The 115,343-nt window shown below is 52.5% G+C and carries 105 protein-coding genes, 1 tRNA gene, 5 pseudogenes and 1 other annotated feature (2 of these 112 running past the window's edge); of the genes and pseudogenes, 59 read left to right on the top strand and 52 right to left on the bottom strand.

Annotated elements, in window-relative coordinates; all coding sequences use genetic code 11:
- A protein-coding gene (fes, locus tag ABVM99_RS11750; protein WP_000656603.1) for an enterochelin esterase crosses the window boundary here: on the bottom strand, positions 1–1,064 show its 5' portion. It extends 151 nt beyond the left edge of the window; 1,064 of the gene's 1,215 nt are visible here — the first part of the coding sequence; the start codon lies at positions 1,062–1,064; its stop codon lies off the left edge, out of view.
- 188 nt (positions 1,065–1,252) lie between these two features.
- Between fes and ABVM99_RS11745 the strand changes: the two genes are divergently transcribed.
- The 4 genes from ABVM99_RS11745 (at position 1,253) to ABVM99_RS11730 (ending at position 5,704) form a co-directional block, all read left to right on the top strand.
- Complete coding sequence (locus ABVM99_RS11745) at positions 1,253–3,508, top strand: TonB-dependent siderophore receptor (protein WP_052938303.1); 2,256 nt, start codon at positions 1,253–1,255, stop codon at positions 3,506–3,508.
- A gap of 46 nt (positions 3,509–3,554) precedes the next feature.
- Positions 3,555–4,259: an enterobactin synthase subunit EntD gene (gene entD, locus ABVM99_RS11740; RefSeq protein WP_023194926.1), complete on the top strand. Its 705-nt coding sequence runs from the start codon at positions 3,555–3,557 to the stop codon at positions 4,257–4,259.
- 11 nt (positions 4,260–4,270) lie between these two features.
- Positions 4,271–5,389 (top strand): YbdK family carboxylate-amine ligase, encoded by a 1,119-nt coding sequence (locus tag ABVM99_RS11735; RefSeq protein WP_001196910.1) that lies wholly within the window; start codon positions 4,271–4,273, stop codon positions 5,387–5,389.
- A gap of 66 nt (positions 5,390–5,455) precedes the next feature.
- On the top strand, positions 5,456–5,704 hold the full coding sequence (locus ABVM99_RS11730; protein WP_000682497.1) for a DUF1158 family protein: 249 nt from the start codon (positions 5,456–5,458) through the stop codon (positions 5,702–5,704).
- Between the two features lie 6 nt (positions 5,705–5,710).
- Here ABVM99_RS11730 and ABVM99_RS11725 read toward each other — a convergent pair whose 3' ends face one another.
- The gene (locus ABVM99_RS11725) at positions 5,711–6,052 is read right to left on the bottom strand and encodes a RamA family antibiotic efflux transcriptional regulator (protein WP_000155633.1); all 342 of its coding nucleotides are present in this window, start codon (positions 6,050–6,052) and stop codon (positions 5,711–5,713) included.
- Positions 6,053–6,340: 288 nt separating this feature from the next.
- Between ABVM99_RS11725 and ABVM99_RS11720 the strand changes: the two genes are divergently transcribed.
- From ABVM99_RS11720 to ABVM99_RS11680, 9 genes are all read left to right on the top strand, one after another.
- On the top strand, positions 6,341–6,922 hold the full coding sequence (locus ABVM99_RS11720; protein ID WP_000113609.1) for a TetR/AcrR family transcriptional regulator: 582 nt from the start codon (positions 6,341–6,343) through the stop codon (positions 6,920–6,922).
- Positions 6,922–7,290, top strand: a complete 369-nt coding sequence (locus ABVM99_RS11715) for an MmcQ/YjbR family DNA-binding protein (protein ID WP_023182275.1) — start codon at positions 6,922–6,924, stop codon at positions 7,288–7,290. The genes ABVM99_RS11720 and ABVM99_RS11715 overlap by 1 nt, the downstream gene beginning before the upstream one ends.
- A gap of 96 nt (positions 7,291–7,386) precedes the next feature.
- Complete coding sequence (gene nfsB, locus ABVM99_RS11710; protein ID WP_000355878.1) at positions 7,387–8,040, top strand: oxygen-insensitive NAD(P)H nitroreductase; 654 nt, start codon at positions 7,387–7,389, stop codon at positions 8,038–8,040.
- A gap of 199 nt (positions 8,041–8,239) precedes the next feature.
- Positions 8,240–8,689 carry a PTS sugar transporter subunit IIA gene (locus ABVM99_RS11705; protein ID WP_001216659.1) on the top strand — a complete coding sequence of 150 codons (450 nt, stop codon included), beginning with the start codon at positions 8,240–8,242 and terminating at the stop codon, positions 8,687–8,689.
- Positions 8,667–9,137: a PTS system mannose/fructose/N-acetylgalactosamine-transporter subunit IIB gene (locus tag ABVM99_RS11700; RefSeq protein WP_000594175.1), complete on the top strand. Its 471-nt coding sequence runs from the start codon at positions 8,667–8,669 to the stop codon at positions 9,135–9,137. The genes ABVM99_RS11705 and ABVM99_RS11700 overlap by 23 nt, the downstream gene beginning before the upstream one ends.
- A gap of 14 nt (positions 9,138–9,151) precedes the next feature.
- Entirely contained in the window at positions 9,152–9,895 is a 744-nt protein-coding gene (locus ABVM99_RS11695) for a PTS mannose/fructose/sorbose/N-acetylgalactosamine transporter subunit IIC (RefSeq protein ID WP_000927522.1), read from the top strand.
- A gap of 2 nt (positions 9,896–9,897) precedes the next feature.
- Positions 9,898–10,752, top strand: a complete 855-nt coding sequence (locus ABVM99_RS11690; RefSeq protein WP_000005802.1) for a PTS system mannose/fructose/sorbose family transporter subunit IID — start codon at positions 9,898–9,900, stop codon at positions 10,750–10,752.
- A gap of 32 nt (positions 10,753–10,784) precedes the next feature.
- Positions 10,785–11,828, top strand: coding sequence for an SIS domain-containing protein (locus tag ABVM99_RS11685; RefSeq protein ID WP_077684075.1), 1,044 nt, complete (start codon positions 10,785–10,787; stop codon positions 11,826–11,828).
- A 66-nt stretch (positions 11,829–11,894) separates the two neighbouring features.
- Positions 11,895–12,881, top strand: a complete 987-nt coding sequence (locus ABVM99_RS11680) for an SIS domain-containing protein (RefSeq protein ID WP_000109360.1) — start codon at positions 11,895–11,897, stop codon at positions 12,879–12,881.
- A 127-nt stretch (positions 12,882–13,008) separates the two neighbouring features.
- Here ABVM99_RS11680 and ABVM99_RS11675 read toward each other — a convergent pair whose 3' ends face one another.
- Positions 13,009–15,738, bottom strand: a complete 2,730-nt coding sequence (locus ABVM99_RS11675) for a sigma 54-interacting transcriptional regulator (protein WP_023194928.1) — start codon at positions 15,736–15,738, stop codon at positions 13,009–13,011.
- 166 nt (positions 15,739–15,904) lie between these two features.
- Positions 15,905–17,875 (bottom strand): autotransporter domain-containing esterase, encoded by a 1,971-nt coding sequence (locus tag ABVM99_RS11670; RefSeq protein WP_023194929.1) that lies wholly within the window; start codon positions 17,873–17,875, stop codon positions 15,905–15,907.
- A 310-nt stretch (positions 17,876–18,185) separates the two neighbouring features.
- Between ABVM99_RS11670 and ABVM99_RS11665 the strand changes: the two genes are divergently transcribed.
- The gene (locus tag ABVM99_RS11665; protein ID WP_001156978.1) at positions 18,186–19,433 is read left to right on the top strand and encodes a mechanosensitive ion channel family protein; all 1,248 of its coding nucleotides are present in this window, start codon (positions 18,186–18,188) and stop codon (positions 19,431–19,433) included.
- A 41-nt stretch (positions 19,434–19,474) separates the two neighbouring features.
- Here the strand turns inward: ABVM99_RS11665 and pheP are convergent, their stop codons facing one another.
- Positions 19,475–20,869: a phenylalanine transporter gene (gene pheP, locus ABVM99_RS11660; protein WP_000786291.1), complete on the bottom strand. Its 1,395-nt coding sequence runs from the start codon at positions 20,867–20,869 to the stop codon at positions 19,475–19,477.
- 325 nt (positions 20,870–21,194) lie between these two features.
- On the opposite strand from pheP, the gene ABVM99_RS11655 reads away from it, so the two are divergent.
- A complete protein-coding gene (locus ABVM99_RS11655; RefSeq protein ID WP_001033457.1) occupies positions 21,195–22,370 on the top strand; it encodes a DnaJ family molecular chaperone in 1,176 nt (391 codons plus the stop codon).
- A gap of 78 nt (positions 22,371–22,448) precedes the next feature.
- Here ABVM99_RS11655 and rclC read toward each other — a convergent pair whose 3' ends face one another.
- The 3 genes from rclC to rclA all read right to left on the bottom strand — a co-directional run bounded on the left by rclC (position 22,449) and on the right by rclA (position 24,740).
- Positions 22,449–23,009, bottom strand: coding sequence for a reactive chlorine resistance membrane protein RclC (gene rclC, locus ABVM99_RS11650; RefSeq protein WP_000362177.1), 561 nt, complete (start codon positions 23,007–23,009; stop codon positions 22,449–22,451).
- A 12-nt stretch (positions 23,010–23,021) separates the two neighbouring features.
- Positions 23,022–23,258, bottom strand: coding sequence for a reactive chlorine resistance periplasmic protein RclB (rclB, locus tag ABVM99_RS11645; RefSeq protein WP_000922170.1), 237 nt, complete (start codon positions 23,256–23,258; stop codon positions 23,022–23,024).
- 156 nt (positions 23,259–23,414) lie between these two features.
- Positions 23,415–24,740, bottom strand: coding sequence for a reactive chlorine resistance oxidoreductase RclA (gene rclA, locus ABVM99_RS11640; RefSeq protein WP_000195929.1), 1,326 nt, complete (start codon positions 24,738–24,740; stop codon positions 23,415–23,417).
- A gap of 215 nt (positions 24,741–24,955) precedes the next feature.
- Between rclA and rclR the strand changes: the two genes are divergently transcribed.
- Positions 24,956–25,810, top strand: coding sequence for a reactive chlorine-specific transcriptional regulator RclR (rclR, locus tag ABVM99_RS11635; RefSeq protein ID WP_023195036.1), 855 nt, complete (start codon positions 24,956–24,958; stop codon positions 25,808–25,810).
- A gap of 50 nt (positions 25,811–25,860) precedes the next feature.
- Here the strand turns inward: rclR and ABVM99_RS11630 are convergent.
- Positions 25,861–26,100 (bottom strand): annotated as a pseudogene (locus ABVM99_RS11630) (efflux RND transporter permease subunit); the annotation flags it as partial.
- Positions 26,101–26,103: 3 nt separating this feature from the next.
- Between ABVM99_RS11630 and ABVM99_RS11625 the strand changes: the two are divergent.
- The 8 genes and pseudogenes from ABVM99_RS11625 to ABVM99_RS11590 form a co-directional block, all read left to right on the top strand.
- Positions 26,104–26,478: pseudogene (locus ABVM99_RS11625) on the top strand (ATP-binding protein); the annotation flags it as partial.
- A gap of 235 nt (positions 26,479–26,713) precedes the next feature.
- Complete coding sequence (locus ABVM99_RS11620; RefSeq protein ID WP_020898505.1) at positions 26,714–26,923, top strand: hypothetical protein; 210 nt, start codon at positions 26,714–26,716, stop codon at positions 26,921–26,923.
- Positions 26,924–27,347: 424 nt separating this feature from the next.
- Positions 27,348–27,710: a GtrA family protein gene (locus ABVM99_RS11615; RefSeq protein ID WP_000915523.1), complete on the top strand. Its 363-nt coding sequence runs from the start codon at positions 27,348–27,350 to the stop codon at positions 27,708–27,710.
- Positions 27,707–28,624 (top strand): glycosyltransferase family 2 protein, encoded by a 918-nt coding sequence (locus ABVM99_RS11610; protein ID WP_023195039.1) that lies wholly within the window; start codon positions 27,707–27,709, stop codon positions 28,622–28,624. The genes ABVM99_RS11615 and ABVM99_RS11610 overlap by 4 nt, the downstream gene beginning before the upstream one ends.
- Entirely contained in the window at positions 28,621–30,045 is a 1,425-nt protein-coding gene (locus tag ABVM99_RS11605; protein ID WP_023195040.1) for a glucosyltransferase domain-containing protein, read from the top strand. Before ABVM99_RS11610 ends, ABVM99_RS11605 begins: the two co-directional genes overlap by 4 nt.
- A 101-nt stretch (positions 30,046–30,146) precedes the next feature.
- Positions 30,147–31,355 (top strand): annotated as a pseudogene (locus ABVM99_RS11600) (IS256 family transposase).
- 63 nt (positions 31,356–31,418) lie between these two features.
- Positions 31,419–31,514, top strand: a pseudogene (locus tag ABVM99_RS11595) (helix-turn-helix domain-containing protein); the annotation flags it as partial.
- Between the two features lie 131 nt (positions 31,515–31,645).
- Positions 31,646–32,865, top strand: a pseudogene (locus ABVM99_RS11590) (site-specific integrase).
- Here the strand turns inward: ABVM99_RS11590 and ABVM99_RS11585 are convergent.
- Positions 32,824–32,900, bottom strand: a tRNA-Arg gene (locus tag ABVM99_RS11585). The pseudogene ABVM99_RS11590 and the gene ABVM99_RS11585 sit on opposite strands and share 42 nt — an antisense overlap.
- 254 nt (positions 32,901–33,154) lie before the next feature.
- Here ABVM99_RS11585 and fimW point away from each other — a divergent pair.
- The 4 genes from fimW to fimZ all read left to right on the top strand — a co-directional run bounded on the left by fimW (position 33,155) and on the right by fimZ (position 36,201).
- Positions 33,155–33,751 carry a fimbria biosynthesis transcriptional regulator FimW gene (gene fimW, locus ABVM99_RS11580; protein ID WP_001523348.1) on the top strand — a complete coding sequence of 199 codons (597 nt, stop codon included), beginning with the start codon at positions 33,155–33,157 and terminating at the stop codon, positions 33,749–33,751.
- 161 nt (positions 33,752–33,912) lie between these two features.
- A complete protein-coding gene (locus tag ABVM99_RS11575; protein ID WP_000226499.1) occupies positions 33,913–34,224 on the top strand; it encodes a hypothetical protein in 312 nt (103 codons plus the stop codon).
- A gap of 18 nt (positions 34,225–34,242) precedes the next feature.
- Entirely contained in the window at positions 34,243–34,965 is a 723-nt protein-coding gene (gene fimY / locus ABVM99_RS11570; RefSeq protein ID WP_023195043.1) for a fimbria biosynthesis regulator FimY, read from the top strand.
- 603 nt (positions 34,966–35,568) lie between these two features.
- Entirely contained in the window at positions 35,569–36,201 is a 633-nt protein-coding gene (gene fimZ, locus ABVM99_RS11565; RefSeq protein WP_000801273.1) for a fimbria biosynthesis transcriptional regulator FimZ, read from the top strand.
- Positions 36,202–36,246: 45 nt separating this feature from the next.
- Here fimZ and sfmF read toward each other — a convergent pair whose 3' ends face one another.
- The 6 genes from sfmF to fimA all read right to left on the bottom strand — a co-directional run bounded on the left by sfmF (position 36,247) and on the right by fimA (position 42,341).
- Complete coding sequence (sfmF, locus tag ABVM99_RS11560; RefSeq protein WP_023195044.1) at positions 36,247–36,765, bottom strand: fimbria assembly protein; 519 nt, start codon at positions 36,763–36,765, stop codon at positions 36,247–36,249.
- A 9-nt stretch (positions 36,766–36,774) separates the two neighbouring features.
- Entirely contained in the window at positions 36,775–37,782 is a 1,008-nt protein-coding gene (gene fimH, locus ABVM99_RS11555) for a type 1 fimbria D-mannose specific adhesin FimH (protein ID WP_023195045.1), read from the bottom strand.
- Between the two features lie 14 nt (positions 37,783–37,796).
- Positions 37,797–40,409 carry a fimbrial biogenesis usher protein gene (locus ABVM99_RS11550; RefSeq protein WP_023195046.1) on the bottom strand — a complete coding sequence of 871 codons (2,613 nt, stop codon included), beginning with the start codon at positions 40,407–40,409 and terminating at the stop codon, positions 37,797–37,799.
- Positions 40,410–40,439: 30 nt separating this feature from the next.
- Positions 40,440–41,132 carry a type 1 fimbria chaperone FimC gene (gene fimC, locus ABVM99_RS11545; RefSeq protein ID WP_023195047.1) on the bottom strand — a complete coding sequence of 231 codons (693 nt, stop codon included), beginning with the start codon at positions 41,130–41,132 and terminating at the stop codon, positions 40,440–40,442.
- Between the two features lie 43 nt (positions 41,133–41,175).
- Complete coding sequence (gene fimI, locus ABVM99_RS11540; protein ID WP_000619618.1) at positions 41,176–41,709, bottom strand: type 1 fimbrial protein subunit FimI; 534 nt, start codon at positions 41,707–41,709, stop codon at positions 41,176–41,178.
- Between the two features lie 74 nt (positions 41,710–41,783).
- A complete protein-coding gene (fimA, locus tag ABVM99_RS11535) occupies positions 41,784–42,341 on the bottom strand; it encodes a type 1 fimbrial protein subunit FimA (RefSeq protein ID WP_000681032.1) in 558 nt (185 codons plus the stop codon).
- A 546-nt stretch (positions 42,342–42,887) separates the two neighbouring features.
- Here fimA and folD point away from each other — a divergent pair.
- The 5 genes from folD (at position 42,888) to ABVM99_RS11510 (ending at position 45,891) form a co-directional block, all read left to right on the top strand.
- Positions 42,888–43,754 carry a bifunctional methylenetetrahydrofolate dehydrogenase/methenyltetrahydrofolate cyclohydrolase FolD gene (folD, locus tag ABVM99_RS11530; RefSeq protein ID WP_000729165.1) on the top strand — a complete coding sequence of 289 codons (867 nt, stop codon included), beginning with the start codon at positions 42,888–42,890 and terminating at the stop codon, positions 43,752–43,754.
- Position 43,755: 1 nt separating this feature from the next.
- Positions 43,756–43,968, top strand: coding sequence for a ribosome-associated protein YbcJ (ybcJ, locus tag ABVM99_RS11525; RefSeq protein WP_000190281.1), 213 nt, complete (start codon positions 43,756–43,758; stop codon positions 43,966–43,968).
- Positions 43,969–44,094: 126 nt separating this feature from the next.
- On the top strand, positions 44,095–44,640 hold the full coding sequence (locus tag ABVM99_RS11520; RefSeq protein ID WP_023195048.1) for a metal-dependent hydrolase: 546 nt from the start codon (positions 44,095–44,097) through the stop codon (positions 44,638–44,640).
- Entirely contained in the window at positions 44,633–45,070 is a 438-nt protein-coding gene (locus ABVM99_RS11515) for an STM0539 family protein (RefSeq protein WP_001038573.1), read from the top strand. Before ABVM99_RS11520 ends, ABVM99_RS11515 begins: the two co-directional genes overlap by 8 nt.
- Positions 45,067–45,891, top strand: a complete 825-nt coding sequence (locus ABVM99_RS11510; RefSeq protein WP_023195049.1) for a DUF2145 domain-containing protein — start codon at positions 45,067–45,069, stop codon at positions 45,889–45,891. The genes ABVM99_RS11515 and ABVM99_RS11510 overlap by 4 nt, the downstream gene beginning before the upstream one ends.
- 43 nt (positions 45,892–45,934) lie before the next feature.
- On the opposite strand, the gene cysS is transcribed toward ABVM99_RS11510, so the two are convergent.
- Positions 45,935–47,320, bottom strand: coding sequence for a cysteine--tRNA ligase (gene cysS, locus ABVM99_RS11505; protein WP_000912377.1), 1,386 nt, complete (start codon positions 47,318–47,320; stop codon positions 45,935–45,937).
- A 172-nt stretch (positions 47,321–47,492) separates the two neighbouring features.
- Here cysS and ppiB point away from each other — a divergent pair, with 172 nt between their 5' ends.
- From ppiB to purK, 4 genes are all read left to right on the top strand, one after another.
- Complete coding sequence (gene ppiB / locus ABVM99_RS11500) at positions 47,493–47,987, top strand: peptidylprolyl isomerase B (RefSeq protein WP_000255991.1); 495 nt, start codon at positions 47,493–47,495, stop codon at positions 47,985–47,987.
- Between the two features lie 2 nt (positions 47,988–47,989).
- Entirely contained in the window at positions 47,990–48,712 is a 723-nt protein-coding gene (lpxH, locus tag ABVM99_RS11495) for a UDP-2,3-diacylglucosamine diphosphatase (RefSeq protein WP_023138424.1), read from the top strand.
- A 117-nt stretch (positions 48,713–48,829) separates the two neighbouring features.
- A complete protein-coding gene (purE, locus tag ABVM99_RS11490) occupies positions 48,830–49,339 on the top strand; it encodes a 5-(carboxyamino)imidazole ribonucleotide mutase (protein WP_000098736.1) in 510 nt (169 codons plus the stop codon).
- On the top strand, positions 49,336–50,403 hold the full coding sequence (gene purK, locus ABVM99_RS11485; protein ID WP_000815599.1) for a 5-(carboxyamino)imidazole ribonucleotide synthase: 1,068 nt from the start codon (positions 49,336–49,338) through the stop codon (positions 50,401–50,403). Before purE ends, purK begins: the two co-directional genes overlap by 4 nt.
- A gap of 40 nt (positions 50,404–50,443) precedes the next feature.
- Here the strand turns inward: purK and ABVM99_RS11480 are convergent, their stop codons facing one another.
- From ABVM99_RS11480 to ABVM99_RS11465, 4 genes are read right to left on the bottom strand one after another with little or no spacing between them, the layout of a single operon-like run.
- Positions 50,444–51,337 carry a carbamate kinase gene (locus ABVM99_RS11480; RefSeq protein ID WP_052938304.1) on the bottom strand — a complete coding sequence of 298 codons (894 nt, stop codon included), beginning with the start codon at positions 51,335–51,337 and terminating at the stop codon, positions 50,444–50,446.
- 3 nt (positions 51,338–51,340) lie between these two features.
- On the bottom strand, positions 51,341–52,150 hold the full coding sequence (locus tag ABVM99_RS11475) for a DUF2877 domain-containing protein (RefSeq protein ID WP_000821192.1): 810 nt from the start codon (positions 52,148–52,150) through the stop codon (positions 51,341–51,343).
- 11 nt (positions 52,151–52,161) lie between these two features.
- The gene (locus tag ABVM99_RS11470; protein ID WP_020937086.1) at positions 52,162–53,421 is read right to left on the bottom strand and encodes a DUF1116 domain-containing protein; all 1,260 of its coding nucleotides are present in this window, start codon (positions 53,419–53,421) and stop codon (positions 52,162–52,164) included.
- A 9-nt stretch (positions 53,422–53,430) separates the two neighbouring features.
- The gene (locus ABVM99_RS11465; protein ID WP_023195688.1) at positions 53,431–55,095 is read right to left on the bottom strand and encodes an acyl-CoA synthetase FdrA; all 1,665 of its coding nucleotides are present in this window, start codon (positions 55,093–55,095) and stop codon (positions 53,431–53,433) included.
- Between the two features lie 315 nt (positions 55,096–55,410).
- Between ABVM99_RS11465 and allD the strand changes: the two genes are divergently transcribed.
- From allD to allE, 3 genes are read left to right on the top strand one after another with little or no spacing between them, the layout of a single operon-like run.
- Entirely contained in the window at positions 55,411–56,460 is a 1,050-nt protein-coding gene (gene allD, locus ABVM99_RS11460) for an ureidoglycolate dehydrogenase (protein WP_000703936.1), read from the top strand.
- 21 nt (positions 56,461–56,481) lie between these two features.
- The gene (allC, locus tag ABVM99_RS11455; RefSeq protein WP_000589759.1) at positions 56,482–57,717 is read left to right on the top strand and encodes an allantoate deiminase; all 1,236 of its coding nucleotides are present in this window, start codon (positions 56,482–56,484) and stop codon (positions 57,715–57,717) included.
- 10 nt (positions 57,718–57,727) lie between these two features.
- Positions 57,728–58,513 carry a (S)-ureidoglycine aminohydrolase gene (gene allE, locus ABVM99_RS11450; protein ID WP_023195689.1) on the top strand — a complete coding sequence of 262 codons (786 nt, stop codon included), beginning with the start codon at positions 57,728–57,730 and terminating at the stop codon, positions 58,511–58,513.
- Between the two features lie 79 nt (positions 58,514–58,592).
- Here allE and glxK read toward each other — a convergent pair whose 3' ends face one another.
- The 10 genes from glxK to allA form a co-directional block, all read right to left on the bottom strand.
- A complete protein-coding gene (gene glxK / locus ABVM99_RS11445) occupies positions 58,593–59,741 on the bottom strand; it encodes a glycerate 3-kinase (RefSeq protein ID WP_000706331.1) in 1,149 nt (382 codons plus the stop codon).
- A gap of 22 nt (positions 59,742–59,763) precedes the next feature.
- On the bottom strand, positions 59,764–61,062 hold the full coding sequence (locus ABVM99_RS11440) for a uracil/xanthine transporter (protein ID WP_000484505.1): 1,299 nt from the start codon (positions 61,060–61,062) through the stop codon (positions 59,764–59,766).
- Between the two features lie 58 nt (positions 61,063–61,120).
- Positions 61,121–62,482 carry an allantoinase AllB gene (allB, locus tag ABVM99_RS11435; protein ID WP_023195666.1) on the bottom strand — a complete coding sequence of 454 codons (1,362 nt, stop codon included), beginning with the start codon at positions 62,480–62,482 and terminating at the stop codon, positions 61,121–61,123.
- A gap of 78 nt (positions 62,483–62,560) precedes the next feature.
- Positions 62,561–64,015, bottom strand: a complete 1,455-nt coding sequence (locus ABVM99_RS11430; RefSeq protein WP_000401063.1) for a putative allantoin permease — start codon at positions 64,013–64,015, stop codon at positions 62,561–62,563.
- Between the two features lie 95 nt (positions 64,016–64,110).
- Positions 64,111–65,358 carry an MFS transporter gene (locus ABVM99_RS11425; protein ID WP_000005070.1) on the bottom strand — a complete coding sequence of 416 codons (1,248 nt, stop codon included), beginning with the start codon at positions 65,356–65,358 and terminating at the stop codon, positions 64,111–64,113.
- Between the two features lie 65 nt (positions 65,359–65,423).
- Positions 65,424–66,302: a 2-hydroxy-3-oxopropionate reductase gene (gene glxR, locus ABVM99_RS11420; RefSeq protein WP_052938305.1), complete on the bottom strand. Its 879-nt coding sequence runs from the start codon at positions 66,300–66,302 to the stop codon at positions 65,424–65,426.
- Positions 66,303–66,402: 100 nt separating this feature from the next.
- Positions 66,403–67,179, bottom strand: coding sequence for a hydroxypyruvate isomerase (gene hyi, locus ABVM99_RS11415; protein WP_000943591.1), 777 nt, complete (start codon positions 67,177–67,179; stop codon positions 66,403–66,405).
- Positions 67,180–67,191: 12 nt separating this feature from the next.
- A complete protein-coding gene (gene gcl / locus ABVM99_RS11410; protein ID WP_001096868.1) occupies positions 67,192–68,973 on the bottom strand; it encodes a glyoxylate carboligase in 1,782 nt (593 codons plus the stop codon).
- An 84-nt stretch (positions 68,974–69,057) separates the two neighbouring features.
- Entirely contained in the window at positions 69,058–69,876 is an 819-nt protein-coding gene (gene allR, locus ABVM99_RS11405) for an HTH-type transcriptional repressor AllR (protein ID WP_000141265.1), read from the bottom strand.
- A 78-nt stretch (positions 69,877–69,954) separates the two neighbouring features.
- Entirely contained in the window at positions 69,955–70,437 is a 483-nt protein-coding gene (gene allA, locus ABVM99_RS11400) for an ureidoglycolate lyase (protein ID WP_000764659.1), read from the bottom strand.
- Between the two features lie 226 nt (positions 70,438–70,663).
- Here allA and allS point away from each other — a divergent pair, with 226 nt between their 5' ends.
- Together allS and mnmH are read left to right on the top strand one after the other, a co-directional pair.
- Positions 70,664–71,590, top strand: a complete 927-nt coding sequence (gene allS / locus ABVM99_RS11395) for an HTH-type transcriptional activator AllS (protein ID WP_000460169.1) — start codon at positions 70,664–70,666, stop codon at positions 71,588–71,590.
- Between the two features lie 69 nt (positions 71,591–71,659).
- Positions 71,660–72,754 carry a tRNA 2-selenouridine(34) synthase MnmH gene (mnmH, locus tag ABVM99_RS11390; RefSeq protein WP_052938306.1) on the top strand — a complete coding sequence of 365 codons (1,095 nt, stop codon included), beginning with the start codon at positions 71,660–71,662 and terminating at the stop codon, positions 72,752–72,754.
- Positions 72,755–72,792: 38 nt separating this feature from the next.
- Here the strand turns inward: mnmH and ABVM99_RS11385 are convergent, their stop codons facing one another.
- From ABVM99_RS11385 to ybbA, 6 genes are all read right to left on the bottom strand, one after another.
- Positions 72,793–73,452 (bottom strand): methionine ABC transporter permease, encoded by a 660-nt coding sequence (locus ABVM99_RS11385; protein ID WP_000342247.1) that lies wholly within the window; start codon positions 73,450–73,452, stop codon positions 72,793–72,795.
- On the bottom strand, positions 73,445–74,461 hold the full coding sequence (sfbB, locus tag ABVM99_RS11380) for a virulence-associated ABC transporter ATP-binding protein SfbB (RefSeq protein ID WP_000569660.1): 1,017 nt from the start codon (positions 74,459–74,461) through the stop codon (positions 73,445–73,447). The genes ABVM99_RS11385 and sfbB overlap by 8 nt, the downstream gene beginning before the upstream one ends.
- Positions 74,462–74,497: 36 nt before the next feature.
- On the bottom strand, positions 74,498–75,328 hold the full coding sequence (locus ABVM99_RS11375; RefSeq protein ID WP_023194600.1) for a MetQ/NlpA family ABC transporter substrate-binding protein: 831 nt from the start codon (positions 75,326–75,328) through the stop codon (positions 74,498–74,500).
- A gap of 256 nt (positions 75,329–75,584) precedes the next feature.
- Entirely contained in the window at positions 75,585–76,718 is a 1,134-nt protein-coding gene (locus ABVM99_RS11370; protein ID WP_000152869.1) for a porin, read from the bottom strand.
- A gap of 185 nt (positions 76,719–76,903) precedes the next feature.
- Positions 76,904–79,318 (bottom strand): putative ABC transporter permease subunit YbbP, encoded by a 2,415-nt coding sequence (gene ybbP, locus ABVM99_RS11365; RefSeq protein WP_052938307.1) that lies wholly within the window; start codon positions 79,316–79,318, stop codon positions 76,904–76,906.
- Complete coding sequence (gene ybbA / locus ABVM99_RS11360) at positions 79,315–80,001, bottom strand: putative ABC transporter ATP-binding protein YbbA (RefSeq protein WP_001110598.1); 687 nt, start codon at positions 79,999–80,001, stop codon at positions 79,315–79,317. Before ybbA ends, ybbP begins: the two co-directional genes overlap by 4 nt.
- Between ybbA and tesA the strand changes: the two genes are divergently transcribed.
- The 3 genes from tesA to cnoX all read left to right on the top strand — a co-directional run bounded on the left by tesA (position 79,972) and on the right by cnoX (position 82,425).
- On the top strand, positions 79,972–80,586 hold the full coding sequence (tesA, locus tag ABVM99_RS11355; RefSeq protein WP_001010574.1) for a multifunctional acyl-CoA thioesterase I/protease I/lysophospholipase L1: 615 nt from the start codon (positions 79,972–79,974) through the stop codon (positions 80,584–80,586). The genes ybbA and tesA overlap by 30 nt on opposite strands.
- 154 nt (positions 80,587–80,740) lie before the next feature.
- Positions 80,741–81,511 (top strand): SDR family oxidoreductase, encoded by a 771-nt coding sequence (locus tag ABVM99_RS11350; protein ID WP_001172804.1) that lies wholly within the window; start codon positions 80,741–80,743, stop codon positions 81,509–81,511.
- Positions 81,512–81,570: 59 nt separating this feature from the next.
- Entirely contained in the window at positions 81,571–82,425 is an 855-nt protein-coding gene (cnoX, locus tag ABVM99_RS11345; RefSeq protein ID WP_000116060.1) for a chaperedoxin, read from the top strand.
- 85 nt (positions 82,426–82,510) lie between these two features.
- Here the strand turns inward: cnoX and fetB are convergent, their stop codons facing one another.
- Complete coding sequence (gene fetB / locus ABVM99_RS11340; RefSeq protein WP_001002130.1) at positions 82,511–83,290, bottom strand: iron efflux ABC transporter permease subunit FetB; 780 nt, start codon at positions 83,288–83,290, stop codon at positions 82,511–82,513.
- Positions 83,277–83,954: an iron efflux ABC transporter ATP-binding subunit FetA gene (gene fetA / locus ABVM99_RS11335; protein WP_000140192.1), complete on the bottom strand. Its 678-nt coding sequence runs from the start codon at positions 83,952–83,954 to the stop codon at positions 83,277–83,279. Before fetA ends, fetB begins: the two co-directional genes overlap by 14 nt.
- A gap of 146 nt (positions 83,955–84,100) precedes the next feature.
- Here fetA and ABVM99_RS11330 point away from each other — a divergent pair, with 146 nt between their 5' ends.
- Positions 84,101–85,018 (top strand): SPFH domain-containing protein, encoded by a 918-nt coding sequence (locus ABVM99_RS11330; protein ID WP_000906146.1) that lies wholly within the window; start codon positions 84,101–84,103, stop codon positions 85,016–85,018.
- On the top strand, positions 85,015–85,467 hold the full coding sequence (locus ABVM99_RS11325; protein WP_000561177.1) for an NfeD family protein: 453 nt from the start codon (positions 85,015–85,017) through the stop codon (positions 85,465–85,467). Before ABVM99_RS11330 ends, ABVM99_RS11325 begins: the two co-directional genes overlap by 4 nt.
- Here ABVM99_RS11325 and cueR read toward each other — a convergent pair whose 3' ends face one another.
- Positions 85,468–85,884, bottom strand: a complete 417-nt coding sequence (gene cueR / locus ABVM99_RS11320; protein WP_001026760.1) for a Cu(I)-responsive transcriptional regulator — start codon at positions 85,882–85,884, stop codon at positions 85,468–85,470.
- A gap of 109 nt (positions 85,885–85,993) precedes the next feature.
- Between cueR and copA the strand changes: the two genes are divergently transcribed.
- The 4 genes from copA to ybaK all read left to right on the top strand — a co-directional run bounded on the left by copA (position 85,994) and on the right by ybaK (position 91,037).
- Complete coding sequence (copA, locus tag ABVM99_RS11315; protein ID WP_000083910.1) at positions 85,994–88,495, top strand: copper-exporting P-type ATPase CopA; 2,502 nt, start codon at positions 85,994–85,996, stop codon at positions 88,493–88,495.
- 153 nt (positions 88,496–88,648) lie between these two features.
- Complete coding sequence (locus ABVM99_RS11310; RefSeq protein WP_023195371.1) at positions 88,649–89,476, top strand: lysozyme inhibitor LprI family protein; 828 nt, start codon at positions 88,649–88,651, stop codon at positions 89,474–89,476.
- 85 nt (positions 89,477–89,561) lie between these two features.
- Entirely contained in the window at positions 89,562–90,356 is a 795-nt protein-coding gene (locus ABVM99_RS11305) for a TraB/GumN family protein (RefSeq protein ID WP_023195372.1), read from the top strand.
- A 201-nt stretch (positions 90,357–90,557) separates the two neighbouring features.
- A complete protein-coding gene (gene ybaK / locus ABVM99_RS11300; protein ID WP_000186616.1) occupies positions 90,558–91,037 on the top strand; it encodes a Cys-tRNA(Pro)/Cys-tRNA(Cys) deacylase YbaK in 480 nt (159 codons plus the stop codon).
- A gap of 116 nt (positions 91,038–91,153) precedes the next feature.
- Here the strand turns inward: ybaK and ushA are convergent, their stop codons facing one another.
- Positions 91,154–92,806: a bifunctional UDP-sugar hydrolase/5'-nucleotidase UshA gene (gene ushA, locus ABVM99_RS11295; protein ID WP_000670398.1), complete on the bottom strand. Its 1,653-nt coding sequence runs from the start codon at positions 92,804–92,806 to the stop codon at positions 91,154–91,156.
- Between the two features lie 172 nt (positions 92,807–92,978).
- On the opposite strand from ushA, the gene ABVM99_RS11290 reads away from it, so the two are divergent.
- Both ABVM99_RS11290 and ybaL read left to right on the top strand, forming a co-directional pair.
- Positions 92,979–94,199, top strand: a complete 1,221-nt coding sequence (locus ABVM99_RS11290; RefSeq protein WP_001251593.1) for an MFS transporter — start codon at positions 92,979–92,981, stop codon at positions 94,197–94,199.
- 214 nt (positions 94,200–94,413) lie between these two features.
- A complete protein-coding gene (ybaL, locus tag ABVM99_RS11285; protein WP_000546209.1) occupies positions 94,414–96,090 on the top strand; it encodes a YbaL family putative K(+) efflux transporter in 1,677 nt (558 codons plus the stop codon).
- Positions 96,091–96,138: 48 nt separating this feature from the next.
- Here the strand turns inward: ybaL and gsk are convergent, their stop codons facing one another.
- The gene (gsk, locus tag ABVM99_RS11280; protein ID WP_000671592.1) at positions 96,139–97,443 is read right to left on the bottom strand and encodes an inosine/guanosine kinase; all 1,305 of its coding nucleotides are present in this window, start codon (positions 97,441–97,443) and stop codon (positions 96,139–96,141) included.
- 152 nt (positions 97,444–97,595) lie between these two features.
- Between gsk and aes the strand changes: the two genes are divergently transcribed.
- Positions 97,596–98,567, top strand: coding sequence for an acetyl esterase (gene aes, locus ABVM99_RS11275; RefSeq protein WP_000801786.1), 972 nt, complete (start codon positions 97,596–97,598; stop codon positions 98,565–98,567).
- Here the strand turns inward: aes and hemH are convergent.
- The 8 genes from hemH to ABVM99_RS11235 all read right to left on the bottom strand — a co-directional run bounded on the left by hemH (position 98,564) and on the right by ABVM99_RS11235 (position 106,885).
- Positions 98,564–99,526 carry a ferrochelatase gene (hemH, locus tag ABVM99_RS11270; protein ID WP_023195374.1) on the bottom strand — a complete coding sequence of 321 codons (963 nt, stop codon included), beginning with the start codon at positions 99,524–99,526 and terminating at the stop codon, positions 98,564–98,566. The genes aes and hemH overlap by 4 nt on opposite strands.
- A 228-nt stretch (positions 99,527–99,754) precedes the next feature.
- Complete coding sequence (gene adk / locus ABVM99_RS11265) at positions 99,755–100,399, bottom strand: adenylate kinase (RefSeq protein ID WP_001220237.1); 645 nt, start codon at positions 100,397–100,399, stop codon at positions 99,755–99,757.
- Positions 100,400–100,814: 415 nt separating this feature from the next.
- On the bottom strand, positions 100,815–102,689 hold the full coding sequence (gene htpG, locus ABVM99_RS11260; RefSeq protein ID WP_001523272.1) for a molecular chaperone HtpG: 1,875 nt from the start codon (positions 102,687–102,689) through the stop codon (positions 100,815–100,817).
- 110 nt (positions 102,690–102,799) lie between these two features.
- On the bottom strand, positions 102,800–103,405 hold the full coding sequence (gene recR, locus ABVM99_RS11255) for a recombination mediator RecR (RefSeq protein WP_023194514.1): 606 nt from the start codon (positions 103,403–103,405) through the stop codon (positions 102,800–102,802).
- Positions 103,405–103,734, bottom strand: coding sequence for a YbaB/EbfC family nucleoid-associated protein (locus ABVM99_RS11250; protein WP_000467098.1), 330 nt, complete (start codon positions 103,732–103,734; stop codon positions 103,405–103,407). The genes recR and ABVM99_RS11250 overlap by 1 nt, the downstream gene beginning before the upstream one ends.
- Before the next feature lie 45 nt (positions 103,735–103,779).
- A complete protein-coding gene (dnaX, locus tag ABVM99_RS11245; protein ID WP_023194515.1) occupies positions 103,780–105,690 on the bottom strand; it encodes a DNA polymerase III subunit gamma/tau in 1,911 nt (636 codons plus the stop codon).
- Positions 104,383–104,447: a sequence feature (DnaX frameshifting element), on the bottom strand. It overlaps the preceding gene by 65 nt.
- 113 nt (positions 105,691–105,803) lie before the next feature.
- On the bottom strand, positions 105,804–106,355 hold the full coding sequence (gene apt / locus ABVM99_RS11240; RefSeq protein WP_000127350.1) for an adenine phosphoribosyltransferase: 552 nt from the start codon (positions 106,353–106,355) through the stop codon (positions 105,804–105,806).
- A gap of 152 nt (positions 106,356–106,507) precedes the next feature.
- On the bottom strand, positions 106,508–106,885 hold the full coding sequence (locus ABVM99_RS11235; RefSeq protein WP_001189860.1) for a DUF454 family protein: 378 nt from the start codon (positions 106,883–106,885) through the stop codon (positions 106,508–106,510).
- A gap of 68 nt (positions 106,886–106,953) precedes the next feature.
- On the opposite strand from ABVM99_RS11235, the gene priC reads away from it, so the two are divergent.
- From priC to ABVM99_RS11220, 3 genes are all read left to right on the top strand, one after another.
- Positions 106,954–107,481, top strand: a complete 528-nt coding sequence (priC, locus tag ABVM99_RS11230; protein WP_001519637.1) for a primosomal replication protein N'' — start codon at positions 106,954–106,956, stop codon at positions 107,479–107,481.
- 13 nt (positions 107,482–107,494) lie between these two features.
- Positions 107,495–107,662: a pleiotropic regulatory protein RsmS gene (rsmS, locus tag ABVM99_RS11225; RefSeq protein WP_000051161.1), complete on the top strand. Its 168-nt coding sequence runs from the start codon at positions 107,495–107,497 to the stop codon at positions 107,660–107,662.
- Positions 107,663–107,731: 69 nt separating this feature from the next.
- Positions 107,732–108,667, top strand: a complete 936-nt coding sequence (locus tag ABVM99_RS11220) for an Rpn family recombination-promoting nuclease/putative transposase (RefSeq protein ID WP_023194842.1) — start codon at positions 107,732–107,734, stop codon at positions 108,665–108,667.
- A 41-nt stretch (positions 108,668–108,708) separates the two neighbouring features.
- On the opposite strand, the gene mscK is transcribed toward ABVM99_RS11220, so the two are convergent.
- A complete protein-coding gene (gene mscK / locus ABVM99_RS11215; protein WP_023194843.1) occupies positions 108,709–112,071 on the bottom strand; it encodes a mechanosensitive channel MscK in 3,363 nt (1,120 codons plus the stop codon).
- Positions 112,072–112,189: 118 nt separating this feature from the next.
- Positions 112,190–112,843 carry a multidrug efflux transporter transcriptional repressor AcrR gene (gene acrR, locus ABVM99_RS11210; protein WP_000101755.1) on the bottom strand — a complete coding sequence of 218 codons (654 nt, stop codon included), beginning with the start codon at positions 112,841–112,843 and terminating at the stop codon, positions 112,190–112,192.
- Between the two features lie 141 nt (positions 112,844–112,984).
- Here acrR and acrA point away from each other — a divergent pair, with 141 nt between their 5' ends.
- Both acrA and acrB read left to right on the top strand, forming a co-directional pair.
- Positions 112,985–114,178 carry a multidrug efflux RND transporter periplasmic adaptor subunit AcrA gene (acrA, locus tag ABVM99_RS11205; protein ID WP_001039202.1) on the top strand — a complete coding sequence of 398 codons (1,194 nt, stop codon included), beginning with the start codon at positions 112,985–112,987 and terminating at the stop codon, positions 114,176–114,178.
- A gap of 22 nt (positions 114,179–114,200) precedes the next feature.
- A protein-coding gene (acrB, locus tag ABVM99_RS11200; RefSeq protein ID WP_001132508.1) for an efflux RND transporter permease AcrB crosses the window boundary here: on the top strand, positions 114,201–115,343 show its 5' end (the start). It continues 2,007 nt past the right edge of the window; 1,143 of the gene's 3,150 nt are visible here — the first part of the coding sequence; the start codon lies at positions 114,201–114,203; the stop codon falls past the right edge of the window.

The following is a 115,343-nucleotide window of genomic DNA, read 5'->3' as shown; positions in this document are numbered from 1 at the left end:
TGAAACACGATCGGCTCACGCACGCCGGCTTCCAGTACGATACGCAGTCCGCGCGCGCATAATGCGCCGGTTTTCAGCCGGGTAATGACTTCCCCCTCCGGCGGGGTGATGCGATGAGGCCACCAGAACGATCCTGACTGGCTTAGTACACAGCCAAAACGCGTCGGCCAGTTCAGGCCGGCATACAGCGCCGACAGGCCGCCAAAACTCTGTCCGGCGACCACCGTTCGCCCGGCATCATCGCTAAAAGGCGTCACGGCTCTGACTTGCGGCAACAGTTCCTGCTGCACCGCCAGCCAGAAGTCGGCATTGCAGGGCAACTCCTGGCTGCGGTGTTGAGTATCAATCGCGTCAATCAGCAGGTAGACGGCACCAGGAAGCAGGCGTTGATGAGTCAGCGAGGCGAGCGCGGGCCAGACGGGCATATTTTCCGCCCAGAATTGACCGTCCAGCAGAATAGCCAACGGTCTTTCCTCCGGCGCCTCGTCTCCGGTCGTCAATATCCATACGCGGCGGGAGTTATCCAGACGTTCGCTATGCCACTGCATCATCAAAGGCGGCGAGTACGGCGTTTCAGGACGATCCCATCCCGGCTGAAGGGGCGCATCCGGCATTTCCAGCGCTGAAACCGCATGACCACGTCCTCCCCGCCAGCTTTGCGAATTAAGCGGGTCGGCAATCGCCTGCGGTAATAGCTGTCGCCAGCCTTCACGTAGTGCGTTCCGATCGGGCGCTTCGCCCGGCGCAAAATCGGCAAAAACGTCATCGCGTTCGGTAGGAATAAAACAGTAGCTGCCGCGCCAGTTAGCGCTAAGCGCCGTACTCCAGCGCCAGACATCCGTTCCGGCAATACGCGCCATCGTCTGAGGCTGCGCGTTTTGATGATGATCGGTTACGCCAGTGATGTAGACCCAGACACGCCGTATCGGGGAGTGTGTTTCGTTTCCCTGCGGGTCGCGCCACCAAAAAGTGACCCGATAATTTCCGTCTTTTTCCCGTATCCATTCCGGCCCGGTTTTCGTCCTCCACCAGGCCTCACTTCCCGTTGCCAGCGCCTCTTTCATTATAACCCTGTGTTTATTATGAATTTTGTATATAAAAGGTGAAATATATTGATAATATTATTGATAACTATTTGCATTTGCAATAGCGTATTGTCGCGCTATGGGACGCGCGAACACAATTTCACCACCCGGCCAATGCCTTTGACGGGCGCTTTGGCTTATGTGGCTAAAGAAAAGCAGGATATACAATGAACAAGAAGATTCATTCCCTGACCTTACTGGTCAATTTAGGGATTTACGGGGCCGCTCTGCCCGTGATGGCGGAAGACAAAACCGATAGCGCTGCGCTCACCAATGAAGACACCATCGTGGTGACCGCTGCCCAGCAAAACCTACAGGCGCCAGGCGTATCCACCATCACCGCCGATGAGATCCGCAAAAATCCGCCCGCGCGCGACGTGTCAGAAATCATCCGCACCATGCCGGGCGTAAACCTGACCGGCAACTCCACCAGCGGTCAGCGCGGGAATAACCGCCAAATCGATATTCGCGGCATGGGGCCGGAAAACACCCTTATCCTGATAGACGGTAAACCCGTCACCAGCCGTAACTCGGTGCGTCTGGGCTGGCGCGGCGAACGCGATACCCGCGGCGATACCGCGTGGGTGCCGCCGGAGATGATCGAACGCATTGAAGTGCTGCGTGGCCCTGCCGCCGCACGCTACGGTAACGGCGCGGCAGGTGGCGTGGTCAATATCATTACCAAAAAAGGCGGTAGCGAGTGGCACGGTTCCTGGAATACCTATTTCAACGCGCCGGAACATAAAGACGAAGGCGCGACCAAACGCACTAACTTTAGCCTGAACGGCCCGCTGGGCGGGGATTTCAGCTTCCGTCTGTATGGCAACCTCGACAAAACGCAGGCGGATGCGCGTAATATTAACCAGGGGCATCAGTCTGAACGTACCGGGAGTTACGCCGACACGCTACCGGCAGGACGCGAGGGGGTCATTAACAAAGATATCAACGGTGTGGTTCGTTGGGATTTTGCTCCGCTTCAGTCTCTGGAGCTGGAGGCCGGTTACAGTCGCCAGGGCAACCTCTATGCCGGCGATACTCAGAACACCAATACGAACCAACTGGTGAAAGATAATTACGGAAAAGAGACGAACCGCCTCTATCGGCAGAACTACTCTCTGACCTGGAACGGCGGCTGGAATAATGGCGTAACCACCAGTAACTGGGTGCAATACGAACATACCCGTAACTCCCGGATGCCGGAAGGCCTGGCAGGCGGCACCGAAGGAATTTTCGATCCCAAAGCATCGCAAAAATATGCCGATGCCGATTTGAATGACGTCACCCTACACAGCGAAGTGAGCCTTCCTTTCGATCTGCTGGTCAATCAAAACCTGACGCTGGGTACCGAATGGGCCCAACAGCGTATGAAAGACGAGCTCTCCAACTCGCAAACTTTTATGGGGGGAAATATCCCGGGTTACAGCAGTACCAATCGTAGCCCCTATTCAAAAGCGGAAATTTTCTCTCTGTTTGCTGAAAACAACATGGAACTGACCGACAGCACCATGCTGACGCCGGGGCTACGTTTCGATCATCACAGTATTGTGGGGGATAACTGGAGCCCGTCGCTGAACCTGTCACAAGGTCTGGGGGATGACTTTACCCTGAAAATGGGGATCGCCCGCGCTTATAAAGCCCCGAGTCTGTACCAGACTAACCCAAACTATATTTTGTATAGCAAAGGTCAGGGTTGCTACGCGACTGGCGCGGGTACCGGCATCGGCTGCTATATGATGGGTAACGATGATCTGAAAGCCGAAACCAGCATCAATAAAGAGATCGGTCTGGAATTTAAACGCGATGGCTGGCTGGCCGGCATCACCTGGTTCCGCAATGATTACCGCAATAAGATTGAAGCGGGTACGGTGCCGTTGCAGCGTATCAACAACGGCAAAACGGATGTTTATCAGTGGGAGAACGTGCCGAAAGCGGTCGTTGAAGGTCTGGAAGGCACGTTAAACGTACCGGTTAGCGACACCGTCAACTGGACGAATAACGTTACGTATATGCTGCAGAGCAAAAACAAAGAGACCGGCGAACGCCTGTCGATTATTCCACAGTACACGCTTAACTCAACCCTGAGCTGGCAGGTACGTCAGGACGTTTCTCTGCAATCGACCTTCACCTGGTACGGCAAACAAGAGCCGAAGAAATATGATTATCAGGGTAACCCCGTTACCGGAACAGATAAGCAAGCGGTCAGCCCATACAGTATTATTGGCCTGAGCGCGACCTGGGACGTGACCAAAAATGTCAGCCTGACCGGTGGCGTGGATAACCTCTTTGACAAACGTCTGTGGCGTGAAGGTAACGCGCAAATCGTCAGGGATACGCAAACTGGCGCTTATATGGCGGGCGCTGGCGCGTACACCTATAACGAACCGGGGCGTACGTGGTATATGAGCATTAATACCCATTTCTGATGGCAACCTTCCCTCCCTCATTCGGGGAGGGAATTAGCAAAAAACGATGCTGACATCTCATTTTCCCCTTCCCTTTGCCGGACACAGGCTGCATATCGTCGACTTTGATGCGAGCAGCTTTCACGAACACGACCTGCTATGGCTACCTCATCACGATCGGCTCCGGTCTGCCGGACGCAAGCGTAAAGCTGAACATCTGGCAGGCCGCATTGCCGCCGTTCACGCGCTACGCGAGGTGGGTATCAGGACAGTGCCCGGTATTGGCGACAAGCGACAGCCGCTATGGCCGGACGGCCTATTTGGCAGCATCAGCCACTGTGCGACAACGGCGCTGGCCGTCATATCCCGACAGCGTATCGGCATTGATATAGAAAAAATCATGAGTCAGCACACGGCGACAGAGCTGGCGCCGTCCATTATTGATAGCGATGAGCGCCAAATTCTCCAGGCGAGCTCGCTCCCTTTTCCGCTTGCCCTGACGCTGGCTTTCTCCGCCAAAGAGAGCGTTTATAAAGCCTTTTCAGACTGCGTCACGCTCCCGGGATTCGATAGCGCAAAAGTTACCTCGCTTACCGCCACGCACATCTCGTTACATCTGCTGCCAGCCTTTGCCGCCACGATGGCTGAACGTACCGTCCGTACAGAATGGTTTCAACGTGGCAATAGCGTTATTACTCTTGTTTCTGCAATAACGCGCTTTCCCCACGACAGGAGCGCTCCCGCTTCTATACTTAGCGCAATCCCCCGATAAATGAGATCGCTATGGCGCTGAATGATTTTCACGTTTCTGAACCTTATACGCTTGGTATTGAGCTGGAGATGCAGGTGATCAATCCACCTGGCTACGATTTAAGTCAGGACTCTTCTACGCTGATCGACGCCGTTAAGCCCCAACTTACTGCGGGAGAAATTAAGCACGATATCACCGAAAGTATGCTGGAGATGGCCACGGGCGTCTGCCGCGATATTGACCAAGCGGCGGCCCAACTTTCTGCCATGCAGCACGTTATTTTACAGGCGGCGTCGGAACACCATCTCGGCATTTGCGGCGGCGGTACGCACCCTTTTCAAAAATGGCAGCGTCAGGAGGTCTGTGATAATGAGCGCTATCAACGCACGCTGGAAAATTTTGGCTACTTAATTCAACAGGCGACGGTTTTCGGTCAGCATGTCCACGTCGGCTGCGCGAATGGCGACGATGCGATTTATCTTTTACACGGGCTGTCGCATTTTGTGCCGCACTTTATTGCGCTCTCCGCCGCGTCTCCCTATATGCAAGGATCTGACACCCGTTTTGCCTGCGCGCGCCTGAATATTTTTTCCGCTTTTCCCGATAACGGTCCCATGCCGTGGGTCAGTAACTGGCAAGAGTTTGCCGGACTATTTCGCCGTCTGTCTTACACCACGATGATCGACAGCATCAAAGATTTGCACTGGGATATCCGCCCCAGCCCGGCCTTTGGCACGGTAGAAGTTCGGGTGATGGATACGCCGCTCACCCTTGATCATGCCATCAATATGGCAGGGTTGATTCAGGCGACCGCGCACTGGCTGCTGACCGAGCGTCCCTTTAAACCGCAGGAACAAGACTATCTGTTATATAAATTCAACCGTTTTCAGGCTTGCCGCTATGGTCTGGAGGGCGTGCTAACCGATGTCTATACCGGCGACCGCCGTCGCCTGGCAGATGATACGCTGCGTCTGCTGGACAACGTTACCCCCTCTGCGCGCAAGCTGGGCGCCGACAGCGCCATTGACGCACTACGTCTGCAGGTGAAAAAAGGCGGTAACGAAGCGCAATATATGCGGGAGTTTATTGCCGACGGCGGATCGCTGATAGGCCTGGTACAAAAACATTGTGAAATCTGGGCGGGACAATAGACAGCATATTTGCCTTACCAGGCGATATCCCGGACAATGGCGTTTTAACTTACGTTTAACAAAACCATGAAACACCCGCTTGAATCATTGATGACCGCTGCCGGTATTTTGCTGATGGCGTTGCTCTCCAGCCTGCTGCTGCCCGCCCCTTCGCTCGGCCTTGCGCTGGCGCAAAAACTGGTCGGGATCTTTCATCTTATGGATCTCAACCAGCTTTATACTTTGTTGTTTTGTTTATGGTTTCTGTTGCTCGGCGCGCTGGAATATTATGTTATTCGCTTTATCTGGCGGCGCTGGTTTTCGCTGGCCGATTAAAACATTTCAATGCGTACGGCCATGCTTTTCTTTACGATAAGCGCCTGGCGGCAGGTTGAACGTGCGGGTAAAAATGCGCGTAAAGGTTTGCTGCGAATCAAAACCATACTTGAGACAAATATCATACACCTTCTGGTCGGTGTCGCGCAGGTCGCGCGCCGCCAGTTTTAGCTTCCGTTCACGCACGTAGCGCCCCAGACTCTCCCCTTTGTACTGCATAAAAAGGCGCTGCAGGTGCCACTTGGAATATCCCGCATGACGGGCAATATCATCAATACGTAACGGCTGATTCAAATTATCATCAATCCACTCGACAATCGTGTCGATAACCTGAGCGGAAATGGTCATCGTGCTCTCCCCTCTATCAAACTCGTCAGCGGCTCCCGCACCGCACATTTACGGCAACAGCAATAAGCATAGTAATAACCACACAAATTGTGAGACGGCTTATCGCATGGCCTGCAATATGCTTTTCTACCACTTCATGCGGCAGCCCTTGATTATGAGTGAGTAAGCACTCATTATAGAAAGCAAAGATACGCCGTCAAGGTACTTTTCAAAGGTTGACATTCACCGTTGCGACGCGACAACGGGCATGATTCAATCATGTTTTTACAGACATAAGGGTAACGTGTAGTGGCTCGTCCGAAGAGTGAAGACAAAAAACAAGCATTACTGGAAGCGGCAACCCAGGCGATAGCGCAATCCGGTATCGCCGCCTCAACGGCGGTGATTGCGCGTAACGCAGGTGTTGCAGAAGGAACATTGTTTCGCTATTTCGCGACCAAAGATGAGCTGATTAACACGTTGTATTTGCATTTAAAGCAGGATCTCTGCCAGTCAATGATAATGGAGCTGGATCGATCCATTACCGATGCCAAAATGATGACTCGTTTTATCTGGAACAGTTACATCAGTTGGGGTCTGAACCATCCCGCGCGCCATCGGGCGATCCGTCAACTGGCCGTCAGCGAAAAGCTCACCAAAGAGACGGAACAACGGGCCGACGATATGTTCCCCGAATTGCGCGATTTATGTCATCGTTCCGTTTTGATGGTGTTTATGTCGGATGAGTACCGCGCCTTCGGCGACGGCCTTTTTCTGGCGCTGGCTGAAACAACAATGGATTTCGCCGCGCGCGATCCCGCTCGCGCTGGCGAATATATTGCGCTGGGATTCGAAGCCATGTGGCGCGCGCTGACTCGCGAGGAGCAATAATGGACGGTCAAACACTGCACGCCTGTGCAAAACGCTGTGCGCTGGAACTGCCTTTTACCGAACACTGCTGGCCTTTCGGCCCACAGTACGATGTGTTTAAAGTCGGCGGCAAAATATTCATGCTGTTCACTGAACATCACTGTCGCCCAGTGGTGAACCTGAAGTCGGATCCCCAAAAATCCCTGGTAAATCAACAAATTTACCCCAGCATTGCGCCTGGCTATCACATGAATAAGAAACACTGGATTTCAGTCTATGCGGGCGAGGATATCACCGTCTCGCTACTCAACGATTTGATAAATGACTCATGGAATCTGGTCGTAGACGGGCTGCCTAAAAGAGAGCAACTGCGCCTGCGGCCGCGCTGATGCAATAACCGTTTCCGCATTTTCCTCCCTTATCTTTTTACCGATAACCCGGTACCCTGCTGATACAAAAGGGTACTAAACCAACCAGGAGCATTTATGGATATCGTTTCTGTCGCCTTACAGCGCTACTCCACTAAGGCGTTCGATCCCAGCAAAAAACTGACCGCCGAAGAAGCGGATAAAATAAAAACACTACTACAGTACAGCCCTTCCAGCACCAATTCCCAGCCGTGGCACTTTATTGTCGCCAGTACAGAAGAGGGCAAAGCGCGCGTAGCAAAATCCGCCGCCGCCAATTATGTGTTTAACGAACGTAAAATGTTAGACGCCTCCCATGTGGTGGTCTTCTGCGCGAAAACCGCGATGGATGACGCATGGCTTGAGCGCGTCGTCGATCAGGAAGAAGCCGATGGCCGTTTCGCTACGCCGGAAGCTAAAGCGGCAAATGATAAAGGTCGCCGCTTTTTCGCCGATATGCACCGCGTCTCGCTGAAAGATGACCACCAGTGGATGGCGAAACAGGTTTATCTGAACGTCGGCAACTTTCTGCTGGGCGTTGCCGCGATGGGTCTCGACGCTGTCCCCATTGAAGGTTTCGACGCCGAGGTGCTCGACGCTGAATTTGGTCTGAAAGAAAAAGGCTATACCAGTCTGGTCGTGGTGCCGGTCGGCCATCATAGCGTCGAGGATTTCAACGCCGGGCTGCCGAAATCACGTCTGCCGCTTGAAACCACACTGACGGAAGTCTAATCCCCTGCCTAAGCCGGACGCCCGTCCGGCTTTTTTCACCTTTCTGCCAGGTTCCCCAATGATCAATGGCGCGAAGTGCCAGGTTTTACATCGCTAGTGTTAACTTTCTCTTTCAAGTTATTGAAAATAAATAACATTTAAAACTGGCACGCCGTTTGCCATATCTGGATACCCCCTATCTGGATGAAGGAGAAAACGGGTGAGACATGTTTATGTAGCCAGCCATGGCCCTTTTGCCCGCGGACTTATTAACAGTCTATCGCTGCTGATTGGCGACGAACACGGCGTGACACCGGTTTGCGCCTACGATGGCGATATTGTCACCACGGAGCAGCTTGAACAAACCCTCGAAAATCTGATCGCGCAAGCCAACGGCGAAGAAGTGGTGGTGTTTACCGATCTGCTCGGCGGCAGCATCAACAATAGCGCCGCGAAAGTGCTGATGCGTCACCGTCACGTTTTTGTGGTGGCTGGCGTCAACATGACCCTGCTGCTGGAGTTTTTACTCTGTGAAGAAGAAAGCACAGACGCGGCCATTACCTACGCCACCAATGCGGCGCGTGAATCCATTGTCTTTATCAACACGCTAATAACACAACCATCCGCTGACCTACAGGGAGAATCCCATGATCAAATTAGTGCGCATTGATTACCGCCTGCTGCACGGCCAGGTGGTCTTCGCCTGGACCCGGGCGCTGGATATCGACCATATCATCGTCGCTAACGCCAACGCCGCCGGCGACGCGTTTGTCTCTATGTCATTAAGTCTGGCAAAACCCGCTGGCGTGTCGCTGGACATTATCACGGTGGAACAGGCGGCGGAAAAACTCGCCAGCGGCAAGCTGGATCACAAAAAAGTGATGGTGGTGCTGGGCAATACCGCCGAAACCCTCGCCTTCGCCGAGAAAGTGCCAGGGATTAGCGTTATCAACTACGGCGGTATCGCGCAAAAAGAAGGCGCACAGCAGTTCGGCAAGGCCATATACCTGACCGAGCAGGAGATTGCCGATAGCCAGGCGCTAAAAGCCAAAGGCATCCGTCTGGAAATGCGCCAGGTTCCGGCCCATTCCGCCGAATTGCTTAACGATAAACTCTGAACCCGGAGGTCACTATGTTGCTCACCGCAACGCTGCTCGGCCTGATTGCCGCACTGGGCATTCTTGACGGGCGTTTACTCGGCGTGTCGATGATTGACCGTCCGCTGGTGATGTGCGCCCTCACCGGTCTGGTCTGCGGCAATTTACACGAAGGCATTCTGATCGGCGCGACGCTGGAACTGATCTTTTTAGGTAATGTCGCTATCGGCGCCGCGGTACCGCCTGATGTCGTCACCGGTTCGGTACTGGCGACCGCGTTTTCTATTATGTCCGGGCGCGGGCCCGAAGCGGCGCTGACCATCGCGATTCCTATCTCTATGCTGGCGCAGACCCTCGGCGTCCTGGTGCGCGTGGTTAACGCCCGCTTTGGCCACATGGCCGATCGTTATGCGGCGCAGGGTAATACCCGGATGGTTGCCGTTATGCACCTGGGAGGCCCAACGCTGCTCTATTTTCTAAGCGGTTTTCTGCCGGTCTTTTTCGCCATTTTGCTCGGTTCTGCCGCCGTCACCTGGTTCCTCGACGCCATTCCCGCCTTTATTACCAATGGCCTGGTTGTCGCCAGTAAGATTTTGCCGGCGCTGGGTTTCGCGTTGCTGATCAGCATGATGCTTAGCAGCAAATTAATACCTTACCTTGGGCTGGGCTTTCTGATCGCCGCATATACCAAACTGGACATCATCGCCATCGCGCTGTTTGCCGTGGTGCTGGCTTTCATTATCAGCCAGTTTCTTAACACATCCCAACAGGAGGGCTAATCATGAGTGAAGTGACGCAGACCCTGATCGACGACGCACAGGCTCACTCGCAAAGCGAAAGCCGCATCACCGCCCGCGATTTACGCAGCGTTTTCTGGCGCTCCTTTACGTTGCAAGGATCGTGGAACTATGAACGCCAGCAGCATATGGGCTATGCCTTCGCTATGTCGCCAGCGCTAAAGCGTATCTACCAGGACCCCGCCGAACTGGGGCGCGCCTTACAGCGCCATCTGGTGCTGTTTAATACCACGCCGCATCTGTCAACGTTTGTCTTTGGCCTGTCGATTGCGATGGAGGAGGAAAATCAACGCAACCCGGACTTTAACGAAGAGTCGATCAATGCCGTTAAAACCAGCCTGATGGGGCCGCTGGCCGGGATCGGCGATTCCATCTTTTGGGGATCGCTGAAAGTTATCGCCGCCGGGATGGGGATCTACTTTGCCCAGCAGGGCAGCATTCTGGGGCCGATTCTCGCCCTACTGGTCTATAACATTCCGCATATCCTCTGCCGCTGGTACGCCCTCAAACTGGGCTACCGGGCGGGGACCACCTGGCTGATGCGCCTCTGGCAAAGCGGGCTGATGGACAGGGTGACTTATATCGCGTCAATCGTCGGGTTGATGGTCGTCGGCGCCATGACCGCCAGCATGATCGACATTACAACCCCGCTGAGCTTTACCGCCGGGCAGACTACCATGAAAGTGCAGGATTTTATTGACAAAATCCTCCCTTCCCTGCTGCCGCTGCTCTTCACGCTCGGCATGTACAAACTTATCCGTAAGGGCGTGAACATTAACTGGATCCTGTTAGGCACCGTCGCGTTTGGGCTTCTTGCCAGCGCGCTGGGCCTGCTTTGACGAGAGGTAACACTATGCAAGTAGAAGACTATATGAACGAGACGCCCCTTCGCCTGCTGGAGATGCTGACGCAGACGCGGGAAGATCTCTGGCGCGCGGCGCAGGCGCTAACGGAACGCAGCGTCACCCGCATTATTCTGACAGGCTCCGGCACGTCATACCACGGCGCGCTGACCGCTCGCGCGTTTATGCAGCGCTGGTGCGCGTTACCGGTGGATGTCTGCTGGCCGTTTATGCTTGACGACGAGACGCTTGCCCGCAGCGGCAAGGCGCTGGTTGTCGGCATCTCCCAGGGCGGCGGCAGCCTCTCAACGCTGGCGGCGATGGAGCGCGCCCGCAATGTTGGTCATATCACCGCCTCAATGGCTGGCGTGGCGCCTGCGACTATCGACCGGGCGGCGGATTATATCCTTACCGTTCCCTGCGGCGAAGAAACCGCTGGCGCGAAAACAAAAGGCTATCACTGCACGGTTCTCAATTTGATGCTGCTGGCGCTCGCCGTCGCCGGGCAGCAACAGCGGCTGGACGGCGAACAGCGCCGGTCACTGCTGCTGCGGATGGAAAAGACCTTTAACCACCTGCCCGCGCTGATTACCGCCTCGCAGGCGTGGGCGCAAACCAATGCGCTGGCGCTGCGCGATAGCGCAGATATTCGTCTGACCGGCCCGGCAACGCTGTTCGGTACGGTGCAGGAGGGTGCGCTCAAGATGCTGGAGACGTTGCGCTGCCCGGTGTCGGGCTACGAATTCGAGGAGTTTATTCACGGTATTTACAATGCCTTTAATGCGCAATCCGCACTCATTATGCTCGACCCGCAGCCTGACGCGCGTCAGGATCGGCTGGCGCAAATACTCGGTGAGTGGACGCCGTCTATTTACCGCATCGGCCCGCAGGTAGAAAATAATGGTCTGAATCTGAATTTCCCGTTTGTCAATGATGAGGACTTTGCCGTCTTTGAATATATCATTCCGCTACAAATGCTATGCGCGATATTACCCCCGCAAAAAGGCATTAATCCGGCGATACCCAAAGATCCGCAATTCCATCAAAAAATGAAAAGTAAGCAAGAAATTTAATTTTTATTAATGCTCGTTATTATCCGCGCTGTTGCGGAGGACGCGCTACACGCTAAGGAGATAAATATGTCTGTTGCTCATGAAAATGCCCGCCGTATTATTAGCGATATTTTAGGTAAACAAAACATTGAACGCGTCTGGTTTGTCGGCTGCGGCGGTTCATTAACCGGCTTCTGGCCAGGGAAATACTTTCTGGACTGTGAAGCGTCAAAACTGGCTGTCGGTTATATCACCAGTAATGAATTTGTCCACGCCACACCAAAAGCATTAGGAAAAAATAGCGTCGTTATTCTTGCCTCGCAGCAGGGCAATACGGCGGAAACCGTCGCAGCTGCCCGCGTGGCGCGTGAAAAAGGAGCGGCGACCATCGGTCTGGTTTACCAACCTGACACGCCGTTGTGCGAATACAGCGACTACATCATTGAATATCAGTGGGCGCGTTATCCGGAAACGGTCGACCCTGCACAACAAAAAGCCGCATACAGCCTGTGGCTGGCGCTGGAAATTCTCGCCCAAACAGAGGGCTATGCGCAATACGATGAGTTAGTCAGCGCGTTTGGGCGCTTTAGCGACGTTGTTCACGGCGCCCAACGGCAGGTACAAGAAGATGCTCAGCGTTTCGCCGCCGAATGGAAGGATGAGAAGGTGGTCTATATGATGGGCAGCGGCCCCTCTTTCGGCGCCGCGCATCAGGAGTCTATCTGTATTCTGCTGGAAATGCAGTGGATCAACTCCGCCAGCATACATAGCGGAGAGTATTTCCACGGACCGTTCGAAATCACCGAGCCGGGCACGCCGTTTATATTGCTGCAAAGCAGTGGTCGTACTCGCCCGCTGGACGATCGTGCGATTCGCTTTATTGAACGCTATCAGGGAAAACTGCAGTTGATCGATGCGGATAAACTCGGCATTCAGGATCTGTCCACCGACGTTGGCGAATACTTCTGCGGTCTGTTGCACAACTGTGTGCTGGACGTTTATAACCTCGCTCTGGCGACAGCCCGTAATCACCCACTGACCACCCGCCGGTATATGTGGAAAGTTGAATATTAATAGTTATGCCGGATGGCGGCTTCGCTTTATCCAGCCTACAAAGCGATCTGTAGGCCTGATAAGCGTAGCGCCATCAGGCCTTTCTTCTGCGGGGCGCTAGCGCCCCTTTTTTCCTGAACTACCGCGGCTACCAGCGAAAATCCTCTATCCGTAATTCGAAAATATCGTGAATATAGCCAATTTCTGCTACCGGCAGCGCCACGTTATAAAGAATTTTCAACCGCTGAAACGAATGATTTACCATCGCGATAAATTCACCATGCCGCTCATTAAATTCCGTCATGTTTTTATAGTGGGTAATTTCATTGCGCATGACCAGCCGCTCAATCATACAGCTCAAATGAACATATAAACTAATAATCAAATTATTATTAAAGCTGAAGCCCAGCGTATTTTGCCATTCGGCAATAATCGTTTCGATATGCCCTATCGTCTTATTGGCATTGAGAATGGTCAGCGAATTAACCACATTATGCAACGAAAATTCGCGAACCATATTTTTATTAATTAACGCAATTTGTTTATCGTTAAGATAACCGCTTAATAACTGACTTAAATGCGCATACCCCTGCTCGCCAAGCAGCTCTTCAATCCCCACCCAGGGAACGCCCGCCAGCTGCGGGTCAATGGTGCCGACAACCGCAATCACTTCATACTGATTCAGCAACGAGGCCGCCATCCGGCTGTTTTTCAGGCGAGTATATTCACAGGCGATAATATTAATATCAAAGTCGGTCAACTGACTTTTTTCCATCAAATTTTTAAATTTAAACGCCGTCCCGATGCCGGTAATACAGGTCACCAGCAGCGCGCGCGCTTTTTTCTGCGCGGGCCAGAAGACATCCCAGCGCGACTGATTTAACGGGACGATCTCTTCGGCGATCTGTTCGATGTTTTTTTGCAGCGCGATCTCGCTGGCCACGTTCAGCGCCAGACGCGTCGTAACGTTATCGACCACCACCAGCGGGCCATGAATTACGCTCAAAAGCGCATCGGCGATCTCTTTGGTGTATCCCATATCGATCAGCACCATGACGCCTGCGCGGGTATCCGTATGCTGGAGATAATCGACAATGGCCCGGCTGACATCGCTAAACGCGACCTCCATCGGCATATCCATCGCATGATAAATCTTTTCGCCAATCAGACGGTTCGCCACGCCTGCAATGCTGCTGGCGGTCGAATAACCATGCGCGATGATCAGCGCTTTTACCTTACCGCCGCTGGTGGCGTCAATGGCATTACTGACGATGGCCGCCACGACCAGTCTGTCGAGCGTGTCGATTAACAAATCATATTTATTATTTACCACGTCCAGCAGTTTTTGCGCCACACGCTGCGCCAGCCCCGGCGCCTCCTCCAGCCAGCGCAGCATCACATGGCGAACCGATGGCGACGCCTCCACCGGCGTTAACGGCAGGCTGGTAAGGTAACGTCCTGTGAGATAAGCGAATTCCGCATTCAGTTCGAGATCGTAATGTGCAGCGATCGCTTTCCCGACATCTTCGATAAAACGCAGCCGCTTGTCCTGACGAGCGCGAGGGCTCTCTTTATTCATTAAGGCATCGAGATATAACGTGAGGTTTTGATAGACCAGCTTGTCAAACGTCCGTGCGGAAATATTCTCCTGCGCCAGCTCTTCGCACAGGCCGCAAATGTTTTCCGTCAACCGTAAATATTCCTGATGCTGACCGGAAACTCGCGGAAAAACGCCACCTTCGCGATAAATCATGACGCGTTCCGCCGTCTGCGGAACGGTAAAGGGCACCTCCATCAGCAGACGATCCGGCAGTTGCCCGGCTTTTACTTCCAGTACCCCATCGTCACGCTGGCCGAAAGTCCAGGCGCTGGCGCAAATATTACGAATGAGATTTTCCAGGCCGCCGACATTCCCTTCCAGGGTCTCCTGCATCAGTTGGCTGATAATTTCACTATCCAGCGACAAATCGTGATGAAGACGCTGCGCCTCGCGACGGAAAAAATGGTGAATAAACGCCAGCCGCTCATACTGTCCGCGTTCGGCGATAGGCAGAATTTTGACAATGACCGGTATCCGGCGAATAAATGTCGCCAGAAAGTGCTTTTCCAGATCTTCGGTAGAGGCGAATATCAGGCGTACAGAGGCGCTGCGTTCATCGCTGCTTTCGCCTAAGCGACGCCAGGTGCCGTTATCCATAAAATGGAACAGTTTTTCCTGCCCTTCCGGCGGTAAACGGTGCACTTCATCGATAAACAATACGCCGCCATTACTGGTCTCAATTAACCCGGATACCGCTCTGTCTGCGCCGGTAAAAGCACCTTTGGCATGACCAAATAATTTTGACGTCAGCAATTCCGGGTTATTAGCGTATTCGGCGCAGTTAAACACGGTAAAGGGCGCCTCCGGGGGCAAAATGCCCTGCTCGATGGCGTACTGCCAAAGCTGGCGCGCCAAAAAACTTTTTCCTGTCCCCGTCGGGCCGCGCAGCAGCAAAGGCAAGCCCGCGCCGGGATAACTGATCGCCGCCTTACACTGACGCAGGGACTCCTGCAAGCTGCCCTGCGCGCCAATGAGCAGCTCCAGACTGTCCTGCCGCTCCGCGCACAGCGCCTGAATGGACGCGTAATCCCCCTGTCGAACCGCCAGCCGGTGGTGACGACGTAGCGCCTCGACGGGCAGGAACAGCACCGGGCGGCTATTCACTTTGACCACCCGCTGCTCACGATGCAAGTTATTAAGATGGTGACTAATAATGCTGCGTTTTTGCCTGAGACTGTCGGCAATCGCCATTGCGCTAAACCCGCTTAACGCGTCGGCTGTTAGTGAACATCCGGCCAGCCGTAGCTCCAACTGACGAAATATGGACTCTTTATTCATACCTGCGCCCCGCCAAAAACGTAAACTCCGCTTATACGATAATTTACAAACGACGTCACAGGCTTCACCCACATTTTTGAAAATACTTACTTTTTATAAAACTTACCGTTGCGCTTTCGGCTCATCGTGTCACGAACGAACGGGGTTGGCCCTCCCTGGCGTGTCATCAAAATCGGGCGCTAAACCCAACGTTATAACGGGTTTGATTGCCATCGTTTAACCCTGCCGTTTGCGCCAGCCCGGCGAAAGCGGACACCGTTGCCGACAGCGGAAAATCTGCGCCAATCGCGATATCAACCCAGTTTTTATCCTGCGCTTTTCCGTCGCGGCTAAACGTCAGCGCGGTCGATTTAAGGCCGCCATTCGCCACATACGTATCATCGCCAAACTGACGGCGATAATTAATCTGCGCCCAGGAGTGAATGATGCTGTGGCGGAGATCCAGACGCCAGCCAGTGCTACCCACCTGCGAATGGGCGTTTTGGTCGCCAAAACGCATTGATGTACTGGTATTGAGCTTCTCGCTATAACCATTAACGTGGCTGTAATCCCATGCATATTGCAGCATCGGTCCGGTCGTTAACCACGGCATCATGACAAAATCATAACCACTGGTTAACCTCGCGCCCCACAGCCGACCGTTGGTTTCGCCCTCTTCCACCCGTCTTAGCGCGCCGAGCGTGATACTGCGCTGTATGTTACTGAATTTGCCGGACAAGTAGTGTAAATCGCTATCCAGCCACGCCTGACCGGCGCGCAAATGGCTGAATACGGCGGCCTGAAAACCGCGGGCGTCATAACGATAATTATCGTCAGGATGTTGCTTATCCAGAGAACCGGCTATCAGCCCTCCCAGCAGTACCTGCTCGTTAAGCTGATAATCGACGCCAACCGTCAGATTATTATGATTAGCGTTCCCGTCGGCCTCATTATTATCATAACGTTGATATCCCCCGCTGTATCCGCCGAACATGCCCAGCGAACCAACAGGATTTTCCCCCTGGCGAAGCTGCTGATAACGGCTGTCAAGCGTGGTACGACTACCTTGCGCCATCGACTGAACGCTTTGGTTCAGGTATGTCGCCTGTACCGGCGCGGCAATGATCGACTGGATATATTGCGCAATAATGGTATGGACCTGCGGACCGGGATGTAAATGATCGGCAAACAGATAGTCCTGCGACGCATTAAATCCAGGCATCGCCGAGGAGCACGCCGAAGCGGATACGCCAGGCGGGCAGGCCATACCTACGGTATTTGTCAGACCAAACGCCTGCGGGTTGGCAAGAATTTCCTTAAAGAGGCCGTTGATATCGGCACGGGCTATATTGCCGCCGTGTTGCTCCAGCCCCTTCTCTTCCATCTGATTATAATAATCGGTCAGAGCTGACGCCTGCCCTGCCGCCTTTTCATAGCCCGCCAGCAGTTGCTCAACGAGCAGTTGCTGAATAAACGGATTGCTGCTTACCGTTGCAGCCGCCGCCAGCAACGCCTTGCGGATCGCCTGTTGCCGACTGGCGAAATCAGGCGTAGCTCCCTCCGCCAGCGCCTCTAACGCCGCTTTTAGCGCCGGGGGCGCCGCTGCGCCCAGCCCGGCGGTGATTACCGCCTCCAGAAGCATTGGCGTCGCACTAATATCCGGTACGTTTGGCGCCACGACCAGCCCGGCGCCGGCATCCAGTAACAGCCCTACCTGCTCCGCCGCGCTAGTGGCGCTATTACCGGCTATTTGCTGTGCCATGGCAGGTCGCGCGATGGCCGCCGCCAGATCGTTTCCGCCGACCCAGTGAATATACAAACCGTTGTGGTCGGCTTTTCCCCCCGTTTTGGCAAGCCACTGCCGTACCTGATCCGCGGTATTATCCTGCGGGTTTAATTCCGGGGTCGCCGTCGCGCCGCCGGCGGCATAATTAGAACCGCCATTGCTGGAAGGGCTTAATGCCAGCCCATATCGTTCGGCCAACTGTTCGTCGTAGAGCTTATTTTGACCACTATCCCAGGTCCAGCGACCGTTATTTCCGGTATCGCTAAGGCTATCGCCAATCACCGTAAGAGAGTCAAACGCACAGGCAGATAATGGCGCGGCCAGCGCCAGCGAGAGTATGCCGTATTTTAGCAGGGTACGCTTTTGGGTCATCCGATGTTCCTTAATGTTATTGTTGATAGGTACGACGGTGCTAATCATTATCCGACAGAAACATTGCAATCGTTTTAAGCATTCTGGTTAAAATGTTTTCATCCATTGTTGACGAACTGGCGCCTGTTCAAAAAGAGGGAACCGCGTAAAATAACGACGTTTATAGGGCGCTGGATAAAATATAGCGTATGGATAACCCCAGAGGCGCTTTTACCCGTCTGTTGCTGATTATGCCTGAAGCGCAGGCGTCCTGATTTGCATAAATGCCATTCAGCAGTCATCATAGGCTGCTGTTTATAAAGGAGAGATTATGCAGGAATTGATATCCCGGGTAGAAGATTTAGCGGGAATTGAAATGAATCACACCACGTCGCTGGTGGTGATATTTGGTATTATCTTTCTGACGGCAGTTGTCGTGCATATTATTTTGCACTGGATAGTACTGCGCGCTTTCGAAAAACGTGCCAGCGCCAGTTCCCGCCTGTGGCTGCAAATTATTACCCAGAATAAATTATTCCATCGTCTGGCTTTTACGCTGCAAGGCATCATTGTCAATATTCAGGCCGCGCTCTGGCTACAAAAAGGCAGTGAGGCTGCGGATATCCTGACGACCTGCGCGCAGTTATGGATTATGACCTACGCCCTGCTGTCGTTATTTTCTCTGCTGGACGTGATTTTCAATCTATCGCAAAAATGGCCCGCCGCCTCTCAGTTGCCGCTAAAAGGAATATTTCAGGGCATTAAGCTCATCGGCGCAATTATCGTCGGCATTCTGATGATCTCACTGCTGATTGGCCAGTCACCAGCAATTTTAATCAGCGGGCTGGGCGCGATGGCCGCGGTATTAATGCTGGTCTTTAAAGACCCGATTCTTGGCCTGGTTGCCGGTATCCAGCTTTCCGCCAACGATATGCTCAAACTGGGCGACTGGCTGGAGATGCCAAAATATGGCGCAGATGGCGCGGTCATTGATATTGGCTTAACCACGGTAAAAGTACGCAACTGGGATAATACCATCACCACCATTCCCACCTGGTCACTGGTTTCCGACTCGTTCAAAAACTGGAGCGGCATGTCTGCGTCCGGCGGACGCCGGATTAAACGCAGCATTAATATTGACGCGACCAGTATCCATTTTCTGGATGATGATGAAAAACAGCGGCTGTTAACCGCGCAACTGTTAAAGCCGTACCTTACCAGCCGTCATCAGGAAATCGATGAATGGAATAAACAACTGGATGCGCCGGAATCAGCCTTAAATCACCGCCGCATGACCAATATTGGGACATTTCGCGCCTATCTGAACGAATATTTACGCCACCATCCGCGCATCCGTAAAGACATGACGCTGATGGTACGCCAACTGGCGCCTGACGATCATGGTTTGCCGATAGAGATCTACGCCTTTACCAATACCGTCGTGTGGCTGGAATATGAGAGCATTCAGGCCGATATTTTCGACCATATTTTTGCCGTGGTGGAAGAGTTTGGCTTGCGTATTCATCAGACGCCGACCGGCAGCGATATTCGTGCGCTGTCAGGGACATTGCGGCATTAATGGATTGCCCGATCGCATGAGCATGGGATCGGGCAAAAAAGTTAATGAGCCTTACGGCGCAAAACGGTAAACGCGATAAACAGGAATACAATCCATACCGGCAGCAAAATCGCCGACAATCGCATATCGTCCATCGTACACATTAACACCAGAATCAGCGCCAGAAACGCAATGCACAAATAGTTTCCGGCGGGATAGAACAGCGCCTTAAATTGCGTCTCGCGCCCTTTACGACGCATCGCCGCGCGAAAACGTAAATGCGCGAGACAGATCATTATCCAGTTTAGCAATAGCGTCGCGACAACCAGCGCCATCAACAGGCTAAACGCTTTTTGCGGCAACAGATAGTTGATCAGCACCACCAGCGAGGTAATCGCTCCGGAAAGTATCAGCGAGTTCACCGGTACGCCGCGATGGCTGACGCGGGTTAAAAATTTCGGCGCATTGCCTTGTACGGACAGGCCGAACAGCATTCGGCTATTCGAATAAACGCCGCTGTTATACACCGAAAGCGACGCGACCAGGATAACGAAATTCAGCGCCGAAGCCACCACATTACTGTCCAGGTTATGGAAGATCATCACAAAAGGGCTGCTATTGGATTTCACCTCTACCCACGGATAGAGCGCCAGCAACACCACCAGCGAACCGATGTAGAACAGCAAAATACGGTATACCACCTGATTCACCGCTTTCGGGATGCTTTTTTGCGGATCGCGCGCTTCCGCCGCAGTAATGCCGATCAGCTCCAGTCCGCCAAAAGAAAACATAATCACCGCCAGCGACAGAAGCAAACCATGCCAACCGGTAGCGAAGAAACCGTTATAACGCCAGAGGTTATCAATACTGGCATGTTCGCCGCCGTGGCCGGAGAACAGCAGCCACAGACCAAAACCTATCATGCCGATAATCGCCAGCACTTTAATCAGCGCGAACCAGAATTCCGTTTCGCCATACAGACGAACATTCACCAGATTCACGGCATTAATGATAATAAAAAACACCGCCGCCCATACCCATGTTGGTACGTCAGGCAGCCAGTACTGCATATAGATGCCCGCCGCGGTCAGCTCCGCCATCCCGACCAGCACAAACATGACCCAATAGTTCCAGCCCGATAAAAAGCCCGCAAACGGCCCCCAATATTTCCAGGCGAAGTGGGCAAACGATCCGGAAACCGGCTCTTCCACAACCATTTCACCCAACTGGCGCATAATGAGAAAAGCGATAATCCCGGCAACGCCATAGCCCAACAAAACAGCCGGCCCCGCCATTTGAATCGCCGGGCCGATGCCCAGAAACAGTCCGGTGCCAATGGCGCCGCCCAGCGCGATTAGCTGAATATGGCGGTTTTGCAACCCCCGTTGAAGCGTCGGTTCATTCTTCGACGCGGCATCCGACACGCTGGCGCCGGATGCAGTTGACGCGTTTTTCACGTCCTACCCCTGTATCGTTTTTATTGAGGGGCACCTTTTAACATTTCGCTCTCGCTGCCGCAAGGCGCAATCGTTTGTCAAGGCTCAACTCCGGACGTTAACGTTATCGTGTAAAAAAAGATGTCGCGGGCAGTAAAAAGAAAAGAGTGCGCGCCGATATAGAACGTTACGGGTGACAGACGACGAGTATAAAATATGTGAATAACTCTGGACGAAAAGTACGACACCCTACAGAATACATTTAGTATTTTTTCAGTATTTTCAAAAAGGTGAATCAGACCTGGTATCTGTTATCCGTTTTTGAGCCACGCCAGGCATCAACGTCATGAATAAGATCATCAAACGTTTAGAGATCATCAAAAGCGCCATTGAACTTGAGGACGAAGAGATTATCCGTCAGCAGCTCATCTACCTGAAAAATGAGCCGCAGGATGCCGTAATCAGCGCGATTGCCCAGGCGATTGAAGCTCGTCGATTCAGTGACGCCATGCAAGAGATCGCCGCCTGGCTACAGGCTCAACGGGCGCTCTCGACGTGGCAAGATCCCTCTATTGCCGCCAGTAAACTGGAGCTGAAAGCGCTTGAAGCCCAGCTTCGCGATCTGATTGACAAACGAAATGCGCGGGTACAAATCCTCGACGATTTCAACGACCTCTATCATCTGCGCCTCGGGCCGTTGATGAGCCGTATTCTGGAGTTGCGTAAACAGCTCGCGGTGAGTATGCAGCGTAAGCAAGAAGCCGAAATAAAACGCCGGGAAAAGGATTATCAATCCTGCCTGCAATTTATTTCCCAGGCCGTGGATCAACTGGCAACGCTAAAACAGCAGTGGACAGGATTGAATGCCGCCTCGCGCGAAGCGGTGGGCATCCGTCAGCGAATCCAGCAGCAGACGGAATTAATTACCGCGTTGCTGGCGGAAATTCGCGAGCTGGAAGCGGATTTTTCCCATCAGGACGACAGCGCATTCCGCCAGGCGCAGGAAAATGCGGAACAGGACTATCACCAGTATCGGGAGCAGCAGCAGGAAGCGCAATTCCGCTACGCCCGCGATCAACGTTTGTCGGCAGACGAACGCAGTGAATTAAAACGTTTGTGGCGTCAGGCCAGCCGCCTGTGTCACCCGGATGTGGTCGCCGATGAATTGAAAGAAAAAGCGCACCAGATGATGGTACAGCTTAATCAGGCGCGGCAGAATGCCGATCTGGCGGCAATTCGCGCGTTATTGACGCAGCTGCAAAGCGGCCTGGAACCGATGATGGCAAGCGACAGGCTAAATAACCTGGAACATCTGCGCCATAAAATACGCCAGCTCCGCACACAAATCGACGCGCTGTTGAAAGAGATAACGCAACTGGAAACGGAAAACGCCTGGCGGCTCGCCTCTTCTGTTGCGGATAAGGAAGCCTATTTCTCCGAGCAGGAACGGGCGCTAACCGAAATTCGCAATACGCTGGAGGCGCAGGTTCAACAGGTGGAACAGGAACTTCTGTCAGGGTAGTCCATCATTCATCAACACATTGTCGGATGGCGCAAGCGCCACCCGACGAATCGCGGCATAAAGAGGGTAAGAGGGGCGCTACTGTCGCTGTAAAAGTAACGAACGGGCGGAGTCCGCCATGATCATCACCGCACCAGCCAGCATTAACGTATCTTTTAATACCAGCCGCCCGGCGCCCGATAAATACGGAAAACCATAATGCGCATCGCCCAGCGGCATAACCCAGGCCTCCGGCGTGGTGATTAAAAACGACAGCGTGACAAATGGCGTCAGGAATGCCAGCACGCCGCCTGCCAGCCCTAACCAGCGGCTGACAGGGTTAGCCAGTACCAGCGCCGCGATAATCAATTCCACCACGCCCAGACCATCCGAAAACGCATACGTATTATTGGCCGTTTGCCAGGCGCGTTCCTCCGGTTTTAGTTCACCCTCATGAGTCAGATGCTGACGATATTCTTCAGGATGTTCATAGAAAAAAGACATAAACGGGCTGTTCGCCACAAACGGGGTAATACTGTCTGCCTCATAGGGCACAAATTTTAGTAGTCCAATCCAGATAAAAACGATGGCGATACTCAGGCGAATTAATGTTAATCCCAGCCGATCCCCCTGACTTAACAGACGAAGATATTTATCCATCTCAGGCTCTCCTTATTTATATAATATCGCAGTGGCGTAACCCGTATTATCAATACGCATGGACGTAATTTTCCATGACGACGCCTGTTTACTTTGCGCCAGTCTGGCAATAGCGTCTTCAAGCATTGACGGCGTTGCTGACACCGCAGAAACGCTGATATATTCAACGTCAGTTAGCGGCTGGGCGGAAGCGGAAAACGCCAGCGGCGCAGCCAATAATGAAGCAATAAGCGTGGTAACTTTTAACATCGAGATTTCCAGTCGTGGGTTATTTCAATGGTGTTATAATACGTTACGCCTGACTAAAGCCTTTTCTTTCAGACGCCAGCATATTTGTCCTGGCGTATTTTTATAGCCTGACAGGCAAAAAAAAGCCCTGATTAACAGGGCTACGTTATTTATGTTTTACTTAATGAGAGAGAAGAGATCGTTTAAAGACTCACTCATTGTAGGATGGGTAAATATCTGGTCGCGTAACACCGTATAAGGTAAATCTGCATCCATAACGGTTTTAACGATATTAATCATTTCATGAGAATCAACGCATAACAATGACACCCCTACAATACGCTGCGTATTCACGTCCACTACCGCTTTTAGTACGCCACGGGTATCGTTCATAACACGGGCGCGAGGGATCGCCGCCACCGGTAATGTCACCACCTGCACCGTTGCGCCGCTTGCCCGCGCTTGTTCTTCCGTCAGCCCGACACGAGAGAGCGGCGGCGTCATAAAGACGGAATACGGAACATTCTGGCGATCGCGGGTACTGCGTTTGCCATCTCCCAATAACCCGTCGCGTACAATACGAAAATCATCCAGTGAAATATAGGTAAACTGCAACCCACCGGTAACGTCGCCCATCGCCCAGATATTGTCCGCCGTGGTACGCAGGTAATCATCCACGATGATCCCGCCGCGTTCGTTCACCGCCACGCCGGCGTTCTGCAACTGTAAGCCAGCCGTCGCCGGTTTTCGCCCCGACGCCACCAGCAGGGCATCCACAAGATGCGCGCCTTCCGGCGTTTCTACTTGTACCGCGCCCTCCTTTGAGGATACAGCCTGTACGTTGGCGTTTAAAATCAGCTCGACGCCCTTTTCCTGTAAAATGCGGGTAATTGCCTGCGCGATATCCCGATCTTCACGAGGCAGGAATTGCGGCGCTGCTTCAAAGATAGTGACCTTCGTACCGAAGTTGGCGAACATTGAGGCAAATTCAAGGCCAATATAACCGCCGCCTAAAATCCCCAGCCGCGCCGGACGCTGGCTCAGGCTGAGTAGCCCGGTGCTATCGAACACCCCTGCCGTCGTTGTTAAGCCCGTGATAGCCGGGATCACCGACTCTGCGCCAGTATTAATGAAGATCTTTTCTCCCCGTAACACCCGCTCGCCGTCCGCCTGAAATACCCGTAAGGTATGGTTATCAATAAACTCCGCCCTTCCCTCAATCACATCGACATTGTCCAGGTCGGCAAGATTATGAAAATTTTTGTCGCGTAAAAAATTTACGACCGCCGCTTTGCGTTGCATGGCGACAGAAAAATCGCCCTCACGTTCCGCGTCATGCACCAGCGTTTTCGTTGGAATACAGCCAATGTTGATGCAGGTTCCGCCGAACATACTGGCGGACTGTTCGATAATCGCCACGCGCCATCCCGTCTTCGCCAGAGTTGCCGCCAACGTTTTTCCTGCCTTGCCAAAACCAATAATGAGCGCCTGATACTGTGTCATCTTCTTTCTCCGCCAAATCACCATCTGTTTGTCAGGACAAGTATAAATAACGTCAAAAAAGACAGGGTTATCCGTAACGCGCCAATTTTTGTCTTATCGTCTAAATTAGCGGTTAGCAAAAACAAGAGTAGAAATGACATTGAGTCCGAAATATAGTGATCAGAGACAGAAATGGTTATCCCTATTTTTGAAAAAGAATCTGTTCTGGAGTCTATATGGATGCGCTTAGTCGGCTATTGACGCTTAACGCCCCTCAGGGCTCAATCGACAAGAATTGCCCGTTAGGCGGCGACTGGCAGTTGCCGCACGCCGCTGGCGAACTATCGGTGATTCGCTGGCATACCGTTACGCAGGGCGAAGCGCAACTGGAAATGCCTACCGGCGACGCCATGACGCTTACGCCGGGAAAGGTGGTGATTCTGCCACAAAACTCCGCCCACCGTTTGCGCCAGTCTGGCGAAGCACCGACACATATCGTGTGCGGTAGTCTACGTCTGCACACGACGTCACGTTATTTCCTTACCGCGTTGCCGGAAGTGTTATGTCTTGCCCCGCCGCCGCATAGCCCCGCCAGTATCTGGATTAACGCCGCCATTTTGCTGTTACAGCAGGAGTCAGAACGCCATTTACCTGCCGCTGATGTCTTATACAGTCAGCAGTGCGCCACGCTGTTTACCCTCGCCGTTCGCGACTGGCTATCGCAGGCTGGCACAGCGAAAAGCGTGCTCAATTTATTGCTGCATCCCCGGCTGGGCCGCGTGATCCTTCACATGCTGGAAACACCTGCGCATCCCTGGACGGTCGAAACGCTGGCGCAACGGGTACACATGTCGCGGGCGAGCTTCGCCCAGCTATTTCGCGACGTGTCCGCTACAACGCCCTTAGCCGTGTTAACAACGCTGCGCCTGCAAATCGCCGCCCAGACCCTGTCGCGTGAAGCGCTGCCGGTGATGGTGATTGCCGAGTCGGTAGGTTATGCGAGCGAATCTTCTTTTCACAAAGCTTTTGTCCGTGAATTCGGTTGTACACCAGGCGAGTACCGCAAACGGGTCAACGCGCTCGGACGATAAACGTATACTGAACCCGCCTACAGTTTGACGCCGCAGGCGGGCGACACACGTTATGCCGCAAGGCGACGATGCCTGCGCAGCCACATCAGCTTGTAGGCTGCCGGAATGATGAACAGCGACAGCAACGGCGCGGTAATACGGCTCATCACCTCAGAACCCGCGCCGGTCCCTCATAAAACAGGTAGCAGACCGGCGATAATCACCGCTACCGTCATGGCTTTTGGCCGCACCCGGAGCACCGCCCCGTGGTAGAGCGCCTCATTGAGTGTTTCTGCCGAAAAGGTGTTGGGAGCTTGCGCTTTGAAGGCCGCGCCTGCTGAATCACCGGCGATCCCATCATGCTGCGCAGAGCGATCAGTAATTTACTCTCTAATGCGATGCGCTATACGCCGCCAGGTAAAACCATTACTCTTCGGATAAAAGAAGCGGACGACCAGATACATATTATTGTTGAAAACCCCGGTACGCCAATCGCGCCGGAACATTTGCCGCGCCTTTTCGATCGTTTTTATCGCGTTGATCCCTCCCGCCAGCGTAAAGGGGAAGGCAGCGGTATAGGCCTGGCAATTGTAAAATCCATCGTCATTGCGCATCAGGGAAAAGTTTCTGTCACCTCCGATACGCGCGCTCCTCGTTTTATTTTGACATTACCCAAACACCTCCGTTGAACTGTAGCGATAGTGAAAGGCGCTATCACTAGCCAGCAAAATAATCTGATATAATCGTCATTATCCTGTCACGCGCCAGACCCAACGACTGTTTTATTATTTCTCTTATTAACCCACACCGGAGAAATAAGATAAATAAGTTTACATCCCTTTTAGCTGTCGTTTTTTTATTTCAGCTGGCGTAAAAGCCGCAGAGAAAATGGAATCTCGCCAATTATCCGCCACGGCGCATGAGATGATGAATAACGGTGACGCCTTCGCGCACCAGCAAATGGCTCAGACACAGAAACCCAGCGCCCTGACTACAGTGGAAAATGCGACACCCTTTTCTGAAATGGACGACCATGAAAAAGCAATGGTCATCCATCAATCGATGAATAATGCCCATTCTTTCTCCCACGAGATCCAGGCTGAGGAGCACCATAAACAGATTAAACGCAATTAGTTATTTGCATATTAGCGTCACGTACTGCGGATGGCGCAACGTCGCCCCCGCAGAAGCTTACGGATTAACATAATTTTGAGAGGTTAAATGGCGCGCCCTGCAGGATTCGAACCTGCGACCCACGGCTTAGATGTTCCTGGAACTACCTGAGCTAACAACAAGTTATCCCATTACTACGGCGCTCACACTCGCCCCATCTTCGAAAAACATGCAAAGCCTTGCAAGCCGATGCAAAGCTTTGTGTGTCCCGTTTTTGTCCCAACCCACTTAGCAATCAGCAGCCCCAATTGATCGGTAACAACGATCAATTAATAAGATAACAATAAGTTTAAACTATCAAATATCACATTATTGATCGTTTATATCGATCAAAGCAATTTGTAGTGCTACACTCCAGACCTTTCCGAATCCGCTGATTTTCATAATGTTGAAGTTATTCGCTAAGTACACATCGATCGGTGTTCTTAACACGCTTATTCATTGGGGCGTATTTGCTTTTTGTGTGTATGGGATGCATACGCATCAGGCGTTGGCGAACTTTTCCGGTTTTGTTATCGCTGTATCGTTCAGCTTCTATGCCAATGCGCGCTTCACCTTTAACGCCAGCACCACCACGCTTCGCTACATGATGTACGTGGGATTTATGGGAACACTGAGCGCCGTTGTTGGCTGGATGGCTGACAAATGCTCCCTGCCACCACTCCTTACGCTTGTCACCTTTTCAGCTATCAGCCTGATATGCGGATTCATTTATTCAAAGTTCATTGTCTTTAGGGATGCGAAATGAAAATCTCGTTAGTCGTTCCGGTCTTCAATGAAGAAGATGCGATACCTATTTTCTATAAAACGGTTCGCGAGTTTGAAGAGCTAAAACCGTATGAAGTTGAGATTGTTTTCATCAACGACGGAAGCAAAGATGCGACTGAATCAATAATTAACAAAATAGCTGCATCTGATCCGCTCGTTATTCCGCTTTCGTTTACGCGAAACTTCGGTAAAGAACCTGCTCTTTTCGCGGGTCTCGACCATGCAACCGGGGATGCGGTCATTCCTATTGATGTCGATTTACAGGATCCGATAGAAGTTATCCCCCATCTCATTGAGAAGTGGCAGGCTGGCGCAGATATGGTGCTGGCTAAGCGCTCAGACCGCTCAACTGACGGGCGCATGAAGCGTAAGACAGCTGAATGGTTTTATAAGCTGCACAATAAAATCAGCAATCCGAAAATTGAAGAGAACGTCGGTGATTTCCGGTTAATGAGCCGTGAGGTTGTCGAAAATATTAAATTAATGCCCGAACGCAACTTGTTCATGAAGGGGGTGCTCAGTTGGGTTGGCGGAAAAACGGATGTTGTTAAATATGCCCGTGCCGAACGCGTGGCCGGTGATTCGAAATTCAACGGCTGGAAATTATGGAATCTGGCGCTCGAAGGGATTACCAGCTTCTCCACCTTCCCTCTCCGCATCTGGACGTATATCGGGTTAGCTGTCGCAGGTGTTGCATTTCTGTATGGTGCCTGGATGATATTTGACACTCTGGCGTTCGGTAACGCCGTGCGGGGATACCCTTCACTATTGGTATCAATACTTTTTCTTGGAGGGGTTCAGCTTATAGGAATTGGTGTGCTTGGCGAATATATTGGGCGTATATATGTGGAAACGAAGAAAAGACCACGGTTCTTGTTAAAGGATAAAAAATGAAAAATAAAAAATATTTGTTTCTTTTTATTATTGGATTACTATATGTATTTCCAATAGTTTTGGCTAATGTATATTATGTAGATGATATGGGTAGGTTATCGCTTGGATATGGATGGGATGGTGATGGGAGGATTTTATCTAATGTTCTAACGGAAGCGCTGTCTTTCGGAAATGGAATAATATCAATATTTCCTTATTCAACATTACTTTCATCTGTGATACTTGTCATCTCCGGGATAATTGTTTCAGATATGTTATTCGAAAACAAATATCTCAAGTCCATTTCATCGCTTTTTATTCTTACATCGCCATTCATGCTTGAGAACTTATCATATAGATATGACTCTATATTAATGGCTGTATCCGTATTGTGCGCGGTAGTACCTTTTATTTTTCGTTCTCATTATAAACTTTTTTTTGCCACATCTTTTTTTTGCTTGCTTATTTCATTTTGCTTATATCAGACGTCAACAATGGCATATTTTTCTGTTGCGTTATGTTTATTGATAAAGCAATGCTTGAATAACGAAAAGGCATTTGACTTTAGGCTTTGCCTAAACTCTTTATTATGTTTTTTTGTGTCGTATATTGTTTATTCATTATTAATAAGCTTTCTTGCAGTAAATATGCAAAGAAGTGGCTTTATAACTTTCGATGCAGATGGATTTGACATAATTCTATCACGCTTAAGAAGTTATGAGAGTTACTATAATTCCTTATATGTTAGTGGCTTTAAGTATGTGATCTGGCCATGTGTTACATTGGTTTTACTGTCATATGTTAAATTTATTTTAAGAGGGCGCGAGTTCGGCAGGTTGTTACTATCAGTCATTTATTTGCTGGGAGTCGCTTTATTGACCATGATGCCAAATCTTGTAATTACAACAGCTTGGATAACTTCAAGGACATTTATATGCTTTCCATTTTTAATAATATCTTTATTTATTGTTATAGACAAGATAAAAATTTCTTTATTTCTTGACAGAATAAAGTTCGCCTCAGCAATTTTAGTTGTTTCGTATTCATTTTTCTTGTGTTCAATTTATGGGTCAACTCTTAAAAATAACGATGATTATTCTGACTTTATCGCTCAAAGTGTCTCAAACATAATAACGAAAGATTCCAACGAATCAACTTATAAAGTCATCATTTCAGGGTCTCGCCCACTCTCTATTAAAACAAGGATGGCGTTTAACTCTATACCATTCATGAAAATATTAGCACCAAATTATATGACTCAGGGATCATCATGGGGTATCGCAGATCTAGGCAGGTATATAGACATGACGTTCGTTCCTGATTCTCAACGATATATTGAAGATAAGTGTAACTGGGATATTATTGATAAAGGGAGTGTTTATAGTGTATTAAAGAAGGATGATTTGTATATGGTAGATTTTAATTATAGGTCATGTGGCTAACATCAATAAATATCCTCCGGCATAGCCGAAGAGGCTGTAATTTAAATTGTGTATCTGCCTGTTTTTGATATGTTCACTCCAACAACGGAGACAGGCAAATTATGGACGACAAGAAACTCAAAGCACTGGCAGTTGAACTGGCTAAGGGCCTTAAAACCGAAGCCGATCTCAATGCTTTTTCCCGCATGTTGACGAAGCTTACCGTCGAAACGGTGCTCAATGCGGAACTGACTGCCCACCCCGGGCATGAGAAAAATGCGCCCAAAACAGGCTTAAACACCCGCAATGGCTACTCGTCAAAAACGGTGTTGTGCGATGACGGCGAGATTGATCTGAACACGCCGCGTGACCGTGAAAACACCTTTGAACCACAGTTGATTAATAAGCACCAAACGCGTATTACGCAGATGGACAGCCAGATTTTGTCTCTGTACGCCAAAGGTATGACCACACGTGAAATTGTCGCCACGTTCAAAGAAATGTACGATGCGGATGTCTCGCCCACGCTGATATCTAAAGTCACCGACGCCGTAAAAGAGCAGGTCGCTGAATGGCAAAACCGGCAGTTGGATGCGCTGTATCCCATCGTTTATATGGACTGCATTGTCGTCAAAGTCCGTCAGAATGGCAGTGTGATAAACAAAGCCGTTTTCCTCGCGCTGGGGATCAATACCGAAGGCTAGAAAGAGTTGCTGGGCATGTGGCTGGCCGAAAATGAAGGTGCCAAGTTCTGGCTAAGCGTGCTGACGGAACTGAAAAACCGGGGCAATCAGCATATCCTGATTGCCTACGTGGACGGTCTGAAGGGCTTCCCGGATGCGATAAACAGCGTTTACCCGCAGACTCACATCCAGCTGTGCATCATCCACATGGTGCGTAACAGCCTGAAATACGTGTCCTGGAAGGGCTACAAAGCCGTCACCAGTGGGCTAAAAGCAGTTTATCAGGCTCCGACCGAAGAGGCGGCGCTGATGGCGCTGGATGCGTTCGCAGACGCGTGGGATAATAAGTATCCCCAAGTCAGCAAAAGCTGGCGTGCACACCGGGAAAACCTGAACCCGTTCTTCGGCTACCCAGCGGATATCCACAAGGCCATCTATACCACGAATGCCATAGAATCGCTGAACAGCGTGATCCGTGCCGCGATTAAGAAACGCAAAGTGTTCCCAACGGACGACTCGGTGCGGAAGGTTATTTATCTGGCAATCAAGGATGCGTCAAAAAAATGGAGTATGCCGATCCAGAACTGGCGGCTGGCGATGAGCCGCTTTATTATCGAGTTCGGTGATCGCGTGAGCGATCACCTTTAATACATTGGCAGTTACACAGAATTACGGACAGGCTCAAATTCTCGCCATCGATGCGGAGTAACTATGGAATCACACAGTCTCACACTCGATGAGGCCTGTGCATTTCTCAAAATATCCAGACCTACCGCCACAAACTGGATTCGCACAGGCCGCCTTCAGGCAACACGCAAAGACCCCACCAAACCGAAATCCCCTTACCTCACCACACGACAAGCCTGCATTGCGGCGCTTCAGTCTCCGCTGCATACTGTCCAGGTGAGCGCGGGTGATGACATAAAAGAGGAAAGAAAATGTCCATCTTCCGCAGAGGTGAAATATGGTACGCGTCCTACTCGACACCGGGCGGGAAGCGAATTAAGGAAAGCCTTGGGACTTCCGACAAGTGGCTCGCTACTGAGCTACATGACAAGCGCAAGGCTGAATTGTGGCGAGTAGACAGGCTTGGTGATTTTCCTGACGTAACGTTTGATGATGCCTGCATGCGCTGGCTGGAGGAAAAGGCAGAGAAGAAATCACTGAAAGATGACCGCAGCCGTATGGCTTTCTGGCTGGCGCATTTTGAGGGAGCACGGTTAAAGGATGTAACCGAGCAAAAGGTTTACTCAGCAGTGAACAGGATGAGCAACCGCAAGCAGCTTGAGATATGGAAAATCAAAGCTGCCGCGGCGCAAAAGAATGGAGAGCTAGTACCAGTCTATTCAGCTAAACTGGTCACTACATCGACAAAGGCAAAGCACCTCGCACTGATGAAGGCCATTCTCCGGGCGGCAGAACGTGACTGGAAATGGCTGGAGAAAGCGCCAGTTATCAAGATACCGTCAGTGAGAAATAAGCGCGTTCGGTGGCTTGAGCATGAAGAGGCGAAAAGGCTGATTGATGAATGTCCGGAGCCGCTGAGGTCGGTCGTTAAGTTTGCGCTGGCAACCGGCCTCAGAAGGTCGAACATCATCAATCTGGAATGGCAACAGATTGACATGCAACGTCGTGTTGCCTGAGTGAACCCTGAAGACAGCAAGTCAAACCGCGCTATTGGCGTAGCGCTAAATGACACTGCCTGTAAGGTATTGCGTGACCAGATTGGTAAGCATCATAAATGGGTGTTCGTACATACGAAAGAAGGCATCCGGCCCGATGGCTCAAAGACGCCGACTATCAGAAAGATGCGCGTCGATGACCAGCGAGCATGGAATGCAGCTTGCCGCCGGGCTGGAATTGAGGATTTCCGTTTCCACGATCTGAGGCACACATGGGCAAGCTGGTTAATTCAATCAGGAGTTCCACTGTCAGTGCTTTAGGAAATGGGGGATGGAAATCTATTGAAATGGTTCACAGATATGCTCACCTTGCGCCTAATCATTTAACGGAACACGCGAGGGAAATAGACGACATTTTTGGTGATGATGTCCCAAATATGTCCCATATGGAAAATAAGGAGGAAATAAAGAAGCGTAACGCGTTGATTTATAATTGGCGCGCCCTGCAGGATTCGAACCTGCGACCCACGGCTTAGAAGGCCGTTGCTCTATCCAACTGAGCTAAGGGCGCCTTGTGAAGTGAAGACTTCGTGTAGACGAAACGCGAGAATTATACGGTCAGGCACTCCTGAGTCAATGGCTTTTGTTCTGGTTGCTGACTAAGTGTACGAATATCGTCTTTTCTGGCGCAATGCCAGGTTCCAGGAAATCGCCTGGACACATCTCAGCACGCATAAAGTGGGAATTAAGGCCGCCAGTATTTAGAAAATCAATAAGTTTCTTTAATATTTCACCATGATTCACCTGCCGTGTAGGATATTTTTTATGCTGCGTATCGCTATTAAGGAGCAAAACAGTCACTTTGAGCATGGGTTGAAAATCATCATGACGCGTCTGGCGAATCAATGGCAGCAGAAAATTGACTTTCTGCCGCCAGAAGAGATAGATAATGCCGATATCGCTTTCCTGGCCCTGGATGATGATTGGTTCAGCGCAGGCTGTTACCAGATACCTATGCATACCCAACATCAGCTACGGGTGATTATTTGTAATAAATGCGATAAAGAAAAGCTCATGTTCAGACCATGTCTGTATATGCTGCCGCATATTTATCGGGAAGATGATGTTGAAGAAATTACCCGGAAAATGATATTGATCTTACATAAACGAGCGCTTCGACATAGCGTCCCTTCTGGCATTTGCCACTACTGCACGACTCGTCATTTTTCAGTAACAGAACGTCACCTGTTAAAACTGATCGCCAGCGGTTATCATTTAAGCGAAACGGCCGCTTTACTTTCACTTTCTGAAGAGCAGACAAAGTCACTCCGCCGGAGCATTATGCGAAAATTACATGTTAAAACGGAGCAGCAGTTTTTAAAATATATTAGAGTTAACCTTCATTTCTTACTCAGTAAGTAAACTCACTTAACTTTTCACAAGGCTTACGAAATATCTCACCAATAATTAAGTAACGATACCTACAGGCATTTTTTTAACGCTGCCACAATGATGCCCATAATATCCTGATAGATTCAGGGTTCGAAAATATATGGCTGCATCATAAATGCCTGGAGGAGTGTTTGGTGGCACAGGGTACTTTATTAAAGGAAAGGATAAATCCCCCACACCTGGCGTCTTCGCCAACACGCCATTCATATCTCAACAGCGGATTGTTAAAATCTGAGCCAATCGTTAATCTCTCAACTGCGCAATTAATCGGCTATGAGGTCCTGACGCAACTTCCGTCAAAACATGATAGCGAAGTTTTTTTTCAGCAGTTAATGCTGATGGAAGGCATTGAAACATCAGAGCAACGAAGCATTGCTTTTTACGCTGGTGCAACGATGGGACAAGGTTATTTATGGCCAGCCATATTACCAGATATATATTAGAGCAATGGAAAAAGCAGGATGCGCAGCGTACCACGCAGGGAAAGACACCGCCGTTTAAGAAATGCCAAAGACTGCGCCTGCCGTTATCACTCTCCAACGCCGCAGATATTTGATCGCCTTGAGTTACTGGACCAACAGCTTAATTATGCCTTGCCGGTTGGTATCATTTCCCAGGCAATAATTACAACTGATAACTACCTCGGCTATTCATTGAGTCACTACTTATTTTCCGGAAAACGTACCGCTGCATTCCGCTCATTAGATGACATTTCTTTGTGGATTGAAAAGGGGTCGCTCAGACAACTGATTGTAGATATGGAGGCGCTACCTGTCTCCTGTATTGAGGCGCTTAACCAGCTACGCGTGCTCAGTTGGCAACAAAGCGATATCCAGATTTACCTGCTGGTATCAGATAAAACCCCCGCTATAGCTCAGTTTATCCGTATGGCTGGGCGTTTTTTTGTCCTGTCGCGACGACAAAATCTGGCCTCAGTACGCGAAGCCTTGTTATCAGCCTCCAAACCTCGCTTATCGGAAAGCTTTAGCCGTACTGACTGGTTGATGATTGAAACTTTAGCGCAAGGCGCCTCTTTAAAAGAAATAGCACGTCAGCAAAGCGTACCTTATCATCGTGTGGTTTACCGGATTAAACAACTTATCACCCTCCTTAACCTTCCCCACAGGCAAAGCTTTCTTCGGCTGGTCCAGCAGCTAAACGTTACTTCCCACGACATTTTTTAACGAAGTAACGTTTTGGTGAATAAGATTTTTTAAGAAATTACTTATTTTCACTTCCATTAAATGTAAATATTTCACATAAAATTAATATTTACAACTCGTCCTGGTAAGCGATAAAAAATTTTTTCTTACATCGTCCCCTGTTCCTCCTCGTTTTTCGAGGTCTCCAGCGTCAACATCTTTCTGTTATTACATAACAAATACTAAACAATTAGTCTTTCATATTATTTTTATACTTAAAAACAACAGTTTAAACTACTCAATGTCAACTCTAAAGAAAATAGCTCCACCACGAACAAATTTTCTATAACGTCACAGAATATCCTACCCGCTATCCATAATTCGCATTTCGCAAGACTTTTCCGAGAAATCAGACCAGGTATAATCCATATTGTTTTTACTTAATCAGAAATTTCTTTTTTGTTGGTGCGAAATGGATATTCCACATATTTATTACTCTTACGAAAAATAGCCAGTCAACAGGGAGGTCTCATTCTTTATTATTGCTCCACTGTGTGGTGTGTAGATCTGGCTATTTCACAATCTTTAAGGTGTCTGACGCTTATTCTAAAACGAAGGACGCATAACAGTCTGAGGCATACAACAATGAAACCTGCATCTGTTATCATTATGGACGAACACCCTATTGTAAGAATGTCGATCGAAGTTTTACTCGGTAAAAATAGCAATATTCAGGTTGTCCTGAAAACGGATGATAGCCGAACAGCGATAGAGTATCTGCGCACTTATCCTGTTGACCTTGTCATTCTGGATATTGAATTACCGGGCACCGACGGCTTTACCTTACTTAAACGAATCAAATCTATCCAGGAACATACCCGGATACTTTTTTTATCGTCAAAATCAGAAGCTTTTTATGCCGGAAGAGCAATAAGAGCGGGCGCAAACGGATTTGTAAGTAAACGCAAAGACCTCAATGATATTTATAATGCGGTAAAAATGATTTTATCCGGCTATTCTTTTTTCCCATCTGAAACGCTTAATTTCATCAGTAATACCCGTACCCCCAAAGGCGGGCACCATGATATGCCACTATCTAACCGCGAAGTTACCGTGCTGCGCTATCTGGCCAATGGAATGTCTAACAAAGAAATTGCCGAGCAACTTTTATTGAGTAACAAGACTATCAGCGCGCATAAGGCCAATATATTTTCTAAACTTGGCCTTCACTCTATCGTTGAGCTTATAGATTACGCCAAATCACACGAATTATTGTAAAGGTACTCCCGACGAATTATCGTTCGGGAGCCACAATAACGGACACTAATTGTAATTGATCAGGAAGGTCGCATCCGCGTTAGCAAGTCCGGGCTGCACGCCATCGGCTAAGGCGATATAGTTCGCATAGAATTTCAGGGTAGCATTGCCGTTGTTGTCAATATCGACGGCCTTGCTGGCCTGTTCAAGTGGCAATCGACGTTGATCGCCATCGCGAATTTCAATCGCCAGTTTTTGCGCCATTTCCGTATCAGCAAGCGCCAGTAATGCCGTGCCGGGCGCTGGCGTCCCGGAAAACGTTATAGACGCCGACCCCGGCGGGCAACCTTCAAGTTTTAGGCTAAAGGCTACCGGTTGCGTGGCGTCACCGACGGCGTGAAGCTGTTTTGTCGGCCAGGTGCCGAGGTTAACCGACTTGTTACTGTCGCCCGCAACCACGGCGCAGGTAAAATCCACCACGTTACCGCGCAGTTCAATATTCACTTCGCCCAGAGATGAGTTGGCCTGACTCAGCGGGCTGAACAAAACACAACCGATAGCGATGAAAACGCGCCGAAGGATCATTATACCTCCTTAATCATAATCGACTCGTAGATAGCCGCGCGCAGTAAACGGCCCTTCCACCGGTTTATTCCCCGTCACGCTGATCGGCCAGGCGCGAATACCTACGCGAGCGGCGGCGTTATCATCAAGATGAAACGGAATTTTACTCGACAAATTATTGGGTGTGAGCGGCGTACCGTTGCTATTAGCAACTACAAAGCCTAAATCCGGATTATCGGACACCATCGCCTGCCCTGAGGCCTTTTCGGCTTCAAGCCGCATCGATAAATAGGCCTGCGCCGCGACGTTGGTACATTTGATAGCGATGGTTTTCGTTTGCGGCGTGACGCCTTGCGGACGATTACCCGCTCCCGCCTGACTAAATAACGACGCGCCGATATCGCCGAAATCAAACTCCACGACCTGTCCGGCATTCACTTCACAGTTTTGCGGTACTTCCACTTTGCCGCTGTAGCTAATGGTATACACCGGCGTGCTCAACGCGTCGCTGGTAGAGGTCGTCACATAGACGGTAAACATTGTCTGGCGAGGGATCGTCACCATATTAATAAAAGGCCGTATCACTTTTAATTTAAAAACCAGCTTTGAGTCCTGCACGCCAAACGGCATTTGCTGCGACACGTTAGAGTCGACGCCCATGCGAATATAGTTACGGGGCGGATAAAATACGCCAGCGACACTATCGGTGATGCTCATCGCGCCCAGAAGGTAGTCATTCAGTTTGAGGTATTTAAAATTTCCTTCGGTGCTTCGTACCGGTAATTCTGATACATAGCTTCGGTAGGTATAATTTACCGTTGTCCCCGCCGGGCACGTCGCGTTTACGCCGACCCAACCTGATTTTTCCGGCAGCGTAACCACCTGTCCCGGCTGATTATTGCCGCTGGTGAAAACATCTGACAGGTCGTAAAAGATATCGGTCGCCGTCCCGTTTGAATTACGGCAAACCGTCGCCAGCGCGGGATGGGTGAAAAAGAGCGCGGTCCCCGCCAGCAATAGCGCTGAGTATATTTTCATCTCTATTTTTCCTTTTATGACGACGGACGGATACAGGTCGCGCTGGCTATCGTAATCGCCTGCTTCAGGCTATCCTCCGCCAGGGCGTAAGGGGCGATACAACGCGCGTTTTTCCCCTCTCCCCACTGGATGAACAGTTCACCTTTTAGCGGCAAGCCGCTCAGATAAATTTGCCCGTCATCGCCGACCATACTGGTAATACCGCTGGCGGTTTCTCGTACTATCGCGCCAAACGGTAACGGACGTCCGCCAAGCCTCGCGGTAATGATTGCCCTTACGCCTATCCGCGTATCAAAAGCGGCCCGCACCAGAGCGCCCTCTGTCGGCACTACGCTGCTGACGTTATTTTCGACATCGGTATGGTTGTCCATCGTGTTGGTATCTAACGCGACGCGGTTATAGCGATATACCGTGGCGTAGGGCATTACCGCATAGCCCCGCCAGTCCGTTTTCACGCCGGTCTGGTTTTCGATGCGCACGCCTTTCGCTCCCGGCGCTTTAATCAAGACATTGGTATCGCCCAACGGTTGGCTAAACGTAATACCATCCGCATGACCGACCACGCCGCCGGAAAGTTGCCAGTTATAGTCATGCTGATCGCGATCGTAGTTATATCCCACGCCCAGCGTGCCATACGTCGCCTGCCAGCTAGCGCTGGCGCTGCCGCTATAACCATTGCTACTGCTACGCCCCTGCGTCACGCTGTAGCTCAGATTACGCCCTTCCAGAAGCGTGCCGCCCACACCGGTCTGCCAGCTATTGTCGCCGTCGCGGTTGCGGTTGGCGTTAAACGTGGCATAAGTACGATCAAGAATAGTGTCGCGCGCATAGCGCCGTCCGGTCAGAATGCTAAACGGAACGGACATATTGAATGCCAGAATGCGGTCGGCGCCTGAGATCCCCACCGACTCGCTCCACGACCATGACAGCGAATAACTTATGCCTTGCCATCCACTGGCGTATCCCAGTTGATACCAGGTATTGGTATCCGGCGTATTCCAGTAATTTTGTTGACTGCCGGAAAGATACAGTGACCCGTAATCCCCCAGATTTTGCGAAATATTGACCTGAAAGCGGCCTTTTTTGCTGTAGCGGAGATTGTGGTAGCTCTGCGCCACCGGCACTTTATGGCGGCGTCCGTCGCTATCGTATTCGTAGTCGTACCCTTCCATACTGCGGTATGCCACATCATCCAGGGTGTAAAATCCGCGTGTGGAATAGCGGTAACCCAGCAATTGAAAATTAGTCCCGTAATTATTTAGCGATTTAGCGTACAGAAAACGCAACGATTGCCCCTGATGGGTGCTGTCATCTGCCAGTTGGCTACGCGCATGTGTGACATCGACCGACACGGCACCCCAGTCACCCAAATTTCGCCCCGCCCCGACCACTACGGCACGGTAACGATCGGCAAGTTGCGTACCGCCGTAAGCCGTCAGCCCCGCAGGCAGGCCGGCAATCACCGTTCCCTGGAAAAAGAATGGCGAAGACTGCTGACTATTGCCGCTGCGAAAATCCCCGGCCACCAGGTCATACTTCACCCTGCCCTCACGCTGCAATAGCGGAACGGTAGAGTAAGGCACCGTGTAACGTTGTTGGCTACCGTCTTTTTCATCTACCGTCACCTCAAGGTCGCCGCTGGAAGAGGTAGGATTAAGATCGGTAATCGCAAACGCGCCCGGCGACACATAGCTTTGGTAGATAACATACCCGTTCTGTCGTATCGTCAGCTTTGCCGCCGTCCGGGCGATCCCTCTAACCGTGGGGGCGTAGCCCTGCAGGCTATCGGGATACATATTGTCAGAAGAGTACAGCCGCGCTCCGCGAAAGCCGACGCTGTCGAAAACATCGTTCCCGGTATTGCTGTCCCCCATGACCAGTTCGCTTTTTAGCGGAATGATGGCGCGCTGTACCCAGGTGCCAATGTTGTTCCAGCGTTGCGAATGATAGCCGTCCCCTTTCGAATAGTTCCAGGCTCCGTTATTACGCAACCGCCAGGGGCCATAGTTCAAGCCGCTCAGCAGACTCAAAAAATAGCTATCGCTGTCTGTTCCGCGGCTACCGGTAAAACTGTAATTAATGAGTGCGGCGGGTATCCCTTCATCCCACTCTTCCGGCGGGATATAGCCACGCGCGCTGTTGAGCAATGACGCCTGCGGCAAGCTAATATTTAAGCGCATCGACGCGAAATCGAACGCGACCTCCGCGCCCGGGATTTTCTCAGGAAGGTGAATACACGTGGTATCGACGCCTTTATCTGAGACAGGGAACGCCGCGGTATTCACGCCCAGCCGTTTAATCCACTCCGGTGTAAAACAAGGCATCAGGCCGCCGGATTTATCGCCGGCGCCCACGGCGCCCGCCTCAAAACGAATATCCTGCATCGCTACGAATTCGTCGTTACGCCAGATATCCACCCGGTAAATACCAGGCGGCTGATGATTACCTTTTTCAAAGCGAGATAAATCCGCCACGGACGCGGTATCCGCCGACAAAAACGCAGGGTTGAAATAACTTTCGCCGCGGCTCGTCAGCGGACACAGCGCCGCCAGCACCGACAGCGCCACGCCGCTTAACGGTGATACATAGCCGGGAAATCGCCCTGCAAACCAGGTTGTCTTCTTCATCGTGTTCTCGTGTGGCTTCACGCTCTCTGCTTAACCGAGACTGGCCGTTGTCGCCGACGTCAATGCGCCGTAATCATTGACGGACTGAAATGTCACGCTGCCCTGCGCGCCAGTCGGTAAGGGAATTTGCATGTCGCTTTTTGGCGCGATCATCACGTTATCAATCTTTTTCGCGCCCACGCTGATATTGACCAGCGTGAGGTAATAAGCAGATGGGTTGGTTATCTTGAGATGGTTGCCGACACGGGAAAATTTCAGCAAGGTCGGCGCGTCTTCCGGCGTCTGCGGCAAATTCGCCGGACGCACGAACAGTTTGATGCGCGACAGAATCGCCAGTTGCAGAACGTTTTTTCCTTCAATATGACTTTTATCGACCGACGGGATGGCTTTCACGTTCATCCAGAATAACGACTCCCGATCCCCGGGTAGCGGTTGCCCGGCGTAGATAATACGCAGCGTGTTTTCGCTTTTGGGTTCGCTGACGAATAAAGGCGGCGTAACGATAAACGTTTTTTCTTTCTGCCCGGCGCTATTTTCGATCCATGAATTGACGAGGTAACGTTCTTGAGTATCGCTATTACTGATTGCCAGAGAAGTCTGTTTCGCCGCCGAGGGATAAATAACGCGCGTGGCGCCTAATGCAATCCCCCCCGCCGCCTGTACGTTCAGCGAAGTAAATAACGTGAGAAGAACAATAAAGCCTAATTTTATACTATTCAGCATGGTAAAAAATACCTTTTGCATTGAGTCACGTCGGCAAGAAAATTCATGGGTAAACCAGCGTAAACCACACTTCTGAATGAATTCGTCCCGGCGTCATATTTTCTGAAATTGCCCGATAGCGGGCGGTAAAATGCAAAGTCATTTCTGACGTTAAAATGGGCGTGTAATGAAGCGGTAACGTGTTAGGTATGATTTGCCGCTGCTGGTCATCAAATAATGCCAGGCCGATTCCGGCATTACCGATACCCTCGCCGCTGGCCAGAAAAACATGGGGATCTTCCGCAGGCGTAACGCCGGCAAACGCAATGCCGACATGACGCCAGACCTCCGCGCTACAGGAGATTAACCGTAACGAAAATGGAACGCTGACGGGAGCGAAGCTGCCAGGACCGGTAAACGCATTCGTGCGGTACTGTCCCATCAGTACGCGCAAATCCTGGCTTTCAGTGGCGACAGCGCAGCCGCCATTGACCAGTTGTCCGCGCAGGTGAACACGCCCGCTCTCCACCATTACCGGCTGCGCAATGACGGGCGACATCAAAACAAGCCCCACTAGCGCCGCGCCTTTCCTTATCATCTGTTATGTTCTCTTTTATCCCCGATAGCCTCTTCCGTTGAGGCGCCTCCCTTCCCTGGCGTTCCCGGACGGGATTATTCGTATTTCATGATAAAGGTGGCGTCGGCATTAGCCTGGCCTGGCGTCGTGGCGGCGGCGGTTGCCTTATAGCGTGCGGTAAAACGCAGCGTATTGGTGCCTTCAACCAGCGCCTGCTTCGCCGAGAAGGTCGCGCCGTCCGGTTTCAACGGTGAGGAGGTGTTATCAAGAATCTCAATCCCGACGCCGGTTGCGGTAGTGCTATTGTCCGCAGAGGAGACCGCCAGCAAATTAGGGTTTGTGTTATCTGCCTGACCAGAGAAAGCCACGGCAGCGGTGGCCGCCACTTTCGGATCGCAGTCATTCAGGACGATGGAGAAAGGCACCTGCGCAGTCGTATTACCAATCGCCGTAAAGCTGGCGGTACGGTATTGACCCAGCGTCACCGTTTGATCGGCGGATTTAGTGCTAACGGCACAGGCTGCATTAACCAGTTTACCTTCGAAATGAATAGTACCGCCACTCACGCTCACCGGAGTAGGATCAGCCGCAACCGCTGCGCCAGCGACAAACATCAGACTCGCAATAGTAGAGGTCATTAATTTATGTTTCATGGATTTCCCTTGAATTACACACACCCGGTTTCGGCATCCTGTCGGCTCCGTTTGAATTATTATCGACATAGCATGTCAGAAAAGTTATCTCTGCATCCTGTAAAGATAGATATCGCAGATTAATTAGTTTTCTGTTTCTCCCCTGAGTATCAGACGCAGTAATTAATCTTTGCGAATATGACATTTCGTCACGGTAATAAATTAAACATTTCGCTAAATAAAAAATAGCCGCAAACTCTTTTAATGACCTAAGCTAATTCTTATTGGGATATAAGAAGGGTCTAATATTATTTTGTATAAAATGTCGCATTATGCCGCCCGATGCTATTAACGACGAGGGATTACGGTAACCATAGCCAGGGTGATGAATTGTTTCTTTTTGGTTAATCATGGCGCGCTTACGGGTCACGTCTCAGCATCGGCAACGAACGGGGGAGACGTCGCGTTTGCATCGGAAACACAAACGTTAACTGACAGCGAGGCCCGCTTCTGACAAAATAGCGTCATCCCCTTTGACTTGAAGTAACAGATGGAATCTTCTCTCTGATGGCAGCAAAGATTATTGACGGTAAAACGATTGCGCAGCAGGTGCGATCTGAGGTTGCTCAAAAAGTTCAGGCACGCGTCGCAGCAGGACTTCGCGCTCCCGGCCTGGCTGTGGTGTTGGTCGGCAGCAATCCGGCCTCACAGATTTATGTCGCAAGCAAACGTAAAGCGTGCGACGAAGTGGGGTTCGTCTCCCGCTCCTATGACCTGCCAGAAACCACCAGCGAAGCCGAACTGCTGGCGCTTATCGATACTCTGAATGCAGATAACACGATTGACGGTATTCTGGTACAGTTGCCTTTACCGGCAGGCATCGACAACGTTAAAGTGCTGGAGCGTATCGCGCCAGATAAAGACGTAGACGGTTTTCATCCTTATAACGTCGGTCGTCTGTGCCAGCGTGCGCCGCGCCTGCGTCCCTGTACGCCCCGCGGTATTGTGACCCTGCTTGAGCGTTACAATATTGATACCTACGGCCTGAATGCGGTGGTCATTGGCGCGTCCAATATCGTTGGACGCCCGATGAGCATGGAGCTGCTGCTGGCTGGCTGTACGACTACCGTTACGCACCGCTTTACCAAAGATCTGCGTCACCATGTCGAGCATGCTGATTTGCTCATTGTCGCCGTAGGTAAACCGGGCTTTATTCCCGGCGAATGGATTAAAGAAGGCGCAATTGTGATTGATGTCGGTATTAACCGTCTGGAAAATGGCAAGGTCGTTGGCGACGTCGTGTTTGACGAAGCCGCGGCGCGCGCGTCATACATCACGCCAGTTCCGGGCGGCGTCGGCCCGATGACGGTCGCTACGCTTATCGAAAACACGCTGCAGGCGTGCATTGAATATCACGATCCACAAGGAAAATAACATGGCGACATTCTCTTTAGGCAAACACCCGCACGTCGAGCTGTGCGATCTGCTCAAGCTGGAAGGCTGGAGCGAAAGCGGCGCGCAGGCGAAAATCGCCATTGCCGACGGGTTGGTGAAGGTTGATGGCGTGGTTGAAACGCGTAAACGCTGCAAAATTGTCGCCGGGCAAACCGTTAGCTTTGAAGGCCAAAGTGTGAACGTCGTGGCCTGATACAAGTGCCGGATAGCGACGCAAAGCGTCTTATCCGGCCTGATTACGCTGTCTTTTCAGATAATCATCCACTTAATCCTCTGCGTTCCAACTGCTAGCATGGCTATTTCCCTGTGAACCATCGCTATGCCTACCGTTATCACCCACGCCGCCGTTCCCCTGTGTCTTGGCGCAGGCTTAGGCCTGAAAGTTATCCCTCCTCGCCTGCTGTTTGCCGGTGTCGTGCTGGCGATGCTCCCCGATGCCGACGTGCTGGCCTTTAAATTTGGCGTCGCCTACGGCAACGTATTTGGACATCGCGGATTTACCCACTCTTTACTTTTCGCATTCGTCCTCCCCCTGTTGTGCGTACTCGCGGGACGACGATGGTTTCGAGCTGGGCAGGTGCGCTGCTGGCTATTTTTAACCGTTTCATTGTTGTCGCACAGCCTGCTGGATTCGATAACCACGGGTGGTAAAGGCGTCGGATGGCTGTGGCCGTGGTCAGATGAACGTTTTTTTGCGCCCTGGCAGGTGATTAAAGTCGCGCCGTTCGCGCTTTCAAGCTACATCACGCCGTATGGACATCAGGTCATTCTCTCAGAATTGCTGTGGGTGTGGTTGCCGGGAAGTATTTTAGTGTTATTTCTACGGGTACTTAAAACGCATATTAAAAGGAATCAATATGAATAAAATGACATTCGCCGCCGCGGTCATCTGTTTCTCATTTTCCCACGCCAGCTATAGCGAAGAAATGTCTGCCACTGGCTGGTATGCGGCATCGTCTGCGGTTGTCAGCGTGGGCAGTTCCGCACTGGTTAGCGGAATTATACTCTCCCCCGTACTGCTGCCGCTCAACCTGAGCATTGGATCTGTTGTCGAAAATAAAAAGCAAAAAACCGCGCTGTTAACCACTAAGTCCCCCGATAACAAAGACATTAAAATGCAAGTTCCGCTACATGTCGTCAAAGAAGGCAACCTCAAAGCAGGTGATAAAGTCACTCTGGAAAAAACGCAGGAAGGCACCGGCGCTTATTTGAAAAAAGAGGGCAAAGTCCTTGCCCATATGGTAAATCAGGACGACGCAGGACTTTCCAGCAACCAGACGGTACCGGCCAAATGAAGCGGTTCGCGTTTGCCCTGTGGCTCAGCGCAATCTCGCTCAACGCTTATGCAGACAGTGCTAACTGTCACCAAAAAGCAAACACGCCGGAGAGCATCGCAGCGACAATGGATCAGGCGTTACAACTCAAACAGCAGCTTAACAGTCAATCCGATCCGGTCGTCATTCTGGTTCGCCAAGGGCAAGATATGTCGAGCCGACATTTAACCTGGTCACATGCTGGCTATGCCATGCGCCAGCCAAACGGAGACTGGCGGGTTTACCATAATCTGAATACTTGCGGAACCGCTGAATCAGCGCTCTATATACAAGGTCTGTATGAGTTTCTGGCTGATGACCTGGTGAATCAGAGCATTGCCGTTTTGCGCCCGCGTTCAGATATCGCGACGGCATTACAAACGCTCTTACATAGCGCTATCAAACTCAATCTCTTCCACAGTCCCCGCTATAACCTGATTGCGTGGCCTTTTTCCGGCCCTTATCAGAATTCGAATGGCTGGCTTCTCGAAGTGTTTGCGCGAGCAAACGATGCGCAGGTTTGGTCACGTAATGATGCCCGCCGCTGGTTGCAGCTTCAGGGTTATCAACCCTCTATCGTTAGTGCTGGCACTTTTGAACGATTAGGCGCAAAACTGTTCACCCCTAACGTTTTCACCGACGATCAGCCAGCAGAATTGCTGCGAAAAGGAAATGTGGGGCTAAACAGCGGCGACAGCGTCATCCGCTTTATTGCCCGTTACAGCCGGGCAATATCCGGATGTGAACATCAGAATCTGGGGGAGTCGGTGTGCGTTTATCTTTCGCCCGGCGCGAAAAAATAAAAAACAGGCCGTTCTATGCAAATAGAGCGGCCTGTAAAAGCGCTTACTTACGCCGCCAGGTGGTGCCCTGCGGGCCATCTTCCAGAATAATACCCATTTCAGTGAGACGATCGCGCGCCGCGTCCGCCGCCGCCCAGTCTTTCGCTTTACGGGCATCCAGACGCTGTTGAATCAAGGCTTCAATTTCCGCGACTTCACCGTCATCCGCCTGCGCGCCGCTTTGCAGGAAAACATCCGGCTCCTGCTCCAGCAGTCCCAGCACGCCGGAAATCTTCCGCAGATGAGACGCCATCGCATTCGCGGCGGTCATATCTTCGCCCTTCAGACGGTTGACTTCACGCGCCATATCAAACAGGACGGAGTAGGCTTCCGGCGTGTTGAAATCGTCATTCATCGCCTCCACGAAACGCGCTTCAAACGCCTCGCCGCCCGCCGGGGCCGCTGATTTATCCGTTCCACGCAATGCAGTGTATAACCGCTCCAGCGAGGCGCGCGCCTGCTTGAGGTTCTCTTCGCTGTAGTTCAGTTGGCTACGGTAATGCCCGGACATCAGGAAGTAGCGCACGGTTTCCGCATCGTAGTATTTCAGCACGTCGCGCACGGTAAAGAAGTTGCCCAGCGATTTGGACATCTTCTCGCGATCCACCATCACCATACCGGAGTGCATCCAGTAGTTGACGTATTCGCCGTCATGCGCGCAGGTGGACTGGGCAATCTCGTTTTCATGGTGCGGGAACATCAGATCGGAACCGCCGCCGTGAATATCAAAATGGTTGCCCAACTGCTTGCAGTTCATCGCCGAACATTCAATGTGCCAGCCCGGACGCCCTTCGCCCCACGGCGACGGCCAGCTCGGCTCGCCCTCTTTCGACATTTTCCACAGCACGAAGTCCATCGGGTTACGCTTCACGTCAACGACATCTACGCGCGCGCCCGCCTGAAGCTGCTCAAGATCCTGACGGGAAAGCTGCCCATAAGTCGGATCGGTCGGTACATCGAACATCACATCGCCGTTATCCGCCACATAGGCGTGCCCTTTCTCGATTAAGGTGCGGGTGAGCTCGATAATTTCCTGAATATGGTGCGTCGCACGCGGCTCGCTGTCCGGACGCAGAATATTCAGCGCGTCGAAGTCCTGATGCATTTCCGCAATCATTCTATCGACCAGCGCGACAAAACTTTCGCCGTTTTCATTGGCGCGTTTAATAATTTTATCGTCGATATCGGTAATGTTACGCACATACTTCAGCTTATAACCGAGAAAACGCAAATAGCGCGCGACAACGTCAAAAGCGACAAACGTGCGTCCGTGGCCAATGTGGCAGAGATCGTAAACGGTGATACCACACACGTACATGCCGACTTCCCCGGCATGAATGGGTTTGAATTCCTCTTTTTGGCGCGTCAGTGTATTAAAAATTTTTAACATCGAAGATTCCGTATAGACGTGTGTGGGTAATAATCTCTGTATGATACATATTATTCGTAATCGAAGCAGCACACTTTGCAAGGTGATCGCAGCTTACGGTTATGCTATAACAAGCCCCTATATGTGCCCCATTGCGGGCTAAAGCACCACTCTCTTGGAACAGGATGCAAAAATGGTTACTTTCCACACTAATCACGGCGATATCGTAATCAAAACCTTTGATGATAAAGCGCCTGAAACAGTTAAAAACTTCCTGGACTACTGCCGCGAAGGTTTTTACAACAACACCATTTTCCACCGTGTGATTAACGGTTTTATGATTCAGGGCGGCGGCTTTGAGCCGGGCATGAAACAGAAAGCCACCAAAGAGGCGATCAAAAACGAAGCCAACAATGGTCTGAAAAATACCCGTGGTACGCTGGCGATGGCGCGTACTCAGGCGCCACACTCGGCTACCGCGCAATTCTTCATCAACGTGGCAGACAACGACTTCCTGAACTTCTCCGGCGAAAGTCTGCAGGGCTGGGGCTACTGCGTCTTTGCGGAAGTTGTAGAAGGTATGGACGTGGTAGATAAAATCAAAGGCGTCGCCACTGGCCGTAGCGGTATGCACCAGGACGTACCAAAAGAAGACGTCATCATTGAAAACGTGACCGTCAGCGAGTAATCGTGGCGACACTGTTTATTGCAGACTTGCATCTGCAAACGGAAGAACCGGCGATCGTCGCCGGTTTTCTGCGTTTTTTAGCCGTAGAAGCCCGTCAGGCCGACGCGCTGTATATTCTTGGCGATCTCTTCGAGGCCTGGATTGGCGACGACGACCCCAACCCGCTACATCGTGAAATGGCCGTTGCCATTAAATCGCTGGTTGATTCCGGCGTCCCCTGCTTCTTTATTCATGGTAATCGCGACTTCCTGATTGGCAAACGCTTTGCCCGCGAAAGCGGCATGACGCTACTGCCGCAGGAAAAAGTGCTCGACCTGTATGGCCGCAATGTGTTGATTATGCACGGCGATACGCTCTGTACCGATGATGCCGGATATCAGGCGTTTCGCGCCAAAGTCCATAATCCGTGGGTTCAACGGCTGTTCCTTACCCTGCCGCTGTTTATCCGCCGCCGTATCGCCGCCAGAATGCGCGCCGGCAGTAAAGCCGCCAACAGCAGCAAATCGCTGGATATTATGGACGTCAATGCGCAGACCGTCGTCGCCGAAATGGAAAAACACCGCGTACAGTGGCTGATTCACGGTCACACCCACCGCCCGGCGGTGCATGAACTTTCCGTCAACGACCAGCCCGCGTTCCGCGTGGTGTTAGGCGCATGGCACCATGAAGGTTCAATGGTAAAAGTCACGCCGGACAACGTGGAGTTAATCGCCTTCCCCCTGTAAATGTTCGTCGAATCGTCCGTTACGGCGCACACGCAACCGTTTTCCTTGCCTGATTATCATGCTATTCTTTGACACCTCAAAAGCAGCGTGTCCCGCACCACAGGAGTTTTAAGACGCATGTCTTCCCGCAATAATCCGGCGCGTGTCGCCATCGTGATGGGGTCCAAAAGCGACTGGGCTACCATGCAATTCGCCGCCGAAATTTTTGAAATTCTGGATGTCCCGCACCATGTAGAAGTGGTTTCCGCCCATCGCACCCCCGATAAACTATTCAGCTTCGCCGAAACGGCGGAAGAGAACGGATATCAAGTGATTATTGCTGGCGCGGGCGGCGCGGCGCACCTGCCGGGAATGATTGCGGCAAAAACGCTGGTCCCGGTACTCGGCGTGCCGGTACAAAGCGCTGCGCTAAGCGGCGTGGATAGCCTCTACTCCATCGTGCAGATGCCGCGCGGCATTCCGGTGGGTACGCTGGCGATCGGTAAAGCCGGTGCCGCTAACGCCGCCCTGCTCGCCGCGCAGATTCTGGCGCAACACGACGCGGAACTGCATCAGCGCATCGCTGACTGGCGCAAAGCGCAAACCGATGAAGTTCTGGAAAATCCCGATCCGCGGGGGACGCTATGAAGCAAGTTTGCGTTCTCGGCAACGGACAACTGGGCCGAATGCTGCGCCAGGCGGGCGAACCGCTGGGTATCGCCGTCTGGCCGGTTGGCCTGGATGCAGAGCCTACCGCTGTTCCGGTACAGCAGAGCGTCATTACCGCAGAGATTGAGCGCTGGCCGGAAACCGCACTTACCCGCGAGCTGGCGCGCCACCCGGCCTTCGTCAATCGCGATGTATTTCCGATCATCGCCGACCGTCTGACACAAAAACAGCTTTTCGATAAACTGGGACTCGCGACCGCGCCGTGGCAGCTGCTGACCAGCGCCGACGAGTGGTCCGGCATCTTTGACCGTCTGGGCGAACTGGCGATTATTAAGCGTCGCGTTGGCGGCTACGACGGTCGCGGGCAGTGGCGTCTACGCGCGGACGAAACCGGGCAACTGCCGGATGACTGCTATGGCGAATGTATTGTTGAGCGCGGTATCCATTTTTCCGGCGAAGTGTCGTTAGTCGGCGCGCGCGCTCATGACGGCAGTACCGTGTTTTACCCGCTAACGCACAATTTGCATCAGGACGGCATCTTGCGGACCAGCGTCGCGTTCCCACAGGCGAACGCCGAACAGCAGGCGCAGGCGGAATCGATGCTGTCAGCAATTATGCAGGCGTTGAACTACGTCGGCGTAATGGCGATGGAATGTTTTATCACGCCGGAAGGCCTGCTAATCAATGAACTGGCGCCGCGCGTGCATAACAGCGGACACTGGACGCAAAATGGCGCCAGCATCAGTCAGTTTGAATTGCATTTGCGCGCGATTACCGGCCTGCCGTTGCCCGCGCCGGTGATTAACGCCCCGTCGGTGATGATCAACCTGATCGGCAGCGAGCTGAATTACGACTGGCTGAAGCTGCCGCTGGTACATCTGCACTGGTATGATAAAGCGGTACGTCCGGGGCGAAAAGTCGGCCATCTGAATCTGACCGACAGCGATACGTCACGTCTTAGCGCCACCCTGGAAGCGCTCTCTCCGCTCCTGCCGGGCGAATACGCCAGCGGCATTATCTGGGCGCAAAGTAAGCTTAAATAAACAGCGTGGGCGGCGCATTCTCTGTCGCCGCCCGTCGCGATCACAGAGAGATGCAGGTTCCCGCTCTGCCCGCCAGGGTATCGTCAATACGCGACAATGCGCCAATCCATGCCGGCTTTCCGCACCGCTTCACATACCCGCTTACCGCGGTCACCTTCGGCCCCATCGCGCCATCGGCTTTGGCAAACGGCGCCAGCTCATCGGGCGAAGCCTGACGAATAGCGCGCTGCTGCGGCGTTCCCCAATGTTCATACACCGCATCCGCATCCGTCAAAATAATCAGACCATCGGCCGCTATCTGCTCCGCCAGCAATGCCGCCGCCAGGTCTTTATCTATCACCGCCTCGACCCCTTCGCCCTCGCCGGCAACAGGTACCCCGCCACCGCCGCTGCAAATCACCACATGGCCCTCTTTTAGCAATAACTCAATAGCGGCGCTTTCGATAATCTGACGCGGCGCCGGGGAAGCGACGACACGGCGCAGATATTTTCCATCACGTTTCATATGCCAGCCATAAGTCGCTTCCAGCGACATTTGCTCTTCTGGCGAATAAACGGGACCGATAAACTTTTCCGGTTCAAGAAAAGCAGGATCGTCCGCCGATACCTTTATTCGCGTTAATACCGCAGTCACCGGCGGCATATCGGGTTCAAGCGCCAGACGTTGCGCCAGCATATAGCCGATCATTCCCTGACTTTCCGCCACCAGCACATCCAGCGGATAAGGCTCAACGGCTTTCCAGGCAAGGTTCTGTAAAGCCAACAGGCCGACCTGGGGGCCGTTGCCATGTACTATCGCCAGCCGATACGAGCGGGCAAGTCGCGCCAGCGCAGGCACCGCGTCAGCAATATTGCGATATTGATTCTCTGCCGTTAGCGCTTCTCCGCGCTGCAATAATGCGTTGCCGCCAAGAGCAACTACCAACGTTTTCATTCCCTATCCTTTTACTATTTGTTGTCCAAGCCAGAACCCCAGCAGCGTATCCGCGCCAGAGGTGTGCCCCAGCGCCAGCAGTCCATCAATCGCCGTTTCTGTGCGAACATCTCGTCGCAGCGCATGAATAAAGTGGAGTAAAGGCGACGCGAAATAACCCATAGCCGCATAGCGTAAATAGCTAACGCTCACGAGCGTCGTCGCCCGATCAAGGCTGCCGGATTGGGCAAAAAAATTACGCCCGGCGCGTTCATCTATGGCGCCAAAATACCAGGCCGCCAGCAACATTCCCGTCAGCGTGTCGTCATGACTGGGCGTTAAGCCCGGCCCTTTACCCAGCCATAGCCGCCAGTCAGTCGCAGCACCTGCAAGCGCCGACTGAAAGCAGTGACAAAACTGGCGAAGTTCCGGACATAGAGGCTGGGCTGCGGCGACGGTTAACGGCCCAAACAGCCCCGTCTCCTCACTACGCTGCATGTACGTCGCGTTAAGACGCGGCGACGCAAGATAGCGCGGAACCCGCAGCGAACAGCGCCTCTCCGGCTCGCATAAAAGAAACTCGCCAATCTGAATACCGGCAGCGGTTGACTGCGGTTTTTCGCCATCGGTGAGCACATCGCGCAATGCGTCAAAATCGCCGCCGCGCAGTATCCACCCTCCCGGACTGAAGCCGCTCCCCCGACGGTGAAGCGTTAATAACTCACCGCTTTTCGCCACAAAATTAATAGAGCGACGCCATACCCCTGACATCTGCCAGGGTTGCCGATAATCCGCCGATTGTCGGCTTGCCATAAGAGGATGGATACGTTTCATGAGACGCTCTCTTAACTTACGCCCATGCTTTCCGCCAGCGCTTCCAGCGCCTGCTCGAAACAGGCCAGCGGCGCACGGACGGTTCCCGCGCCAATCTGTCCAATCCCCGCCTCTTTATGCGCGATACCCGTGTTAATCAGCGGCGTAATTCCGGTCTCGACCACGCGGCGGATATCCAGTCCCAGACAGGCCCCCTGAAAATCCCAGCCGGGGATTTGTAGCTGCATGTTGCGTTCGAGATAAATTTCAGCCATCTCTTCAGAAACAGATTTCGCCGCTTCCATTCCCCCGGCACCGACAAAACGCGTTACGCCAGGCGCGGCAATCATCGCAGCGCCGCCAATACCAAACGTTTCAGTAATGGCACTGTCGCCCATGTCCGGGTTGGCCTGATCCTGCGAAAAACCGGTAAAAAATAGCCCCTGCGGCGTATTAACAGGCGCGGTGAACCAACGGTCGCCCAGACCGCTAACCCGAATACCAAACATATCGCCATTACGGGTCATCGCCGTCACAATACTGCCGGCGCGAATCTGCGCGCCTGCGTCCATGGCGGCTTTACAGTAGGCCATCGCCAGATTAAGGAAGAATTGATCGGTGACGCTCAGAAAATCCATCACTTCCGCTATCTGCTGCTTATCGTGTTCCAGACGGGCGATATGCGGCGCCAACGTGCGCATCAGCAATGCGGAAGAGGCGATATTGCGCTGGTGGAATTCATCTCCCATCGTAATGCCCTGCGCCATCATTGCGGTCAGGTCGAGGCCCCGCTCCAGACGTCCCAGCGCCGCGCTTAATACCGGCATCAGCATATCACGCATCCAGCGCAAACGTTGCTGAACATCCTCACCATAGGCGCCGAAACGCATCACTTTGCCGATCCCTTCGTTGAGATTGCAGTACGCGCGATTGCCATCGGTGATATTTTCCACGACCAGCATCGGCATACTGGCTGAGGTAATACCGCCCATCGGCCCCACGGCGTTAACGTGATGGCAGGGAATAAAGTTGACCTTTCCCTGCTCTAACAGCGCGAGCGCGCTCATTTCATCTTTGGCCCATCCTTCAAACAGGCATGCGCCGATACAGGCGCCTTTCATCGGGCCGGTCATCTCTTGCCAGCGCATCGGCGGCCCGGCATGAAGAAGCGTTTTCCCCTGATTGAGCACGCTAATTAATGAAGAAGCTGGCTTCACATCCAGCCAGTGCGGACGTGCGCGACGAATTTGTTCGATGACTGCAGCGTTGGCTTGCGCCACTGATGTAAACATGGAAACCCCTTATTGCAAACGTTCTAACAGACGAGCCAGTTTTTTATTACCGCCAGCGACAGGCGCCCACTGGTAGTGCACCACGGGCATACCGGCAGCCTGTAAATCCAGCGCGAAGCTACGTAACCCGGCATTAATCACCGCTACCGCTTCCAGTAACCGGGGAGCTGATGGATGAGTGGAAGAGAGAGTGGGTCGAATCAGTTCCGCGGCCAACAGAGTGGCTTCGGGAAGAGAATCCACTACCGTGATGCCGGCATCTTCGAGCGCGGCGATTTGTTGCGAGCGGCACTGAGGATCGCGTTCCGTTCCGGTGACGGTTGCGATGGCGAACAGCGGCTGGTCGCCGGCGCGTGCGGCGCATGCCTTCTGCCAGGCCTGAATCAGCGATGCGGCGGGATCGGCGGTCGCGCCAAAACCAATAACGACGTCCACTAATAACACGCGTACCTGCGGCTGCGCGCCAAGCCCGGCGATAAGCTGATTACGTAACGCCGGGTCGATCATCGGATGTGGTCGCCCAACGGTATAAAAGTCATCGCCCAGATCGATAATCTGGTGGCCGTCAGCGTCAAGCATCATGCCATGGTGATGTTCCGTATCCGTCGCGACGCCCAGATAGCCGGCCAGCAGCCCCGCCGCTTCCGCCGCCAGCGTTCCGCCGGTATAGAGGCCACGAATCACGCCGCCTGTTGAAACCATTTCTTTACGCTGCGACGTCACGCGAGACAATAAACATGCCAGGCGGGCGGCTTCATCCAGCGTCGAGGCAAACCAGACGTTTCCCTCACGCGCAACGGGAGAGGAAAACCCTAAGAACAGCGCTACAACAGGTTTGCCGGTGGCTTTCATCGCCGCGATAATATGCTGACGAACCGCATCGGCAGGCGGTTTGGAGACAAAGGCCAGCACCTGGCTCTTTTCATCCGCGCTGAGTATCTCCAGTGCCGTTAGCGCGCTGATCCCGCCGACCTCGGCGCTCAAATCGCGTCCGCCAAGCCCGATGGCATGGGTAATCCCTTCCCCCGCCAGCGCAATCTGTGAACAGAGCTCCTGAATACCGGTGCCGGAAGCGCCAATCACCCCGATGTTGCCCTCTGGCATGACGTTAGCGAAAGCCAGCGGCGTATTGGCGATCATAGCGGTGCCGCAATCCGGCCCCATGACCAGCAGTCCTTTATCACGCGCCCGGCGTTTTAGTCTGATTTCGTCGTCCAGCGTGACATTATCGGAGAAGATCATCACGTTCAACGAACGATCCAGCGCCAGATCTGCCAGTTCCGCCGCATATTCGCCGGCCACCGATACCAGCGCCAGATTCGCCTCTGGCAGTTTCTGACAGGCGCTTTCCCAGCGTCTGACCTGGATTAACGACTGGCTGCCGCTGCTTCCCTGCGCCAACTGCTGCAATGCTTCTTCGAGCTGTTGCACAATCACCTGCGTAATGCCGTCATCTACCGCTTCGGTACGAATCGCCACGCAAATGTCATTGGGCGTAGCGCCATGAAAATCGTCATGCCAGAAACCGGTAGTTTCCAGCAGCGACTTATTCGCAGGCGTACCCATCATTACCGATACATCATCAACATTTTCGGACTCACTCAGCTTTCGAGAAATAATCATTAAGCTGACAGAGTCCTGAAAACACCCTTTTTTAATAAAGGCGTGGATCATAACAACTCCTTAATAATTGCACCCATTGCAATTGCACGAGCAGTGTTAATGTGCGCTTCACGGTATATATCCGGGAGGGTAAATAGAGTGATTAACGTCACATCAAATTTATTAACAAAAGAATTCAAACAACGGCTAAAGGATTAGTTATGATTTTCTAAAAAAGCTTTTTATTTAAGCAAAAAGATAAAACCCGCCTGATTATCAAATAAATTCTAATTATATTTTTTTGCCTGTCTGGATCACATAATCATTTTATTTTCCCGGTATGTTAATCGCAGTCATGCTTCACACCGTCGTTAAAAAGGAAGACAGATGAAAATCAGTCGGGAAACACTCCATCAGCTTATCGAAAATAAGCTTTATAAAGCCGGACTAAAACGTGAGCACGCCGCCATCGTCGCCGACGTACTGGTTTATGCAGATGCCAGAGGTATTCACTCACATGGCGCCGTACGCGTTGAATATTATGCCGAACGAATTTCAAAAGGCGGCACCAACCGGGAGCCGACGTTCCGCATTGAGAATACCGGTCCCTGTACGGCGATACTGCATGCCGATAATGCTGCCGGACAGGTCGCAGCCAAAATGGGAATGGAGCATGCTATTGAAATAGCCAAAAAAAATGGCGTCGCGGTTGTCGGCATTAGCAGAATGGGCCATAGCGGCGCCATCTCTTATTTCGTCCGCCAGGCTGCTCGCGAAGGCCTGATCGGTCTGTCTATCTGTCAGTCCGATCCTATGGTCGTGCCGTTTGGCGGGGCGGATATTTACTATGGCACTAATCCGCTGGCCTTTGCCGCGCCGGGCGAAGGCGACGACATCATTACCTTCGATATGGCCACCACCGTGCAGGCCTGGGGAAAAGTCCTCGATGCACGGTCCCGCAATGAGTCCATTCCGGAGAGTTGGGCCGTCGATAAAAATGGCGCGCCGACACATGATCCTTTTGCCGTCAATGCGTTATTACCCGCCGCAGGCCCGAAAGGTTACGGCCTGATGATGATGATCGATATTCTGTCCGGTATTCTGCTGGGGCTGCCGTTTGGCCGCCAGGTCAGTTCGATGTATGAAGATTTACACGCCGGACGCAATTTAGGACAACTTCATCTGGTCATTAATCCGGCGTTCTTCTCTTCCTGTGAATTATTCCGCAAACATATTAGTCAGACCATGCAGGAACTCAATTCCGTGAAGCCCGCCCCCGGTTTTAAACAGGTTTATTATCCTGGACAGGATCAGGATATTAAACAGAAAAATGCCGATATGAATGGTATCGATATTGTTGATGATATTTATCAATATCTGATTTCCGATGCCCTCTATCTCAAGTCATACGAAACAAAAAATCCCTTTGCCCAATAATTATTGAAACAGGAATTTTCTATGATAAAGCATTTTCGCCACGCGATAGAAGAAACATTGCCCTGGCTCTCTTCCATTGGAGCCGATCCTACGGGTGGAATGACGCGTTTACTTTATTCGCCTGAGTGGCTGGAAACACAGCAGCAGTTTAAAAAGCGAATGGCAGAAAGCGGTCTGGAGACACGCTTTGATGACGTCGGAAATTTATATGGCCGCCTTTGCGGCACACAATTTCCGGAGCAGGTGATTTTAAGCGGTTCGCATATTGATACGGTCGTCAACGGCGGCAATCTGGACGGGCAATTCGGCGCGCTTGCCGCCTGGCTGGCGATCGACTGGCTAAAAGCGACCTACGGCGCGCCGCTGCGCACCGTCGAGGTAGTGTCAATGGCTGAGGAAGAAGGCAGCCGTTTCCCTTACGTTTTTTGGGGCAGCAAGAACATTTTTGGCCTGGCGAATCCTGAAGAGGTACGCCATATCCAGGACGCCAAAGGCACAGGCTTTGTCGACGCTATGCAGGCGTGCGGATTTACCCTTCCCGCCGCGCCGCTCGCCGCGCGAACCGATATCCGCGCCTTTGTTGAATTGCATATTGAGCAAGGCTGCGTTCTGGAGAGCAACGGACAGTCGATTGGCGTCGTCAACGCCATCGTCGGGCAACGTCGCTACACGGTGACGCTCAACGGCGAGTCCAACCATGCAGGCACAACACCAATGGGCTATCGTCGCGATACGGTGCATGCCTTCAGTCGTATTTGCAGTCAGTCCATTGAAAAAGCCAAACAGCATGGCGATCCCCTGGTATTAACGTTCGGCAAAGTTGAGCCGCAGCCGAATACGGTCAATGTAGTCCCTGGAAAAACCACATTTACAATCGATTGCCGGCATACGGACGCCGCGGTACTTCGCGAATTTACCGAACAGTTGGAAAACGATATGCGCGCCATCTGCGATGAAATGGATATCAGCATCGATATCGATTTGTGGATGGACGAAGCGCCGGTGCCGATGAACGCCGAACTGGTCGCGGCCCTCACCAGGCTGTGTGAAACCGAACAACTGAACTATCGCATAATGCATAGCGGCGCAGGTCATGACGCGCAAATTTTCGCGCCGCGCGTCCCTACCTGTATGATTTTCGTCCCCAGCATTAATGGTATCAGCCATAACCCGGCGGAACGTACCAACATTAATGACCTTGCTGAAGGGGTCAAAACTCTGGCATTAATGCTGCATCAACTTGCCTGGCAAAAATAAGGAGCCATCAATGGGATATCTGAATAACGTCACGGGTTACCGCGATGATTTACTGGCGAACCGCGCCATTGTGAAACACGGTAACTATGCGCTCTTAACGCCGGACGGTCTGGTGAAAAATATTATTCCCGGCTTTGAAAACTGTGACGTCACCATCCTTTCGACGCCGAAGCTGGGTGCTTCTTTCGTCGATTATCTGGTCACCTTACATCAGAATGGCGGCAACCAGCAGGGCTTTGGCGGCGAGGGGATTGAAACTTTTCTCTATGTCATTACGGGAAATATTGAAGCTAAAGCAGAAGGAAAAACATTCTCTTTAACTCAGGGCGGATACCTCTATTGTCCACCGGGCAAGATGATGACCTTTAGCAACACTCAAACGGAAGACAGCCAGCTATTTTTATATAAACGCCGCTATACTCCTGTCGAGGGGCATGCCCCGTGGTTGGTTTCCGGCAATGCCAGCCAGCTGGAGCGTATTCATTATGAAGGCATGGAAGATGTTATTCTGCTGGATTTCCTGCCTAAAGAGCTGGGCTTCGATATGAATATGCATATTCTGTCGTTCGAACCGGGCGCCAGCCACGGCTATATTGAAACCCACGTCCAGGAACATGGCGCTTATATCCTTTCCGGCCAGGGGGTTTATAACCTCGACAACAACTGGGTGCCGGTGAAAAAAGGCGACTACATCTTCATGGGCGCTTATTCCCTGCAGGCCGGATACGGTGTAGGTCGTGGCGAAGCATTCAGCTACATCTACTCCAAAGACTGTAACCGCGACGTTATGATTTAACGGCGGGCAGCCCTCCTGATTATTTTTAATTTAGCTATGTTGGATTTTGCCACGGTGAGAACCGTGGCTTTTTTTATGCTTAACGAGTCCCGATGTCCTGGCCAAGTTTGATGACGCGGGCAATATTACAGGCGCTGTGGTAGAGATTTTGTTCACCGTTCGCCAGAACTTCCGGCAAAGGCGCCAGCCGCGGCAAAATACTGAATACGGCATCAATACCGTGGCGATGGACCACTTCCACGCCGTCGCCCAGTACGCCGGCAATGCCGATAACCGGGACATGATGCCGTTTCGCCACTGACGCGACGCCTATCGGCGCTTTTCCTCCCGCCGTTTGCGAGTCGATTCGCCCTTCTCCGGTAATCACCAGCGAGGCCTCTTTTACCGCCTCCTCCAGCTTCACCGCCTGCATAACAATCTCAATACCGGGCTTCATTTCCGCTTCCAGGAAGACGATAGCAGCAATCCCCATTCCTCCGGCCGCTCCACCGCCCGGTATTTGAGACATGTCGCGTCCGGTCAGGGCATGTAAAACACGGGCATAATTACGTAATCCATTTTCCAGCGTCTCAACCATTTCAGGCGTCGCCCCTTTCTGCGGACCGAATACCGCCGCCGCGCCGCGTGGCCCCACCAACGGGTTATCAACATCACAGGCGACCTCAATACGGCACTCTGAAATTCGCGGATCGCACCCCTGCAGGTCAATGCTCGCCAGGCGCGATAAATTGCCCCCTCCGGCGCCAAGCGGCGTTCCCTGCGCGTCCAGAAAACGCACACCGAGCGCCTGCGCTACTCCCATTCCGCCATCCACCGTGGCGCTGCCGCCGATACCCAGAATAATATGGCGAATCCCCGCGTCCAGGGCGTGACGAATCAATTCGCCGGTGCCGAAACTGGATGCCAGTAGCGGATTACGCGCCTCGGGCGCCACCAGCATCAATCCGCTCGCCGCCGCCATTTCAATAATCGCCGTTTTGCCGTCGCCGGTCAGGCCATAAAATCCGTTTACTTTTTCCCCCATCGGCCCGCTAACGTCCACAGAAACCCGTTTCCCGCCGGTCGCTGCCACCATCGCGTCCACGGTTCCTTCTCCACCATCGGCGATCGGTAAACAAACATAGCGCGCATCAGGAAATACGGTTGAAAATCCCGCTTTAATAGCCTGACAGCATTTATCAGCGCTTAAGCTCTCTTTAAATGAATCTGGCGCAATTACAATCTTCATCATGTCTCCTTGTTTTCTCACGTTATTTAATGCGTTCCCACGGAATAAGATTTTCCATAAGCACTGCCAGTAAGATTCCCACCAGTAATCCGTTGCTAAGCAGAGGACGAATCATCAGTGGAAGATCCTGTAAATAGACCGGAGGAAGCCCCATCAAAAAAATGCCGACAAAAAGCGGTAATGCCAGGCGATAAATATTCCGCGCGGTAAACGTAATTTGCTGGCTAAAAACCAAACCGGAATAAAGTAAAGGTAAATAAGAGACCAGCATAACGGCGCTGCTGATCGCCAGTGGAATAGCGCAAAATAAGCGGGTTAACGGCGTTATAATGGCAACCAGCAGACACAGCGCGCTACCGCAGATAAAGGATTTGCGAGAACTGTCGCCGGTTTGCGTTAATAAACCAATGGAAGACACAAAAGGCGAAAAAGGCACGACCGCAAAAGGCACCGTCACTAACGTCATCAGTCCGGAAATCATAAAGCTTCGGCGATAACGAGAACTGCCCGACCCTTGATGCAGATAAAAGATATCGGTACCGCGGATGGCGCCGTAAGTGTTGCTGATGTTGACTAACCCCGTCATCACCGCCGTCACAATAATACCCGGCATCAGCGTGCCGTGGCTGCCCAGCGGAAACCATCGCCAGCTTAATTCACCCGGCGGTAAGTGTGATGAAGGAAAACATAACCGCCATAGCCCCCACCCGACCACGGTCCCTACCAGTAACGCGTAACGGGAGATACGCTGTTGCAGGAAAATAATCATCGCGAGGATAAAACACATCACCGCGACCGCCAACCCAAAGGGGGCCAATTTGATTCTGGCGCTGGTATCGGCAATGCCAAAAGGCAGCCCCAGCATGCCTTTAAAAAATATTGAGGTCAGCTGCGCGCCCAAAAGAAGCATGAAAAAAACCATCACCGCCGGCGTAAACAGGCGAGCCAGACGGTGTCCTAAGCCGCTAATGCCGATAAATATCGTCACCATCGCGGAGATCGCGATCCCGACCGACAGGCTGGAGGCGATATCGTTCAACGGCGTGCCGCGAGACGCCTCGCCAAGCGTAATCGTAAGAATAGCGCCCCACCACAACCCTGTCGGCCCTTCCATAATGGCGCGGCGATGGCCGCAAAATGCCTGAACCAGGCAGGCCAACGCGGTGGTCAAAAAAGCGTATTGTGTGAGCATTAACAGGTTATCAGCGGGAAGATGAAAAGCGGACAGCAAGGTAGGGGGAACCACAACCGTGTTACAGAAAATAAAGAAAAACCACTGAAAGCCGGACAATACACTTTCGCGGTTAATAACAGGGAACATATCCACACCTTAAAATAGAGAATGCCCGTCGTGACGACGGGCATTAAATCACACCGGATTACTGCTGATGTTTAAGGATAAACTGACCTTTTGGCGGCACGGGGAAGCCATGCTCGATGTCATAAATAACATCGCCGCGCAAAATCGTTTTGGTAATACGCGCGCCAATAGTACGGCCAACATACGGACTGACTTTATGGCGATATTCCAGATCTTCATTTTTCAGAACATAGCTGCTGTCAGGCTGAATAAAGACCAGGTCAGCATCTTTGCCGGGGGCAATACGTCCTTTATGTTTCAGACCAAAAATATCGGCGGCGTTGGTCGCCATTAATTTGCCAAACATCGGCAACGACATACCGCGTTTTTGCACCGCTTCATCAAACATGACGTCCATGCAGTTTTGCAGTCCGGCAATTCCGCCCCATGCTTGCATGATATTGCCTGCTTTCATTTCCGGAGGGCATGGAGAGTGGTCGGATACCAGGCAGTCGATTTCGCCGTTAAACAGTTTTTCCCACATCCCTTTCTGGTTTTCCTGGTCGCGAATTGGCGGAGAACATTTTGCCAGGGTGCCAATCTCTTCGAACTGATCGGTATCGAGGACAAAATAGTGCGGGCACGATTCACAGGTGACATACTGGCCTTCCTGACGCGCGCGCGTTACTTCCTCTACCCCCTCCGGGCTGCTGATATGGCAAACGTGCAGACGGCAACCTGCCGCTTTCGCCAGATACAGCACGCGACGAATGGCTTCCACTTCAGTAAATACCGGACGTGAGGCGACATAATCATGCGCCGTTACGCGACCTTCGCGTTTAGCTTCCTCGCCCAGCTCATCACAAATCAGAGCATTTTCGCAATGTACCAGTACCGTCTGGTCCATCTCCCCCAGTTTCTGCGCGCCTTTGTAAAACTGCCAGTCATTAACGTCGCGAAAATCATTATCGATGCCACGATCGCCGCAGGTGGCGACAAAGCACTTGAAGCCGACAACGCCCACTTCGTCCAGCTCATGCAGCCGATCCAGGTTATAAGAAACCAAACCGCCCAACTGCGCGGCGTCGATGGTCAATTTACCTTTTGCCGCGTCAAACTTGAGTTCAATCGTCTCACGATCGACCGTCGCCGGCAGCTGATTGAGCGGCATCTCAATCATCGTGGTAATACCGCCTTTCGCCGCCGCGCGCGTACCGGTTTCATAGCCTTCCCAGTGGGTACGGCCCGGTTCAGAAATGTGGGTATGCGCGTCAACCATGCCCGGCGAAACGATCAATCCCGTCGCATCCAGCACATTTTTCGCTTCCCCCAGGTTCTCGCCAATCGCAGCGATTTTTCCGCCCTGGACGGCGATATCGATAACTCTCGCTTCGTTTTCTAAGATGACAGTACCGTTCTTAATAATTAAATCAAAAGACATAACAAACTCCTTGTATGGATACAGATAGTTTTTAAATAGCGCACACTTCATTAAATACGCTTAATGCTTTTTCAATATTTAACCTGCGAGTTTTTTCTCTCCTGTATTTTCAAAACCCGTGCGTTTCTTCAATAGCGCATAAGCAACGAACGCAACTATTACGCCTACAAACCAGGACACGCGGGATAAAGGCTCCATAAATGGTATAAACTTGCCGCCTAATGACAGAATGACTGCGACCAGGGTGACTGAAAATGCAGTCAGGTTAAATCCATTATCATAATATTTGTAATCACCGCTGGCGGTGTACAGCTCATCAAGATTAATTTTTCCACGCATTACCACAAAATAATGAGCTAACATTACGCCGATTACCGGGCCAAGCATACCGCCGATAATATCGAGGAACAGATAAATACTGTCCTGATTCTCCATTAATTTCCATGGGCAAATCAGTAGACTGATAATACTGGCAATCATTACGCCATTTTTATAGTTAAGCTTTGTCGGGGCAAGCGCCGCAATTTGATACCCCGCAGGTATAATATTACCGGTGGCGTTGGTTGAAATTGTCGTCATCAGAATCACCAGCACCGCAAAGAATGAAGCAAACAGACTGTCCCAGCGCTGCACAATATCCAGCACGTTCCAGGTATCCATACCATAATGAATACTGGCTCCGGCAATAATGCACACGCTGGCTACGGCGAATAATATATACGCTACGATAAGCCCCAGCGTTTGTCCCAATGCCTGAGCGCGAAATGAATGCGCGTTTTGCGTGAAATCGGACGCGCTCACCGCTGGCGCTGCCCAGACGGCGACTACGGCGTTAATCACCACCAGGAACAGAAAGCCGCTGTGCTCTGCTTTTTGCACGCCTGAAGGCAGATAGTCCAGAATCGGGCCAATGCCGACCAGCGATATTGCCCAAATAGCCATGCCGCCAAAGACAATGTAAATACATGGATTGAGGATAGCGGTAAATTTATTTAATACTTTACCACCGCCAAAACCGATGCCAACGTTAATAATCCAAAAAATTAGAAAAGTAATTAGTCCTGGCAGTGAAAGACCCAGCAGCTTGAAATCTCCGCCTAATGTCAGAAATCCTGGCCAGATCTTCCCAATCAAAATAAGAAATGCCAGCGATCCCGCGTAACATTGTAAGCCGAACCACATAATTGCCGCGATTCCCCCTCGCAATAATCCAGGGAATAGCGCGCCGCGGACGCCGTAAGAACCTCGCAATATCATAGCAAAAGGAACGCCATATTTGCTGCCTGCCGCGCCATTCATTACCATCGCCGCCGCAATAAATAATGCGCTGATAATAATGGCCAACATGATATTAAATGTTGATAGCCCCAGTATAAAAAAACCGCCGACCATAACGTAATTTGGCACGTTATGTACAGATCCCATCCATAAGGTGAAATAGTTAAATGCCTTCCAGTTTCGTTGGGTTTCTGTTTTAGGTAATAAGTCTTCGCTATAACCGCGCTGCTGGTATAGCTCTCTTTGATGTTCCATAAATCCCTCTTTTCACGCATCGGATAACGTTGTTATGGGTTTAGCTATGAGGAACAAATAAATATAAAATAAAGAATTAGTAGATATAATTATTTTTAAGCTGAAGCAATACGTTGCGTTGCTTTCTTTTTATATAAAGTGACGACAGCAAAGATCAGTGTTCCGGTGACCACTAAACATGCTGAAATCACAAAACTGATCTCCTTCGACCCCGTTACATCCGAAATAAATCCGGTCAACGTTGGGGCGACAACCGCTGAACTCATGCCAAAGAAATTAAAAAGGCTGAAAGCTCTTCCCAGACTTTTTGCCGAAGCCTGTTCAGATACAAAGGAGATCAGGATCGGGTCTACTGCCATTTTCCCCAGCAAGCCGTATAGCGTCAGGCTGACCATCAGCATCGTGGTATTCGGGGACAAAACCGTAAACGCCAACATTGCTGCCGCCACAATTTCCAGACCGAGAATAACCTTAACTTTACTGTTACGGAATTTATCTGACAGATGGCTAAAAAATAACGCCCCCGGTACGCCAACCACCGCTACCAGCGCTGATGCCAGCCCGATAGCTCCGCCATCAAATCCTCTTTCAGTCTGTAGATAAGAGGGCAGCCAGGTCACTATCAAATAGTAACCGTAGCAGGTACAGAAATAGAGGAAGTAAACGCTACACAATAAACCAGAGAATAAAGGTGCGCGTTTCTCATCTTCCGTAACGGTTTGGGTTTGCTTTTCCGCTTGCGCAGAGTCGCTTTTGGCTTTACCGCGAATGATCAGCGTAAAGACGCACAGCATGATTACTAATATCGCGGCCACGATATACAGTACATTCTGCCAGGCCATGCTCATGTTTTTTACTAATACGCTGGAACCGATTAAGCCAATCCCCATCCCTATAGCCGACCCGCTGTTGATAATCGCGTTGGCTAATGCCCGACGGGCCTGCGGCACGTTTGCCGAAGAGAGTGAATAAGCCGAGCTAAAGAAAGAAGCGCATCCGCCACCTGCCATTAGCGACCCTATATAGATCATGGTCAGGCCATTGGCTTTCGCGATACAGAGTGTACCAATAATAAAAAGCGTAAATCCGGCCATCAGCATGATTTTTTGACCGAATTTATCGACCAATATTCCGCAAGGGATTTGCATACTGCAGTAAGCAAAAAAGTAAAAACTTGCAATGGCGCCTATTTCAGCATTACTTACATTGTCTAAAGATGCCTGAATTTCTGGATAAATTGGCGTAAGCACGGTGCGATAGATCCAAATCGCTACCCAGCCCAGACTCATTACGACAACAATTTGTTTCCAGTAATCAATTCCGGATTTTTTAGTTTCACTCATGTTCTTCACCTTTACAGAGTGTTCCTTGTGAACAGGTATCGCTGCAGCCGCAGCGATACACATAATTAGGACAACTTATGATTGGCCATTAATTCCAGCGCCTGTACCATTGCCGAATGATCAAGCTGGCTCCCGCCATTTGCCGCACAGGTATTGAATAATTCCTGGCAGGTCGCCGTATTCGGTAAATTCAGCGCCAGCGCTTTTGCGCTTTGCAATGCAAGATTAAGGTCTTTCTGATGAAGCGCGATTTTGAAACCAGGCTCGAACGTCCGGTTGATCATCCGCTCGCCGTGAACTTCCAGAATGCGTGAAGAGGCGAACCCGCCCATTAACGCCTGGCGCACGCGTACCGGATCGGCACCTGCTTTTGAAGCAAACACTAAGGCTTCAGAAACCGCTTCAATATTCAGCGCAACAATAATTTGGTTAGCCACCTTACAGGTTTGCCCATCCCCATTGCCGCCCACCAGGGTGATATTTTTTCCCAGGATGTCAAAGAGCGGTTTAACGCGGTCAAAGACTTTCTGCTCGCCGCCGCCCATAATCGACAGAGTGCCTTCACGCGCCCCGATTTCTCCCCCGGAAACCGGGGCATCCAGGTAATCAGCGCCCATTTCATTAACGCGCTGGGCAAAACGTTTGGTTTCGATAGGAGAAATAGAACTCATATCGACGATGGTTTTTCCCTGAAGCGATGTTTTGGCGCAACCGTGTTCGCCAAATAACACCTCTTCAACCTGCGGCGTATCCGGCACCATTATGAAGATAATGTCTGCAAATTCAGTTACCTGACGTGCAGTCTCAACATTTACCGCCCCCAGCGAGAGCAGTTCGTCCGCGACCGGACCAATAGTCGTAACGTGTAATTGATGACCGGCGCGTGCCAAATTGATAGCCATTGGCGAGCCCATAATTCCCAGGCCAATAAATCCCAGTTTCATATACAACCTCTTTTATTGCTTTCGGTGTTTCCAGATTCAGGCAACACAATCCCCTTCCAACACAGTGGAAAAAAAAGCGCTGCCCGAATTATTCTGCGTTTTAACGGTACTGATTAATCCACGATAATCCCGCTTCCGTGGTAGTCAGTGGTTTATATTCACAGCCAACCCAGCCATCATAACCAGACTGTTTAATGACATTAAAAATAAAGTCATAATTAATTTCCCCGGTCCCCGGCTCGCCGCGACGCGGGTTATCAGCAATCTGTAAATGGCCTATTTTATCGGCCCATGCCGTCATGGTTTGCGTTAATTCCCCTTCCATGCGTTGCATGTGATAAATATCATACTGAATTTTGATATTATCGCTGCCGATATCCTTAATTAATGCTAACGCCTGTTGAGTGCCGGTGAGATGGAACCCCGGCATATCAAAGTGATTAATAGGTTCGATAAGTAATAAAATGTCTTCTTTCGCCAGCATATTTGCCGCATAGCGCAGGTTTTCGACCAACGTGTCGTGGATCTCCGTTGCGGAGAATCCTGACGGCGTTTTACCCACCAGACAATTTATTTTCTTATTGCCTAACGCACGTGCATAACGGATTGCGGCCGCTACGCCATCGCGAAACTCTTCTTCGCGCCCAGGAATACAGGCAATTCCACGTTCGCCAGCCGCCCAGTCGCCAGCCGGTAAATTATGTAACGTATGTTCAAGATTATTATCCCTGAGTTTACGTTTTAACACTTCGATGTCGTTATCGTAGGGAAACATGAATTCCACGCCGCGAAATCCCGACAACGCCGCTTTATCAAAGCGTTCCAGGAAATCATATTCCGTAAACAGCATAGAAAGATTGGCAGAGAAACGTAACATCGATTACCTCCCTTACTCATATTTCATAAAACAGGTTTCTGTTGGCGCATCTTTCGCACTATCCGCAACCTCTTCAAACTCGGTTACGTTATCCAGTTCGCTGCCCATGGAAATATTGGTTACGCGTTCCAGAATGACTTCCACCACCACCGGAACGCGATATTGCGCCATTAGCGCTTTGGCTTGTTCAAATGCAGGCGCAATATCTTCCGGTTTAAAGACACGAATGGCTTTACAGCCTAACCCTTCCGCCACTTTTACATGGTCAACGCCATAGCCATTCACTTCGCTGGAGTTGATATTTTCAAAGGCGAGCTGCACGCAGTAGTCCATGTCAAATGCGCGTTGCGACTGGCGAATCAGACCAAGATAAGCGTTGTTAACCAGCACATGGATATACGGAATGTTAAACTGCGCGCCGACGGCTAACTCTTCAATCAGGAACTGGAAGTCGAAATCGCCGGAAATCGCCACCACATTGCGTTGCGGATCGGCAGCACATACCCCTAATGCCGCCGGGATTGTCCAGCCAAGAGGCCCCGCCTGGCCGCAGTTGATCCAGTGTCTGTCTTTAAACACATGCAGCATCTGCGCTGCCGCGATTTGCGACAATCCAATGGTGGTGACATAGCACACATCGCGACCAAAGGCTTTGTTCATCTCTTCATAGACGCGCTGCGGCTTCACTGGCACGTTGTCAAAGTGGGTTTTACGCAGCAAAGTCCGTTTACGCTGCTGGCATTCGTCCACCCAGGTCTTCCGGCATGGCAAACGCCCCGCTTTTTGCATCTCCTGCGCGACATCGATCAGCAACGTTAGCGCTGCTTTGGCGTCAGAAACGATGCCCAGATCCGGGCACAACACGCGGCCAATTTGCGTCGGTTCAATATCGATATGGATGATTTTTCGCCCCTGAGTATATTTCTCAACGGACCCCGTATGACGGTTAGCAAAACGGTTACCGATGCCAAAAACCATATCGGATGCCAGCAGAGTGGCGTTGCCGTAGCGGTGTGCCGTTTGCAGGCCGACCATCCCCGCCATTAAGGGGTGATCGTCCGGGATACAGCCCCAGCCCATCAGAGTAGGGATCACCGGTACGCTGGTCAGTTCGGCAAACTGTTGCAGCAGTGGCGCGGCGTCGGCGTTAATAACCCCGCCGCCTGCGACAATTACCGGACGCTCGGACTGAATCAGCATCTCCAGCGCCTTTTCAATCTGTACGCGGCTGGCGGCTGGCTTATATACCGGCAACGGCTCATACATATCCGGATCGAATTCGATCTCCGCAACCTGGACATCAAACGGTAAATCAACCAGCACAGGACCTGGGCGGCCTGAGCGCATCAGATGAAAAGCCTGTTGTAATACGCGCGGCACCAGCGCCGCCTCACGAACCGTCACTGCCATCTTGCTGACTGGTTTTGCAATCGCTTCAATATCGACTGCCTGGAAATCTTCCTTGTGCAGACGCGCTCGTGGCGCCTGACCGGTAATGCATAAAATCGGGATAGAGTCGGCAGAAGCGGAATAGAGCGCGGTGATCATGTCGGTTCCCGCCGGGCCGGAAGTGCCCAGGCAGACCCCAATATTACCTGCCGCCGCACGTGTGTAGCCCTCAGCCATATGCGAAGCGCCTTCCACATGACGCGCCAGTATATGGCGAATACCTCCATGCTTACGCATTGCAGAATAGAAGGGGTTGATTGCAGCCCCAGGAACGCCGAATGCTGTGGTGATACCTTCTTTTTCCAGCACATACATTGCCGCATCCACGGCTCTCATTTTTGCCATTTTATTGCTACCTCTTTTTATTGGAAAAAGTTTCCAACTTTTAAAAATTTTAAAAAAGTCCCGCTCCAGCGAGCGGGATGCGGCTCAGGCTACAGGGGGTTTTAGCCCAAGCGCCGTACTGATGTCTTTCGCGGTATCCCGTACCAGTTCACCCTGGCTGATAAAGCGATCTTCCGTCAGCCGGGAAGCCGGTCCCGATATTGAGATAGCGGCGACCACGCTGCCCGCATCGTCATAGATAGCGGAGGCGATACAATTCAGCCCGACAACATGTTCTTCCTGGTCAACGGTGTAGCCCTGTTCACGCGCCTGCTCCAGATTTTTAAGCAGGATAGGTAAATCCACCAGAGTGGTCGGCGTAAACCGCCGCAAACCGGTATTGACGACGATCCCCACCAGCTCTTCTTCGGTGAGCGGGTAAAGCAGCGCTTTTCCGGCGCCGGAAGCATGTAACGGCAGACGACTCCCTAAGGGCGCGCACATTCTGACCATCGATTTGCACTCCTTTTGACCGATTAACACCGCTTCATTACCGTTGCGAATCGCTACGTTGACCGTCTCGCCAGAAAGCAGCATAAGTCGGTGCATAAAGGGTCCGGCCACCGAGAGGACATCGCGATTATGAATATACGCAGAGCCCACATTAAATACGCCTAAACCAATATGCCACCAGCCAAGCTGGCTATCCTGGTACACAAAATCAGCCGCTTGCAGTACCTTTAACAGGCGAAACGTCGTAGAAAGCGGTAAATCCAGGCTGCCGGAAATATCGCTAACTGATGAACTGCCGCCGCTTCTTTCGAGATATTGCAATATCGCTATGCCCCTCTCCAGCGCCTGAGCGCCTTTCTGCGCAGTCGGCTCTGCCTGTCCTGGCCTGCCGCGTCGTCTTACTTCCGTCATATTTACGTTAACTCCGGCCCAAAATATGAGCATAAACAATGAACAATATGTTCATCTTATGCAAGAAGGCCAATAGCGTCACGCAAAACAGAGTTCATGTGTCGGGATACTTTCAACATCACAGTTATCGCTGCCACCGCGATCCACCGTCAGAAAATCGGTAACCGTCTGCCATGCAAACAGCGGGTGATGCCATACATTACGGTGATAATTGACGCCCTGCCGTCCATTGCTAATAAACGCCCGCAGCGTGGAGAGATCGGGTTTATCATCGCCGAGCGCGACAATAACGACAAAAGCCTCGCCGTTCATCGGCACAAACGCCTGCGTACCTAAAGGATGACGTTCCAGTTCATGTACCACAATAGGCATCGCGGCCGGTTGCGCCCTGTTAATACTGATCAGCGTGCGATCCTGCTCCAGAACTTCAACCTTCGCCAGGTCGTGATATCGCTCAACTAACCCGTTGTTTATATGAAAAAAGTCACGTTCCTGCGTCTCAATAACATCGCCATAAGCGCTGAACGTCTTCTGATCTAACGGTAATACCTCAAGTTTCATTATTTTTCCCTTGTAGCTCGATTCCGTTTAACCGCGGTGTGGACTCTGTCCGGTTTCAATACCATGCAATCTAAAACCTTCGGGATTTAACATCAACATAAAAGTTGGAATATTTTTCCAAAAGTAGATTTAGACCACAAATCAAACATGGCTATTATGTAAAACTACTTAAAAATCATAGGAAAACAATTCTGGTTTTATCAGGATCGTAAGGAGGCGTCTGACGATGTTTGACCCGGAAACACTGCGTACCTTTATCAGCGTTGCCGAAACGGGGAGTTTCTCCAAAGCGGCGGAGCGCCTGTGTAAAACCACGGCAACCATTAGCTACCGCATCAAACTGCTGGAGGAAAATACCGGCGTAGGGCTGTTCTTTCGTACAACGCGAAGCGTCTCGTTGACGGCGGCGGGCTCTCACCTTCTCTCTCAGGCAAAAGACTGGCTTGCGTGGCTGGATAGCATGCCTGACGAGCTACGCCAGGTTAACGACGGCGTAGAGCGTCAGGTCAATATTGTGGTGAATAACCTGCTCTATAGCCCGCAAGCGGTCGCCAGTCTCTTATCGTGGCTTAATGCGCGTTACCCCTTCACTCAGTTTCACTTTTCCCGGCAAATTTATATGGGCGTCTGGGATTCGCTCCTGTATGAAGGTTTTTCGCTGGCGATTGGCGTAACTGGCACCGAGCCGTTGGCTAATACCTTTATGCTCGACCCTTTAGGTTCCGTACAATGGCGTTTTGTGATGTCCGCGGATCATCCTTTAGCTCACGTCAGCGGGCCTCTAACAGAAGCGCAGTTGCGCCGTTTCCCGGCAATTAATATCGAAGACAGCGCGCGTACGCTGACCAAGCGGGTAGCCTGGCGCCTTCCGGGGCAGAAGGAAATTATCGTGCCTGATATGGAAACCAAAATCGCCGCTCATCTGGCAGGCGTCGGTATCGGTTTTGTCCCGCAGCCGCTCTGTCAAACGCTGATCGACAAAAACGAACTGGTGAGCTGTACCATTCCGACGATGCGTCCGCCCTCACCGTTAAGCCTCGCCTGGCATAAATTTGGCGGAGGCAAAGCGGTAGAAGACATTGTGAAATTATTTACCCAACGGCAACCCGAAATAGCCGGTTTTTTATCCATTTTCAACACGGTACGCTGTTAAAAATCAAGCCACTTTGCGAATTGGCGCGTAAAATAGCGCAAAGGATGATTTAAGGTTACGTTTTACGTTATGCAAGACAGACAAAAAGCACAGGACTATCGCGCGCTCCTCCTTGCCGATACGCCTTTAATTGATGTACGCGCGCCGATTGAGTTTGAACAGGGCGCCATGCCGGGCGCTATCAACCTGCCATTGATGATGGATGACGAGCGAGCCGCCGTCGGCACCTGCTACAAACGTCAGGGCGCGGATGCGGCGTTAGCGCTGGGGCATCGGCTGGTTTGCGGCGACATTCGCCAGCAGCGGCTTGAGGCCTGGAAAGCCGCGTATCAACGTTTCCCCAACGGGTATCTGTGCTGCGCGCGCGGCGGTCAGCGGTCACATATCGTACAACGTTGGCTGCAAGAAACAGGGATTGACTGCCCGCTTATTGAAGGCGGCTATAAAGCGCTGCGCCAGGCAGCAATTCAGGCGACCTGGCAACTGGCGCAAAAACCGATACTTTTAATTGGCGGCTGTACGGGCAGCGGCAAAACGCAACTGGTGCGACAACAGCCCAACGGCGTGGATCTGGAAGGTCTCGCGCGTCATCGCGGCTCCTCTTTTGGCCGCACGCTGAAACCCCAGCTCAGCCAGGCCAGTTTTGAAAACAAACTTGCCGTTGAATTGCTGAAAATTAACGCGCGTCAGACGCTAAAAAGGTGGGTACTGGAAGATGAAGGGCGAACGATCGGCGCCAACCATCTGCCTGAGTGTTTACGCGAAAGAATGGCGCAGGCCCCCATTGCGGTAGTGGAAGATCCGTTTGCGCTTCGTCTGGAACGACTGCGTGAAGAGTATTTCATCCGTATGCATCACGACTTCACCCACGCCTACGGCGATGAAGCCGGTTGGCAGGCGTATAGTGAATATCTTCATCATGGACTGTTCGCTATTCGCCGCCGTCTGGGGTTGCAACGCTTTGCCGAACTGACGGACACGCTGGATAGGGCGCTGGCGGAGCAATTATCCAGCGGCAGCACCGACGGCCATATGGCATGGCTGGTTCCGCTACTTAACGAATATTACGACCCAATGTATCGCTATCAACTGGAGAAAAAAGCCGCGAATATCGTTTTTCGCGGCCCATGGCAAGACGTTGCCAACTGGCTAAAAGCGCAATAGCTTACGTTTATTGCCGGCTGACGCTACATTGAGCCGGCTTAGTGTCTGTCGCGCTTGTCGGCACGTTTTGCCAGCCAGTCGCCCAGCATCTGAACGACCTGAACCAGCACAATCAGCGCCACTACGGTAACAACCATCACTTCGGTTTCGTAACGGTAGTAGCCATAGCGAATCGCCAGGTCGCCTACCCCGCCGCCGCCGACAATCCCGGCCATCGCCGAGTAGCCGATTAAGCTTACCAATGTAATCGTCAGGCCGCGCAGCAGCCCTGCGCTGGCTTCCGGCAACAGTACGGTACAGATAATACGCATCGGACTAGCGCCGAATGCCAGCGCCGCCTCAATAATCCCTTTATCGACTTCACGGAGCGCGCTATCTACCAGGCGTGCATAAAACGCGATTGCGGCCACCGACAGCGGGACGGAGGCTGCAATCGGGCCAATGGTATTGCCCAGCAAAAGCTGCGTTAGCGGCAGTAACAGCACCAGTAAAATAACAAATGGCACCGAGCGGATAATATTCACCAGAACCGAGGCGACGAGATAAATAAAACGGTTCTGCCAGAACAGATGACGATCGGTGACAAAAATCAGAAAACCGAGCGGTAGACCGCCAAGAATCGCCAGCACCGTTGAAATACTCAACATCTGGAAAGTTTCATTGAACGCCAGCGTTAAATCCGGCAATAAATCATCCACGGATCACCTCCACCTGTGCGGTACGTTGACGGATATGCTCCACGGCGGCGGCCACCGCCGTTGGATTATGCGGCGCGGTTAATTGCACCACCAGAATGCCCAACGCGCGTTCGCCGATATACTCAATCTTGCCATGCAGGATATTGACCGCGACGCCAAACTTGATCGCCACCTCCGACAGTACCGGCTGCTCCGCCGAATCGCCGATAAACAAAATTTTCAGCAACTGCCCGGGCAGGTGTTCCCGTAAACGTTCCGGCAGGGTCAAATTAAGGGTATGAGACACCAGTTGCTGTGTGAAAGCGTGTTGCGGGTGGGCAAACACATCAAACACCTCGCCCGATTCCACAACCTTACCGCCCGACATCACCGCCACGCGATCGCAAATAGATTTGATCACGTTCATTTCATGGGTGATCAGTACAATAGTAATCCCGAGCTGTGCGTTGATCTGTCTGAGCAGGGCCAGAATCGTGGCGGAAGTTTCCAGATCCAGCGCGGAAGTCGGTTCGTCACACAGCAAAACATCCGGATGGTTAGCGATGGCGCGGGCTATCCCCACCCGCTGTTTTTGCCCGCCGCTGAGCTGTACCGGGAAACGGTTCGCTTTATCGGCAAGGCCCACCAGCGTTAAAATTTCCGCCACCCGCGGCGCGATTTTGCTGCGTTCCCAGCCAGCCGCTTTCAGGCTAAACGCAACGTTTTGCGCCACTGTCCGGGTATGCATTAAGTTAAAATGCTGGAAAATCATACCAATACGCTGCCGCGCCTGGCGTAACGCTTTTCCGTCCAGCGCCGAAATTTCCACGCCGTTGACGTTGACGCGCCCCTGGCTGGGACGCGTTAAGGCGTTCAGGGTACGCAGCAGAGTGCTTTTTCCTGCGCCGCTGGTACCGACAATGCCAAAAATCTCGCCCGCGGCGATATGCAGGCTCACATCATCCACCGCGCGCGTGGGGGTACCGCGACCGGCGGTAAAATCGACGCAGACTTTTTCTATTTCAATCATATTCACCTCAGAAATTGGGGATGGCCACCGCTGCGATCAGGGTGTCGCGGTCATCCATTCCGGTTTCTGGAAGGCGCTATAAATATTCTTTGGATCGTCGATAACCGCGCGATAAGCCGGCGATTTCACCGCCTCGACAATATCTTTGGCAAACGGCTTATCGGCATCTTCACTGCGTACCGCAATGATATTTTTCAGATTCTCATCCAGGTGTTCCTGCTTAATCGCGCTGGAGAGATCCAGTCCTGCCGCCACCGCAAAGTTCCCGTTAACCAGCGCGCCGGTCACACCTTCCAGCGTGCGCGGTAGCTGTGCGGCTTCCAGCGGTTTGAAAACCAGTCCTTTTGGATTGCTGGCGATATCTCGTTCAGAGGCTTTGGTCGGATCGATATTGTCCTTAATCGTGATAAGCCCCAACGATTGCAGGAAGCGAAGGCCGCGCGCCAGGTTGGTCGGATCGTTGGAGAGAGTAATAATGTCCCCTTTTTTAAGCGCATCCAGGCTGTTGATTTTACGTGAATAGAAGCCCATCCCGGCGGTCGGTACCACAATAAGTTTGCTGAGCTTCAGCCCTTTGTCAGCGGTGAATTTGTCAAAATAGAGGGTATGTTGAAAGAGGTTGGCGTCGATGCTGCCGTTAGCTAACGCCATATTGGGCTGGACATAGTCGCTAAACTCGCGCACCACAACCTTATACCCTTTTTCTTTTAATGTCGGCGCAATCGCCTGCTTCACCATGTCGCCATACGGCCCTGGCGCGACGCCAAATACGATCGTTTGCGGGGAACCATCGGCATGGGCAAACTGTAATCCGCAGGCCAGTAATAGCGTGCTGGCCGCAATGCGTAAACTCTGACGCAATCCCATAATTTCTCCATTTTAAATAGTGTGATGCTGTGCCGGATGCCGTTCATGCGGCATCGTCTGTTTTGGCCCAAACGAAAGGCTATTTCTTAACATGACACAGATCACAGCCTGCTGTCCTTGAAATTATTTCATGATGTTTCCTGGTGTGTCGTTAAATGTACGAGGCAGGCGCTCAGGCGTGTGTCAGGCGGGAATGGCGTAAAGGGAAATGCCGGATAAGAGGTCTTAACGCCAACATCCGGCAGAGGAAAACGCTTTAGAAATCGTAACGCAGACGCACCAGGTTCATATCGCCCAGATTGTCAGTGCTGGAGGTGAAAACATGTTCATAATCAACGCGGAAACCATAATCCAGTTGGAAGGTGATCCCCACGCCGTTATCGGTGCGCAGATAGTCGCGGCCATTCACATATTCAATGCGGTCGCCCATAAAGTACGGTTGAATAGCTTTCACGGCATACTGACCAATCGGGAAAGCGTAACCGACAAAATATTCCAGACCCCACGCATCGCCGGCAAAGTAATCATTCACAGACACTTTTTTGGTCGTCATAAAGTTCTGATACCAACCGCCGCCTGCGGCGATAGTCCAGTTTTCCGGCGTCCAGCTTAATGCGGTACCGACAATATTTTGATCGTAAGTTTTATTGCCGTTGCCGCGCATCTCCGCACGGGTATAGTTCCATGCCGTCCCCCAGGTCAGATCGTCGGTGAGATGGTAATCCGCGCCTAAAGAACCGCCGCCTTTACGCTTGTAATTCAGGCCGTTATTGGCATTATAATCGTCGCTGAACAGATAAGATGCGTAGAGATCGACATTGCCAATGCTTTTCTTATACTTCAATGACTTACGCGTGCGATAAGAACCATCGTAGTCGCCGTTAATCCCGTTGCCAGGCGCCTGACCTATCATGTCGTAATCCCAGATATCGGTTTTTACGCCCACCACATCGTAATAAATGCTGTTCTGTTGACCGAAGGTCAGCGTTCCCCACGTCGCGCTCTTGAAGCCGGTATACAGCATACGGCGAGTGGTATCAGTCGCGCCCTTCGCATAATGGTTATCCCAGTCAAATACCGCAGGGATATTGACGCCCAGCTCGTAATAGCTAATCCAACTGATATCATCAAACAGATAGTAATCCGCGGCGAAGCGGAAACGCGTCCCGCCATCAAAACCATTACGTTTATAACCGTTCGCGCCGTCATTGCCGGTCATATTCTGGAACTGCGGACGAATACTCCCGCCAACGGTGAAATTGAGTCGGCTGAGTGGATTACCCGCCTGGGGATCTTGTTTTAAAACGGTGATTTCCGCCTGAGTAGCGAAAGGCATGAAAGCCACTGCCGCGCCGATCGATGCCGCCAACGCTGTTATTTTAATTGTCATTATATTTTCCTTGATAGATAGCCAATCCAAATCATTTAGCAGGCAAATAATAACTGTTATAAAACCTTACGTGTTGTGTATTTTTTAATGATTTGTGCTACTAAAAATCAAGGAGTTATCAATTTGTGCGACTAAAAAAGTACGCGCCGTTTTAAAAACCGGCGCGAAATTATTCACATCATGAATCATCCGTTAAACTGTCGGAATAGCGCTTTGCCTTTCAGCAAACGAACGCCAAGCCAGCCGCCGCATACGGAAAGCAGCAGCGCGCCGCAAAACGGCAGTACGCCCCATAAACGCCAGTCCGGCTCCCAGGGGAAATCAAAAACGTTGATTTGTAAGATCGCCAGCGCCGTTTCCGCGCCAATCGCGGCGACCAACCCGGCAACTAATCCCAGCATGGCGAATTCGCACCAGAGTGTGGTACGCAACAGTTTCTTTCCGGCTCCTAACGTGCGCCACACCACCAGCTCCTGATGGCGCTGACGCATCCCGACCTGTACCTGGGCCAGTAATAGCAACATGCCGCAGAGGGTGACTAGCACAACCATCACCTCCAGCGCCCGACTGACCTGCTCCAGCACCTGTCCCACCTGTTTCAGGATCGCCCCGATATCTAACAGGCTGACGGTAGGAAACTCGCGGTTAAGCTGCGTTAACATGCCGTTGCCATTCTCCCAGCGAAAACTGGTCAACCAACTTTGTGGTTGCCCGTCCAGCGCCCCGGAAGGAAAAATGAAGAAAAAGTTGGGCCGCAGGCTTTCCCAGTCCACTTGACGCAGGCTGGTGACTTTAGCGCTAAACGCCTGGGTATCGCCCATAAAGGTTACGCTATCGCCGAGTTTAACGTTCAGCCGCTTCGCCAACCCCTCTTCCATGGAGACTTCGCCCGGTTTTGGCGGCCAGTGACCGGCGACCAGCGGATTGTGCGCCGGGCGCGTATCCTGCCAGGTCAAATTCAGTTCACGGTTGAGCGACTCATCCTGCTGACCTTCCGTCGGATTACCGTTTATCCTGGTTAACCGCGCCCGCACAATCGGATAAAACGTCTGCGGGATCACCTGATGTTCCGCCAAAAAGGCTTTCAGCGGCGCAACCTGTTCTGAAGCAATATTGATAAGGAAATAGTTCGGGCTTTCCGGCGGGAGCTGCTGTTGCCAGCGATCAAGGAGGTCGCCGCGCAGCACCAGCAAGAGCGCCAGCAGCATAAACGAAAGCGAAAACGCCGAAAGCTGACTCAACGTTGACCACGGCTGACGCAGAAGTCGGCTGACGGCCAGACGCAGCGGTAGTGATGTCAACGTCATGCCGCGCAGCACGTTAAGCAGCATCCAGCCCACCAGACCGCACAGCAGCGCCAGTATCACGGCGCCCGCCAGAACCGCCCACAACAGCATACTTCCGCCCATCAATCCGGCGAGCAGCGCCACCACGACGGCGCAGGCGACAGGCAAATAAATTTTTAACGGCCAGACGCGAGCGACAACGTCGCGGCGCAGCACCCGTAGCGGCTGGGTCGCCAGCAACAATCGATAAGGCCGTAAACCGACCAGCAGAGAGATGACCGTCATCGCGCCCAGCGCCCACAGCCAGGGCCACAGGCTGGCGGGCGGCAAATCGGCGGGCAGTACCGGTTTTAGCAGCACCAACAATATGTTTTCAAACAGTAACCCAATCGCGCCTCCCGTGACGGCGGAAAGCCCCAGCACCATCAACCACTGTCCGATGATAAGTTTACGCAACTGGGCCCGGCCCGCGCCCAACGTTTTTAAAATCGCCACCAGATCGTAGCGGCTACGGCAGTAATGGCTCATCGCCACCGCGACGGCAGCTACCGCCAGCAGTAGCGTTAATAACGCCGAAAGTAGCAAAAACTGCTGCGAACGTTCGAGCGATTTCCCCAATGCCCCGTCATCCTGCTCCAGTCCGTACCAGCGATGTTCCGGTTTAAGCTGCGGTAACAGCCAGCTTTCATAGCCAGCAAGCTGTTGCGGCGTTCCGCCGAATTTATACCGCCACATCACGCGACTCCCCGGCTGTATCGCACCGGTTTTTGCCACATCGGCCATATTCATCATCAGACGCGGCGCCATCTGAAAAGGGTTAAATCCGGAATCCGGCTCCTGCACCACTTCACCGGCAATACGCAAGGTCACGTCGCCGACATCAATGGTATCGCCCGTTTTCAAATTAAGCAGCGCCATCAGACGCGGCGCCAGCAGTACGCTACCCGGCTGCGGTTTCACTCCGTCAGGACGGGTTTGCAATTCGCCGTACATCGGATAAACGCTATCTACCGCCTTCACGCTGGCCAGTTGCGGCGTATCGCCGGCAAACGTCATGGTCGCAAAGGTTAACTGCTCGCCCACGTTAAGACCGCGTTTACGCGCCTCTTCAAGCCAGGCTTTCGGTACCTCCCGCGAACTTTGCAGCGTCCGATCGCCTGCCATAAACTCGCGGCTTTGCTGACTTAACCCTTTTTCCATCCGGTCGCTGATACTGCCGAGCGCCAGTACGCAGGCCACCGCCAGACTCAACGCCAGCCAGACAATAATCAGCGACGGCGAGCGCCATTCGCGCCAGAACCAGCGAGCTATCATGCCTCCTCCTGTAACTGACCGTTGACCAACCGCAGCCGCCGGTCGCAGCGCGCCGCCAGCGCCGGGTCGTGCGTCACCAGAATCAGCGTGGTGCCGTGCTCGCGGTTAAGCGAAAATAGCAGGTCGGCGATTTTATCTCCGGTCTGACGGTCAAGGTTGCCCGTCGGCTCATCGGCAAACAGCACATCAGGACGCCCGTTAAACGCGCGCGCCAGCGCTACGCGCTGCTGTTCGCCGCCGGAAAGCTGTGCCGGAAGGTGGTCAAGCCGTTTTCCCAGTCCCAGTTGTTCGAGCAGCGCTTTCGCCCCCGCCTTACTCTGACCGCTGTTTTCACCGCGTAGCAGGGCCGGTAGCTCAACGTTTTCCAGCGCGTTAAGCGTAGGAATAAGCATGAAGGATTGAAAAACAAAACCGACATGCTGAGCGCGAAGCTGCGCCCGCGCCTCTTCGTCCATCTGGTGAAGCGGTTTCCCCACCAGACTGACCTCTCCGCTACTGCCGTCATCCAGTCCGGCGAGAATCGCCAGCAGCGTAGATTTTCCCGATCCTGATTCGCCAATCAGCGCAATGGTTTCACCGCGTTTGACAACCAGTTCAACTCCGGTAAGGATGGAAAGCTCATGCTCACCCTGACCGACGGACTTCCTGAGACGATGAACTTCAACACTGTTTTCCGCTGGCATTTGCCCTTCCTGTTTTTGATCCTGTTAACTTTCCGTGCCGCCGCCGCAGACACCTTATTAATTCTGGGCGATAGCCTCAGCGCCGGTTACCGTATGGCCGCCAGCGCAGCATGGCCGTCGCTCCTTAATGATAAATGGCAAAACAAAACGTCGGTCGTTAATGCCAGTATAAGCGGTGATACCTCGCAGCAGGGACTGGCGCGTTTGCCGGCGCTGTTGCAACAGCATCACCCGCGCTGGGTAGTGGTGGAACTTGGCGGCAACGATGGCCTACGCGGTTTTGCGCCTGCGCAAACCGAACAGACGCTACGTAAAATCATTCAGACGGTGAAAGCCGCCGATGCCCAACCGTTACTGATGCAAATTCATCTGCCCGCTAACTACGGTCGCCGTTATAATGAATCCTTTAGCGCCATTTATCCTAAGCTCGCCAAAGAGTTCGATATTCCTCTGTTACCGTTTTTTATGGAAGAGGTATATCTGAAACCGCAGTGGATGCAGGATGACGGCATTCATCCCAACCGCGACGCCCAGCCGTTTATTGCCGACTGGATGGCGAAGCAGTTGACCCCTTTTCTCTCCTGAATAATTCGAGTTGCATGAAGGCGGCACGTAAGAGAATTTCCAGGAGCACAGATACCTATGTGACTGGAGTAAACGAACGCACAGGCAACTTGAAGTATGACGGATATAGTTAACCACGACTCTTAAATCAACGGAGATCCTGACAGGTAAAGTTATGCAAAAATCGGTCTTAATAACAGGATGTTCCAGCGGAATCGGTCTGGACAGCGCGCTTGAACTTAAACGCCAGGGCTTTCAAATCCTGGCGGGCTGCCGCAAACCTGATGATGTCGCCCGGATGAACAGTATGGGATTTACCGGCGTGTTGATCGATCTCGACTCCCCTGAAAGCGTGGATCGTGCCGCCGATGAAGTGATCGCCCTGACCGATAATCGTCTGTATGGGATCTTTAACAATGCCGGCTACGGCGTATATGGCCCCCTTTCCACCATCAGCCGTGAGCAGATGGAGCAACAGTTTTCCAGTAATTTCTTCGGCGCGCATCAGCTTACTATGCGCTTACTTCCCGCCATGTTGCCGCATGGCGAAGGACGCATTGTGATGACCTCATCGGTGATGGGGCTGATTTCCACCCCAGGGCGCGGCGCTTACGCCGCCAGCAAATATGCGCTCGAAGCCTGGTCTGACGCGCTACGTATGGAGCTACGGCACACAGGCATTAAAGTGAGCCTGATAGAACCGGGGCCGATTCGTACCCGTTTTACGGATAACGTTAACCAGACGCAGCGTGATAAACCGGTAGAAAATCCCGGCATCGCCGCACGTTTCACCCGCGATCCTGACGCGGTAGTAGCGAAAGTACGTCATGCTTTTGCAAGCGATAAACCCAGGCTGCGCTATCCCGTTACGCTGGTCACCTGGGCGGTGATGGCGCTGAAACGCCTATTGCCGGGCCGGATGCTGGATAAAATTTTACAAAGCTGAGTTGAAGCGCGCCAGTCAGCCCCCATGTAAACGTGACACAGACAAAAGAGAGCGACGCCATGTCCGTACAGAACATTGTCAATATTAATGAATCCAACCTGCAGCAGACCTTAGAGCAGTCCATGACCACGCCGGTACTGTTCTATTTCTGGTCTGAACGCAGCCAACACTGTCTGCAATTAACGCCAGTGCTGGAAAGTCTGGCTGCCCAGTACCACGGTCAGTTTATTCTGGCAAAGCTGGACTGCGACGCCGAACAGATGATCGCCGCTCAGTTTGGTCTGCGCGCCATCCCGACAGTCTATCTGTTCCAGAATGGCCAACCGGTCGATGGTTTCCAGGGACCGCAGCCGGAAGAGGCGATCCGCGCTCTGCTGGATAAAGTACTGCCGCGCGAAGAAGAGCTAAAGGCGCAACAAGCGATGCAGTTAATGCAGGAGGGCAACTACATTGACGCTCTGCCGTTGCTCAAAGACGCCTGGCAGCTCTCTTCGCAGAACAGTGAGATTGGCCTGTTACTGGCGGAAGCGCAAATTGCGCTGAACCGTTCTGAAGAGGCCGAAGCGGTGTTAAAAACTATCCCGCTACAGGATCAGGATACCCGTTATCAGGGGCTGGTTGCGCAGATCGAACTGCTTAAACAGGCGGCGGATACGCCGGAAATTCAGCAACTTCAGCAGCAAGTCGCGGAGAATCCGCAGGATGCGGCTTTGGCAACGCAACTGGCGTTGCAGTTGCACCAGGTCGGACGTAATGAAGAAGCGCTGGAATTGCTGTTCAGCCATCTGAGAAAAGATCTTGCCGCCGCCGAGGGACAGACGCGCAAAACCTTCCAGGAGATCCTTGCCGCGCTCGGCACCGGCGACGCGCTGGCGTCGAAATACCGCCGCCAGTTGTACGCGCTACTGTATTAATCCTCTCTTGCCTGATGGCGCGCTTATCTGGCCTACCTGTCGTCCTCAGGCCGGATAAGGCGCTTGCGCCATCATCCGGCAACTATCATGATTTCTTGAGCGGCATCACTACCAACTGATGACGCGAATTATAGAACTTCCGGTAGGTTAAATAGCAGGCAATGATGGTAGACAGGCTGGCTGTCGACAACAGCATAAACGTTACCATAATTTGATATTTAATCGCTTTTACCGGATCGATCCCGGCAAAAATCAGCCCGGACATCATCCCCGGCAGGCTCACCAGCCCAACGGTCTTTGCCGAGTCGATCGTCGGGATAAGCGATGCGCGGATACTATCGCGGATAAGCCCGGCGGAGGCCATTTTCGGCGTTGCGCCCAAACTTAATTTTTCCTGGATTTGCTGCTGCTCGCTATGAAAACGCAGCCCCAGTTGGTTGTAGCACAGCCCTACCGCCACCATCGCATTGCCGGCGACCATGCCAGCGATGGGAATCACCTGCATCGGCGCAAATTCAATCGAACCGGTAAGCACCAGTACCGTCAGCGTTAGTCCGGCGCCGACGGTGATGGCGATAAACGAGGAGAGAAATGCCTTATCGATATATTTACTGCGCTTTTGCGCGTTCCAGGCGGCGTTAAAACAGATGAACAGCACCATCAGCAGCGTCAGGGCGGCATGATTAACGCCAAAGATGTATTTCAGTACATAGCCGACAATAATGAGCTGTATCACCGCCCGGCATACGCTCCACAGAATATCTTTTTCCAGCGCCAGCTTTTCCTTGTGACTGATGAGCATCGCGACCACCACCAGCAGCATCGATAACGCCAGCGAGGTATTGGTAATATTATGCTCGTTCATAACGCGCCTCCTGCATCTCTCCGGCAGATGGCGTTAACGTTATCACCTTATCCGCGTGTTGAATTTCATCTTTATCATGCGTTACCCACAAGACAGCGACCTGCTTATCGCGAACATAGCGATGAATAATATCATTCACATTCCGTTTGTTATGTTCATCCAGCGCGCTGGTTATTTCGTCGAGTAACAGTATTTTCGGCAGAAACTGTAGATTACGAATTAGAGCAATACGCTGTTTTTCCCCGCCGGAAAGCGCGGCAATCGGTTTTTGCAGAATCGTCTCCGGCAGTTCAAAACGCGCCAGATCGTCTGCGAAGGCTGTCGGCTGCGGGCGCTGATGGCGAATTTGCCAGGGAAAAATCAGGTTATCGTAAACCGTATCGCCAAATAGTGCTGGCGTCTGAGCGCAATAAGAAACCTGCTGGCGATAGGCTTCCGGACTCAGAGTAGTAATATCCTGCCCCTCAAAAAGAATCACGCCGATATCAGGGCTTATTAACGAAGCCACCATTTTCAACAACGTACTTTTTCCGCAGCCAGAAGGACCGGTAATTAACTTAAATTCGCCGCGTTGCAGCGTAAAACTGATGTTATTCACTATTTTTGTCGTCGCAGTCCGGTAACCGACCTGCTTTAACTCAAGCAACATGCTACGTTCTGTCATTTATTGCGCATCCGTTGTTCATATTTTTATAGCGATAGTGTATCCCTGTAATTAATAAGGGGGGAACATGCTTTACTGAATCAGGTATAATTCGCTTAATTCGTCAGCAAAATCGGTTTATGGACAACGCAACAGGAGGTTTAGCTATGCTCATTCTTATCCCTATTCTCATTTTCGTCGCGCTGGTGATCGTCGGCGCGGGCGTCAAAATCGTTCCGCAGGGATACCAGTGGACGGTGGAGCGCTTTGGACGTTACACCAAAACCCTGCAGCCGGGATTAAGCCTTGTTGTACCGTTTATGGACAGAATTGGCCGCAAGATCAATATGATGGAGCAAGTGCTGGATATTCCGTCGCAGGAGGTGATCTCAAAAGATAACGCCAACGTCACTATCGATGCGGTCTGTTTTATTCAGGTTATCGATGCGCCGCGCGCCGCCTATGAAGTCAGTAACCTGGAACTGGCGATCATTAACCTGACCATGACCAATATCCGTACAGTGCTCGGTTCGATGGAGCTGGATGAAATGCTCTCCCAGCGCGACAGCATCAACACGCGGCTGCTGCATATTGTCGATGAAGCCACCAACCCGTGGGGAATTAAAGTTACCCGTATCGAAATTCGCGATGTCCGCCCGCCCGCGGAATTGATCTCCTCGATGAACGCCCAGATGAAAGCGGAACGTACCAAACGCGCCTATATCCTTGAGGCCGAAGGGGTGCGTCAGGCGGAAATCCTGAAAGCCGAGGGGGAAAAACAGTCGCAGATTCTGAAAGCCGAAGGCGAACGTCAGTCCGCTTTCCTGCAGGCGGAAGCGCGCGAACGTTCCGCCGAAGCGGAAGCCCGCGCTACGCAGATGGTGTCTGAAGCCATCGCCGCCGGGGATATTCAGGCGATAAACTACTTCGTGGCGCAGAAATACACCGAAGCGTTACAGCAAATCGGCTCGGCGAATAACAGCAAAGTGGTCATGATGCCGCTGGATGCCAGCAGCCTGATGGGCGCTATCGCCGGGATCAGCGAGCTGGTTAAGGACAGCGCCAGCGAACGGAAAAAAGCATGATAGCGATGATTCTGGTACATCCGCATATCTTCTGGCTTAGCCTCGGCGGCCTGTTGTTGGCTGCGGAAATGCTCGGTGGTAACGGCTATTTGCTGTGGAGCGGCGTGGCGGCAGTGATTACCGGCTTAACCGTCTGGCTCTTACCGCTCGGCTGGGAATGGCAGGGCGTGCTGTTTGCGGCCTTAACGTTACTGGCGGCCTGGCTTTGGTGGCGCTGGCTGGCGCGTCGCGTGCGGGAACAAAAGCCGACCGACAGCCGCCTTAACCAACGCGGACAACAACTGGTAGGCCGCCGGTTTATGCTTGATGCCGCGTTAGTGAACGGACGGGGTCATATGCGTGTCGGCGACAGCTCGTGGCCGGTATGCGCTGACGAAGACCTGCGCGCAGGTACGCATGTCGAAGTGATCGCCGTGGAAGGCATCACCTTACGCATTCGTGCCGTTTAATCAACGTGGCTTTTGCGCCTTGTGATGACAGCAGCCGGAAAGATTATCAATAATCGGGCAGTCGGCGCTGTCATCGCCGGGACAACTCTCCGCCAGCGCCAACAGTTGATCGCGCATTGATTGCAGCTCGCTGATATGGCGCTCGATCTCCGCGACCTTTTCCAGCGTCCGCTTTTTCACATCTGCGCTATGGCGTCGCGGATCGTTAAACAGATTGACCAGTTCGCCACACTCTTCCAGATTAAACCCCACCTGCCTCGCCTGTCGCAGCAACGTCAGCTCGTTTAAATGCTTCTGCGTGTAGGTGCGATAACCATTTTCGCTACGTAATGGCGGCGTCACCAGCCCTTTCTCTTCATAAAACCGAATGGCTTTGCTGGTTAAACCGGTTTTTTTCGCCACATCGCTAATATTCATATTTCCCCCTTGACCTTAACCTTGCTGGAAGGTTTAACCTTTATCACAGTGAGTCACTACGATTACTAAGGTCAATGAATTGATGACCAATCATAAAGGAGTTTTTACTATGTCTCAAACTATCGACCTGACCCTGGACGGTTTGTCCTGCGGTCATTGCGTTAAACGCGTGAAAGAAAGTCTTGAACAACGTCCGGATGTTGAGCTGGCGGACGTTACCGTAACCGAAGCGCACGTTACCGGTACCGCCAGTGCGGACGCGTTAATTGAAACCATCAAACAAGCCGGGTATGGCGCGACGTTAAGCCACCCAAAGGCTAAACCGCTGACGGAGTCATCAATCCCGTCGGAAGCACTGGCAGCGGTTCCTCATGAGCTTCCGGTAGCGACGGCCGATGAAGAAAGCCAACAGTTGCTGTTAAGCGGCATGAGCTGCGCCAGTTGTGTCACCCGCGTACAACATGCGCTACAAAGCGTACCGGGCGTCACGCAGGCACGGGTAAACCTGGCGGAACGCACTGCGCTGGTGATGGGCAGCGCGTCCGCCGCTGATTTAGTGCAGGCGGTGGAAAAAGCCGGCTACGGCGCAGAGGCGATTGAAGATGACATCAAACGCCGCGAGCGCCAGCAGGAAACCGCCATCGCCACCATGAAACGTTTTCGCTGGCAGGCCATCGTTGCCCTGGCGGTCGGTATACCGGTCATGGTCTGGGGAATGATCGGCGATAACATGATGGTGACCGGCGACAACCGCAGCCTGTGGCTGGCTATTGGCCTGATCACGCTTGCGGTGATGGTCTTTGCGGGCGGTCACTTTTACCGTAACGCGTGGAAAAGCCTGCTGAACGGCACGGCGACGATGGATACGCTGGTGGCGCTCGGCACCGGGGTCGCCTGGCTCTACTCCATGAGCGTCAACCTGTGGCCGCAGTGGTTCCCGATGGAAGCGCGGCACCTCTATTACGAAGCCAGCGCGATGATTATCGGTTTGATTAATCTCGGACACATGCTGGAAGCGCGCGCCCGTCAGCGTTCCTCAAAAGCGCTGGAAAAATTACTCGATCTCACCCCGCCCACCGCACGCGTCGTGACAGAAGACGGCGAAAAAAGCGTCCCGCTGGCGGACGTTCAGCCAGGGATGCTGCTGCGGCTCACTACCGGCGATCGCGTGCCGGTGGATGGCGAAATTACCCAGGGCGAAGCGTGGCTTGATGAAGCCATGCTGACCGGCGAACCCATTCCGCAGCAAAAAGGCGAAGGCGACAGCGTTCATGCCGGCACCGTCGTCCAGGACGGCAGCGTCCTGTTCCGCGCCAGCGCGGTGGGCAGTCATACCACGCTGTCACGCATTATTCGCATGGTACGCCAGGCGCAGAGCAGTAAACCGGAAATTGGCCAACTGGCCGATAAAATCTCCGCGGTATTCGTTCCCGTCGTCGTGGCCATTGCGCTGTTCAGCGCCGCTATCTGGTATTTCTTCGGTCCGGCGCCGCAAATTGTTTATACGCTGGTCATCGCTACCACCGTACTGATTATCGCCTGCCCTTGCGCATTAGGCCTGGCGACGCCAATGTCGATTATTTCCGGCGTAGGCCGCGCTGCCGAATTCGGCGTGCTGGTACGCGACGCCGATGCCCTGCAACGCGCCAGTACGTTGGATACCCTCGTTTTTGATAAAACCGGGACGCTGACGGAAGGCAAGCCGCAAGTGGTGGCGGTAAAAACCTTTAACGGCGTTGATGAAGCTCAGGCATTACGTCTGGCAGCCGCGCTCGAACAAGGCTCCAGCCACCCGCTGGCCCATGCGATTCTGGAAAAAGCCGGCGACGATAAACTGCCGCAGGTGAACGGTTTCAGAACTCTGCGCGGACTGGGCGTCAGCGGTGAAGCGGAAGGCCATCAACTGCTTCTGGGGAACCAGGCGTTGCTGAACGAACAGCACGTCGCCACGGATGATATGACGGCGGAAATCACCGCGCAGGCCTCGCAAGGCTCGACTCCGGTCCTGCTGGCGATTGACGGTAAAGCGGCGGCGTTACTGGCGGTACGCGATCCATTGCGCAGCGATAGTATTGCCGCGCTTGAACGCCTGCACAACGCCGGATACCGTCTGGTAATGCTCACCGGGGATAACCCAACGACGGCTAACGCGATTGCCAAAGAAGCGGGCATTGATGAAGTGATTGCGGGCGTTCTGCCGGATGGCAAAGCCGATGCGATTAAACGTCTGCAAAGCCAGGGTCGTCAGGTTGCGATGGTCGGCGATGGTATCAACGATGCGCCCGCGCTGGCGCAGGCGGACGTCGGTATCGCGATGGGCGGCGGCAGCGATGTGGCGATTGAAACCGCGGCGATTACGCTGATGCGCCATAGTCTGATGGGCGTGGCGGATGCGCTGGCCATTTCGCGCGCGACGTTGCGCAATATGAAGCAAAACCTGCTTGGCGCATTTATCTACAACAGCATTGGTATCCCGGTGGCCGCCGGTATTCTGTGGCCGTTTACCGGTACCTTGTTAAACCCGGTAGTAGCGGGCGCGGCAATGGCGCTGTCTTCCATTACCGTCGTGAGCAATGCCAACCGGCTATTGCGCTTTAAACCGAAAGCGTAAAAACGCTATATCAGGCAGCATCAGCTGCCTGATATATTATTAAGCCATCAGTAATTTACCGTATCAATATATAAAAATTTAACCGCACATCCTGTAGAAAAATAAAAATCAACATTTTATAATGTTTTTTTGAATCATAAGGATGTGTTATTTATGTTTAGAAAAGCAGTTGCGCTTCTTTTTCTATTTTCTCCCGCCATCAGTTATGCAGGGTTATTTGATTCCACTCCAGAGTTAAAATGTGGCAACGATAATGCAGTCACGGCGGCAAAAGAGTGGATTTACAATGAAGCATTAGGTCGTTTACAGCAAGACTATATTAAAGAGCCCTCCACGCTTTTCTTCGATATCCCCCAGACTCAATACGAGCAGCAACTCCGGGCTATTCCTGTTCAATTCAGTGATGTAATCACGCAGAACCCTCAAGCAGAAAATGCCAACCTACGAACTTGCTCGGCTACCGTCGCCATGAGTATTCCTCAGCCATTGTTTAAATTAATGAAAGACTTACCAAATACTCTATTCTATATTTCACAAGGGGATGGACAGGTAATAAACAATACGGTGACCTGGAAACAGGTTAACTACAATATTCAGCTAGCAGACAACAACAAAGATATTGTTGTCACCACTGTGCAAAAAACCGATAAATTGGCGCGATCTATTTATGTAATGGCAAGAATGACGGTATCTGGTGATAGCATTATAAAGAAAAAAAATAACTCACTGATTGAAATCGCAGCAAAGAAATTTGAGAGTAGAGATCGCGAGCTTAATCAGGTCTGGAAATCGCTACCCGCCTCTGCCCGAACGGCATTAAAACAAGAGCAGCGAGTCTGGGTGACCAAAAAAGAGCAGCAGTGCGGCAAACTTAGCGATGCCAAATCCGAGGCCATACCCTCTGAAAAGCGCATCAGTATTTATAAATGCCAGCTTGAAATGACCATCGCCAGAACGGCCTATCTCGACGGCAGCGAATAACCCGACCGATCGTTGACGTCCCGTCAGGGCGCATTGCGCCCTTTTCTCCAACGCGCTAGCATGAGCTTTTTCAAAGGGAGCGCGTATGGAGTTATTAAATCAACTTAAACGTTTATGGCGCGCGCTGCGTGGTACCCCAAATAGTTGGCCTGCTATCGATCTCTCCCTGCCCGGCGGTCGTCATCTGCATCTGGTTGGCAGTATTCATATGGGGACGCGCGATATGGCTCCTCTTCCAGCAAAGCTGGTGAAAAAGCTACGCCAGGCCGATGCGCTGGTCGTTGAAGCGGATATTTCTGGTAACGAAACGCCATTCAGCAATCTCCCCAAATGCCCGCCGTTGGTCGAACGTCTCAGCGCCAGGCAGCTAAGCGCACTGGAAAAACGGGTCAGCGAGTTGGGTATGCCGCTGATCCATTTTGATAATCAACCTTTATGGCAGATAGCTATGGTGCTACAGGCCACGCAGGCGCAACGGCTGGGATTGCGCCCGGACTATGGCATTGATTATCAGCTATTACAGGCTGCCCGCGAAATGTCGCTGCCGGTGCAAGAGCTGGAAGGGGCGAAACACCAGCTCGAACTACTCTGCGATCTGCCCGATGGCGGGATGGCGCTGCTCGACGACACGCTGACGCACTGGCACACCAACGCACGGCTTTTGCAGGTGATGATCGGCTGGTGGCTTGAACAGCCGCCGACCAGCGTCGGTGCTTCGCTCCCCAGAACGTTTAGCCAACCGCTGTATGATGTACTGATGGTGAAACGCAATGAAGCCTGGCGCGACGCGCTGCTGGCACTGCCGCCGGGACGCTACGTGGTAGCCGTAGGGGCGCTACATCTGTACGGCGAAGGCAACCTACCGCAAATATTGAAATAAAAAAATGGCCAATATCGCTATTGGCCCGTCAAAGAGGAATTTCATCGTTATTATTATCCCGACGCTTTCGCTTCGGATCTTCAGATTGTCGCTCAAAGTTGCCGCAACTGCCAAGACCTAATGCACAAGATTATACTATTTTTTAGTCCGCTTTCGGGCGTATTCTGATGGCAAATCACGTCTGTAGTAAGAAGGAACGTTATGACACCCGCAGTTAAGTTACTCGAAAAAAACAAGATTCCGTTTAACATTCACACCTACGATCACGATCCGAATGAAACTAACTTTGGCGATGAAGTGGTGCGTAAGCTCGGGCTAAACGCCGATCAGGTGTATAAAACGCTTTTGGTCGCCGTAAATGGCGATATGAAGCAACTGGCCGTCGCCGTGACGCCTGTAGCCGGGCAGCTGGATTTGAAAAAAGTCGCCAAAGCTCTGGGCGCGAAAAAGGTCGATATGGCCGACCCGATGGTGGCGCAACGCACCACGGGATATCTGGTCGGCGGGATCAGTCCGCTGGGACAGAAGAAACGGCTGCCCACACTGATTGACGCGCCTGCCCGCGCGTTTGCCACTATTTATGTTTCCGGTGGTAAACGCGGGCTGGATATTGAACTGGCGGCTGACGATTTGGCCGCCATCCTGGGTGCTAAATTCGCTGATATCGCGCGTCGGGATTAAGCCTGCGTAAAATACATTGCCGGATAGCGGCGCAAACGCCTTATCCGGCCTACAGCAGACATAATCCGTAGGCCTTAAGGCTGCTCGCCATCAGGCAGTGATGGCTATCCGTGCCGCTACAGCCAGCTCACCTCGCCTTTTGGCGTAAACGCCGCCGCATCCAGCGGTGAATTCTGCTGAATAAACTCTTTCAGCACTTCCGCGTCAATAAACCCGGTATTCACGTATCCCGGTTTGTTATCGATGCGCGGATAACCATCGCCGCCCGTGGCGTTGAAACTCAGCGTCGCCATGCGATAGGTTTTGGCCGGATCAACAGGCTCGCCTTTGATTTTCAGATCGGTGAGCTTGCCCTCTTTGGCGACAAAGCTCACATTGGCGAACTGTGGATAGGCGCCGGAGTCCGGCTTCATCTGCGCTACGGCGGTGAGATAATCAACCACCTCTTTGCCACTCATATCGGCATACACCACAATGTTGCCGAACGGCTGTACCTTGAGCACGCTTTTATAGGTAATATCTCCCGCCTCAATCGAGTCGCGAATACCGCCGCCGCTCATCACGCCAAAATCGGCGCCGGTGCGCGCGATCTGCGCAGCCAGAATCACCCGTCCCATATTGGTCTGGACAAATCTGACCTTACTGCGATCGCCTTCAAGAAGGCCATTCACGCTACCAATTTTCACCTCCAGTTGCGCTTTACCTTTATTCTGGAACGGCGTTAATAACGAGAGCATTTGCGGATTTTCTGCGATTTCCGGCGTGTAAAGCACACGCTCGCTTTTCCCGTTATCCCAGGTCACTTTTTTCTTGAGATTTACCGGAATAAGCTGGTAGTTAACCATTTTCATCTCGCCGTTACGGAATTCGAAATCCGCGCGGCCCACATATTTACCCCACTCATGCGCCTGCACGATCCAGATACCATTTTGCTTATCCGGCGCGCAGGGCGTTCCCGGTACGTAATTCACCTGTTTTTTATTTTCCGACGCCATGCATACCGGGTCTTGTGAGTGACCGCCCACAATCATCGCCAGCGAACCGGCAGGCAGGCTACGCGCCATCTCAACGTCGCCCGGCGCATTCGAACCGTGATCGCCGTTGTCATAATGTCCCATATGCGTGGTCGCGATAATCACGTCCGGTTTTTCATTCATATTAAGTTCCTGAATCACCACCTTTGCTTCTTCAGCAGGTTTACGAAACTCAATATCGGTGAAATATTCCGGGTTGCCTATTTTCGCCGTGTCATCGGTGGTTAAGCCAATTACCGCGATTTTTATATCCTGGCGTGTAAAAATAGCCCACGGCTTAAACAGACGCTCGCCGGTACTTTTTTGATAAATATTGGCGGAAAGAAAGGGAAACTTCGCCCACTTTTCCTGCTGGCGCAATACGGTGAGCGGGTTATCAAACTCATGATTACCGACGGCCATAGCGTCGTAGCCAATCAGATTCATCCCGCGGAAATCGGGCTCCGCATCCTGGAGATCGGATTCCGGCACCCCGGTATTAATGTCGCCGCCGGATAACAACAGGACGCTTCCCCCCTCTTGCGCCACCTCTTTACGGATACTGTCCACCAGCGTTTTTTGCGCCGCCAGACCATATTCGCCATATTCGCTGCGCCAGAAGTGACCGTGGTGATCGTTGGTATGCAGGATAGTAATTTTATAGGTTTTATCTTTTTCGTAAGCCTGTGCAGGCTGAGTCGTCAGCGCGAACGCCGCCAGTAACGCCAGCGCCACACCCCGTTTCAAAAATTTCATCTTTCTCTCCCTGACTCAATATCAACCGCAGAAATTACCTTTCCTTGCAATAATAGACAAATATGTTTTCAGAATTGAGACTTCCTTCAAACACATTTCACAGGTATGTTAGGCAAGTAATAATTACACATCCTACTATCTCCAACATCGCATAAAATTTAAGTGACTTTCTATGGCCATGAGTGAACCAACCCAGCCGTTAGCCGGCGCGCCCGCAGCGGCCGCTAAAGCACGTACTTCGTTTGGTATTTTGGGCGCGATCAGTCTTTCCCATCTGCTGAACGATATGATCCAGTCGCTAATCTTAGCCATTTATCCCCTGTTGCAGGCGGAGTTCTCGCTGACCTTCGTCCAGATAGGTTTGATCACCCTGACGTTCCAGCTCGCCTCATCGCTGCTGCAACCGGTCGTCGGCTACTGGACGGATAAGTATCCCATGCCGTGGTCGCTGCCTGTCGGCATGTGTTTTACCCTGAGCGGGCTGGTACTGCTGGCAATGGCGGGAAGTTTTGGCGGCGTATTGCTCGCTGCGGCGCTGGTGGGTACCGGCTCGTCCGTTTTTCACCCGGAATCGTCCCGCGTGGCGCGCATGGCCTCCGGCGGACGTCATGGTCTGGCGCAGTCTATCTTCCAGGTCGGCGGAAACTTCGGCAGTTCATTGGGCCCGCTGCTGGCCGCCGTGATTATCGCGCCCTATGGCAAAGGGAATGTCGCCTGGTTTGTGCTGGCCGCGCTGCTGGCGATCGTGGTGCTGGCGCAGATCAGCCGCTGGTATGCCGCCCAGCACCGGATAGCGAAAGGCAAGCCAAAAGCGATAATCGCTAACCCGCTGCCGCGCAATAAAGTCGTGCTGGCGGTCAGCGTATTATTGCTACTCATTTTCTCGAAATATTTCTATATGGCGAGCATCAGTAGCTATTACACCTTTTATCTGATGCAAAAATTCGGATTATCAATACAAAACGCGCAGCTCCATCTGTTTGCCTTCCTGTTTGCGGTGGCTGCCGGGACGGTAATCGGCGGGCCGGTGGGCGACAAAATCGGCAGGAAATATGTGATTTGGGGCTCTATTCTCGGCGTCGCGCCGTTTACCCTTGTTTTACCCTACGCCACACTGTACTGGACGGGGATTTTAACGGTGATTATCGGCTTTATTCTCGCGTCGGCGTTTTCCGCCATTCTGGTGTATGCCCAGGAGCTGCTGCCAGGACGCATCGGTATGGTTTCCGGCCTGTTTTTCGGGTTTGCCTTCGGGATGGGAGGCCTGGGCGCAGCGGTGCTGGGGCTGATTGCCGACCATACCAGTATCTATTTAGTTTATAAAATCTGTGCTTTCCTGCCGCTTCTGGGGATACTGACCATATTCTTACCTGATAATCGACATAAAGCGTGATTTTATGGCGGTTAAAGGTACGCTTTAACCGCCTGTACATCCCGATGCCATCATGCTTTGCCCATCCCATACTTATCACTTTTCCGTTCCGTGCTCTTTTTACCGTCAGATTGTATCTTTTTATAAAACACAACCATTTTTTATAAACATCCTGATTGAAATTGTCATAAACTATTACCCGGAGTTTTGGAGTCCAGCAACCAAAGGAGACGGAATGCATCACGCTACCCCGCTTATCACCACCATTGTCGGCGGCCTTGTGCTCGCTTTTATTCTCGGCATGATTGCCAACAAATTGCGTATTTCTCCACTGGTGGGATATCTGTTAGCGGGCGTTCTGGCGGGACCTTTTACCCCTGGTTTTGTTGCGGATACCAAACTGGCGCCGGAGCTGGCGGAGCTCGGCGTGATTCTATTGATGTTCGGCGTCGGGCTGCATTTTTCGCTGAAGGATTTGATGGCGGTAAAGTCTATCGCCATTCCCGGCGCTGTCGCTCAGATAGCGGTGGCGACGCTGCTGGGTATGGCGCTTTCCGCCGTGCTGGGATGGTCATTAATGACCGGCATCGTTTTTGGGCTCTGTCTGTCTACCGCCAGTACCGTCGTCCTGCTGCGCGCGCTTGAGGAGCGACAACTCCTTGATAGCCAGCGCGGACAAATCGCCATCGGCTGGCTGATTGTCGAAGATCTGGTGATGGTGCTGACGCTGGTCTTGCTGCCCGCCGTTGCCGGCATGGTGGAAAAAGGCGATGTCGGCATAGCCTCGCTGACAGTCGATATGGGGATAACCATTGGTAAAGTGGTGGCGTTTATCGCCATCATGATGCTGGTCGGACGCCGCCTGGTGCCGTGGATTATGGCCCGCAGCGCCGCCACCGGCTCGCGCGAATTATTTACCCTTTCCGTACTGGCGCTGGCGTTAGGCATTGCGTTTGGCGCGGTAGAACTGTTTGACGTCTCTTTTGCGCTGGGCGCGTTCTTCGCTGGAATGGTGCTTAATGAGTCAGAACTGAGTCACCGGGCGGCGCACGATACGTTGCCGCTGCGCGACGCCTTTGCCGTCCTGTTTTTTGTTTCCGTCGGCATGTTGTTCGATCCGTTAGTCTTGATTCAACAGCCGCTGGCGGTGTTGGCGACGCTTGCCATTATCGTCTTTGGCAAATCGATCGCTGCGTTTTTCCTGGTGCGTATGTTCGGCCACTCGCCGCGAACCGCGCTGACCATTGCCGCCAGCCTGGCGCAAATCGGCGAGTTCGCCTTTATTCTCGCCGGACTCGGCATGGCGCTCAACCTGCTGCCGCAAGCGGGACAGAACCTGGTGCTGGCAGGCGCTATTTTGTCGATTATGCTTAATCCCGTACTGTTTACCCTGCTGGAGAAGTATCTGGCGAAAACCGAAACGCTGGAAGAGCAAACTCTGGAAGAGGCTATCGAAGAAGAGAAGCAAATTCCGGTGGATATCTGTAATCATGCCCTGCTGGTGGGTTTTGGCCGCGTAGGCAGTCTGCTGGGAGAAAAATTACTGGCGGCGGGGATTCCGCTAGTGGTTATCGAAACGTCCCGTACCCGCGTGGATGAACTGCGCGAACGCGGGATTCGCGCCGTGCTGGGCAACGCCGCTAACGAAGAAATCATGAATCTGGCGCATCTGGACTGCGCCCGCTGGCTGTTATTGACCATCCCCAACGGTTACGAAGCCGGTGAGATTGTCGCCTCAGCGCGGGAAAAAAGTCCTGATATCGAGATAATCGCCCGCGCGCACTATGATGATGAAGTGAAATATATTACCGAGCGGGGAGCCAATCAGGTAGTGATGGGCGAGCGAGAAATTGCCCGGGCGATGTTGGAACTGCTTGAAACGCCGCCCGCAGGTGAAGTCGTCGCCAGTTAAGGGTTTGCCGGACGGCCCGATGCGCGCAGCGCTATCGGGCAAGCCAGATTAGCGATCCCAGTACGACTCTTCCAGGCTGTCCTCACGCTCCGGCAGCCCGCGTGTCAGACGCGGAGAATGCTGGTTCAGTACCTGATAACTGACACGGTTAGCATATTTACACACCTGCGCCAGCGACGAATAGGTCAGCCAGGTGAATTTGTGCTTACTGGAGTTCGGTACGTTGCTACGATGGTAACTGTTCGCCGTAATATCGTGCAGCAGCGCCGCCAGCGCGCCATCGCCCGCGCCGTTGGTGTTCATGATTTTTTCCGGCCCGCCCATATACGGCGCAATATGCGAATAAACGCGCAGCGGATTAATACAATCTTTATGGCGCATTGCCCGGCTAAATTCATACTGGTTAAATTCAGCAATAGCCCCCGGCAGCAGCGGATGCTGGGTTTTACGTTTTGCTTCCTCTTCGGTGAAGCCTGCCATATATAACCCTATCGGTCCGGCGGTGCATAACACCAGGTCGACCCAGTCCAGCGCCTTATCCGCCGCCAGCAGCGGGTCGTTTTCGCCGGTCAGCGCTTCCGCTTCTTCTTCATTCATTGCCAGAATCGAGACATTCTCTTTGAGAAACGCCTGCCACCACTGCGGATTATCGGCGATCACAAATTTGGTGCCCAGCGTCATGACAACCGGCACGTTATGCTTTTTCGCGTATTCGATCGCTTTCATCGTCGCGTCAGGCATCGGTTCGCCAGGCTTACAGCGCACCAGATATGAGGTCAACACCAGCGCGGAAGCGCCAGCGATCACCGCTTCCGGAATACTTTCCGCCCGTAACTGATTCATATGGCCGGGGCTGATAGCGAAGGTACGCTCGCCGGATTCGCCAATCAGCGTGAAACAGCGGCCAATCGGGCCATCTACCGCTTGCAGATAATTCAGGTCGGTACGGCTGGAAGTATTACACAGGTAGCGATAAGCGTAGCTGCCAATCTCAATGTTGCTGCACATCACGCCCAGTAACACCGAACGGTCATCCGCCAGTACCGAGTAATTATGCATCGTATTGCCTATAGTGCCGCCAGCAAACTGATGGGTGATCAAATTTTCCCGCGTCAGTTCCTGATACAGCTTCTCCGCCACCTCGTCTTCTATCACCAGAGAATGCCCGGCGCTTAATCCATAGCGTGTAATAAAATCGTCATCCACTTTCGCCTCAATATCCACCAACGTCTGGTCGATACCGACGACCCAGGAGGCGTTGGTTTCCTGTTCTGGCTGAATTTGTTGCAACAACGGGTCACGCGCATTGACGGGAAAATAGTGTTTGGATTTACGTTTACCGGGAAATTTCATGATTGTGCTTACGGATGAATAACGGAGCGCTGCATGGTAGCACATTCCCCCTGCTGCGCGCGACGGACGATGGCGTTTCAATATCGGACGACGAGATCGCAGTTTCTCCAGCCGCGTTTTTTACAATGGTTCACTTTCACAAGGAGCGTTTTATGAAGCCGGAAAATAAAATTCCCGTACTCACCCGACTGTCTGACGAAATGACAGCCGTCGTAAACTTCCAGCAACCAGGCCTTCCCCCCTGGCCTGCCGATGGCGATATTGAGACCCAGCGTCAGTATTATCTTCTTGAGCGCCGTTTCTGGAATGCCGACGCGCCGTCCATGACCACCCGCACCTGCGCCGTCCCTACGCCTTATGGCGATGTAACAACCCGGCTCTACTCGCCGCAGCCGACCAGTCAGGCCACCTTATACTATCTGCACGGCGGCGGATTTATCCTCGGTAACTTGGATACGCATGACCGGATAATGCGTCTGCTGGCGCGTTATACCGGCTGCACCGTGATCGGTATTGATTATTCGCTGTCGCCGCAAGCACGTTATCCGCAGGCCATTGAAGAAACCGTCGCGGTATGCAGCTACTTCTCTCAACATGCCGATGAATACTCGCTCAACGTGGAGAAAATCGGTTTCGCCGGGGATTCCGCAGGCGCCATGCTGGCGCTTGCCAGCGCGCTCTGGTTACGTGATAAGCACATTCGCTGCGGTAACGTTATCGCGATTCTGTTGTGGTATGGGCTGTATGGGTTGCAAGATTCGGTAAGCCGCCGTCTGTTCGGCGGCGCGTGGGACGGCCTGACGCGTGAAGATCTGGACATGTACGAAAAGGCCTATCTGCGTAACGATGAAGATCGGGAATCGCCCTGGTATTGTCTGTTTAATAACGATCTCACGCGCGATGTGCCGCCCTGCTTTATTGCCAGCGCGGAGTTTGATCCGCTCATTGATGACAGCCGCTTGCTGCACCAGACATTACAGGCGCACCAGCAGCCCTGCGAATACAAAATGTATCCCGGCACGCTGCACGCCTTTCTGCACTATTCGCGAATGATGACAATCGCCGACGATGCCTTGCAGGACGGCGCGCGATTCTTTATGGCGAGGATGAAGACGCCGCGTTAACGGTACGGCGCCGTGAGTTTCAGCATCATATCAATATGTTCCGGCGTCGCGTTCAGCGCCGGAATGTACGCATATTTTTTACCGCCCGCTTCAAGGAAAATCTCGCGGTTCTGTTCCGCTATCTCTTCCAGCGTCTCCAGACAATCCGCGGCAAATCCCGGACACATGACCTGAATATGGCCAGTCCCCTTTTCACCCAACATTTTTAGCGTTTCATCGGTGTACGGCGTCAGCCACGGTTCACGGCCAAAGCGCGACTGGAACGTCATCATTACCTTTTCCGGCGGCAGTCCCAATGCGGAAACCAGTTCGCGCGTGGTATCGCGACAGCGCTGCGGGTAGTCATCGCCTTCATCCGCATAACGTTGTGGAATGCCGTGATAGGAGAGCAGAAGTAAATCCGGCTCGCCGTGTCTGGCGAACGACTCACGCGCGCTTTTCGCCAGCGCATCGATATAAGCGCCGTCATCCGCGTAATCGCGAATAAATGAGATACCGGGAATACGACGTTTACGCGCCAGTATCCGCCCCAGTTCGTCCCAGACTGCGCCCACCGTTGAGCAAGAGTATTGCGGGTACAACGGCAGCACGACGATATGGTCGACGTCGCTTGCTAACAGTTCATCGACAGCGCTTTCCAGCGAGGGCGAGCCGTAGCTCATCCCCAGCGCGACGGGCGTGTCTGGCAACCGCGCGGCCAGCGCCTGTTGCTGTTCGCGGCTATATACCATGAGCGGCGAACCGCCATCCATCCAGATAGATTGATAGAGTTTCGCGACGCGCGGCGAACGCAGCGGTAAAATAACGCCACGCAGCAGCGGCCACCACAGCAGACGAGGAGTATCCACCACGCGTCTGTCGCTTAAAAATTGTTTCAGGTAGCGCTTTACCGCTTCGGGAGTTGGGGCATCTGGCGTGCCAAGGTTAGCCAGCAGGATACCGGTTTTCGTCTGACGCATTGCCGCCTCTTATCTATTCAAATTGTTGATAATTGTAGCGGAAAAGCGATAAAGAAGAACTAATTGCTGCGAGAGGTAAGACGAGAATTTGCCGAATGGCGCTAACGATACCAGTAGGCCGGATAAGGCGTTCAGGCCGCCATCCGGCACCGATTGCCTGATGGCGCTACGCTTATCAGGCCTGCGGGATAATGGCAGGCCTGATAAGCGGTTCACTACGCGAAAAAATTAACCGAGGATTTTTTCCAGCGCTGCGCGCACGTCGGCAACGGCCTGCGTACCGTCAACTTTAGCGTATTTGGTGTTGCCCGCTTCCGCTTCTTTCTGGTAGTAGCCAATCAGCGGCGCGGTCATCTGATGATATTCCACCAGACGTTTGCGAACGGTCTCTTCCTGATCGTCTTTACGGGTGGTCAGATCTTCGCCGGTGACGTCATCTTTGCCTTCCACTTTCGGCGGATTAAACTTTACGTGGTAAACGCGGCCAGAGGCGGCGTGTACGCGACGACCCACAATACGATCAACGATCAGTTCGTCCGGTACGTCGAATTCCAGCACGTAATCCACGACAATACCCGCTTCTTTCATCGCGTCAGCCTGCGGGATCGTGCGCGGGAAACCGTCCAGCAGAAAACCGTTACGGCAGTCTTCCTGGGCGATACGCTCTTTAACCAGCGCAATCACCAGTTCATCGGTCACCAGTTTACCGGCGTCCATGATATCTTTCGCCTGTTTGCCCAACTCGGAGCCTGATTTCACTGCGGCGCGCAGCATATCGCCAGTGGAGATTTGCGGAATACCATATTTCTCCATGATGAACTGAGCCTGAGTTCCTTTACCCGCGCCCGGAGCGCCAAGCAGAATAATACGCATTACGAAAATCCCCTCAAAGGTTGTCGATATTTTTTAAAAAGCGCTAAACGATACCACCATCACGCATTTCGCTCAAGGAAGCCGCCTGATGCTGAAACGGTTAACGAAGAGAAATCCAGAAAAGAGAAGGTATTATAAAAAATGCCGGATGGCGCTGGCGCTTATCCGGCCTACAAACAGTACTCGCCCGTAGGCCGGATAAGATGCTTCGCGTCGCCATCCGGCAGTCACAAAACAATACTCGTCCGTAGGCCGGATAAGATGCTTCGCGTCGCCATCCGGCAGTCACAAAACAGTACTCGCCCGTAGGCCGGATAAGACGCTTCGCGTCGCCATCCGGCAGTCACAAAACAGTACCCGTCCGTAGGCCGGATAAGACGTTTCACGTCGCCATCCGGCAGTCAGATGAGCGTTATCAGGACACCAGCAACTGGTTCATACGGCGGATAAACTGGTTCGGATCTTCCAGCGTACCGCGTTCAGCGAACAGCGCCTGATCCAGCAGCAGCTCGACCCACTCTTTAAACTGCGCTTCATCCTCGGTATCGGCAGTGCGTTTGACCAGCACATGATCCGGGTTGAGCTCAAAGATGTATTTCACTTCCGGCACGGACTGACCGGCCGCGGCGAACAGCTTCGCCATCTGGGTGCTCATTTCATCCGCATCGGTGGTGACAATCGCCGGCGTGTCGGTTAAACGATGCGTCAGACGCACCTCTTTCACGCGATCGCCCAGCAGGGTTTTGACACGCTCCACGAACGGCTCAAGCGCCTTTTCCGCTTCTTTCGCATTTTCGTCGACTTCATCCGCCAGTTTTTCGATGGACTCATCGGCTTTAGCGACCGACTGGAATGCTTTACCGTCAAACTCGGTCAGGTAGTTCATCATCCACTCGTCGATGCGATCGGAGAGCAGCAGCACTTCGATGCCTTTCTTACGCAGCAGTTCCAGGTGCGGGCTGTTTTTCGCCGCCGCATAGCTGTCTGCGGTGATGTAGTAGATTTTTTCCTGCCCTTCTTTCATCCGGGAGACGTAATCTTCCAGCGACACGGTCTGGGCGGAAGAGTCGGTATGGGTGGAGGCAAAGCGCAACAGTTTAGCGATCGCTTCCTGGTTGGCGTGATCTTCCGCCGGGCCTTCTTTCAGCACCAGACCGAACTGTTTCCAGAAGGTTTGGTATTTTTCCGCGTCGTCTTTCGCCAGTTTTTCCAACATTTGCAGAACGCGTTTGGTCAGAGCGCTACGCAGATTACGCGTTACCGTGCTGTCCTGCAGGATTTCACGGGAGACGTTCAACGGCAGGTCGTTAGAATCAATCAGGCCGCGCACGAAACGCAGATAGTTCGGCATGAACTGCTCGGCATCGTCCATAATGAACACGCGCTGTACGTACAGCTTCAGACCATGTTTGTGATCGCGGTTCCACAGATCCCACGGCGCCTGCGACGGGATATACAGCAGGCTGGTGTACTCCTGCTTACCTTCCACGCGGTTGTGGCTCCAGGTCAGCGGATCGGTGAAATCATGCGCGATGTGCTTGTAAAACTCGTTGTACTCGTCGTCTTTAATTTCCGACTTGTTACGGGTCCACAACGCCTGGGCCTTGTTGATTTTCTCCCAGGAAATCACGGTTTCGCCGTCTTTTTCTTCCCGTTTTTCAATCTCTACCGGCAATGCGATGTGATCGGAATATTTACTGATAATCGAGCGTACGCGCCAGTCATCGAGGAATTCATCTTCGCCTTCACGCAGGTGTAAGGTGATTTCCGTACCACGGTCATTTTTGGTGATATCGGCAACGGTGTATTCGCCTTCGCCTGCCGATTCCCAGAACACGCCATTTTCCGGCTTGTCACCTGCCGCACGAGTACGTACGGTCACTTTATCGGCCACAATAAACGCGGAGTAGAAGCCTACGCCAAACTGACCAATGAGCTGGCTATCTTTCGCCTGATCGGACCCCATTGATTCGAGGAAAGATTTGGTGCCGGACTTGGCAATGGTGCCTAAGTGGTCAATCACCTCATCACGATTCATCCCCACGCCGTTATCGGCAATGGTCAACGTACGCTTATCTTTATCGAAAGAGACGCGCACACGCAGCTCGCCATCTCCTTCATACAGGTCCGGGTTTGACAGAGCGCGGAAACGCAGCTTGTCCGCCGCATCTGAGGCGTTAGAGATGAGTTCACGCAGGAAGATTTCTTTATTGGAATAAAGAGAATGGATCATCAGGTGCAGAAGCTGTTTAACTTCTGACTGAAAACCACGCGTTTCTTGTCCTTTCATGTGGATAGACCTCAACAATGCCATTTTTAATGGTAAAAATACGTTGAGGGTGAGATGGGGACAAGCGGGTGTGATTTCAAGCGGAGGCCGCGAATGCCGCCTCCGTTTGTTCAGAAAATAATCTTATGGCGTCCCGCCAGCGAGTGGGACAGCGTCGTACCGTCGACCATCTCCAGTTCGCCGCCAACCGGCACGCCGTGGGCGATACGACTGGCTTCGACGCCGGCCTCCGCGCACAGCTCGGCAATATAGTTCGCGGTAGCCTCCCCTTCAACCGTCGGGTTGGTCGCGAGGATCAGCTCACTGATTTTTTCTGACGCCAGCCGCTGTTCCAGACGATCGAGACCGATATCATCCGGCCCGATGCCGTCCAGCGGCGACAGGTGGCCCATCAGCACGAAATACCGCCCGGAAAATTGCCCGGTCTGCTCAATGGCGTAGATATCCGCAGGACTCTCCACCACGCAAATCTGGCCGTTTTCCTGACGCCGCGGGTTCGAGCAGATATTACAAACCTCCTGCTCGGTAAAGGTGCGGCAGTCGGCGCAGTGGCCGATTTCCGACATCGCCCGGGTCAGCGCCTGCGCCAGGCGCATTCCGCCGCTGCGATCGCGCTGCAATAGGGTAAACGCCATCCGCTGCGCCGACTTAGGGCCGACGCCCGGAAGGCAGCGCAACGCTTCCATAAGCTGAGTTAACAGCGGACTGGTTTGCATCAGAATGGCATCTTAAAGCCTGGCGGCAATTGCATACCGGAAGAGACGGAAGCCATCTTCTCTTTTTGCGTCTCTTCAATGCGGCGCGCCGCATCGTTGAAGGCCGCAGCGACCAGATCTTCCAGCATCTCTTTGTCATCTTCCAGCAGGCTTGGGTCAATTTCCACGCGGCGGCAGTTATGCGCGCCGTTGATGGTAACCTTCACCAGACCCGCGCCGGATTCGCCGGTCACTTCCAGCTGCGCAATCTCTTCCTGCATTTTCTGCATTTTTTCCTGCATCTGCTGGGCCTGCTTCATCAGATTGCCCAGACCGCCTTTTCCAAACATAAGCTCTCTCTCTTGATGGTTCACAATCGCAAGCCAGGCTTACGATCAAATGGGGCGGATACTCTCTTCATCCAGCTCGGCGTCGAAGAATCGACGCAGCGTCTGAATGTTATTATCCGCAATAATTGACTCACGCGCTTGCGCGAGTTTCTCTTCATAAATGGCCTGACGCCATTCCAGCGGCGTACGCACCGCGGGATTATCATCTTCAACGATGGTCAGTTCAACCGTCGTTCCCGTCAGATCGCTGAGCGCTTGCGCCAGCTTTTGCTGCGCGCCGCTGGAATTGAGGTGCCGTTGCGTCGAGCGCAGATGCAGACAAACCGCGTTGCCGTTCTGCTCCTTCCAGGCATTAAGCGCCACCTGCTCCACCAGCTTAGGCAAAGAAAGCTGGCTTACCTGCGCCGCCCACGGATCGCGCTCAATCGCTTCCGCCGCCAGTTTAGCCGCCAGCTCCGGCGTTTTTTCATGCTCCAGAGCTTTCTTAAGCGCTTTTGGCGTAGCCACCACTTCTTTGGTTTGTACTACCGGCGTGGTGGCCTTCCAGCGATAAGCCTCTTTCTTTACTGGCGCCGTTTCCAGCGCAGACGGCGCCGGGCGAGCCTGTACGCGCTCCGAAACCGAGGCCAGCCGCTCCAGCGCAGAGTTATTCACCGGCCGCGCGCGGGATGCGGCTGCCGGTTCACTCTTTTTTGTTTTGGTTACTCCCTGCGCGCGCTGTAGCTGATTGCGCGCCGCCAGCACCTGACTGGTAGACGCCGGCAGCGGCGCTGGCGCCGACGGCTGCTGCACCTGCGGCGGCGTCATTACCGCCGTTGGGGCCACGGGCGCAAAAGACTGCCGCGGCGTTTCAGGCTCCGGCAAGGGCATACGCGGGTGAAACGCCAGCGCACGCAGTAACGTCATTTCAACGCCCATCCGCCGGTCCGGCGCCCAGGGCAATTCTTTGCGACCAATCAACAACGTCTGATAATAGAGCTGAAGATCGCCGGGAGGCACCGTCCGGGCAAGTTCGCGCATCCGTTGCTCGATAGCCGCCATATCGCTGCCTAACGCGGCAGGCGAAAGTTGCACCATCGCAATACGGTGCAGCAGGCTAAGCATTTCGACCAGCAGCGCTTCCCATTCAATACCGCGCGCCGCCGCCTCGTTGATAAGCGACATGACGCGTTCGCCGTTAGCGTCAACCACCGCCTCGACTAATGACAAAGCCTGGTCGTCGTCCAGCGTACCGAGCATGGCGCTTACCGCCTGCGTCGAAACCTGCCCGTCGCCGCTGGCGATCGCCTGGTCAGTCAGACTTAATGCATCGCGCAGGCTGCCGTCAGCCGCACGCGATAACAACTGCAACGCGCGGGGTTCGTGAGCGATATGTTCCTCATTGAGAATATGCTCAAGCTGATGGCGAATCTGTTCAACATCCAGCGCTTTGAGATGAAACTGTAGGCAGCGCGACAAAATGGTCACCGGCAGCTTCTGCGGATCGGTGGTCGCCAGTAAAAATTTCACATGCGCTGGCGGCTCTTCAAGCGTTTTAAGTAGCGCATTAAAGCTGTGGCGCGACAGCATGTGGACTTCATCGATCAGATAGACTTTAAAGCGACCGCGCGCAGGCGCGTACTGGACATTATCCAGCAGGTCGCGGGTGTCTTCGACTTTGGTACGCGATGCGGCGTCAATCTCAATGAGATCGACAAAACGCCCCTGCTCAATTTCCCGACAGTTATCGCAAACGCCGCACGGCGTCGCGGTAATACCGGTTTCGCAGTTCAGCCCCTTCGCCAGCAGTCGGGCGATAGAGGTTTTACCGACGCCGCGCGTGCCGGAAAAAAGATATGCGTGATGAATGCGCCCTAACGACAAGCCGTTCGCCAGTGCGGTCAGCACATGTTCCTGGCCGACGACGTCAGCAAAGGTTTGTGGGCGCCATTTTCTGGCTAAGACCTGATAACTCATTGGCAGGCTCTGAAACGCTGGAAGGTGGATTCATAGAAGGGTAATGCTAACACAACCTCGCCGATACAGCGAGGTTGTCTCACTGGCTAAAATAGCAGTGCGGATAGCCTGAATCAATGCCCCGGAAACGGCACCAGGCTATAACAGGTAATCCCCTGCTTTTCCAGACGCTGCTCGCCGCCCAGATCGAACAAATTAATGATGAACGCCGCATCGGTGACTTTCCCGCCCAGACGACGGATCAGCTTCACGGTCGCCTCAATGGTGCCGCCAGTCGCCAGCAGATCGTCCACGACCAGCACGTTGTCGCCAGGTTTAATCGCGTCGACATGAATTTCCAGCTGATCGGTGCCGTACTCTAATTCATAGGTCTCGGCAATAGTTTCACGCGGTAATTTGCGCGGTTTACGTACCGGAACAAAACCAACGCCCAGCCCAAGCGCAACCGGCGCGCCAAACAGGAAGCCACGCGCTTCGGTGCCGACCACTTTGGTGATACCCGCATTTTTATAACGCTCAACCAACAGTTCAATACTGAGCGCGTAGGCTTTCGGGTCTTCCAGTAAGCTGGTGACATCACGGAAAAGAATGCCCGGTTTCGGGTAATCCTGAATGCTTTTGATGCTGTTTTTGAGAAACTCAAGCTGCTGTGCAGTCGCGGTCATGGATATATGCCTGCTAAGTACGGTGTTACTCACGGCGCAATACTTTTCGGTCAGGGGTAACGCTCGGTTACTCTTTGACCGCCTGCGCCTGTGCTCGAAAACGGTCGAATTTACTGGCTGTGAACGACAATTGCAACAGCGATTCGTGTGCTTCAGCGCTTTTGTTGCTTTTCATCAATCACCGGTATCCGCCACATAAAAATCAGCAGACAGGCCAAAATAACCAACAGCAGCACCCGCACCCACATCATATTCACCAGCCACAGCGATATACCAAAGGTCAGCAATATCAACGCGATCGCTCGCGGTTTTGCTCCCGGCGGCATGGCCCGATAGCGCTGCCAGTGGCGCAGATAACCGCCAAACCATGAGCGGTATAACAACCAGGCATGGAAACGCGGCGACGAGCGGGCGAAACACCAGGCCGCCAGTAAAATGAACGGCGTAGTCGGCAACAGGGGCAAAACCACGCCCAGTGTCCCTAATACTACCGCCAGCCAGCCAATGATGATTAAAATAGTACGTTGCATAATGCGAATCGTTATCAAACAGAAGGCTACTGTAGCACAGCCTGTCTTATTTTCATCGGGGTGTTGAATTGAAAACCGCTATGCTGTTACAGACGCTGGAAGAGAGGCTGGCGACGCTACGCCAACGCTGCGCGCCGCTGGCGCAACATGCGACGTTAAGCGCGCGCTTTGACCGACACCTTTTCCGTACCCGCAGTACTCTGTTGCAGGGATATCTGGAAGAGGCTGACGCCAATCTCGCCGCGTTGCGTCAGGCGGTAAAACATGAGCAACTGCCGCAAGTCGCCTGGCTGGCGGAACATCTGGCTTCGCAACTGGAGGCGATATCGCGTGAAACCGCCGCCTGGTCGCTGCGCCAGTGGGACACCGCCGCGCCAGGGCTTGGCCGTTGGCAGCGCAGACGAATACAGCATCAGGAGTTTGAACGTCGACTACTGGCGATGACACAGGAGCGCAAAATTCGTCTGGCGCAGGCGACCGGCCTTGTCGAACAACAAACGCTGCAAAAGGAAGTCGAGATCTATGAAGGACGGCTGGCGCGCTGCCGACATGCGCTGGAGAAAATAGAAAACGTACTGGCGCGTTTAACCCGTTAATCCTGGAGAAAGTATGTCGCTTGAAAATGCCCCTGATGAAGTCAAACTGGCCGTGGATTTAATTGTGCTGCTTGAAGAGAATCGCTTACCGGCACGAACGGTGCTACGCGCGCTGGAAATAGTTATGCGTGATTATGAAAACAAGTTAAAAAGTACGGAAGACGACTCGCAAACAGAGTAATTGCCCGCTGGTTTGTCCTCGTTGTCGCTGACAGAGTGGTCGCTACAGTCAGGCAACAAAGGACGGGGCATGGAACGTCTACCCACCACGCCGCACGATGCGGTATTTCGACAGATGCTGATGCAAAAAGAGGTCGCCCGCGACTTTCTGGCTCTCCACATGCCAGAAGACTTTCTTGCAATCTGCGATCTGGATTCACTGAAGCTGGAGTCAGGGAGTTTTGTTGAAGACAATTTACGCAGCCGCTACTCAGATATTCTCTACTCTCTGCATACCCAACACGGCCCCGGGTATGTTTACGCGCTCATTGAACATCAGAGCAAATCAGACCGGCTGATGGCTTTTCGCCTGATGCGTTACGCCATTGCCGCCATGCAGCGTCATCTGGATGCCGGTCATGATACCTTGCCGCTGGTGGTACCAATCCTCTTTTATCACGGTCCGGAAAGCCCGTGGCCCTATAGCCTTAACTGGCATAATATGTTTGTGAAACCGGATATGGCGAAGGCCTTATACAGCCGCGAATTTGCGCTGGTCGACCTGACGATAATGCCGGATAATCAGCTTTTGCAGCATCGGCGGATAGCGATGTTAGAGCTCCTGCAAAAACACATTCGTCAACGAGATTTAAGCGAACTGCTCGACCCCCTTATCACGCTTTTAACGCAGGATCATTTGACGGACACGCAGCTCAGTGTACTAATCAACTATATGTTGAAAGCAGGAAACGCCGCAGAACCCGGAGCGCTGATTCGTCAACTGGCGCAGGGCGCGCCGCAGTATAAGGAACAACTGATGACAATAGCGGAATGGCTGGAAGAAAAAGGCCGAACGGAAGGGTTGCAAAAGGGCCTGCAAAAAGGCCTTGAGCAAGGGTTAGCACAAGGCCGAGAGGCCGAAGCGCGCGCTATTGCCCGCAAAATGCTTGCCAACGGGCTGGAACCCGGGCTCATCGCCAGCGTCACCGGCATTACGCCGGAAGAGCTTTCTACGCTTTCGCATTAGCGGCGCCGCGCGCACTCATAAAGCGCGCAGCCCACCGCCTTTTAGCTTGCCGTAAGCGCCAGATCGCCGCCGTTGAGATCGCGCTTCACTTCAGTGACTTCGTCGTCCTTCGCGTTATGCAGATGCACCTCAAGCTGGTTAAAGGCGATATTGATATCATTTTCACGGCACAGTCGATCGATCGCGCGGTTCAGTTCATCCACCGTATGGCTACGATCGCGCAATTCACGCACGTACAGACGCAGTTCATGATCCAGCGTGCTGGCGCCAAAGGTGGTGAAGAATACGGCAGGTTCCGGATCGTGCATCACCTTCGGATGCTCCATCGCCGCCTGTAGCAGGACTCTTTTCACTTTCTCCAGATCCGAGCCATAAGCCACGCCAAGCCGGATCACCAGACGTGTCGTGGTATCGGAGAGGGACCAGTTAATCAGCCGCTCCGTTACGAATGCTTTGTTCGGAATGATCACTTCTTTACGATCAAAATCGGTAATAGTGGTGGCGCGAATACGAATCTTACTGACCGTACCGGAATAGGTGCCGATCGTTACCGTATCGCCAATGCGTACCGGACGTTCGAAGAGGATGATTAAACCCGAAACAAAGTTACCGAAGATCTCCTGTAGCCCAAAACCGAGACCCACCGACAACGCCGCCGCCAGCCACTGGAGTTTATCCCACGAGACGCCGAGCGATCCGAATACTGTCATCGCGCCAACAGCGATAATGACGTAGTTAAGGATCGTGGTGATCGCATACGAAGCCCCCTGGCGCATATTCAGGCGTGAAAGCACCAGCACTTCCAGCAGGCCGGGTAAGTTGCGGATAAGCGCCCAGGCCACCATCGCGGCAATAATGGCGAATAGCAAGCTGCCCATCGTCACGCTTTTCACCACCGCAGCGCCAGCTTCGGAGCCGTTGTAGTGCCACAGCGTGATACTATCAAGATAGCTGAATACGGTGATCAAATCGGACCAAATCGCCCAGAACATAACGCCGAACAGGGCAAGCATTAGCAGCATCGTGATACGTAATGTTTGCTGGTTAATCTGCTCCAACGCGATGGTGGGTTCTTCCTGTGGCTCCGCGCCTTCCGCTCCCTCTTTTACCAGGTTCTGACGACGAGCCAGCGCGCGTCGCCAGGCAATCCGGCGCGCCGCTACGCTTAACCCGCGCAGCACCGTTTGATAAAGCAGGTTCCAGATAATGACCAGATAGACGGTTTCAATCCAGCGCCCCGCCAGGCGCAGGGTGGTATAGAAATAGCCGGTCGCCGTTAATACCATTAACGCCACCGGAATAATGGAAAGAATCGTCACGGTCACCAGTCGAATGCCGTGAGATTCTTTATCGCGCCAGCTTTCCCGGCACAGTGGCCACACCAGCAATGTTATGACCAGCAGATTGAGGAAAATAACCGCCTGCCCCAGCACGTCATCCATCAGATTCAGCGGCGACAACTCCGCCACCACAGACCAAAAGTGCAGCGGCAGCAATGCGAGGCTAATGCGTACAATCTGGCGACGCCAGTGGCTGGTCAACTGCGCTGGCATACCGAAATGGCGTATTGCCACGCCCTCTTTTTCCAGCACCTTCCAGCACAGCCCAAAGACCAGCCAGAACATTGCGAGCTTTTTACTAAAGGCCCAGAGCAGATCGCTGATATTTAGCTGCATGGTCAGCAGGATCAGTCCAAGCGCGAGGATAATCAGGCACACCGGCAGCGCGCGGATCAGATCGATCAGAATAGCTTTTGGCGTATTGAGCTGACTATCGTTACGCAACGATCCCACGGCGGCGGCCAGCTTCTGTTGATACGCTTTTAACCATTTCAGACGCCAGCGGATTAAACCGGCGATGAGCAAGAGCGGCAACCCGGCCAAAAAAGCAATAAATACCGCGGGCCAGGCTTTTTGCCAGTTCACCGTGATTTTCATGGCGCTGAATTGCTCTTTTAACGTTTGGGGGAACGCTTTAAGCCAGTCCCAGTCCATAGGGCGGTTACTGTTTACCCAAAAAATCTGCTGCGTCAGAATGGCTTTCAGATTTTTCGAGACGCTCATCAACTGCTGCTGGTTAACTTGCAGGTTAATCGCCATCATCAGCTGGTTACCCAACTGTTTATTTAGCTGATCCAATAGCTCACGGCGCATCTCCACCACCTGAAGCAACGCATCATGAACTTCATCATTCACCTCGCTGGTATGCCCCTCCTCCAGCTTGTCGACAAAGGCATCGCTTTGGAATAAGGCATCACGCTGCTGGTTGATTTCAAACTGTTCCAGACGCAAATCCGCAATGCGGTTGGTCATATCTTCGAGTTCGTCGGCGGAGGGCAGGGTTTGCTGCTGTTGATAAAGAATACGCGACAGCAACAGGCTGCCTTTTAAGACGGCAATCTGTTCTTTGATATTTCTTTCCGACTGCAGCGCGCGATCGAGCCAGTTTTTTACTTTAATGTTTTGCTGCATCAACATATTGCCGTTTTCGGTCGCGACAATCAGACGCTGGCTGAGTTGATGGTTAATATCCAGTTCCTGTTTTACCAGCGGGTTCGCCTGGATACGCGCCGTTTCGTCCGGCGAAATGGCCTCCTGGGCCGTTTTTTCCGTTAGCGTAAGTCGTTTACTGTTGACCGCCTCCTGTAAAAGTTGAAGCTGATGTTCAAGGCGATTACTGTTGGCCGTCACGTAATCCCGCTGTTTTTGCAGGGTGTCCTGCAAAACGGTATTCCCTTCAAGACTCTTACGTTGCTGGTCGATCTGCGCATTAAGCAGCGCCTGTTGTGCCTGTAATAACACCTGTTGGCTGGGGCGAAGCGCGGCTTCGCCGACGTTATTGCCGTCCAGACGGTTACGGATTTGCTGTATTTGCTGTGAGGCGGTATACATGGCGTTTTGCACGCGCTCAGGCTGGGTCTGTAGCGAAACAAGCTGGCTGTTATAAGCGGCAAGATCGTTTTGCGAATTTTGCAAATCATCCAGTACCTGCGCCACGCGCAGCTCAAGCTGACGTAGCGAAAGCGCACTCAGCGTTTTTCGCATTTCATCATCATTATCGACGTCGCTCAGCGCATTCAACGCAGCCGTCGCCTGACGCATTTTTTCAGGCGCCTGCGCCACCTTCTGCCGTAGCTGTACGGTCTCCTCTTTCACCCGCTCGATTTTATCCAGCGTAGCTAACGTATCAATAAGGTCCTGCTGGACGAGCTTATCCTGGGCGGAGAGATCTTTTTGCTTATTCAGCGTATCCAGCTGGTTTTGTACATCCGCTTTTGACGGCAGGTCGCCATTCGTTTGCCCCCGGGCAAATGCCAGAGACTGACAGGACAGCAGGATAATAAGGACGCTAATTGTAATAAAAACAAAATGCTGTGAACGTTTATAAAGCTGCAACATAGTCATGAGAATGAAGTGTCTGAACCGGCAAGCAGACCGGAAATAATTGAGTCGCAAGAATATCACGCCTGTAACAAACAGAATAGCGACACAGAAAATGTCCAGGAGTTTTCCTGGAATATTATCAGGGGGAGCCGTTGACCGTCGACGCGCGCAGCGTCGGACACAATTGATACATCTCCAGCAGGATCGTGACGTAGGCGCGAGCTTCTTTTTTTAAATCAAACGATTGCGGAGCAAATAACCAGTTTTCCATGAGCCCTGAAATAAAGCTGCGCATCAGTATCGCCGCACGACGAGTCAGCAGATTTTCAGGCAGCATTTTAGCATTAATACAATGTTTTAACGTTTGTTCAATCCGATCGTAACTTTCCAGACAAAGGCTACGTTGCGCCTGTTGAACCACAACCATTTCTCCGACAAACTCACATTTATGGAATATAATCTCCATCAATAAGCGGCGTCGTTCTTCTGTTACAGTAGCTTCAAGAATATGAACTAAAATTTCTCTTAATACAGATAGTGGATCGTCGGGGAATTTTGCCTGATACTCAATCTCAAGCTCACCAATATTGGATTCTGATAGCTCCCAGATCTCACTGAATAAATCCGACTTATTTTTGAAATGCCAATAGATTGCGCCGCGCGTCACGCCAGCAGCGTTCGCAATCTCCGCCAGCGAGGTTGCTGATACGCCTTGCTGCGAGAACAAACGCAGGGCCACATCCAGGATGTGTTGTCGTGTCTCCAGCGCTTGTTGTTTGGTTTTTCGTGCCATATGTCGGTGAATTTACAGGCGTTAGATTTACATACATTTATGGATGTATGTACCATAGCACGACGATAATATAAACGCAGCAATGGGTTTAAGGACCTTTGACCATTGACCAATTTGAAATCGGACACTCGAGGTTTACATATGAACAAAAACAGAGGGTTAACGCCTCTGGCGGTCGTTCTGATGCTCTCAGGCAGCTTAGCGCTAACAGGATGTGACGACAAACAGGACCAGCAAGGCGGCCAGCAGATGCCAGAAGTTGGAGTTGTCACACTAAAAACGGAACCACTGCAAATCACAACTGAACTTCCGGGTCGTACCGTTGCTTACCGTATCGCCGAAGTTCGCCCGCAGGTAAGCGGCATTATCCTGAAGCGTAATTTCGTTGAGGGAAGTGATATCGAAGCGGGAGTCTCTCTCTATCAGATTGATCCTGCGACCTACCAGGCGACTTACGACAGCGCTAAGGGCGATCTGGCAAAAGCGCAGGCCGCCGCGAATATCGCTGAACTGACGGTGAAGCGTTATCAAAAGCTGTTGGGTACGCAGTACATCAGTAAGCAGGAATACGATCAGGCGCTGGCTGACGCGCAACAAGCGACTGCCGCCGTTGTCGCAGCAAAAGCCGCCGTTGAAACCGCACGTATCAACCTGGCGTATACCAAAGTCACCTCACCGATTAGCGGTCGTATTGGTAAGTCATCCGTAACGGAAGGCGCGCTGGTACAGAACGGTCAGGCGTCGGCGCTGGCGACAGTGCAGCAGTTGGACCCTATTTATGTCGATGTGACCCAGTCCAGCAATGATTTCCTGCGCCTGAAGCAGGAGCTGGCAAATGGTTCGCTGAAGCAGGAAAACGGCAAAGCGAAGGTCGATCTGGTGACCAGCGACGGTATCAAATTCCCGCAATCCGGTACGCTTGAATTCTCCGACGTTACCGTTGACCAAACCACCGGATCTATTACTTTGCGCGCCATCTTCCCTAACCCGGATCACACCTTATTGCCAGGAATGTTCGTTCGCGCACGTCTGCAGGAAGGGACAAAACCGACGGCATTACTGGTTCCACAACAGGGCGTTACCCGTACTCCACGCGGCGATGCCACGGTGCTGGTGGTTGGCGCTGATAACAAAGTGGAAACCCGCCAAATCGTCGCAAGCCAGGCGATCGGCGATAAGTGGCTGGTGACTGACGGATTGAAAGCGGGCGACCGCGTAGTCGTCAGCGGGCTGCAAAAAGTACGTCCTGGCGCACAGGTTAAAGTGCAGGAAATTACCGCGGATAACAAACAGCAAGCCGCAAGCGGTGATCAACCTGCTCAGCCCAGGTCTTAACTTAAACAGGAGCCGTTAAGACATGCCTAATTTCTTTATCGATCGCCCTATATTTGCGTGGGTGATCGCCATCATCATCATGTTGGCAGGGGGGCTCGCGATCCTCAAATTGCCGGTAGCGCAATATCCGACGATTGCGCCACCAGCAGTGACGATCTCCGCAACCTACCCTGGCGCTGATGCGAAAACGGTACAGGATACCGTCACGCAGGTTATCGAACAGAATATGAACGGTATCGATAACCTGATGTATATGTCCTCCAACAGTGACTCCACGGGGACCGTGCAGATCACTCTGACCTTTGAATCCGGCACCGATGCGGATATCGCGCAGGTTCAGGTTCAGAACAAGTTGCAACTGGCAATGCCGTTACTTCCCCAGGAAGTACAGCAACAGGGCGTGAGCGTTGAGAAGTCCTCAAGTAGCTTCCTGATGGTAGTGGGCGTCATTAACACCGACGGCACCATGACCCAGGAGGATATTTCGGATTACGTTGCCGCCAATATGAAAGATCCGATCAGCCGTACCTCTGGGGTGGGCGACGTCCAGCTGTTTGGTTCGCAGTATGCGATGCGTATCTGGATGAATCCGACAGAGCTGACCAAATACCAACTGACGCCGGTCGACGTGATTAACGCGATCAAAGCGCAGAACGCCCAGGTCGCGGCAGGTCAGCTCGGTGGTACGCCGCCGGTAAAAGGCCAGCAGCTTAACGCATCGATTATTGCCCAAACGCGTCTGACCTCAACGGATGAGTTTGGCAAAATCCTGCTGAAGGTGAATCAGGATGGCTCTCAGGTTCGTCTGCGGGATGTAGCGAAAATTGAGCTTGGCGGCGAAAACTACGACGTCATCGCGAAATTTAACGGTCAGCCAGCGTCAGGTCTTGGCATCAAACTGGCTACCGGCGCCAACGCGCTGGATACCGCTACCGCTATTCGCGCCGAACTGAAAAAAATGGAACCGTTCTTCCCGCCAGGGATGAAAATCGTCTACCCGTATGACACCACGCCGTTCGTGAAGATCTCTATTCATGAAGTGGTAAAAACGCTGGTCGAAGCGATTATCCTCGTGTTCCTGGTGATGTACCTGTTCCTGCAGAACTTCCGCGCAACGTTGATTCCGACTATTGCGGTTCCGGTGGTGTTGTTGGGAACCTTTGCC

Source organism: Salmonella sp. SJTUF15591 (assembly GCF_043356435.1).
Lineage (GTDB): Bacteria > Pseudomonadota > Gammaproteobacteria > Enterobacterales > Enterobacteriaceae > Salmonella > Salmonella enterica.
The sequence above is the reverse complement of the archived record's forward strand: the minus strand, read 5'-3'. Positions and strand labels throughout refer to the sequence as shown.

Bases quoted from the DNA above. Each gene is read 5' to 3' on its own strand.
- ABVM99_RS11440 (WP_000484505.1), bottom strand. From the start codon at position 61,062: ATGTTCCCTGTTATTAACCGCGAAAGTGTATTGTCCGGCTTTCAGTGG.
- rclA (WP_000195929.1), bottom strand. From the start codon at position 24,740: ATGACACAGTATCAGGCGCTCATTATTGGTTTTGGCAAGGCAGGAAAA.
- fetA (WP_000140192.1), bottom strand. From the start codon at position 83,954: ATGACAGAACGTAGCATGTTGCTTGAGTTAAAGCAGGTCGGTTACCGG.
- htpG (WP_001523272.1), bottom strand. From the start codon at position 102,689: ATGAAAGGACAAGAAACGCGTGGTTTTCAGTCAGAAGTTAAACAGCTT.
- sfbB (WP_000569660.1), bottom strand. From the start codon at position 74,461: ATGATTGAAATAGAAAAAGTCTGCGTCGATTTTACCGCCGGTCGCGGT.
- ybaL (WP_000546209.1), top strand. From the start codon at position 94,414: ATGCATCACGCTACCCCGCTTATCACCACCATTGTCGGCGGCCTTGTG.
- cueR (WP_001026760.1), bottom strand. From the start codon at position 85,884: ATGAATATTAGCGATGTGGCGAAAAAAACCGGTTTAACCAGCAAAGCC.
- ybaK (WP_000186616.1), top strand. From the start codon at position 90,558: ATGACACCCGCAGTTAAGTTACTCGAAAAAAACAAGATTCCGTTTAAC.
- aes (WP_000801786.1), top strand. From the start codon at position 97,596: ATGAAGCCGGAAAATAAAATTCCCGTACTCACCCGACTGTCTGACGAA.
- rsmS (WP_000051161.1), top strand. From the start codon at position 107,495: ATGTCGCTTGAAAATGCCCCTGATGAAGTCAAACTGGCCGTGGATTTA.
- ABVM99_RS11605 (WP_023195040.1), top strand. From the start codon at position 28,621: ATGAAAAATAAAAAATATTTGTTTCTTTTTATTATTGGATTACTATAT.
- allS (WP_000460169.1), top strand. From the start codon at position 70,664: ATGTTTGACCCGGAAACACTGCGTACCTTTATCAGCGTTGCCGAAACG.
- folD (WP_000729165.1), top strand. From the start codon at position 42,888: ATGGCAGCAAAGATTATTGACGGTAAAACGATTGCGCAGCAGGTGCGA.
- fimI (WP_000619618.1), bottom strand. From the start codon at position 41,709: ATGATAAGGAAAGGCGCGGCGCTAGTGGGGCTTGTTTTGATGTCGCCC.
- allD (WP_000703936.1), top strand. From the start codon at position 55,411: ATGAAAATCAGTCGGGAAACACTCCATCAGCTTATCGAAAATAAGCTT.
- fimA (WP_000681032.1), bottom strand. From the start codon at position 42,341: ATGAAACATAAATTAATGACCTCTACTATTGCGAGTCTGATGTTTGTC.
- ABVM99_RS11715 (WP_023182275.1), top strand. From the start codon at position 6,922: ATGGACGGTCAAACACTGCACGCCTGTGCAAAACGCTGTGCGCTGGAA.
- ABVM99_RS11550 (WP_023195046.1), bottom strand. From the start codon at position 40,409: ATGAAGAAGACAACCTGGTTTGCAGGGCGATTTCCCGGCTATGTATCA.
- mscK (WP_023194843.1), bottom strand. From the start codon at position 112,071: ATGACTATGTTGCAGCTTTATAAACGTTCACAGCATTTTGTTTTTATT.
- gsk (WP_000671592.1), bottom strand. From the start codon at position 97,443: ATGAAATTTCCCGGTAAACGTAAATCCAAACACTATTTTCCCGTCAAT.
- copA (WP_000083910.1), top strand. From the start codon at position 85,994: ATGTCTCAAACTATCGACCTGACCCTGGACGGTTTGTCCTGCGGTCAT.
- allC (WP_000589759.1), top strand. From the start codon at position 56,482: ATGATAAAGCATTTTCGCCACGCGATAGAAGAAACATTGCCCTGGCTC.
- allA (WP_000764659.1), bottom strand. From the start codon at position 70,437: ATGAAACTTGAGGTATTACCGTTAGATCAGAAGACGTTCAGCGCTTAT.
- purK (WP_000815599.1), top strand. From the start codon at position 49,336: ATGAAGCAAGTTTGCGTTCTCGGCAACGGACAACTGGGCCGAATGCTG.
- ABVM99_RS11680 (WP_000109360.1), top strand. From the start codon at position 11,895: ATGTCTGTTGCTCATGAAAATGCCCGCCGTATTATTAGCGATATTTTA.
- entD (WP_023194926.1), top strand. From the start codon at position 3,555: ATGCTGACATCTCATTTTCCCCTTCCCTTTGCCGGACACAGGCTGCAT.
- ABVM99_RS11305 (WP_023195372.1), top strand. From the start codon at position 89,562: ATGGAGTTATTAAATCAACTTAAACGTTTATGGCGCGCGCTGCGTGGT.
- tesA (WP_001010574.1), top strand. From the start codon at position 79,972: ATGAACTTCAACACTGTTTTCCGCTGGCATTTGCCCTTCCTGTTTTTG.
- ABVM99_RS11375 (WP_023194600.1), bottom strand. From the start codon at position 75,328: ATGGGATTGCGTCAGAGTTTACGCATTGCGGCCAGCACGCTATTACTG.
- ABVM99_RS11370 (WP_000152869.1), bottom strand. From the start codon at position 76,718: ATGACAATTAAAATAACAGCGTTGGCGGCATCGATCGGCGCGGCAGTG.
- fimZ (WP_000801273.1), top strand. From the start codon at position 35,569: ATGAAACCTGCATCTGTTATCATTATGGACGAACACCCTATTGTAAGA.
- ABVM99_RS11610 (WP_023195039.1), top strand. From the start codon at position 27,707: ATGAAAATCTCGTTAGTCGTTCCGGTCTTCAATGAAGAAGATGCGATA.
- ABVM99_RS11475 (WP_000821192.1), bottom strand. From the start codon at position 52,150: ATGAAACGTATCCATCCTCTTATGGCAAGCCGACAATCGGCGGATTAT.
- ABVM99_RS11665 (WP_001156978.1), top strand. From the start codon at position 18,186: ATGCAGGAATTGATATCCCGGGTAGAAGATTTAGCGGGAATTGAAATG.
- ushA (WP_000670398.1), bottom strand. From the start codon at position 92,806: ATGAAATTTTTGAAACGGGGTGTGGCGCTGGCGTTACTGGCGGCGTTC.
- ABVM99_RS11330 (WP_000906146.1), top strand. From the start codon at position 84,101: ATGCTCATTCTTATCCCTATTCTCATTTTCGTCGCGCTGGTGATCGTC.
- ABVM99_RS11350 (WP_001172804.1), top strand. From the start codon at position 80,741: ATGCAAAAATCGGTCTTAATAACAGGATGTTCCAGCGGAATCGGTCTG.
- ABVM99_RS11620 (WP_020898505.1), top strand. From the start codon at position 26,714: ATGATGAATAACGGTGACGCCTTCGCGCACCAGCAAATGGCTCAGACA.
- fetB (WP_001002130.1), bottom strand. From the start codon at position 83,290: ATGAACGAGCATAATATTACCAATACCTCGCTGGCGTTATCGATGCTG.
- ABVM99_RS11615 (WP_000915523.1), top strand. From the start codon at position 27,348: ATGTTGAAGTTATTCGCTAAGTACACATCGATCGGTGTTCTTAACACG.
- ABVM99_RS11310 (WP_023195371.1), top strand. From the start codon at position 88,649: ATGTTTAGAAAAGCAGTTGCGCTTCTTTTTCTATTTTCTCCCGCCATC.
- acrA (WP_001039202.1), top strand. From the start codon at position 112,985: ATGAACAAAAACAGAGGGTTAACGCCTCTGGCGGTCGTTCTGATGCTC.
- ABVM99_RS11515 (WP_001038573.1), top strand. From the start codon at position 44,633: ATGAATAAAATGACATTCGCCGCCGCGGTCATCTGTTTCTCATTTTCC.
- ABVM99_RS11520 (WP_023195048.1), top strand. From the start codon at position 44,095: ATGCCTACCGTTATCACCCACGCCGCCGTTCCCCTGTGTCTTGGCGCA.
- ABVM99_RS11730 (WP_000682497.1), top strand. From the start codon at position 5,456: ATGAAACACCCGCTTGAATCATTGATGACCGCTGCCGGTATTTTGCTG.
- allB (WP_023195666.1), bottom strand. From the start codon at position 62,482: ATGTCTTTTGATTTAATTATTAAGAACGGTACTGTCATCTTAGAAAAC.
- ABVM99_RS11690 (WP_000005802.1), top strand. From the start codon at position 9,898: ATGAGTGAAGTGACGCAGACCCTGATCGACGACGCACAGGCTCACTCG.
- sfmF (WP_023195044.1), bottom strand. From the start codon at position 36,765: ATGATCCTTCGGCGCGTTTTCATCGCTATCGGTTGTGTTTTGTTCAGC.
- ABVM99_RS11725 (WP_000155633.1), bottom strand. From the start codon at position 6,052: ATGACCATTTCCGCTCAGGTTATCGACACGATTGTCGAGTGGATTGAT.
- ybbA (WP_001110598.1), bottom strand. From the start codon at position 80,001: ATGCCAGCGGAAAACAGTGTTGAAGTTCATCGTCTCAGGAAGTCCGTC.
- recR (WP_023194514.1), bottom strand. From the start codon at position 103,405: ATGCAAACCAGTCCGCTGTTAACTCAGCTTATGGAAGCGTTGCGCTGC.
- ABVM99_RS11250 (WP_000467098.1), bottom strand. From the start codon at position 103,734: ATGTTTGGAAAAGGCGGTCTGGGCAATCTGATGAAGCAGGCCCAGCAG.
- ABVM99_RS11670 (WP_023194929.1), bottom strand. From the start codon at position 17,875: ATGACCCAAAAGCGTACCCTGCTAAAATACGGCATACTCTCGCTGGCG.
- ABVM99_RS11745 (WP_052938303.1), top strand. From the start codon at position 1,253: ATGAACAAGAAGATTCATTCCCTGACCTTACTGGTCAATTTAGGGATT.
- fimY (WP_023195043.1), top strand. From the start codon at position 34,243: ATGCGCAGCGTACCACGCAGGGAAAGACACCGCCGTTTAAGAAATGCC.
- ABVM99_RS11290 (WP_001251593.1), top strand. From the start codon at position 92,979: ATGGCCATGAGTGAACCAACCCAGCCGTTAGCCGGCGCGCCCGCAGCG.
- ybbP (WP_052938307.1), bottom strand. From the start codon at position 79,318: ATGATAGCTCGCTGGTTCTGGCGCGAATGGCGCTCGCCGTCGCTGATT.
- ppiB (WP_000255991.1), top strand. From the start codon at position 47,493: ATGGTTACTTTCCACACTAATCACGGCGATATCGTAATCAAAACCTTT.
- ABVM99_RS11655 (WP_001033457.1), top strand. From the start codon at position 21,195: ATGAATAAGATCATCAAACGTTTAGAGATCATCAAAAGCGCCATTGAA.
- ABVM99_RS11695 (WP_000927522.1), top strand. From the start codon at position 9,152: ATGTTGCTCACCGCAACGCTGCTCGGCCTGATTGCCGCACTGGGCATT.
- ABVM99_RS11220 (WP_023194842.1), top strand. From the start codon at position 107,732: ATGGAACGTCTACCCACCACGCCGCACGATGCGGTATTTCGACAGATG.
- rclR (WP_023195036.1), top strand. From the start codon at position 24,956: ATGGATGCGCTTAGTCGGCTATTGACGCTTAACGCCCCTCAGGGCTCA.
- cnoX (WP_000116060.1), top strand. From the start codon at position 81,571: ATGTCCGTACAGAACATTGTCAATATTAATGAATCCAACCTGCAGCAG.
- mnmH (WP_052938306.1), top strand. From the start codon at position 71,660: ATGCAAGACAGACAAAAAGCACAGGACTATCGCGCGCTCCTCCTTGCC.
- ABVM99_RS11430 (WP_000401063.1), bottom strand. From the start codon at position 64,015: ATGGAACATCAAAGAGAGCTATACCAGCAGCGCGGTTATAGCGAAGAC.
- ABVM99_RS11425 (WP_000005070.1), bottom strand. From the start codon at position 65,358: ATGAGTGAAACTAAAAAATCCGGAATTGATTACTGGAAACAAATTGTT.
- dnaX (WP_023194515.1), bottom strand. From the start codon at position 105,690: ATGAGTTATCAGGTCTTAGCCAGAAAATGGCGCCCACAAACCTTTGCT.
- ABVM99_RS11465 (WP_023195688.1), bottom strand. From the start codon at position 55,095: ATGATCCACGCCTTTATTAAAAAAGGGTGTTTTCAGGACTCTGTCAGC.
- ABVM99_RS11470 (WP_020937086.1), bottom strand. From the start codon at position 53,421: ATGTTTACATCAGTGGCGCAAGCCAACGCTGCAGTCATCGAACAAATT.
- hyi (WP_000943591.1), bottom strand. From the start codon at position 67,179: ATGTTACGTTTCTCTGCCAATCTTTCTATGCTGTTTACGGAATATGAT.
- acrR (WP_000101755.1), bottom strand. From the start codon at position 112,843: ATGGCACGAAAAACCAAACAACAAGCGCTGGAGACACGACAACACATC.
- ABVM99_RS11235 (WP_001189860.1), bottom strand. From the start codon at position 106,885: ATGCAACGTACTATTTTAATCATCATTGGCTGGCTGGCGGTAGTATTA.
- glxR (WP_052938305.1), bottom strand. From the start codon at position 66,302: ATGAAACTGGGATTTATTGGCCTGGGAATTATGGGCTCGCCAATGGCT.
- ABVM99_RS11735 (WP_001196910.1), top strand. From the start codon at position 4,271: ATGGCGCTGAATGATTTTCACGTTTCTGAACCTTATACGCTTGGTATT.
- fimH (WP_023195045.1), bottom strand. From the start codon at position 37,782: ATGAAAATATACTCAGCGCTATTGCTGGCGGGGACCGCGCTCTTTTTC.
- glxK (WP_000706331.1), bottom strand. From the start codon at position 59,741: ATGAAGATTGTAATTGCGCCAGATTCATTTAAAGAGAGCTTAAGCGCT.
- ABVM99_RS11325 (WP_000561177.1), top strand. From the start codon at position 85,015: ATGATAGCGATGATTCTGGTACATCCGCATATCTTCTGGCTTAGCCTC.
- gcl (WP_001096868.1), bottom strand. From the start codon at position 68,973: ATGGCAAAAATGAGAGCCGTGGATGCGGCAATGTATGTGCTGGAAAAA.
- cysS (WP_000912377.1), bottom strand. From the start codon at position 47,320: ATGTTAAAAATTTTTAATACACTGACGCGCCAAAAAGAGGAATTCAAA.
- ABVM99_RS11675 (WP_023194928.1), bottom strand. From the start codon at position 15,738: ATGAATAAAGAGTCCATATTTCGTCAGTTGGAGCTACGGCTGGCCGGA.
- apt (WP_000127350.1), bottom strand. From the start codon at position 106,355: ATGACCGCGACTGCACAGCAGCTTGAGTTTCTCAAAAACAGCATCAAA.
- hemH (WP_023195374.1), bottom strand. From the start codon at position 99,526: ATGCGTCAGACGAAAACCGGTATCCTGCTGGCTAACCTTGGCACGCCA.
- nfsB (WP_000355878.1), top strand. From the start codon at position 7,387: ATGGATATCGTTTCTGTCGCCTTACAGCGCTACTCCACTAAGGCGTTC.
- rclB (WP_000922170.1), bottom strand. From the start codon at position 23,258: ATGTTAAAAGTTACCACGCTTATTGCTTCATTATTGGCTGCGCCGCTG.
- rclC (WP_000362177.1), bottom strand. From the start codon at position 23,009: ATGGATAAATATCTTCGTCTGTTAAGTCAGGGGGATCGGCTGGGATTA.
- allR (WP_000141265.1), bottom strand. From the start codon at position 69,876: ATGACGGAAGTAAGACGACGCGGCAGGCCAGGACAGGCAGAGCCGACT.
- ABVM99_RS11685 (WP_077684075.1), top strand. From the start codon at position 10,785: ATGAACGAGACGCCCCTTCGCCTGCTGGAGATGCTGACGCAGACGCGG.
- ABVM99_RS11510 (WP_023195049.1), top strand. From the start codon at position 45,067: ATGAAGCGGTTCGCGTTTGCCCTGTGGCTCAGCGCAATCTCGCTCAAC.
- ABVM99_RS11480 (WP_052938304.1), bottom strand. From the start codon at position 51,337: ATGAAAACGTTGGTAGTTGCTCTTGGCGGCAACGCATTATTGCAGCGC.
- purE (WP_000098736.1), top strand. From the start codon at position 48,830: ATGTCTTCCCGCAATAATCCGGCGCGTGTCGCCATCGTGATGGGGTCC.
- fimW (WP_001523348.1), top strand. From the start codon at position 33,155: ATGCTGCGTATCGCTATTAAGGAGCAAAACAGTCACTTTGAGCATGGG.
- ABVM99_RS11700 (WP_000594175.1), top strand. From the start codon at position 8,667: ATGATCAAATTAGTGCGCATTGATTACCGCCTGCTGCACGGCCAGGTG.
- adk (WP_001220237.1), bottom strand. From the start codon at position 100,399: ATGCGTATTATTCTGCTTGGCGCTCCGGGCGCGGGTAAAGGAACTCAG.
- fimC (WP_023195047.1), bottom strand. From the start codon at position 41,132: ATGCTGAATAGTATAAAATTAGGCTTTATTGTTCTTCTCACGTTATTT.
- allE (WP_023195689.1), top strand. From the start codon at position 57,728: ATGGGATATCTGAATAACGTCACGGGTTACCGCGATGATTTACTGGCG.
- ybcJ (WP_000190281.1), top strand. From the start codon at position 43,756: ATGGCGACATTCTCTTTAGGCAAACACCCGCACGTCGAGCTGTGCGAT.